The sequence below is a fragment of the Streptomyces sp. NPDC060366 genome (assembly GCF_042725135.1).
GTDB lineage: Bacteria > Actinomycetota > Actinomycetes > Streptomycetales > Streptomycetaceae > Streptomyces.
The window spans coordinates 173,082-261,314 of sequence record NZ_JBHXDC010000011.1; the positions used below are offsets into that span (position 1 = coordinate 173,082).

The 88,233-nt window shown below is 70.4% G+C and carries 79 protein-coding genes and 2 pseudogenes (1 of these 81 cut by a window edge); 50 read left to right on the top strand and 31 right to left on the bottom strand.

Annotation, left to right across the window (positions count from 1 at the left end; translation table 11 throughout):
• From ACFWHU_RS25670 to ACFWHU_RS25740, 15 genes are all read left to right on the top strand, one after another.
• Nucleotides 1-2,300, top strand: partial view of a BTAD domain-containing putative transcriptional regulator gene (locus ACFWHU_RS25670; protein WP_387227476.1) — the 3' portion only. The gene continues 748 nt to the left of window position 1, outside the view; only the last 2,300 of its 3,048 coding nucleotides appear in the window; its start codon lies off the left edge, out of view; the stop codon is at nucleotides 2,298-2,300.
• A 186-nt stretch (nucleotides 2,301-2,486) separates the two neighbouring features.
• The gene (locus ACFWHU_RS25675) at nucleotides 2,487-2,810 is read left to right on the top strand and encodes a MiAMP1 family antimicrobial peptide (protein ID WP_385802788.1); all 324 of its coding nucleotides are present in this window, start codon (nucleotides 2,487-2,489) and stop codon (nucleotides 2,808-2,810) included.
• Nucleotides 2,811-3,046: 236 nt separating this feature from the next.
• On the top strand, nucleotides 3,047-6,013 hold the full coding sequence (locus tag ACFWHU_RS25680; protein ID WP_387227480.1) for an aminotransferase: 2,967 nt from the start codon (nucleotides 3,047-3,049) through the stop codon (nucleotides 6,011-6,013).
• Nucleotides 6,014-6,018: 5 nt separating this feature from the next.
• Nucleotides 6,019-7,098 carry a LacI family DNA-binding transcriptional regulator gene (locus ACFWHU_RS25685; RefSeq protein ID WP_387227482.1) on the top strand — a complete coding sequence of 360 codons (1,080 nt, stop codon included), beginning with the start codon at nucleotides 6,019-6,021 and terminating at the stop codon, nucleotides 7,096-7,098.
• A gap of 212 nt (nucleotides 7,099-7,310) precedes the next feature.
• Nucleotides 7,311-8,930 (top strand): ABC transporter substrate-binding protein, encoded by a 1,620-nt coding sequence (locus tag ACFWHU_RS25690; protein WP_387227484.1) that lies wholly within the window; start codon nucleotides 7,311-7,313, stop codon nucleotides 8,928-8,930.
• Nucleotides 8,931-8,935: 5 nt separating this feature from the next.
• Complete coding sequence (locus ACFWHU_RS25695; RefSeq protein WP_387227487.1) at nucleotides 8,936-9,901, top strand: ABC transporter permease; 966 nt, start codon at nucleotides 8,936-8,938, stop codon at nucleotides 9,899-9,901.
• Nucleotides 9,898-10,812 (top strand): ABC transporter permease, encoded by a 915-nt coding sequence (locus ACFWHU_RS25700; RefSeq protein WP_387227489.1) that lies wholly within the window; start codon nucleotides 9,898-9,900, stop codon nucleotides 10,810-10,812. The genes ACFWHU_RS25695 and ACFWHU_RS25700 overlap by 4 nt, the downstream gene beginning before the upstream one ends.
• Nucleotides 10,809-11,807, top strand: coding sequence for an ABC transporter ATP-binding protein (locus ACFWHU_RS25705; RefSeq protein WP_387227491.1), 999 nt, complete (start codon nucleotides 10,809-10,811; stop codon nucleotides 11,805-11,807). Before ACFWHU_RS25700 ends, ACFWHU_RS25705 begins: the two co-directional genes overlap by 4 nt.
• A gap of 122 nt (nucleotides 11,808-11,929) precedes the next feature.
• Entirely contained in the window at nucleotides 11,930-12,940 is a 1,011-nt protein-coding gene (locus ACFWHU_RS25710) for an ABC transporter ATP-binding protein (protein WP_387227493.1), read from the top strand.
• Nucleotides 12,937-13,974 carry a P1 family peptidase gene (locus tag ACFWHU_RS25715; RefSeq protein ID WP_387227495.1) on the top strand — a complete coding sequence of 346 codons (1,038 nt, stop codon included), beginning with the start codon at nucleotides 12,937-12,939 and terminating at the stop codon, nucleotides 13,972-13,974. Before ACFWHU_RS25710 ends, ACFWHU_RS25715 begins: the two co-directional genes overlap by 4 nt.
• 35 nt (nucleotides 13,975-14,009) lie before the next feature.
• Nucleotides 14,010-14,138, top strand: coding sequence for a hypothetical protein (locus tag ACFWHU_RS25720; RefSeq protein WP_387227497.1), 129 nt, complete (start codon nucleotides 14,010-14,012; stop codon nucleotides 14,136-14,138).
• On the top strand, nucleotides 14,135-15,208 hold the full coding sequence (locus tag ACFWHU_RS25725; protein WP_385800752.1) for a C45 family autoproteolytic acyltransferase/hydolase: 1,074 nt from the start codon (nucleotides 14,135-14,137) through the stop codon (nucleotides 15,206-15,208). The genes ACFWHU_RS25720 and ACFWHU_RS25725 overlap by 4 nt, the downstream gene beginning before the upstream one ends.
• A complete protein-coding gene (locus ACFWHU_RS25730; protein WP_387227500.1) occupies nucleotides 15,205-17,019 on the top strand; it encodes an MOSC domain-containing protein in 1,815 nt (604 codons plus the stop codon). Before ACFWHU_RS25725 ends, ACFWHU_RS25730 begins: the two co-directional genes overlap by 4 nt.
• A 527-nt stretch (nucleotides 17,020-17,546) precedes the next feature.
• Nucleotides 17,547-19,415, top strand: coding sequence for an ABC transporter ATP-binding protein (locus tag ACFWHU_RS25735; RefSeq protein WP_387227627.1), 1,869 nt, complete (start codon nucleotides 17,547-17,549; stop codon nucleotides 19,413-19,415).
• The gene (locus ACFWHU_RS25740) at nucleotides 19,412-19,975 is read left to right on the top strand and encodes an NUDIX domain-containing protein (RefSeq protein WP_387227502.1); all 564 of its coding nucleotides are present in this window, start codon (nucleotides 19,412-19,414) and stop codon (nucleotides 19,973-19,975) included. The genes ACFWHU_RS25735 and ACFWHU_RS25740 overlap by 4 nt, the downstream gene beginning before the upstream one ends.
• Before the next feature lie 42 nt (nucleotides 19,976-20,017).
• Here the strand turns inward: ACFWHU_RS25740 and ACFWHU_RS25745 are convergent, their stop codons facing one another.
• The 9 genes from ACFWHU_RS25745 to ACFWHU_RS25785 form a co-directional block, all read right to left on the bottom strand.
• Nucleotides 20,018-20,698 carry an SDR family NAD(P)-dependent oxidoreductase gene (locus ACFWHU_RS25745; protein WP_387227505.1) on the bottom strand — a complete coding sequence of 227 codons (681 nt, stop codon included), beginning with the start codon at nucleotides 20,696-20,698 and terminating at the stop codon, nucleotides 20,018-20,020.
• Nucleotides 20,691-21,929 (bottom strand): exo-alpha-sialidase, encoded by a 1,239-nt coding sequence (locus ACFWHU_RS25750; RefSeq protein ID WP_387227507.1) that lies wholly within the window; start codon nucleotides 21,927-21,929, stop codon nucleotides 20,691-20,693. The genes ACFWHU_RS25745 and ACFWHU_RS25750 overlap by 8 nt, the downstream gene beginning before the upstream one ends.
• Nucleotides 21,930-22,028: 99 nt before the next feature.
• Nucleotides 22,029-22,805, bottom strand: a complete 777-nt coding sequence (locus ACFWHU_RS25755) for an HpcH/HpaI aldolase/citrate lyase family protein (RefSeq protein WP_387227509.1) — start codon at nucleotides 22,803-22,805, stop codon at nucleotides 22,029-22,031.
• Nucleotides 22,806-22,828: 23 nt separating this feature from the next.
• Nucleotides 22,829-23,884: an aldo/keto reductase gene (locus tag ACFWHU_RS25760; RefSeq protein WP_387227511.1), complete on the bottom strand. Its 1,056-nt coding sequence runs from the start codon at nucleotides 23,882-23,884 to the stop codon at nucleotides 22,829-22,831.
• A 5-nt stretch (nucleotides 23,885-23,889) separates the two neighbouring features.
• The gene (locus ACFWHU_RS25765) at nucleotides 23,890-24,927 is read right to left on the bottom strand and encodes an ATP-binding cassette domain-containing protein (RefSeq protein WP_387227513.1); all 1,038 of its coding nucleotides are present in this window, start codon (nucleotides 24,925-24,927) and stop codon (nucleotides 23,890-23,892) included.
• Nucleotides 24,924-25,829 carry an ABC transporter ATP-binding protein gene (locus tag ACFWHU_RS25770; RefSeq protein WP_387227515.1) on the bottom strand — a complete coding sequence of 302 codons (906 nt, stop codon included), beginning with the start codon at nucleotides 25,827-25,829 and terminating at the stop codon, nucleotides 24,924-24,926. The genes ACFWHU_RS25765 and ACFWHU_RS25770 overlap by 4 nt, the downstream gene beginning before the upstream one ends.
• On the bottom strand, nucleotides 25,826-26,755 hold the full coding sequence (locus ACFWHU_RS25775; RefSeq protein WP_385800733.1) for an ABC transporter permease: 930 nt from the start codon (nucleotides 26,753-26,755) through the stop codon (nucleotides 25,826-25,828). Before ACFWHU_RS25775 ends, ACFWHU_RS25770 begins: the two co-directional genes overlap by 4 nt.
• Nucleotides 26,756-26,758: 3 nt before the next feature.
• The gene (locus tag ACFWHU_RS25780) at nucleotides 26,759-27,688 is read right to left on the bottom strand and encodes an ABC transporter permease (protein ID WP_385800731.1); all 930 of its coding nucleotides are present in this window, start codon (nucleotides 27,686-27,688) and stop codon (nucleotides 26,759-26,761) included.
• Between the two features lie 3 nt (nucleotides 27,689-27,691).
• Nucleotides 27,692-29,266 (bottom strand): ABC transporter substrate-binding protein, encoded by a 1,575-nt coding sequence (locus ACFWHU_RS25785; protein ID WP_387227517.1) that lies wholly within the window; start codon nucleotides 29,264-29,266, stop codon nucleotides 27,692-27,694.
• A 257-nt stretch (nucleotides 29,267-29,523) separates the two neighbouring features.
• On the opposite strand from ACFWHU_RS25785, the gene pdxA reads away from it, so the two are divergent.
• The 4 genes from pdxA to ACFWHU_RS25805 all read left to right on the top strand — a co-directional run bounded on the left by pdxA (nucleotide 29,524) and on the right by ACFWHU_RS25805 (nucleotide 35,654).
• Nucleotides 29,524-31,923, top strand: a complete 2,400-nt coding sequence (pdxA, locus tag ACFWHU_RS25790) for a 4-hydroxythreonine-4-phosphate dehydrogenase PdxA (RefSeq protein WP_387227519.1) — start codon at nucleotides 29,524-29,526, stop codon at nucleotides 31,921-31,923.
• A gap of 82 nt (nucleotides 31,924-32,005) precedes the next feature.
• Complete coding sequence (locus ACFWHU_RS25795) at nucleotides 32,006-32,797, top strand: DeoR/GlpR family DNA-binding transcription regulator (protein WP_387227521.1); 792 nt, start codon at nucleotides 32,006-32,008, stop codon at nucleotides 32,795-32,797.
• A 102-nt stretch (nucleotides 32,798-32,899) separates the two neighbouring features.
• Complete coding sequence (locus ACFWHU_RS25800) at nucleotides 32,900-33,391, top strand: MarR family winged helix-turn-helix transcriptional regulator (protein ID WP_385800722.1); 492 nt, start codon at nucleotides 32,900-32,902, stop codon at nucleotides 33,389-33,391.
• Between the two features lie 115 nt (nucleotides 33,392-33,506).
• Nucleotides 33,507-35,654, top strand: a complete 2,148-nt coding sequence (locus ACFWHU_RS25805; protein WP_387227524.1) for an MMPL family transporter — start codon at nucleotides 33,507-33,509, stop codon at nucleotides 35,652-35,654.
• A gap of 68 nt (nucleotides 35,655-35,722) precedes the next feature.
• Here the strand turns inward: ACFWHU_RS25805 and ACFWHU_RS25810 are convergent, their stop codons facing one another.
• Nucleotides 35,723-36,616 (bottom strand): S1 family peptidase, encoded by an 894-nt coding sequence (locus tag ACFWHU_RS25810; protein WP_385800718.1) that lies wholly within the window; start codon nucleotides 36,614-36,616, stop codon nucleotides 35,723-35,725.
• 743 nt (nucleotides 36,617-37,359) lie between these two features.
• Nucleotides 37,360-37,764 (bottom strand): nuclear transport factor 2 family protein, encoded by a 405-nt coding sequence (locus ACFWHU_RS25815; RefSeq protein ID WP_387227526.1) that lies wholly within the window; start codon nucleotides 37,762-37,764, stop codon nucleotides 37,360-37,362.
• 140 nt (nucleotides 37,765-37,904) lie between these two features.
• Here ACFWHU_RS25815 and ACFWHU_RS25820 point away from each other — a divergent pair, with 140 nt between their 5' ends.
• Nucleotides 37,905-38,600, top strand: a complete 696-nt coding sequence (locus ACFWHU_RS25820) for a type 1 glutamine amidotransferase domain-containing protein (protein ID WP_385800714.1) — start codon at nucleotides 37,905-37,907, stop codon at nucleotides 38,598-38,600.
• 40 nt (nucleotides 38,601-38,640) lie between these two features.
• Here the strand turns inward: ACFWHU_RS25820 and ACFWHU_RS25825 are convergent, their stop codons facing one another.
• From ACFWHU_RS25825 to ACFWHU_RS25835, 3 genes are all read right to left on the bottom strand, one after another.
• Nucleotides 38,641-39,762 (bottom strand): GntP family permease, encoded by a 1,122-nt coding sequence (locus tag ACFWHU_RS25825; protein ID WP_387227528.1) that lies wholly within the window; start codon nucleotides 39,760-39,762, stop codon nucleotides 38,641-38,643.
• A gap of 169 nt (nucleotides 39,763-39,931) precedes the next feature.
• Nucleotides 39,932-40,594 carry a response regulator gene (locus ACFWHU_RS25830; RefSeq protein WP_385800710.1) on the bottom strand — a complete coding sequence of 221 codons (663 nt, stop codon included), beginning with the start codon at nucleotides 40,592-40,594 and terminating at the stop codon, nucleotides 39,932-39,934.
• Between the two features lie 125 nt (nucleotides 40,595-40,719).
• Nucleotides 40,720-42,411 (bottom strand): sensor histidine kinase, encoded by a 1,692-nt coding sequence (locus tag ACFWHU_RS25835; protein ID WP_387227530.1) that lies wholly within the window; start codon nucleotides 42,409-42,411, stop codon nucleotides 40,720-40,722.
• 355 nt (nucleotides 42,412-42,766) lie between these two features.
• On the opposite strand from ACFWHU_RS25835, the gene ACFWHU_RS25840 reads away from it, so the two are divergent.
• From ACFWHU_RS25840 to ACFWHU_RS25880, 9 genes are all read left to right on the top strand, one after another.
• Nucleotides 42,767-43,366, top strand: coding sequence for a hypothetical protein (locus ACFWHU_RS25840; protein ID WP_385800706.1), 600 nt, complete (start codon nucleotides 42,767-42,769; stop codon nucleotides 43,364-43,366).
• A gap of 53 nt (nucleotides 43,367-43,419) precedes the next feature.
• The gene (locus ACFWHU_RS25845; protein ID WP_387227534.1) at nucleotides 43,420-43,854 is read left to right on the top strand and encodes a VOC family protein; all 435 of its coding nucleotides are present in this window, start codon (nucleotides 43,420-43,422) and stop codon (nucleotides 43,852-43,854) included.
• A 68-nt stretch (nucleotides 43,855-43,922) separates the two neighbouring features.
• Complete coding sequence (locus ACFWHU_RS25850) at nucleotides 43,923-44,159, top strand: hypothetical protein (protein WP_385800702.1); 237 nt, start codon at nucleotides 43,923-43,925, stop codon at nucleotides 44,157-44,159.
• A gap of 365 nt (nucleotides 44,160-44,524) precedes the next feature.
• On the top strand, nucleotides 44,525-46,312 hold the full coding sequence (locus ACFWHU_RS25855) for an AMP-binding protein (RefSeq protein ID WP_387227537.1): 1,788 nt from the start codon (nucleotides 44,525-44,527) through the stop codon (nucleotides 46,310-46,312).
• Nucleotides 46,309-47,442: a beta-ketoacyl synthase N-terminal-like domain-containing protein gene (locus tag ACFWHU_RS25860; protein WP_387227540.1), complete on the top strand. Its 1,134-nt coding sequence runs from the start codon at nucleotides 46,309-46,311 to the stop codon at nucleotides 47,440-47,442. Before ACFWHU_RS25855 ends, ACFWHU_RS25860 begins: the two co-directional genes overlap by 4 nt.
• Before the next feature lie 170 nt (nucleotides 47,443-47,612).
• Nucleotides 47,613-48,491 (top strand): beta-ketoacyl synthase N-terminal-like domain-containing protein, encoded by an 879-nt coding sequence (locus tag ACFWHU_RS25865; protein WP_387227629.1) that lies wholly within the window; start codon nucleotides 47,613-47,615, stop codon nucleotides 48,489-48,491.
• Nucleotides 48,488-48,763, top strand: a complete 276-nt coding sequence (locus ACFWHU_RS25870; RefSeq protein ID WP_387227542.1) for an acyl carrier protein — start codon at nucleotides 48,488-48,490, stop codon at nucleotides 48,761-48,763. Before ACFWHU_RS25865 ends, ACFWHU_RS25870 begins: the two co-directional genes overlap by 4 nt.
• Entirely contained in the window at nucleotides 48,760-49,500 is a 741-nt protein-coding gene (gene fabG / locus ACFWHU_RS25875; protein ID WP_387227544.1) for a 3-oxoacyl-ACP reductase FabG, read from the top strand. The genes ACFWHU_RS25870 and fabG overlap by 4 nt, the downstream gene beginning before the upstream one ends.
• Nucleotides 49,501-49,558: 58 nt before the next feature.
• On the top strand, nucleotides 49,559-50,341 hold the full coding sequence (locus tag ACFWHU_RS25880) for a thioesterase II family protein (RefSeq protein ID WP_387227546.1): 783 nt from the start codon (nucleotides 49,559-49,561) through the stop codon (nucleotides 50,339-50,341).
• 36 nt (nucleotides 50,342-50,377) lie between these two features.
• On the opposite strand, the gene ACFWHU_RS25885 is transcribed toward ACFWHU_RS25880, so the two are convergent.
• Entirely contained in the window at nucleotides 50,378-51,064 is a 687-nt protein-coding gene (locus tag ACFWHU_RS25885; RefSeq protein ID WP_385800776.1) for a DUF2848 domain-containing protein, read from the bottom strand.
• A 143-nt stretch (nucleotides 51,065-51,207) separates the two neighbouring features.
• On the opposite strand from ACFWHU_RS25885, the gene ACFWHU_RS25890 reads away from it, so the two are divergent.
• A complete protein-coding gene (locus tag ACFWHU_RS25890; RefSeq protein WP_387227548.1) occupies nucleotides 51,208-52,572 on the top strand; it encodes an MFS transporter in 1,365 nt (454 codons plus the stop codon).
• Between the two features lie 64 nt (nucleotides 52,573-52,636).
• Nucleotides 52,637-53,458, top strand: coding sequence for a carbon-nitrogen hydrolase family protein (locus ACFWHU_RS25895; protein ID WP_387227550.1), 822 nt, complete (start codon nucleotides 52,637-52,639; stop codon nucleotides 53,456-53,458).
• A 3-nt stretch (nucleotides 53,459-53,461) separates the two neighbouring features.
• Here the strand turns inward: ACFWHU_RS25895 and ACFWHU_RS25900 are convergent, their stop codons facing one another.
• A complete protein-coding gene (locus tag ACFWHU_RS25900) occupies nucleotides 53,462-54,100 on the bottom strand; it encodes a GntR family transcriptional regulator (protein ID WP_385800680.1) in 639 nt (212 codons plus the stop codon).
• 115 nt (nucleotides 54,101-54,215) lie between these two features.
• Between ACFWHU_RS25900 and ACFWHU_RS25905 the strand changes: the two genes are divergently transcribed.
• Together ACFWHU_RS25905 and ACFWHU_RS25910 are read left to right on the top strand one after the other, a co-directional pair.
• Nucleotides 54,216-54,749, top strand: coding sequence for a GNAT family N-acetyltransferase (locus ACFWHU_RS25905; protein ID WP_387227552.1), 534 nt, complete (start codon nucleotides 54,216-54,218; stop codon nucleotides 54,747-54,749).
• A 52-nt stretch (nucleotides 54,750-54,801) separates the two neighbouring features.
• Nucleotides 54,802-55,501, top strand: a pseudogene (locus tag ACFWHU_RS25910) (2-phosphosulfolactate phosphatase).
• Between the two features lie 28 nt (nucleotides 55,502-55,529).
• Here ACFWHU_RS25910 and ACFWHU_RS25915 read toward each other — a convergent pair.
• Nucleotides 55,530-56,408, bottom strand: a complete 879-nt coding sequence (locus tag ACFWHU_RS25915) for a S1 family peptidase (protein WP_387227554.1) — start codon at nucleotides 56,406-56,408, stop codon at nucleotides 55,530-55,532.
• 264 nt (nucleotides 56,409-56,672) lie between these two features.
• Nucleotides 56,673-58,460 carry a flavin-containing monooxygenase gene (locus ACFWHU_RS25920; protein ID WP_387227556.1) on the bottom strand — a complete coding sequence of 596 codons (1,788 nt, stop codon included), beginning with the start codon at nucleotides 58,458-58,460 and terminating at the stop codon, nucleotides 56,673-56,675.
• 167 nt (nucleotides 58,461-58,627) lie between these two features.
• On the opposite strand from ACFWHU_RS25920, the gene ACFWHU_RS25925 reads away from it, so the two are divergent.
• Nucleotides 58,628-59,647, top strand: a complete 1,020-nt coding sequence (locus ACFWHU_RS25925; RefSeq protein ID WP_387227558.1) for an SMP-30/gluconolactonase/LRE family protein — start codon at nucleotides 58,628-58,630, stop codon at nucleotides 59,645-59,647.
• 19 nt (nucleotides 59,648-59,666) lie between these two features.
• Here the strand turns inward: ACFWHU_RS25925 and ACFWHU_RS25930 are convergent, their stop codons facing one another.
• Together ACFWHU_RS25930 and ACFWHU_RS25935 are read right to left on the bottom strand one after the other, a co-directional pair.
• Nucleotides 59,667-60,293, bottom strand: a complete 627-nt coding sequence (locus tag ACFWHU_RS25930; RefSeq protein ID WP_385800667.1) for a TetR/AcrR family transcriptional regulator — start codon at nucleotides 60,291-60,293, stop codon at nucleotides 59,667-59,669.
• Nucleotides 60,294-60,362: 69 nt separating this feature from the next.
• Nucleotides 60,363-61,019, bottom strand: a complete 657-nt coding sequence (locus ACFWHU_RS25935; RefSeq protein WP_387227560.1) for a TetR/AcrR family transcriptional regulator — start codon at nucleotides 61,017-61,019, stop codon at nucleotides 60,363-60,365.
• A 144-nt stretch (nucleotides 61,020-61,163) separates the two neighbouring features.
• On the opposite strand from ACFWHU_RS25935, the gene ACFWHU_RS25940 reads away from it, so the two are divergent.
• Nucleotides 61,164-61,925, top strand: coding sequence for an SDR family NAD(P)-dependent oxidoreductase (locus ACFWHU_RS25940; RefSeq protein WP_387227562.1), 762 nt, complete (start codon nucleotides 61,164-61,166; stop codon nucleotides 61,923-61,925).
• 105 nt (nucleotides 61,926-62,030) lie between these two features.
• Here ACFWHU_RS25940 and ACFWHU_RS25945 read toward each other — a convergent pair whose 3' ends face one another.
• Nucleotides 62,031-62,429, bottom strand: coding sequence for a hypothetical protein (locus ACFWHU_RS25945; protein ID WP_387227565.1), 399 nt, complete (start codon nucleotides 62,427-62,429; stop codon nucleotides 62,031-62,033).
• A 525-nt stretch (nucleotides 62,430-62,954) separates the two neighbouring features.
• Nucleotides 62,955-63,986: a helix-turn-helix domain-containing protein gene (locus ACFWHU_RS25950; protein WP_387227568.1), complete on the bottom strand. Its 1,032-nt coding sequence runs from the start codon at nucleotides 63,984-63,986 to the stop codon at nucleotides 62,955-62,957.
• Nucleotides 63,987-64,162: 176 nt separating this feature from the next.
• On the opposite strand from ACFWHU_RS25950, the gene ACFWHU_RS25955 reads away from it, so the two are divergent.
• On the top strand, nucleotides 64,163-64,798 hold the full coding sequence (locus tag ACFWHU_RS25955; RefSeq protein WP_387227570.1) for a maleylpyruvate isomerase family mycothiol-dependent enzyme: 636 nt from the start codon (nucleotides 64,163-64,165) through the stop codon (nucleotides 64,796-64,798).
• 187 nt (nucleotides 64,799-64,985) lie between these two features.
• On the opposite strand, the gene ACFWHU_RS25960 is transcribed toward ACFWHU_RS25955, so the two are convergent.
• A complete protein-coding gene (locus tag ACFWHU_RS25960; RefSeq protein WP_385800657.1) occupies nucleotides 64,986-65,744 on the bottom strand; it encodes a hypothetical protein in 759 nt (252 codons plus the stop codon).
• Between the two features lie 284 nt (nucleotides 65,745-66,028).
• Between ACFWHU_RS25960 and ACFWHU_RS25965 the strand changes: the two genes are divergently transcribed.
• Nucleotides 66,029-66,484 carry a hypothetical protein gene (locus tag ACFWHU_RS25965; protein ID WP_387227573.1) on the top strand — a complete coding sequence of 152 codons (456 nt, stop codon included), beginning with the start codon at nucleotides 66,029-66,031 and terminating at the stop codon, nucleotides 66,482-66,484.
• Nucleotides 66,485-66,628: 144 nt separating this feature from the next.
• Here ACFWHU_RS25965 and ACFWHU_RS25970 read toward each other — a convergent pair whose 3' ends face one another.
• Nucleotides 66,629-67,285: a response regulator gene (locus tag ACFWHU_RS25970; protein ID WP_387227575.1), complete on the bottom strand. Its 657-nt coding sequence runs from the start codon at nucleotides 67,283-67,285 to the stop codon at nucleotides 66,629-66,631.
• Nucleotides 67,282-69,735: a sensor histidine kinase gene (locus tag ACFWHU_RS25975; protein WP_387227577.1), complete on the bottom strand. Its 2,454-nt coding sequence runs from the start codon at nucleotides 69,733-69,735 to the stop codon at nucleotides 67,282-67,284. Before ACFWHU_RS25975 ends, ACFWHU_RS25970 begins: the two co-directional genes overlap by 4 nt.
• Before the next feature lie 175 nt (nucleotides 69,736-69,910).
• On the opposite strand from ACFWHU_RS25975, the gene ACFWHU_RS25980 reads away from it, so the two are divergent.
• Entirely contained in the window at nucleotides 69,911-70,636 is a 726-nt protein-coding gene (locus tag ACFWHU_RS25980; RefSeq protein WP_387227579.1) for an LmbU family transcriptional regulator, read from the top strand.
• A gap of 21 nt (nucleotides 70,637-70,657) precedes the next feature.
• Here ACFWHU_RS25980 and ACFWHU_RS25985 read toward each other — a convergent pair whose 3' ends face one another.
• The 3 genes from ACFWHU_RS25985 to ACFWHU_RS25995 form a co-directional block, all read right to left on the bottom strand.
• Nucleotides 70,658-71,332, bottom strand: a complete 675-nt coding sequence (locus ACFWHU_RS25985) for a hypothetical protein (RefSeq protein WP_387227581.1) — start codon at nucleotides 71,330-71,332, stop codon at nucleotides 70,658-70,660.
• 175 nt (nucleotides 71,333-71,507) lie between these two features.
• Nucleotides 71,508-72,299, bottom strand: coding sequence for a hypothetical protein (locus ACFWHU_RS25990; RefSeq protein WP_387227583.1), 792 nt, complete (start codon nucleotides 72,297-72,299; stop codon nucleotides 71,508-71,510).
• Between the two features lie 85 nt (nucleotides 72,300-72,384).
• Entirely contained in the window at nucleotides 72,385-72,840 is a 456-nt protein-coding gene (locus tag ACFWHU_RS25995; RefSeq protein ID WP_385800643.1) for a peptidoglycan-binding protein, read from the bottom strand.
• 303 nt (nucleotides 72,841-73,143) lie between these two features.
• Here ACFWHU_RS25995 and ACFWHU_RS26000 point away from each other — a divergent pair, with 303 nt between their 5' ends.
• The gene (locus ACFWHU_RS26000) at nucleotides 73,144-73,962 is read left to right on the top strand and encodes a peptidoglycan-binding protein (RefSeq protein ID WP_387227586.1); all 819 of its coding nucleotides are present in this window, start codon (nucleotides 73,144-73,146) and stop codon (nucleotides 73,960-73,962) included.
• Complete coding sequence (locus ACFWHU_RS26005; protein WP_387227588.1) at nucleotides 73,959-74,786, top strand: DUF2690 domain-containing protein; 828 nt, start codon at nucleotides 73,959-73,961, stop codon at nucleotides 74,784-74,786. The genes ACFWHU_RS26000 and ACFWHU_RS26005 overlap by 4 nt, the downstream gene beginning before the upstream one ends.
• 137 nt (nucleotides 74,787-74,923) lie before the next feature.
• Here the strand turns inward: ACFWHU_RS26005 and ACFWHU_RS26010 are convergent, their stop codons facing one another.
• On the bottom strand, nucleotides 74,924-75,406 hold the full coding sequence (locus ACFWHU_RS26010) for a MarR family winged helix-turn-helix transcriptional regulator (RefSeq protein WP_387227590.1): 483 nt from the start codon (nucleotides 75,404-75,406) through the stop codon (nucleotides 74,924-74,926).
• Nucleotides 75,407-75,549: 143 nt separating this feature from the next.
• On the opposite strand from ACFWHU_RS26010, the gene ACFWHU_RS26015 reads away from it, so the two are divergent.
• Complete coding sequence (locus ACFWHU_RS26015) at nucleotides 75,550-76,632, top strand: epoxide hydrolase family protein (protein WP_387227592.1); 1,083 nt, start codon at nucleotides 75,550-75,552, stop codon at nucleotides 76,630-76,632.
• A 2-nt stretch (nucleotides 76,633-76,634) separates the two neighbouring features.
• Here the strand turns inward: ACFWHU_RS26015 and ACFWHU_RS26020 are convergent, their stop codons facing one another.
• A complete protein-coding gene (locus ACFWHU_RS26020) occupies nucleotides 76,635-76,868 on the bottom strand; it encodes a hypothetical protein (RefSeq protein ID WP_387227594.1) in 234 nt (77 codons plus the stop codon).
• Nucleotides 76,869-76,899: 31 nt separating this feature from the next.
• Here ACFWHU_RS26020 and ACFWHU_RS26025 point away from each other — a divergent pair, with 31 nt between their 5' ends.
• Both ACFWHU_RS26025 and ACFWHU_RS26030 read left to right on the top strand, forming a co-directional pair.
• The gene (locus ACFWHU_RS26025; RefSeq protein ID WP_387227632.1) at nucleotides 76,900-77,565 is read left to right on the top strand and encodes a class I SAM-dependent DNA methyltransferase; all 666 of its coding nucleotides are present in this window, start codon (nucleotides 76,900-76,902) and stop codon (nucleotides 77,563-77,565) included.
• 341 nt (nucleotides 77,566-77,906) lie between these two features.
• Nucleotides 77,907-79,796, top strand: coding sequence for a LamG-like jellyroll fold domain-containing protein (locus tag ACFWHU_RS26030; protein WP_387227596.1), 1,890 nt, complete (start codon nucleotides 77,907-77,909; stop codon nucleotides 79,794-79,796).
• 274 nt (nucleotides 79,797-80,070) lie between these two features.
• On the opposite strand, the gene ACFWHU_RS26035 is transcribed toward ACFWHU_RS26030, so the two are convergent.
• Nucleotides 80,071-80,724, bottom strand: a complete 654-nt coding sequence (locus tag ACFWHU_RS26035) for a hypothetical protein (RefSeq protein WP_387227598.1) — start codon at nucleotides 80,722-80,724, stop codon at nucleotides 80,071-80,073.
• Nucleotides 80,725-81,188: 464 nt separating this feature from the next.
• Between ACFWHU_RS26035 and ACFWHU_RS26040 the strand changes: the two genes are divergently transcribed.
• The 7 genes and pseudogenes from ACFWHU_RS26040 to ACFWHU_RS26070 form a co-directional block, all read left to right on the top strand.
• Nucleotides 81,189-81,641: a DUF6193 family natural product biosynthesis protein gene (locus ACFWHU_RS26040; protein WP_387227600.1), complete on the top strand. Its 453-nt coding sequence runs from the start codon at nucleotides 81,189-81,191 to the stop codon at nucleotides 81,639-81,641.
• Between the two features lie 209 nt (nucleotides 81,642-81,850).
• Nucleotides 81,851-82,051: a DUF1918 domain-containing protein gene (locus ACFWHU_RS26045; protein ID WP_385800621.1), complete on the top strand. Its 201-nt coding sequence runs from the start codon at nucleotides 81,851-81,853 to the stop codon at nucleotides 82,049-82,051.
• Nucleotides 82,052-82,649: 598 nt separating this feature from the next.
• Complete coding sequence (locus ACFWHU_RS26050; RefSeq protein WP_387227603.1) at nucleotides 82,650-83,417, top strand: SDR family NAD(P)-dependent oxidoreductase; 768 nt, start codon at nucleotides 82,650-82,652, stop codon at nucleotides 83,415-83,417.
• Between the two features lie 177 nt (nucleotides 83,418-83,594).
• Nucleotides 83,595-84,521, top strand: coding sequence for an RNA polymerase sigma-70 factor (locus tag ACFWHU_RS26055; protein WP_387227606.1), 927 nt, complete (start codon nucleotides 83,595-83,597; stop codon nucleotides 84,519-84,521).
• 206 nt (nucleotides 84,522-84,727) lie between these two features.
• Nucleotides 84,728-84,976 (top strand): hypothetical protein, encoded by a 249-nt coding sequence (locus tag ACFWHU_RS26060; RefSeq protein WP_387227608.1) that lies wholly within the window; start codon nucleotides 84,728-84,730, stop codon nucleotides 84,974-84,976.
• Between the two features lie 454 nt (nucleotides 84,977-85,430).
• Nucleotides 85,431-87,140, top strand: coding sequence for a glycoside hydrolase family 6 protein (locus ACFWHU_RS26065; RefSeq protein ID WP_387227610.1), 1,710 nt, complete (start codon nucleotides 85,431-85,433; stop codon nucleotides 87,138-87,140).
• 89 nt (nucleotides 87,141-87,229) lie between these two features.
• A pseudogene (locus tag ACFWHU_RS26070) lies at nucleotides 87,230-87,514 on the top strand (LacI family DNA-binding transcriptional regulator); the annotation flags it as partial.
• Nucleotides 87,515-88,233 lie beyond the last annotated feature (719 nt).

The following is an 88,233-nucleotide window of genomic DNA, read 5'->3' on the forward strand; positions in this document are numbered from 1 at the left end:
CCCCTGCCGTGCCCCGTTCGCCAACAGAACCGGTACAACCGGCAGCACCGGCAGCAGCCGGTCCGGGCCGGGGCGGGAACCTGCCCGCCGAGACCACGTCGTTCATCGGGCGTCAGAAGGAACTCGCCGAGGCGGAACGGCTGTTGGGGCTGTCCCGGCTGGTCACGTTCACCGGCGTGGGCGGGGTCGGCAAGACCCGGCTCGCGCTGCGCACCGCGCGACGGGTGGCATCCGCCTTCCCCGACGGAGCGTGGCTCGTCGATCTCGCGGCGGTCACCGATCCGGCGCTGGTGGAACGGGCCGTCGCCGAGTCGCTGGGGCTGCGCGACCAGTCCACCCGGTCCGCGACCGACGCGGTGGCGGACCACCTGCGCGCGCGCCGTCTGCTGCTCGTACTGGACAACTGCGAGCACCTGGTGGACGCCGCGGCCACCCTTGTGCTGCGGCTGCTGCGGGCCGCGCCGGACCTGCGGGTGCTCGCCACCAGCCGCGAGAGGCTGGGCGTACCGGGCGAACACCTCCTGCTGGTGCCCTGTCTGACGCTCCGTGATGAGCGCGGCGGCGGCGCGTGCGAGGCCGTACGTCTGCTGTACGACCGGGCCGCCGCCTGCGCGGTCGCGCGGCGGACGGGCGAGGGGTACGGCGCGTCCGCGGCAGAGTTGTGCCGGCGTCTGGACGGCATCCCCCTGGCCATCGAACTGGCCGCGGTGCGGCTGGGTTCACTGAGCGTGGAGGAGGTCCTGGAACGGCTGGAGGACCGCTTCCGTCTGCTGACCGCCCCACGCCACCTGGCGCACGCCTCGCCCGGTGCGGCCGGGTGGCCCGCGGCGCCCGGCACATCAGGACCGGGACGTGTGCCCGGAAAGGCGGCGGGCCGGGTGCCGGTGCTCGCTCCCGGCCGCTACCTCCAGACCCTGCGCGGCGTCATGGACTGGAGCCACGGTCTGTGCACGCCGGGAGAACGACTGCTCTGGGCCCGCCTGTCGGTCTTCGTCGGCTGCTTCGACCTCCGGGCCGCGGAAGCCGTCTGCGCGGACGAGGCAAGCCCGCCGGAGTCCCGCGAGGCGGGGGAGAGCATCGCACGGGAGGACGTACTGGATCTGATCGACGCCCTCGTCCACAAGTCCGTGGTGACGGTCGAGCCCGCCGGGTCACCCGGCCGGCCCTGCGGCGCCACCCGCTACCGCCTGCTGGAGACCATCCGCCAGTACGGTACGGACCGCCTTCGGACGGCGGGCAGTTCGACCGGACTGCTCGTCCGGCACTGCGAGTACTACCGGGAACTCACCGCCCGCGCCGCCGCCGAATGGTGCGGGCCCGACGAGGCCGGCTGGCTGGAGCGGCTGCGCCGGGAACTGCCCAACATCCGCTCCGCGCTCGACTTCTGCCGGGTGCGTCCCGGCCTCGCGCCGACCGGCGCGGCCATCGTCGTGGACCTGACGCGGACGCGCTGCTGGTTCTTCGGCAGCACACTCGGCGAGGCCCGCCACTGGATCGACAGCCTCTCTCCGCTGGTCGATCCGGGCCTCGGCGAGCTGACGGTGATGGTGCCGGTCATGAAAGCGTTCGTCGCGATCGTCCAGGGGGACCATTCGGCGGCCGAGGCCCACCTCGCCGAGTGCCGGGCGGTCGCGCCCGAGGCCCCGGGACGACCCGCGCCGGTCGTCTACATCGAGGGCGTGTACGCGCTGCTGGTGCCCGGCGATCCGGCCTCCATCGCTCAACTCGCCCATGCCCGAGGTGAGTTCATCGCGGCCGGACAGGCCGGGGACGCGCACATGGCCACCATGTTCTGGGCGATGGCAGCGGTGTTCCTGGGAGACCGCGCCGAAGCCCGCTTCGCCTGCGACACCTATGTCGCCGAGGCGGAGAACGCGGGAGCCGAGTGGGCACGGAGCTGGGCCCAGTGGTGCACCGGACTGACCGAACTGCTGCACGGAGAGCCGCGCCGAGGGCTCGCGCCGCTGTGCGACGCACTCGTACGGCAGCGTGCCCTCGACGACAACTGGGGCCCGGCCTGGAGCCTGGAGACCCTGGCCTGGACGCTCGGCGCCCTCGGACACCACGACCGGGCGGCCGTCGTCCTCGGGGCGGCACACCGCTACCGCCAGGTGACGGGCGCCAGGATCACCGAACTCGGTCCCTTCGGCGCACTCCACGCCCGTACCCGCGCCGTCGTGCGGGAGCACATGGGGGCCGAGGCATACACCGGCGCGTGGCAGCGGGGTGCGACGGCCGAGGACAGCATCGCCCTGGCGCTCGGGATCGCGCACGAGGTTCACGGGCCGACCGACGTGTGAGCCGCGGAGTGACCGAGACGTGACCGGGACGACAGCGCCGGCCGGAATGGTGAATCGCGAGAACGCCGAGGGCGGCGCCGCCCGCGGCCCAACGCGACACCGCGCAACGTGACATCGCGACGCGACATCGCAGAACGCGGCACCGCGCAACATCCGACGACAGACACGAAACCGAACAGGAACCCCATGCGCAAGCGCCACGCACTTCGTACCGCCGTCAGCGCCACGATGCTGGCCGGAGCCCTCGTCCTCGGCTCGGGCACGGCCATCGCGAGCAGCTTCCTCAGCTGGTCGGGACCGCAGAACACCGGGAGCGCCCGAGAGGTCTTCGCCTGCGGCTGCAACGAGATCGACCCCGGCCACAGGGCGGCCTACCGCTTCACGTACACCGGCCAAACCGCCGCGATGTACAACGAGGAAGGCTGCCGGGGGAAGGTGCACACCACCTTCCGCGGCAGCCAGGAGAGCCGGGGCGCCTTCGGCTGGAAGAGCGTCTTCTTCCACTGCTGAGCGGCGTAACGGCCGAACCGGCCGGGCCATGGGCGGGTGGACCCCGGTCCCGGGGTCCACCCGCCCATGGCGGCGCACACCGGAAGTCACCGGGCGTGCGCCTCCGCCGTTGACATGGGCAATTCCCCTGGCTACATTGCGCCGGAACGATCCGGCACGCATTCCGCGAGACCGGTTCCGGCCCTCGGAGGGGGAGCAGAATGGGGTTCTCGGCCGCGGACTGGCGGGTGCCCGCCATGGTTGCCGTCGATGACGCGGCGGTGGCGGCCGCGTTGTGGGAGCGGTTCGGCGTACGGGGGGCGGCCCGCGATCTCGGCAGCCAGCAGGACCGCAACTACCGGGTACGCACGGAGTCGGGCGGTGACCATGTCCTGAAGGTGGCGAACCCCGTGACCGCCCCCGCCACCCTGCGCGCCCAGGTGACGGCGGCCGAGCATCTCGCCACCGCCGATCCCACTCTCCGGCTGCCCCGAGCGCGGGCCGGCGTCGACGGCGACTTCGTGCAGCGGATCACCGTCGACGGCGTGGCGCTGCACTGCCGGCTCTTCGACTACGTACCCGGCGAGCCGATCATGGACAGCCGCTACCTCGCCCCACGCGTCGTCGCCCGGCTGGGTGAACTCGCCGGACGTACGACCGCTTCCCTGGCCGGCCTCGACATGCCGGACACGGACCGCCCCCGGCTGTGGGACCTGCGCAACGCGGCGGACGTCGTGGAGGCACTGGCCCCGTTCATGACCGACACGGCGCGTGCCGAACGCGTGGTGCGCGAGGCCCGCGCGGCTCACGCGCGGCTGCGATCCCTTGAGGCCGGGCTGCCGGTCCAGGTGATCCACGGCGACCTCACCGACAACAACGTCGTGTGCGAGCCGGGGCCGGACGGGCGGCCCATGCCCGTCGGTGTCATCGACTTCGGCGACCTGGGGCACGGCTGGGCCGTGGCCGAACTCGCCGTCGCCTGCGCGTCCGTCCTGCACCACCACGGCTCCACCCCGGCGTCGGTGCTGCCCGCTGTGCGGGCGTTCCACGCGGTCCGCCCGCCGGCCGGGCCGGAGGTGGACGCGCTGTGGCCGCTGGTCGTCCTGCGGACCGCGGTCCTGGTGGTGAGCGGCCAGTACGACGTCCTCCAGGACCCCGGCAACGAGTACGCGGAAACCGCGCTGGACCGCGAGTGGGCGATGTTCGAGGCGGCCGTCTCGGTCCCCGCCGAGGTGATGGCGGCCCAACTGCGTTCCGCCGTCGGCCACTTCGCGCCGCCCGGTCCGCCGGTGGCCGAGCACCCGCTCCTGCCGGACCTGGCGGGCGGCATTGAGACGCTGGACCTCTCGGTCTCCAGCACCGCTCTCCACGAGGGCCGCTGGCTGGACGCCGGTGCCGAAGACGCCCTGGCCGCAGGGGCGTTGGAGCACAACCGTACGGCCGTACGGACCCGGCACGGCGAGTACCGGCTGACCCGGTCGAGGCCGGGCGAACCGGACGCCGCGACCCTGGCGCTCGGGACCGAGTTGCGTGTCGCGGTCCCGACGGCGCTCCGGGCGCCGTGGGCCGGATCGCTGGTGCGGCACTCCCCGGACGGGGTGACGCTGTACACCGAAGACGGATGGTCCCTGGTGCTGGACGGCATCGACGGCCTCGACGCCATCGAGGGCCTCGATGCGGAGGCGGAGGGGGGCAGCGCCGGTACCGCGCACTCCGCGGGCGGTCACACCGTCCCGGCCGGGGCGCCGCTCGGCACCGTCGTCCCGCATTTCGACGGTGCCGCCGCGCACCTCCAGCTCTCCCGGCTGGCGGACCGGCCCGCTCCGCGCACGGTCCCGCCGGACCTGGCCGACGGCTGGCTGACGGTGTGCCCCGATCCCGCCGCGCTCTTCGAGCCGGTCGTCCCCGGCGTCCCCGCCGCCCGCACCGAATCGGGCCCGGCCGCCGCGAGCCTCCTGGAGCGCCGTGACCGCTCCTTCGCCGCCGTACAGGAGCACTACTTCGACGCTCCGCCACGTGTCGAGCGCGGCTGGCGGGAGCACCTCGTCGACACCGAGGGCCGCTGCTATCTGGACATGCTCAACAACGTGACCATTCTCGGGCACGGCCATCCCGGCCTGAGCGAGGCGGTGCACCAGCAGTGGCAGCGCCTCAACACCAATTCGCGTTTCCACTACGAGTCCGTCGTCAGCCTCTCTGAGCGGCTGGCGGGCCTGCTGCCGGACGGCCTGGACACCGTCTTCCTCGTCAACAGCGGCTCGGAGGCGGTGGATCTGGCGCTGCGCCTGGCCTGGGCGGCCGCCGGACGACAGGACGTCGTCGCGGTGGGGGAGGCGTACCACGGCTGGACTTACGCCTCCGACGCCGTATCGACCTCGATCGCCGACAATCCCGGCGCGCTCGCCTCGCGCCCCGACTGGGTGCACGTGCTGCCCGCGCCGAACTCCTACCGGGGCAGCCATCGCGGTCCGGACGCCGAGCGGTACGGCCCGCTCGCGGCCGACTCGATCAGGGAGCTGGCCCGGTCGGGGCGCCCTCCCGCCGCGTTCATCTGCGAGCCGTACTACGGCAACGCCGGAGGCATGGCCCTGCCCGACGGCTATCTCCGGCAGGTGTACGAGGCGACCCGCGCGGCGGGCGGTCTGTGCGTCGCCGACGAGGTACAGGTCGGATACGGGCGGCTCGGCTCGCACTTCTGGGGCTTCGAGCAGCAGGGCGTCGTACCGGACATCGTCACCGTCGCCAAGGCGATGGGCAACGGGCACCCGCTGGGCGCGGTGATCACCAGCAAGGAGATCGCCGACACCTACCGCTCCCAGGGCTATTTCTTCTCCTCGGCCGGCGGCAGCCCGGTCAGCTCGGTCGTCGGGCTCACCGTGCTCGACGCCCTGCGGGACGAAGGGCTCCAGGAGAACGCCCGGATCGTGGGCGGCCATCTGCGCGACCGGCTTCTTGAGCTCGCCGGCCGGCATCCGCTGATCGGCGCGGTGCACGGGACGGGGCTCTATCTCGGGGTGGAATTCGTCAGGGACCGCCAGACGCTGGAGCCTGCCGCCGAGGAGACCGCTGCGATCTGCGAACGGCTGCGCGAACTGGGCGTCGTCGTACAGCCCACCTCGGACCGGCTGTGTGTCCTGAAGATCAAGCCTCCGCTCTGTCTGACCCGCGAGAGCGCGGACCGGTTCGCCGCCGCGCTCGACGACACCCTGACCCACGGATGGTGAACCGGATGCCCCGTACGACACCGAACACGTCCGGCTCCCCGGACGCGGCCGGCTGGCCCACCGGCTCCAAAGGCCCCGCCGGGCTCCGCCCCGACGACACCCCGCCGCCCACCATCGCCGACGTGGCGCGCGAGGCGGCGGTCTCCAAGACCACCGCGTCGGACGCGCTGCGCGGCCACGGCCGGGTCTCCGGCGCGACCCGTGACGCGGTCGAGGCGGCGGCCCTGCGACTCGGCTACTCGCCCAACAGGAACGCGCGTTCGCTGCGTACGTCGGTGACCGAGACCATCGCACTGCACATCCCGGAATTCCTGACGAGCGCCGAGTACTACATGTCGTTCGTGTTCGGGGTGATCGAACAGGCGACACGGGCCAGCCTCAACGTCACGATGATCTCCTCCGGCCATCTGCCGCACCGCGGGGCGCTGCCCCAGGTGGACGGCCTCGTCCTGTGCGACCCGATGGCCGGGGACCCGGTCGTCGAGGCCCTGATGAACTCGGGGCTGCCGGTGGTGACCGCCGAGCGCTACGTCGGCGACAAGGAGTCCACCGGGGTGGTCTGGTCCGACCACGAGACCACCACGGTCGAACTGCTCGACCACCTCCGGGACGCGGGGGCCGCCCGGCCCGCCTTACTCGCCTCCGACAGCACCGCGGAGTGGGCCGCGACGGTGCTCGAGACCTACCGCCGGTGGTGCGTACGCAACGGGCTGCCCGACACGGTTCACAAGGCGCCCTTCGGCTCGTCCCCCGAGGTGCTGCGGGCGGAGGTGGCCCGGATGCTCGCCGGGTCCCCGGAGACCGACGCCATCGTCTGCGCCGCCGACGGCGCCGCCGTGACCGTGCTTCCCGAGATCCGGGCTGCGGGCCGCACGGTCGGCAAGGACCTGCTCCTCGCCTCGTGCGTCGACAGCACCACCATGCGTCTCTCGGACCCCCCGATCACGGCGATCGATCTGCGACCCCGTGACATGGGCGCGGAATGCGCGCGCCTCCTCTGTGAAATCCTGGCCGGCCGCTCGCCGCGCGGCACGGTCAGGTCCCTTCCGATCAGCCTCAACACCCGCGCTTCGACCGGCCTCTGACGCTCCTGCACCACGGGTCTTTCCGGACGACGAAATACCGTCGCCCGGAAAGACCCGTGCCCGTATTCAGGGGCCTCGGAGAAGCCGGACAACGCATCGGAATAATTCACCTCGATCCATTGACAACCGAATTTCGGACGACGTAGCTTCCCATTCACGCCGGAACGATCCGGCACTTGTCTCGTACAAGGCTCGTACAAGGAGGGAACCACGTGCGAAGAAGTGCGATCATCGCGTGTTCTGTCGTTCTGTCAGCCGCCCTGGTTTCCTGCTCGTCCCCCGCCCCCCAGGGCGAGCAGGACCGGGCGGGCGCCCAGGAGAAGCCGGGCTTCCTCACCGTCGCCGACGACAGCCTCACCGGCCGCGGCACGCTCACCGTCCAACTCGACTACGACTCCGTCGAAGCGGACGGACTGAATCCGCAGACGGCCTCCAGCGCCCGTTCCTGGATGCTCGGCTCGCTCGTCTACGAACCGCTGGTCACCATCGGCCCCGGTTTCGAGATCAAGCCGCTGCTGGCCCGTTCGTGGGAGCAGCCCACTCCCACCACGTACGTCTTCACGCTCCGCGAAGGCGCCACCTTCTCCAACGGCCGCGCCGTCACCGGCGAGGACGCGGCGGGCAGCCTGCGCCGGCTGCTGGACTCCAAGGGCCCGTACGTGGGCCAGCTCGGCCCGGTGAAGTCGGTGAAGGCCACCGCGGCCGACGAGGTGACGGTCGAACTCTCCAAGCCCTACACGCCGTTCCTCGCCGCGCTCGCCAACACCCCGGCCGCGGTCCTGCCGATGAAGGAGATCGAGGACGGCTCCCTCGATCTCACGAAGGAGATGCTCGGCTCCGGACCGTTCACCGTGAAGGAGCACCAGCAGGATCGCAGTTGGATCTTCGCGAAGAACACGGAATACCATGACGCGGACCGGGTCGATGTCCAGGAACTCAGGATCGATATCGTGCCGCAGGAGGCCGCGCGTCTCGCCGCGGTACGCAATGGGACTTCCGGATTCTCCTTCTTCAACAATGTCGATTCCATCGACCAGTTGAGCGGAACGCGGAACGCGAAGGTCGTCAATCAGAACAACAGTGACTTCTACTACCTCATCCAGAACTCCCAGAATCCGAAATCCCCGCTGGCGGACCAGAAGATCCGCTTCGCTCTCAACAGCGCCCTGGACCGGCAGCAGATCGCCGACGTCGCCCTCGGCGGCCAGGCGAAGCCGACCGGTGTCACACCGGTGGTGCTGCCCGGCGCCTGCGACCCGGAGGAACTGCCCGCCGCCCGCGCCGCGGCCGACGCGAAAGCCGCGCTCAAGGCCGCCGGAGCCGACGATCTGACGCTCCGTCTCGCCGTCTACACCTCCGAACCGGCCCTCGGACAGATAGCCCAGGTGATCCAGCAGCAGTACGCCGCGGCCGGCGTCACCGTCAAGATCGAGAAGCTGGACGACTCCACCTACGGCGAGCGGATCTTCGCCCCGAAGGCCGACTTCGACCTGGCGATCGGCTGGTTCGCCGGCTACGTGGACGCCTCCATGGTCTCCCGCTGGTGGAACCCCGTCGTGGCGGGCTTCTCCGCCGGCTTCATCGGCGACGACAAACAACTCGACAAGCTGATCGACAGCGCCTCCGCCCAGCCCGCGGGCGACGCGCGCGAGCAGACCCTGCGGGAGGTGTGCGACCGCGTCGACACCAACGCCGAGATGCTGCCGCTGGTCACCCGCCCGGGAGCCATCGGCCTGCGGACCGACAAGGTCAGCCCGACCCTGTACGCCAACGAGGGCTTCGGCAACATCCTGCGCAACATCACCGACTTCACGCTCCCGGCGGCGAAGTAGTCGCCATGGCCTACCTCCGCTGGGTCCTGGGACGTCTCACGGCCGCCGCGCTCACCATGACCGGCGTCTCCGTCCTCATCTTCGCGGCCGTCCGAGCGATGCCGGGCCGCTACTCCGACCTGGTGCTCGGCCCGCTCGCCACCACCGCCGACAAGGCCGAGGCGGCACGGCGGTTCGGGCTCGGCGGGTCGCTGCCCGAGCAGTACGGACACTGGCTGCTCAACGCCGTCCAGGGCGATTTCGGCATCTCGATGGCCAGCCGGACCCCGGTCAGCGCCGAATTCGCCGCCCGGCTGCCCGTCACACTCACCCTGACCGGCCTCGCCCTCGCCCTCACCGTGCTTGTCGGGATCCCACTCGGCGTGTACACCGGCACCCGCGGCAAGGGCGGGGGCCGCACCGGCCGGCTCCTCGGCAGCCTCGGCCTGAGCGTGCCGGAGTTCGTCCTGGGCAGCCTCGTCGTGTTCCTGTTCACCCGCTACAGCCTCGGGCTCACCGTCGGGGAGTACGTCCCCTGGTCGCAGGACCCCGTCCGGTCGGCACTCTCACTGCTCCTGCCGGCCTGTGTGCTCGCCGTGTTCTGCGTCGCCGCCGTCGCCCGCACCACCCGCGACGCCGTGCTCGGGGTCCTGGTGGAGCCGCACATCGCCGCGGCGGTGGCACGCGGCGCGTCCGTCGCCTTCATCGTGCGCCACCACGTCCTGCGCAACGCGTCGATCCCGGTACTGACCCTGACCGCCACCCTCAGCGCGTATCTGCTCGGCGGCGCGGTCATCGTGGAGCGCCTGTTCAACGCGCCCGGCCTCGGCTCGTTCCTGGTGGACGGACTGGACCGGCGCGACTACGCGGTCGTCCAGACGGGCGTGCTGCTCGCGGCGGCCGTCTTCATCACGACCAATCTGCTGATCGACCTCGTCTGCGGGCTCGTCGATCCCCGGATCAGCGCACTCGCCGGAAAGGCCCGGTCATGACAGGCGACACCACGCACCCGCCCGCGCGGGCCGTGCCACCCGCGGGGCCTCCCCGCTCCCGGCCGGGACGGCTGCGCCGCGTCCTCGCCATGGGCACCTTCGACACGCTCTTCCGGATCGCGGCGTGGACCCTGGTGGTCCTCGTCGCGGCCACACTGCTCAGCCATCTCACCGGCCTCGGCGGGGATCCCGACGCGACCGTCGGCCCGCGTCTGACCCCGCCCGGCGGAAACGGACCGCTGGGCACCGACAGCCTCGGCCGTTCGCTCCTGCCGAGACTCCTCCAAGGCATCGGCACCACCCTCCTGCTCTCCTCGGCTGCCGTACTGCTCGCCGCCGTGATCAGCACCGCCCTGGGAATCGTCGCCGGCTACCGGGGCGGCAGAACGGCCGAACTGATCACCCGGCTCGGCGACGTCCTCTACTCATTCCCCACCATCGTGCTCGCGGTCCTGGTCTCCGCCGTGCTCAGCCCCGGTCAGCCCGCCGCCCTCACCAGCATCGTGCTCGTCACCGTGCCCCTGATGACCCGCATGATCGCCACCGCGGCCCGCACCGTCGCCCGGCGGGACTTCGTCACCGCCGCCCGGATCAGCGGCGTACCCGCCACGACGATCATGTGCCGCCACATCCTGCCCAACGTCGCGGGGACCATCGCCGTCCAGGGCACGTACGCCCTGTCCGTCGGCATCCTCGTCGAAGGCGGGCTGGGCTTCCTCGGCTACGGCGTGCAACTCCCCGACGCCTCCCTCGGCCTGCTGATCCAGGAAGGCAGCCTCTACATGGTCAACGCCCCCTGGCTGATCGTGGCGCCCGGTGTGGTGCTCGTCGCGGCCATCGTCTCGATCAACCTCATCGGCGACAGCATGCGCGACCGGTGGGAACCCAGAGAAGCGAGAGCGCTGAGATGACCCCGCTGGTCCTTATCGACGACATCGTGGCCGAGTACCACACCACGCGGCGCACCGTGCGGGCACTGGACGGCGCCAGCCTCTGCGTCGAGCGCGGCGAACACATCGGCATCGTCGGCGAGAGCGGCTCGGGCAAGACCACACTCGGGCTCCTGCTGGGCCGGCTGCTGCCCACCGCGACACGCTACCCACGCGGCCGCGTCCTGGTAGACGGCCAATCCGTACTGGATCTCCCGGCGGACCGTGTCGCCCGGCTGCGCCGTGAACGGCTCGGCTTCATCCCGCAGGATCCGGTCGGCGCCCTCGACCCGACCCTGCGCATCGGACGCCAACTCGCCCTGGCCCTGCGGGGCACCGGCGCCGCCACCGGCAGGGCCGGACTTCTGGACCGGCTCGACCAGGTTCGGATCCACGAACCCGAACGGGTCCTGCGGCTGTATCCGCACGAGATCTCCGGAGGCATGGCCCAGCGAGTCACCATCGCGATGGCGATGGCCCGCACCCCGGACCTGCTCATCGCGGACGAACCCACCGCCGCGCTGGACGCACAGGTGCGCCAGGACATCCTGCGGCTGCTGTTCTCCCTGGCGGCGGCCAACGGCACCACGGTCCTGTGGCTCAGCCACGACCTGGGCGGGGTCGCCCGCTGGTGCGGGCGGATCGCCGTCATGTACGGAGGGCGCGTGGTGGAGGACGGGCCGGCGTCCGACGTGCTTGGCGCGCCCCGCCACCCCTACACCGCCGCCCTGGCAGCCGCCGATCCCGCCCGCGCGGCGCCGGGCGAACGGCTCCGCGCCATCGGGGGCGTCCCGCCCGCGCTGCTGGGCGAAACGCGGGGCTGCGCGTTCGCCCCACGCTGCGGCGCCGCGACGGACCTCTGCCACGACGACCACCCGGCCCCCGCGCGCGAGGCGCGGCGCGTCGTGCTCTGCCACCACCCGGTGCCGCGGCCCGCCGTGCCGCTGCCGCCCCAGCCGATGGAGACACCACGATGAACGAGGAACGGGCGTACGGGGCGGAGCCGGTACCCGCCCAGGGAACCGGCCACGGCACGGAGCCGGGGACGGGGCAGCGTACTGAGCCGGCTTCAAGCCGCGGGGCCGTACCCGACGGACGTGTGGACCGTACCGAACCGGTGCGCGGCCACGGAGCCGCACACGGCGCGGAGCCGGAGGCGGGGGCCGGACAGCGCACCGAGTCGGCGTCCGGCCGCGGGGGCGCACACGGCGGCGGTGACGATCCCGTACACGGTGTCACCCACGAGGCGGCACACGGAGGGGGCCACGATGCCGCACACGGCGCCAACCGCGAGGCCGCACCACGCGTCACCCACGCCACCCCGCGGACCGCCCAACACGCCGACCCGCACCCACCCCCGGACGTCGTGCTGGAACTTGACGCCGTGTCCGTCGTCTTCGCCTCCGGCGCAGGTCGGCGCCGACGCTCCCTCACCGCCGTGAACCGGGTCAGCTTCAGCATCGCGGCCGGGGAGACCCTCGGCCTGGTGGGTGAGTCCGGCTCGGGCAAGTCCACCACCGGCTCCGTCGCGCTCGGTCTGTTGCGCCCCTCCTCGGGGACCGTACGCTTCCTCGGCTCACCTCACGGCGGCCGGCGGGCGCGGGCCGGCCGGATCCAGGCGGTCCTGCAGAATCCGCACTGGTCGCTCAACCCCCGTATGTCCGTGCTCGACTGCGTGGCCGAACCCCTCACCGCGACCGAGGGAGGACGCCTCCGCGCCCACCACGGGCAGGCGGCGCGACTGCTCGACCAGGTGGGCCTGCCCGCGAGTTACGGCGACCGGCTCCCGCACGAACTCTCCGGCGGACAGCGCCAGCGCGTGGCCATCGCCCGCTCCCTGATCACCCGTCCGCGCTTCATCGTCTTCGACGAGGCGGTCAGCGCCCTCGACGTCTCGGTACAGGCGCAGACCCTCAACCTCATCCACGACCTCCAGTCCCAGCACGGCTTCGGCGCCCTGTTCATCTCGCACGACCTCGCCGCGGTCCGCTACCTCGCCCACCGCATCGCGGTGATGCGCGAGGGAACCGTCGTCGAACTCGCCGACACCGCGCGCTTCTACGCCACGCCCGAACACCCTTACTCACGAACGCTCCTGGAGACACTGTGACCAGCCCCGCCCACTCCACGGCCGCCCAGCACGCACTGGTCCCGGTCCCCGACTTCGGCCCCTCCCGAAGCAACGACGACTACGTACTGCGGCCCGTCACCGATCCCGGAGACCGTGTCGTGGAGTTCGACTTCCCCGGCGTCGAGGTCGGCACGGCCGAGTACGCCGAGGGCCCCACCGGCGCCACCGTCGTCCATGTCCCGGCGGGCGCGCGGATGTCGATCGACGCGCGGGGCGGCGCCATCGGCCTCACCTACGGGGGCGACGACTACGCGCACGCCATCTGCCTGGCGGGCGGGTCCCTGTACGGGCTCGGAGCGGCGCCCGGCGTCGCGGCCGAACTGCTGCGGCGCAAGGAGAACAACGCGGGCTGGGAGCACCTCCAGTGCGTGGCCGGCGCGATCATCTACGACTTCGGTGCCCGCGACAACGCGGTGTTCCCGGACGCCGCGCTCGGCCGGGCCGCGCTGCTCGCCGCACGCCCGGGCCGGTTCCCCGTGGGCCGACGCGGCGCCGGAGCCGCCGCGTCGGTGGGGAAGGTCGACTACGAGCGCTGCGAATTCGCCGGCCAGGGCGCCGCCTTCCGCCAGATCGGCGACGTCAAGATCCTCGCCGCCACCGTGGTCAACGCGGTCGGGGTCGTCGTGGACCGGGACGGCACCGTCGTACGTGGCAACTACGACGCGGCCACGGGCACACGGCGGCTTCCGCAACTCGACTACGCGGACGCGTTCGCCTCGGGCGCTCCCACCACGATGCCCGGCAACACCACCATCTCCGTCGTGGTCACCAACGTCCGCCTCGGCGACCGGGAGCTGGCCTACTTCGGCCGTCAGGTGCACGGCTCCATGCACCGTGGCATCCAGCCCTTCCACACCAATCTCGACGGGGACACCCTCTTCACCCTCACCACCGACGAGGTGGACCTGCCCAAGAATCCCGCACGCACCGGGGCGGACTCCCTGACCTCCGTCGCGCTCGGATCCGTCGCCGCCGAGGTCATGTGGGACGCGATCCTCAGCAGTGTCCGTTGACCCCGACCGGAAGCCTTCCCACAGACAGGTCCGCCTTGATCCCGAACCGGCCGCTGCCCGCCCCCGCGCCCGCGCCCGCCCCCACCCCCGCACCCGCTCTCGCAGCCCGTGCCGAGACCCTCGCGCTCGCCCTGGTCCTCTCCCGCGCACGGGGTGAGCGGTGACCATCCCCCGTTCCCACTGCGCCGAGACCGACCCGACGCGGCGCGGTCTCGCCCTCGGCACCGCGCACGCCGCGCGGATCCGGGACAACATCGCCGCCTACCGCCGGCTCTTCGAAGCCGTCCGGGTCGACCCCGAGGACCTGCGCCCGTACGGGGAGCAGGCCCTGGCCGAGATCGAGCGGTGGACCCCCCACCTGCGCACCGAACTGGTGGCCGTCGCCGAGGGCGCGGGGGCACAGGCGTGGGAGATCGCCATGGTCAACGCGCGCACCGAGATCCTGGCGACCGTCGGCGCCACCGCCGAGGGCGAGTGCTCCACCGCCGTGTACGTCGGCGGCCCCGGCGCCCCGCACACCATCCAGACCTGGGACTGGCACGACGAGATGGCCGCCGCCAAGACCCTCACCGCCTACCGGCCCTCGGCGGACCGTACCGTCCGGGCCTTCACTGAGGCGGGCGTCCTGGCCAAGATCGGTGTCAACGACGCGGGCCTGGGCGTGCACTTCAACATCCTCAGCCACCAGGACGACGGCGAGTCCATCGGCGTCCCCGTCCACGCCGTGGCCCGCCGTGTCCTGGACGAGGCCACCACCGTCTCCGAGGCGGCCGACATCGCCCGCTCGGCGAAGGTGTCCGCGTCCACCGTGCTCACCGTCGTCACCTACGACGGACGGCGCGCGGACGGGGCGAGCATCGAGCTCAGTCCACGCGGGACGGCGGTGGTACGGCCCGACACCGACGGCGTACTGATACACACCAACCACTTCCTCGATCCGCGACTCGCCCTCGGTGAGGACGCTGCCGCCGCGGCGAGCACCCACCCCCGCTACAAGCGGCTGAGCGACCGGCGCGACCTGATCATGTCCACCGATCCGGCGAACTGGCTGGCGCTGCTTCGCGTACACGAGGAGGACGGCGCTCCGCTGTGCTGTCACCCCAAGCCCGGTCTGGAGTTCCAGTTGCAGTGGCGGACCCTGCTGACGATCGGCATCGACCTCGACAAACGGCGGCTGCGCTACCACGACGGCGGACCGTGCACCGCCACCGACGACAGCTGGAACCACCTGTGAGAGGCGCCGAGCGCCCCGTCACCGGTCCCGCCCGCATCACGCGCATCGTCCGCTACCCGGTCAAGGGCATGAGTGGCCAGTCACTCGAACGCGTCGCGCTCACCCCCGGAGCCGGACTGCCCCTGGACCGGATCCTGGCGCTGCGCAACGGTTCCGTGGCCGCCGCGACAGATGCCGAATGGGTGCCGAGCGAGGCGTTCCTGCGACTGGTAAAGAACGCCGTGCTCGCGCGCCACCGCCTGACATTGGACGACGCGGCCGGCGAACTGCGCATCGGCTCGCCTGACGGCGAGGAGATCGTCGTACGGCTGGACGCCGGCCGGCCCCGACCGGTGGACGTGGCGCGGGCCAGCCGGACACTGCGCGGCTGGTTCCCGGCCGGCCCGCTCGGTCCCGTGTCGGTCGAGTCCACGGGGGTGCCGCTGTGGGACTGGCCGCAGGCCGCCCTCTCGCTCGTCAATCTCGACACACTCGACGCGATGGCCGAGGCGGGCGACGTGCCGCTCGATCCCCGCCGGTTCCGTGCCAACCTCTACGTCGAAGGGCTCGGCGCCTGGCGGGAGCTGGACCTGGTGGGCCGGCGCGTACGGCTGGGCGGGGCGGAACTGGAGATCGTCCAGGCCACCGAACGGTGCCGGGCGACCACGGTCAATCCGGCCACCGGGGTCCGTGACCTCAACGTGCCGGTGCTGCTCGCCTCCCGCTTCGGCCATCTGTACTGCGGAATCTACGCGCGCGTGGTCGGCGGCGGACCGGTCGCGGTCGGCGACCCGTTCACCGACACCGGCGAGCGAGTCGATCCCGCCCGGCTGCCCGCCGCCGGTCCCGACCGGCCCCGCTACGCCACCGTGGCCGAGCGCCTTCCACGGAGCCCGACGGTCGCCACGCTCAGACTGCGCGATCCGGCGGACGTACCCTGCGCGCCCGGTCAGCATCTGCGGGTGCACACCGCCGACGCTGACGGGCCGCTGTGGCGTTGCTACACGATCACCGACGCCTCCACCGGCGAGCTGTGCATCAGCGTCAAACGCCTCGACAACGGCCGTGTGTCGTCACTGCTGCACGAACTGCGCCCAGGCGAAAGGCTGTTGATTTCCGGTCCGTACGGCGACGCGCCGCTCTCCCCGGACGCGGGACGCCCGCTGCTGCTGGTGGCCGCCGGCATCGGGATCACCCCCGTACTGCCACTGCTGCGGTCGGTGGCGGCGACGGCGCCACAGCGGTCCGTCACCGTGCTGAACGTGGCGCGGACCGAGCGGGAGACGCCGCTCTGGCCGGAGATCACCGCACTGGCGGACCGGCTCCCGAACGCCGAGGCGCGGCTCCATCTCACCGCACCCGAAGGGCCGTTGCCACCCGGCGCCCGTCAAGGGCGCCCCACCGCCGAGGAGTTCGCACAGCTCGCGGCGGACCCACTCACCGAGGCGTATCTCTGCGGCCCGGGCCCCTTCGTGCGGACGGTGCGGGCGGCGGGGCTGTCGGATGAGTCCGTCAAGGACGAGCCGTTCTTCTCACCGGTGGCGGCCGCACTGACAGACCTGCCGCCGCCCTCGCCGGGGCCGTTCACCGTACGGTTCGCCATCAGCGGGATCGAGGCCCGCTGGACCCCGGAGGACGGCACCCTCCTGGACCTCGCCGAGACGGCCGGGCTCCGGCCGCCCGCCGCCTGCCGGGCCGGAGCGTGCGGCACCTGCCGCCAACCGGTGAAGGGCCGGACGGTACACCTCCTCACCCCCGCGGCCCCAGTCGGCACGGGCCACGCACTCCTGTGCTGCGCGGTCCCGACCTCGGACGTCACCCTGGACGCCTGAACCGGCCCCGGACTGCACGATCCTCCGCGCCGCCGTCGCAGCCCGGACCCGACCCCGACGACGGTCCGGGCCGGGCCACAGACACGCATCGGCGTTTCGGCCATCCGTGTCACAGGACGCCCTCCCACCCGGCAAGGGCCCGTGCATCCGGCACGCACCGATTCCCCTGCTGCCACGCGGTTTCCGGAGCGTCCGAAACACACGCGTTCGAAAACGCCACCTGGTCGTTGAGCTTCACGACGCGCCCGATCGACCTTCCAGGAGGCCAAGTTGACCTCGGCAGACGCACACCAACGACACAGAGCGGGGCGGTCCGCGGTCACGCGGAAGAACTGCCGTGTCCGAGCACGGGGGTACGCGAGGTGGACGGCATGAGTGAGTCCAGCGACGCGTCGGCCGAAAGCGTCCCCGGGCCGCGCACCACCCCGCCCCCGCTCGCGAAGCCGCCCGCCGGAGCACAGGACGGACCCGGGTCGCGGACCGCGCCCACGCCGGAGGCCGTTCCCGGTCCTGTCCCCGATCCCGAGATGCGATACGTCGACCTGACCGGCAGCCGTGAAGCCGCAGGGCGCTCGATCCGGATGCGCGACATGGCGCGCCGCCTGCCGCAGTTGGTACGCCGGTCACTGGCTCTCGCCTGGCGCGTCGACCGACGCGCGACCGTCGGGCTCCTGCTGTGCCAGGCCGCCGCGGGCGTGATGCAGGCCCTGGGCCTGGTCGCCATCAGCGGAACCCTGACCGCGCTGCTGACCGGCGGGGACGTCTACGACCGGCTCCTTCAGGCGTGGCCGTCCGTCGCCCTGCTGGCCGGCGCGTCCGGCGCGCGTGCGCTTCTCGGGATCACCGTCAGCTGGCTCTCCTCCCGGCTGGGCCCGCTGATGTCGCGCGAGGCCGAGCTGATGCTGCTCACCGGCTGCGCCGAGGTGGAGCTGCGCGCCTACGACGAACCGGACTTCAACCGCGACCGCGAGGCCGCCGACCGCGGCGCCCAGGTCACCGGGGACCTGATCGACGAGGGGCAGGACCTGATCGCCTCGGCGGCCTCCTTCCTGGCCGGAGCCCTCGTGCTGGCCGGAGTGAGCTGGGTGCTCCTGCCGCTTCTGGTGGCGGCGAGCCTGCCGCAGGCCCTGGCCCAGGTCAGCGCCGCACGGGTGCGCTACCTGGCGAATCTGCGCAGCAACGGCGACCAGCGGATGCTGTCGGTGCTGCGCTGGCACATCTACACCAAGGACGCCGCCGACCAGATCCGCGCCGGCACCATGGCCGGCTTCCTGTCCGGCCGCTACCGGCAGACGGTCTCCCGGATCAACCGCGAGGACCGGGCCGCGGCCGACACCGGCGCCCGAATGTCCCTGGTCGGTGCGCTCTGCGGGGGCCTGGGGTCGGCGGTCGTATGGGCCGCGGTCGTATGGCTGCTGGCCACCGGCCGTATCAGCGTCGGGCACGCCGGGACGGCGGTCTTCGCCCTTCAGACGGCCGGTCAGTCGGTCCGCGGACTGGTCTCCGTCGGGGCGCGGGCGGTGCGCACCGGGCTGTACATGGACGACTGGACCGGATTCCTGGACAAGGCCGGCGGATACCGCATGCGCCGCGGCGAACACCGGCCCGAGGCGCCGAAGACGATCGAGATCAAGTCGGTCTCCCACCGCTACGCCGGGAAGGACCGGGACGCGCTGTCCGACGTCTCCCTCACTCTGCGCCGGGGCGAGGTCACGGCTCTGGTCGGCTTCAACGGCTCGGGCAAGTCCACACTGTCCAAACTGGTCAGCGGCCTGTATCTGCCCACGGGCGGCCAGGTGCTGTGGGACGGCACACCTGTCGGCGACGCGGACCCGCAGGCGCTGTGGCGGCAAGTGGCCCTGGTGCCGCAGGACTACGCGCACTGGCCTTTGACGGTGCGCGAGAACATCACACTCGGACAGCCCTCACCGCGGGGCGACGCGGCGGTCCGCGAGGCATGCGAAGCGTCCGGAGCCGACGAAGTCGTCGACAGACTCGGCGCCGGTCTCGACACCCTTCTCGCCCGTGAATGGCTGAACGGGGAGGAGTTGAGCGGCGGCCAGTGGCAACGTGTCGCTCTCGGACGGGCGTTCTTCCGAAAGGCGGGACTGCTGGTCCTCGACGAGCCGACCGCGAACCTGGACCCCCGGGCCGAGTACCGGATCTTCCAGCGGCTACGGGACCTGGCACGCGACCGGGTGGTGCTGCTGGTGACCCACCGCATCACCAATGTCGCCGTGGCCGACCGGATCGTCGTCCTCGACGAGGGCAGGATCGTCCAGGAGGGCACCTATCAGGAACTGGCCCGACAACCGGGCCTGTTCAAGCAGTTGCTGTCCTACCAGATCGCCTCCGCGGAAACCTCGAACGGTGAACAGCGCGAGGCCCGCACATGAGCGGCCCGTTCGGCGCCGTGACGGCCACGCCGGGTGAGCGGCCGAGCGGCGAGGGGGCGGGGCCCCCGATGTCGCTCGACCGGTACGCCGAGACGGTCCTCAAGGCAACCGCCTGGGCGTGTCTCTATTTCACCGACGAGGACGACCGGCCGCTCCAGCTGCACTCCGTCTACTCTCCCGCCCACCCGTGGCAGCTCGTGGGCGGCACGATGGACCCGGGCGAGCGCCCCTGGCAGACGGCCGTTCGCGAGTGCCGGGAGGAAACCGGCATCACACCGACCGGACCGCCCCGCCTCCTGGCCATGGTGTACGGCCTGCCCGGCGGCGGCTGGCCCTACAGCACGATCGGCTGCGTCTTCGACGGTGGCCGGCTCACCGCGGCGCAGATCCGCGGCATCACCGTCGACCCGGAGGAACACGACGAGGCCCGCGTCCTGCCCCTGACCGAGTGGGAACCACTGATGCCGCCTCACGACTTCGCCCGCCTGAACGCGGTCGAGGAAGCCCGCCGCACCGGCGAGGCCGCGTACGTCGACACGTGGGAGTGGGGGAATGAGTGAACAGCGGGTCCGCGGCCCGAGCCATCACCGACGCCGGGCCCGTCACAGTGAGGCGCCCCCGCACATGATCAGCGTCTGGCCGGTGATCGAGCCGCCTTCCGTGCCCAGCAGGAACGCCGTGAGGCCCGCGACGTCCGAGGGGGCGACCAGGGTGCCGAGGGGAGGCGTCACCGGCGGGGTCGCGGACCGCCCGGGGTCACGGAGCATGGGGGTGTCGGTCGGGCCGGGGGCGACCACGTTGACCGTGATCCGGCGTGGGGCGAGTTCGGCGGCCCATGATCGGGCCAGCGCGGCGAGTGCGGCCTTGGTCGCCGCGTACTGGCTCTTGCCCGCCACGCCGGTCATCGTGCGGCTGCCGATCAGCACCACCCGGCCGCCGTCGGCGATCCGTCCGACCAGGGCGTCCAGCAGGACGGCCGCCGCCTGCACGTGCACGTTCCACATCAGGGCCCCGTCGTCCGCGGACAGTTGGCCCAGCCGTGCGGACCGCTGAAGTCCGGCGGCGTGCACGACCGCGTCGACCGGGCCGACCTCCGCCAGCAGCGCGGGAAGGCCCGCGGTGTCGGAGAGGTCGGCCGGGATCCAGCGCGGCGCGGCGCCCCCCGTCGGCCGGGTGCGGCAGAGCGCGGTGACCTGCCACCCCTCGTCGAGCAGTCGTGCGGTGATCGCTGCGCCGATCCCGGAGCTGGCGCCGGTGACGACGGCGTGGCGCGGCTCAGGCACCGGTGGCCCAGTCCGGCGCGACGCGCACGTACTTGATGGCCTGTCGCCAGTAGGTGTACGCGATGTGCAGCGTCCCGTCCGGGCCCTGGAGGATCGTCGGGTAGGAGAACTCCCGGTTGAGCCGGTCGCGGGAATTGTTGGTGAGGCAGTGTCCGTCACCGGTCTCCAGATCGCGGCGGACCGGCCAGGTCCGGCCCCCGTCGGCGGAGAGCGCGAGGGTGAGGGGCGCGCGGGGCGCTCCCCAGAACGCCGTCCGGACGCCGTCGTCGGCCGCGAACCGGGGTTGCGGCGCGGGGGGTTGGTCCGCCGGTCGGTCGCTCGCCAGCCCCTCGTCGTCGATCTCGTCGTACAGCGAGACGCGCCGCGCGGTGGCGTCGGCGGCGCTGCTGTGGTTGTGGACGAGGGCGAGCCGGCCATCGGCGAGCGGCACGTACTGCACCGAGGAGTTGTTGTTGGGCAGCTCACCGGGCTCCGGTTCGCTCCAGGTCTCGCCGTCGTCCTCGGACCGTGACACGTGGACGGCGTCGGCCCAGCGGCTTCGGTAGAGCGCGAGGAGGGTGCCGTCGGCCAGCGGGTGGATGTTCATGTGGACGCAGCCGGTGCTGCCCGGTACCGCCCGCTCCGTCCAGGTGCCGCCCTCGTCGTCGCTGATCATGACCGCGCTGGTGTCGTGGTCGCCGACCCAGGGGACGCCGGGTGTGGCCACGCAGTGGAAGACCGGCAGCAGCCAGCGCCCGCCCGGCAGTACGGTGACCGGCTGCCGGACGAAGACACCGCCGCGTTCGGTGGCCGGGAACAGGGTGCGTACGGGCCCCCACGTGCGGCCGGAGTCCTCGGAGATCCGCGTCCGGACCTCGGCGGTGTCCTGGTTGCCCGCCAGTTGAGCGGTGTAGAGGAGCCACAGCGCGCCGGAGGGGGTGACGAACAGCAGAGGGTTCTGCTCGGAACGCGTGGCGTCGTCCGAGAGCCGTACCGGCTCGCTCCAAGTGTCGTCGGGGGAGAGGCGGGAGAAGTACGCGGAGATGTCGGGGACGCCCTCCTGGGTGCCGGCGAACCAGACGCACCCCAGGTTACCGTCGGGGAGCAGTGCCAGATTGGCCGCGTGGTTCTGTACGGCGGGTGCGGGAAGGAACGCCTCGTGCCGGGCGGGATCGTCCGGGCGGGGGCGCACCACGCCGTCCGGCCGGGGCGGGGGCGGCGGGGAGACTGCGGGCTGGCGGCGGGTTTCCACGGGAGGTTCCTTGTCCTGAAGTGTGCGGGGCGGAACGGCGGTTCGAGGTCCGGACGCGGGCGCGGGCGTCCGGCGTATCGATGGCGGGGGGCCGAAAGGTCAGGGGGCGTCGGACGGGCGGCGGGCCGCGCCGAGATGGTCGCGGGCCACCTGCTCCAGGTGCGTCAGGTCGCTGGCCACCGAGGCGTACGTGAACCCCTCCGCGAGCCGGCGGGCCGCGGTGGCCCCGTCCGGGGTGTGGATGCCGACCGCGATGCCCGCGTCGTCGGCGGCCTCCCGGACTGCCCTGAGCGCGGCCTCGAACTCCCGGTCCACGGCCGGGTCGGTGGAGGTCGCCCCGCCCAGGGCGATCCGCAGGTCCGACGGGCCGATGTAGACCCCGTCGAGGCCGGGCACCGCACAGATCTCCTTGACGGCGGCCAGCCCCGCGACCGTCTCGATCATGGCCAGGACCACGGTCGCGTCGTGGGCCTCGGCGGGCGCGGGGCCGATGCGCAGCGCCGCCCGCATGGGCCCGTACGAGCGGCGCCCGGCCGGCGCGTACCGGCAGGAGGCGACCGCGGCGGCCGCCTCCTCGGGGGTGTCGACGAACGGGACGATCACCCCGGCGGCCCCCGCGTCCAGCGCCCGCCCGATCGGCACCGGGTCGTTGGCCTCGACCCGTACCAGGCCGACGGATACGCCCCCGGCGTCGATGGCGGTGAGGCCGTGCAGCAGGCCGCTGTAGCCGAGCAGTCCGTGCTGGCCGTCCAGGCACACGTAGTCGTAACCGAGTCGGGCGATCCGTTCGGTGGCCACCGGCGTGTCCAGGACCGACCAGTAGCCGATCAGCCGTTCGCGCGAGCGCAGGGCGGTGGCGAACCGGGCAGCGTTCATCAGGGCTCTCCTTGGTGGGGGGATCAGCGGTTGTAGGCGGGCATCGGGCCGCGCAGTGCGGCGCCGACCTTGCCGCAGGCGGCGCTCACGTCGTCGGGCAGCGGCCCGGCCCCGGCGGCTGCGACATTCGCCCGCAGATGGTCGAGGCGGGAGCCGCCGAGCAGCAGGGCGTGTACGTCGTCGCGGCCCAGCAGCCAGCGCAGCGAGAGATCGGTGAGCGGGATCCCGGCCCCGTCCGCGATCACGGCCAACTGCTCGACGGCGTCGAAGAGACGGGGATCCCAGTAGCGCTGCCGGTACATGGCGGCGAGTGCGGAGTCGCCGAAGCGGCCGTCGGCAGGAGTGTCGCCGAAGCGGTGGCGGCCGGTGAGCAGACCGCCCCCCAGCGGGTTGTAGACCATGGTGAACAGGCCGCTGGTGCGGGCGTATTCGAGGTACTCCTCCTCGACGCGGCGGGCCAGCAGGTTGTAGAGCTGTTGGGCGATCACGGGGCCGGGCGCGCCGATCCGTTCGGCGGTGTGGACGACCTCCGAGATCTGCCAGGCCGCGAAGTTGGAGACGCCGAGGGCGCCGATCTTGCCCTCGGCCTTGAGCTCGGCGACGGTCGCCAGGGTGTCGGCCAAGGGGACCGTGCGGTCCGGCTGGTGCAGATAGAACAGATCGACGTGGTCGGTGCGCAGCCGCCGCAGACTGCCCTCCAGGGCGAGGCGCATGCCGGTGGGGGAGAGGGGTGAGTGGTCCCCGGTGTCCGGGTGCGGCATGCCGGCCTTGGTGGCGAGCACCATCCGGGCCCGGCGGGCGGGGGTGAGGGCGTCGGCGAGGATGGTCTCGGTGACTCCGCCCGCGTACGCGTTGGCGGTGTCGACACCGGTGATTCCGGCGTCGAGTGCCGCGTCGAGCATGGTGAGGGCGTCGGCGGGGCCGACGGTGTCGCCGAAGGTCATGGTGCCGAGTACGAGCCGGGACAGCCGCACGGGGACACCGGGCAGGACGGTGCCTGCCGGGCCGGTGTCCGTCGGGCCGGTGTCCGTGGCCGGGGCGTCCGGCCGGGGAGTGTCCGTCGGTGGGGTGCTGGTCATATCGCTCATTCCACGGTCCGCGGGGTGGCCGCAGCGTCGGCGGAAGCCCGGATCCCGGTGTCGGTGTCGTTGCCTGTACGGGTGCTTGTAGCGGTGCCTGCACGGGTTCCCGTATCGCTGTCGTCGGTGGTGGCTCCGCCCGCGCAGGCGGTGACGACGTACCGCGGCTTACGCCCCCGCATGGCGGCCGGGTCGAGGGCGGCGCGGCGCAGCGCCCGGGTGTAGGGCTCGACGGGCGAGGCCAGGACGGCGCCGGTGGCACCGCGCTCCACGATGTGCCCGGAGCGCATCACGATCAGCTCCTCGCTGATCTCGCGGACCACGCCCAGGTTGTGCGAGATCACGATGAAGGTGAGCCCGGTGGTCGCCTGGAGGTCCCGGAGCAGCGCCAGGACCTGTGCCTGTACGGAGACGTCCAGCGCGGAGGTGGCCTCGTCGCAGACGAGCAGCTCGGGGTCGCTCGCCAGCGCGCGGGCGATGCCGATGCGCTGGCGCTGTCCGCCGGAGAACTCCGCCGGCCTGCGGTGCAGGGCCGAGCTGGGCAACCCCACCCGGTCGATGAGTTCGGCGGCACGCGCGGCGCGGGCGGTACGGGACCGCTCACCGGCCAGCCGCAGCGGCTCGGCGACGATGTCCTCGGCGCTCAGGTGCGGGTCGAGGGATCCGTACGGGTCCTGGAAGATCATCTGCACCCGGCGCCGGTGCGGGCGCAGTCGCCGCTCCGACAGGGCCCCCAGGTCGGTGCCCTCCAGCAGGATGCGGCCGGAGGTGGGGCGGACCAGCCGGACCAGGGCGTGGGCGAGGGTGGACTTGCCGCAGCCGGACTCGCCGACCACGGCCAGGGAGGTGCCGCGTTCGACGGTGAAGGAGATGTCGTCGACGGCCCGGAAGGTGCCGCCCGGGACGGGGTACTCGACGACGAGGTTCTCGACGCTGAGGAAGGGGGCGCTCGCCGCGAGGCCGCCCGCCGCGGGGCCGCCCGTCGCGCGGCTGTGCGCCGATGGCGTGCTCATGGACGGCGTGTTCGCCGATGTCGTGTTCATCGGACGGCCTCCTCGTCAACGGGAACCGCGGGAACAGCGGGAGCGGCCGGAACGGTGCTCGGGGTCTCGTCCCAGGCACCGAGCACGGGAACGGAGGCGAGCAGGTCGCGCGTGTACTGCTCGCGGGGCGCGTCGACCACCTGCTCGACGGTCCCGGATTCGATGAACCGGCCGTCGCGCATCACATGGATCCGGTCCGAGACCAGCCGGGCTACCCCCAGATCGTGGGTGATCATCAGGATGCCGATGCCGGTGCGTTCCTGAAGCTCCATCAGCAGATCCAGGATCCCGGCCTGCACGGTGACGTCGAGGGCGGAGGTCGGCTCGTCGGCGATGAGCAGGACGGGTTCGGCGGCCAGCGCGATGGCGATGAGGACGCGTTGCAGCATGCCGCCGGAGAGCTGGTGGGGATACGCCTTCCAGACGGCCGCCGGGTCGCTGATCCGGACGCGGGCCAGCAGCTCCAGGCCCTTGTCACGGGCCTGACCGCGGCTCAGGGAGGGGTGGCGCAGGGCGATGGCCTCGCCGAGCTGGCGGCCGACGCCGTGCACGGGGCTGAGCGCGGTCATCGGGTCCTGGGGGATCAGCGAGACCCGGCGCCCCCTGACCTTCGCCGCGGCACCGGGGTCGGCGACGACGTCCACCCCCGATATCCGGGCCGAGCCGGAGAGCACGGCGAGCCCTTCGGGCAGCAGCCGCAGGATGCCCATCGCGGTGGTGGACTTCCCGGATCCGGACTCGCCGATGATGGAGACGGTCTCGCCCGCGGCGATCCTGAAGCTGACACCGTCGACCGCGCGCACGACGCCGTACGCGGTGAGCAGCTCGATCTGGAGGTCCTCGACGTCCAGCAGTGGGCGGTCGGCGGCGGTACCGGCCTCGACGGTGACAGGGGTGTTCATGAGGTGACCTCTGCTGTTGGACGACGGGTGCGGATACGGTCGCGAAGGCCGTCGCCGATCAGGTTGACCCCGACGACGAGCAGGACGATGACCAGGCCGGGCAGGGTGACCAGCCACCACGAGGTGGTGATGTAGTCCTGGCCGTCGGAGATGATCCGTCCCCAGGTGGCGAAGGGACGCTGCGGCCCCGCGCCCAGATAGCTCAGCGCGCTCTCCAGGAGCACGGCCTGGGCGAGCAGCAGAAGCACGACCAGGCTCGCCTTCCCGATGATGTTCGGCACGATGTGCCGCAGCAGGATGCCGACCCTGGGCAGACCCAGCACACGCGCCGATGCGACGTACGGTTTCTCGCGTTCCACGAGCACCAGGGACCGGGTCAGCCTGGCCACCTCCGGCCACTGGGCGATCGCGATGACGGAGGTGATCACCGGTATCGAGGGTTCGAAGAGGGCCACCACCAGAAGCAGCATCATCAGCAGCGGCAGGGAGAGCTGGGCCTCCAGCAGCCGGGAGACGACGGAGTCCACCCAGCCGCCGAAGTACCCGGCGGCTGCTCCGGCGGCGAGTCCGATCACTCCGGAGACCAGGACGGCGAGTATCCCGATGGACAGGGAGACCTGTCCGCCGTGCAGCACCCGGGACAGCAGGTCGCGGCCGAGCTGATCGGTGCCGAAGAGGTGGCCGTCGGTCAGCGGGGCCAGCCTGCGCCGGCCCAGGTCCTGGTGGTCGGGGCCGGGGAGGGGAAGGACGGAGGCCAGTGCGATGGGCAGCACCACCAGCAGGGTGCAGACCGAACCGGCCCACAGCTTGAGCCGGGAGCCGCGCCGGCGGCGGGTGGCGGAGGAGCGGGCGAGCGCGGTGGCGGTGACGGCGCTGGGGCGCTCGGTGGCCGCGGCCGGGCCAGGGGGCTTCAGAGCGGTACTCATGGCTCAGGCCGCCTTTCCGAGGCGTACCCGCGGGTCGAGCAGCGGGTAGGCGAGGTCGATGAGGAGTTGTACGAGGACGGCGAGGGCGGCGGTGACCAGGACCGTGGCCTGGATCAGCGGGTAGTCGCGGGTCTCCAGGGCGCGGACCACCAGGGAGCCCACGCCGGGCCAGCCGAAGACGACTTCGACGACCACCACACCGTTGAGCATCCCCGCGAACCGGGTGCCGAGGGCGGTCAGCACCGGGATGGTGGAGTTGCCCATGGCGTACCGCCAGGTCAGGGCGCGTTCCGAGACGCCGCGCGAGCGGGCGACCGTGACGTACGGGGAGCCGAGCGCGGTCATCATCTCCCTGCGGACCAGGCGGGAGATCAGCGCCATCTGGAGAATGGCGACGGTGACGGTGGGCAGGACCAGGCCGCCCCAGGTGGTGAAGCCGGAGGCGGGCAGTACGGGGAAGAGCACCGCGAAGACGGTGAGCAGCATGACGCCGCTCCAGAAGTCCGGCATGGACTGCCCGGCGATGGTGACGACGTTGGCGCCCAGTTCGCGGGCGGTGTCGGCGCGGCGGGCCATCCACACCCCGAGGGGCACGGCGACGGCGGTGGTGAGCAGGATCGCGGAGGCCGCGAGGGTGATGGTGTAGGGGAGCCGGTCCAGGACCACGTCCAGGGCGGGGGACCGGAAGGAGTAGCTGGTGCCGAGGTTGCCGGTGACCAGGTCGCGGAGGAAGACGCCGTACTGGGTGAGCACCGGCTTGTCGAGGCCGAACTGCTCGCGGATGCGGGCGAGGTCCTCGGTGGTGGCGGTGGGGCCGGCGTACGCGGAGGCCGGGTCGCCGGGGGCCAGGCGGACCAGGACGAACACGGTGGTGACGGTCATGAAGACGGTCAGCAGGCTCTGTCCGAGGCGCCGTGCCAGATAGCGGGGCATCGCTCAGCCCTCCAGGCGCACGGTGGCGAGGTCGTAGGAGTTGACGGACTGAAGTCCCAGATCCTGGACGCGGCCGCGCCGGGCGGTGACCACATCGGGCACGAAGGCCCACAGGGCGGGCCACAGTGCCCAGATCTCCCGCTGCACGGTGGCCAGTTGGGCCAGGCGGCGGGCGGTGTCGGTCTGTGCCGAGGCGTTGGTGAGCCCGTCGGCGATCCGGGGGACGACGAAGCCCTGGTAGGTGTCGCGGGTCTTCTCCTTCGCCGCGGTGCCGCCGAACATGCCCTGGAGGGTGGTGATGGCCTGGCCGGTGGGGCCGGGGTAGCCGTTGCCGAGGATGTCCCAGTCGCCGCGGCGCCCCTGGCGCCACTGCAGGATGTCCCCGCCGGGTTCGAACTGCTGGAGGGTGGTGGCGACGCCGACCTCGCGCAGCATCTCCAGGACGGCCTCCATCACCGAGGTGTCGGCGGCGAATTCGCCTGTCTCCCAGATGATCTTCACCTTGAGGCCCCGGACTCCCAGCGACTCCAGCATCTTCCGCGACTTGCCCGGGTCGTAGGTGTACGAGCCGGTGCGTACCGCGCCCTCCAGAGCGAGTGGCACCACACCGCGCGCCCCCTCGGCGGAACCGGTGAGCACATCGCGCACCAGTGCCTGCCCGTCCACGGCCAGGCTCAGCGCCTGCCGGACGCGGGGGTCGGCCAGGGGTTCACCCTTCTTCTTGCGGAAGTTGAAGAAGAGCTGGTTGATCCGGGTGCCGGCGACCCGGTCGATACGCACTCCGGGCAGTCCGTCGAGCTGGTCGGCGGAGTCGGGGGTGAGGGAGTCGACGACGTCCAGTTCCCCGGCGCGTATCGCCATCACCCGGCTGGACTCCTCGGGCACGAACCGCACCCGCACGTTGTCGATGAGCGGACGGGGGCCCCAGTACGCGGTGTTGCGGGCCAGGGTGTACTCGCCGGTGCCGCCGTTGGCGGACGTCACGATGTACGGGCCGGAGCCGATGCCGCCGGACAGTTCCTCGGGGCGGTTGGCCTTGGCCGGGGTGATGAGGATGTTGGCCATGAGGTAGTCGAGTACCGGCAGCGGACGTTCGGTGCGCAGGTGGAAGGTCCTGGAGTCCACCGGCTCGACTGTCGGCAGCTCGGGGAAGAGCCCGGTGATGAAGGAGCCGTTCACCTCGCCGTACATCTTCAGGGCGGTGGACACATCGGCGACCGTGACGGGGCTGCCGTCGGAGTAGCGCACCCCCGAGCGCAACCGGACCGTCCAGCGGGTGGGTGCGGTGAGTTCGAAACGGTCGGCGAGAACCAGCTGGAGCTTCAGTCCCTCGCCGACCCGTGTGAGCGACTGGCGGACGCCGCGCTGCACGGTGAGGGCCGCGTCGAACTGGTTGAGCTTGTTGTCCAGGCTGACCAGGGAGCGGTTGAACCCCAGACTGATCGTGCCCGGTCCGGGAGTCCCGGTCGGCCCGGCGCACGCCGATCCAAGACCGAGCGTGAGGCCGGCACCGGCCCCGGCGCCGATACGCAGCAGGGTGCGTCGGCTCAGGGGAGCACCGGTATCGAAACGGGTCATCGTTGACCTCTTGACATTTACGGGGGTTGCGTCTATCTGACCCCGGTTGGTAATCCACCGGCGGCGGGTGCCAGGTGTTTCGTGTCGGTCACCGTGGCATGGCGTGCGCGATATGCGCAAGGTCTCTCGCGCAAATCGCGCAACGTGTGTCAGTATCGAGAGCACCCCGCCCGGCGGGATGCGGGGCCGTCCAACTCGGTCACCGCCTGTGTCACTTCCGTCTCCACCAGCAGTTGCTTCCTATGCGAGGAGGGCTCGTGCCGCTCGGACCCGGTCAGCGCGTACTCGCCGTCGCCGACGATCTGTCGGGCGCCGCAGAGACCGCCGCCGCACTGCTTTCGCGCACAACACGCACCCGAGTGCTGCTCGATCCGCGCACAGCCACGCCCGCGCCCGCCGGGACCACCACCGTCTTCGACCTGGACTCGCGACAGCTCTCCGCCACCGGCGCCGCCGCCCGGATCACCGCCGTCATGACCGGGCTCGCCCCCGGCACCCTCGTCCTGAAGAAGGTCGACTCCCTGCTGCGCGGGAACCTCGCCGCCGAGATCGCCGCCCTCGCGGCCACCGGCCGGGGCGTCCTCCTCGCCCCCGCACTGCCCACCGCCCACCGCACCGTCCGCGACGGCGTCCTGCACACCGACGGCGTCCCCCTGCACACCGGGAACGCCTGGCGCGCCGAGACCGCCCCGCCGCCACGCTCGATCGCCGAGGCACTTCGCGTCCCCGTCGCGCTGCTGGGCCTCACCGCCGTACGGGGCCCCGCCCACCTCCTGCGCACCGCCCTGCGCGAAGCGCTCGCCACCGGACTGCCCGTCGTCGCCGACGCGGAGACGGACGCAGACCTCGACACGCTGCTCGCCGCCGCCCTGGACGTCGACCCCCGCGTCGCGCTGGCCGGCTCCGGCGGGCTCGCCCTCGCCCTCGGCCGGTCCCTCGGCGGCGGGCCGCCCGCGCCACTGCCCCCGCCCGGTCCCGCCGCCCGCCCGCTGCTCGTCGTCGTCGGCACCGCCGAACCCCTCGCCGCCGAACAGGTACGGCGTCTGGTCACCGACGGAGCGGCGCTGTACTCCCTTGACCCGGGCGCGACGTACCCCGGCGACCCCTTGCCCCCACTCAGCCCCGGCACCACCGTCCTCACCCTGCGCCGGAACGGCCCGCCCGACCCTGCGGCCGCCCGCGCGATCTCCCGGAACCTCGCCCGTACCGCGGCCACCCTGCTCGACTCCGCCCCCGGCCCGGCCGACCTGGTGCTCACCGGCGGCGAGACCGCCCGCCGGGTGCTCGATGCCCTCGCCGTCCGCGAACTGCGGCCATGGGGACAGGTCCACCACGGGGCGGTACTCGCCACCACCCCCGACGGCCGGACCGTCGTCACCCGGCCGGGCAGCTTCGGCGACGCCGACTCGCTACGCCTCATCGCCCGCGCCCTGCGCGCTCCAACTGGCGGCTCGCCGACCGCCCCCACTCCGGCCGTCCGCACGCCGACCGCCCGAACTCCCGCCGCCCGCAAGGCGGTCCACCCACCTCCCGCCCCCGGCCATCCGGCCCCGAAACCCCCACGCACCTCTCACGACCACGCGAAAGGCCCGTTCATGAACGCCACCCCCGCCGCTCCCGCCGGCACCGCACCGACCGCCGCCGAGAAGATCGACGCGCTGCCGGTCATCGCCGTCACCATGGGCGACGGCGCCGGGATCGGCCCGGAAGTGATCGTCCCCGCGCTGTTGGACCCCGGCACCCTCAGCCGTATCCGGCCCGTCGTCGTCGGCGACGCCGAGCGGCTGCGCCGGGCCGCCGAACTGGTGGGACTCGCGGGCCGGGTGGAGATCGTCACCGTCGAAGGGCCCGGGGACGCCGAGTTCACCCCCGGCCGGATCAACGTCATCGACCTCGGGCTGCTCCCCGCCGACCTGCCCTGGGGCACGCTCTCCGCGATCGCGGGGGACGCCGCCTACCAGTACGTACGGGTCGCCGCCGAACTCGCCCTCTCCGGGGCCGTCCAGGGCATCTGCACCGCCCCCCTCAACAAGGAGGCCCTGCATGCCGGCGGCCACCTCTACCCCGGCCACACCGAACTCCTCGCACACCTCACCGGTGTCGAAGAGGTCTCCATGATGCTCTCCACCGACACCGTCAAGGTCATCCACGTCACCACGCACATCGGCCTGATCGACGCGGTCAAGCGCATCGAACCCGGCCTGGTGGAGCGCACCGTCCGGCGCGGCCACGACGCGCTGGTGCGGGCCGGGGTCGAGCACCCGGTGATCGGGGTCTGCGGAATCAATCCGCACGCCGGGGAGAACGGGCTGTTCGGCTACGGCGAGGAGGAGGAGAAGATCGTCCCCGCACTGGAGATCCTGCGCGCGGACGGAATCGACGCCCGGGGGCCGCTGCCCGCCGACACCGCGTTCTTCCTCGCCGGACGCGGCGACTACGACCTGATCGTCGCCATGTACCACGACCAGGGCCACGGCCCGGTGAAGATCCTCGGGCTGGAGGCGGGCGTCAACCTCACCGTCGGCCTGCCGGTGATCCGCACCTCCGTGGACCACGGCACCGCCTTCGACATCGCGGGGACCGGCACAGCCGATCCCGGTAGCATGATCGAGGCACTTCGGCAGGCTGCCGCGCTGGCCCCCAGCCCCACCGGCTGACGCCTCCGGCCCACCGCCACCGCCACCGACGCGGGCGTCACGCTGCCGACTCGGACAACCACAGGACGGGAGCACAACCACCGTGAGTGTCACGGGTTCACGCCGCCGCGATCAGATCGTCCACCTCGCCACCACGACCGGACTGGCCAGCGTCGAGGAACTCTCGCGCACCTTCGAGGTGACCGCGTCCACCATCCGCCGTGACCTGGCCCGGCTGCACATGGAGGGCCGGCTGGCGCGCACCTACGGCGGAGCGATGGCCCTGACCGCACACCCCGAGGCGAGCCTGCGCCAGCGCACGGGCGAGGCGTTCGACGCCAAACGGGCCATCGCACGCTGGGCCGCGGCCCGGATCGTCCCCGGCGAGAGCGTCTTCCTGGACGCCGGCACCACCGTGGGCGCCCTCGCCCACGAACTGCGCGGCCACAAACCGCTCACGGTCACCACCAGCGGCCTGACCGCACTTCAGGAACTCGGCGACGTCGACACCCTCGAAGTCCAGTGCCTCGGCGGTACCCTGCGTCCGCTCAGCCAGAGCTTCATCGGTCCGCTCGCCGAGGCCGCCCTGGAGCAGATGACGTTCGACCGGGCGTTCCTCGGGACGGACGGGGTGACCGCCGAACACGGCCTCTGCGAGGCCGACCACCGCCAGACACGGCTCAAGCAGCTCGTCGCCCGCCGCTCCCAGCGGGTGTACGTCCTCGCCCACGCCGCGAAACTCGACCGCCGCCCCTTCCACGCCTGGACCCGGCTCGCCCCGCCGTGGACCCTGGTCACGGACACCGACGCGGACCCGGAGACCGTCAAGGCCCTGCGTGGCCAGGGCATCACGGTCACCCTGGTCGGGCTCGGCCAGGGCGACGGGCCCGGATAGCCGGCGACCCCAACCCCGTTGCTTCTGTCAGGGACAGCAGCGTGGCGGCATGTGACGTCCGCCCGTCCTCGAAGGGGCCCACCGCCCACATAGGGTGAAGGCGTGGCGAGTACCAGGAAGACTCAGGCGGCGGACACCGGCGTCGAGCCCCGCAGACAGGAACTGCAAGCGCTGGCGGTCCGGCTGCGGAGAATGAACGGTGAGATCAACCGCATCGCACACGCTTTCACCGCGGATCAGGGGCTCCACGCCACCGACGTCCAGGCGCTGGCCGCGATCCTGGATTCCGAGACGCCGCTCACGCCGGGCCGCCTGCGCGTGCACCTCGGCCTGACGTCCGGAGCGGTCACCGCGTGCCTCGACCGGCTGGAGAAGGCCGGTCATATCCGCAGGGCCCGCGAGAGTACCGACCGGCGTGTGGTGCACCTGCACTACCTTCCGGAAGCCCGGTCGGTCGCCCGTACCCACTTCATGCCGCTCGCCGAGGCGGCCGCCCACGCCCAGGAGCAGTTCAGCAGCGACGAACTCGCGACAGTTCTGCGCTTCTTGGACGTACTGAACGACGAACTGGGTCAGCTTCGCCAAGAGCCCTGAACGCCGCCGCCCTCGCACCGCGGGCCGGCCTCGACGACCCGCACGCGAAAAGTATCTTGATGATTGAGATAGTCTGCGATCAAGGTACTGCTCGATCCTCGCATCCGGGAGCACAATGTCCAGGTCCACACGGCTCGCGCGATGGCTCGTGCCCGTAGTACTGCTCGTCGCCTGGCTCGGAATCGGCGGGACCCTCGGTCCCTACGCCGGCAAGCTCGGCGAGGTCGCGACCAACGACCAGGCCGCTTTCCTGCCACAGAACGCCGAGTCCACGAAGGTCATCGACGCGCAGCGGGCCTTTCGCCAGGACGAGACCCTCCCGGCCATCGTCGTCTGGACAACCGCGGACGGCGGCGAAGTGACCGCCCGGCAGCGCGAATCCGCGACCCGCGCCCTGGCCTCGCTCGAAGACCTGAGCGGAACGGTGGGCCCCGCGTCCGCGGCCGTCCCGTCGAAGGACGGACAGGCTCTCCAGGGAGTCGCCCAACTGCGCCCCGACCTCGACGACCAACTTCCCACCGTGCTGCGGAAGATCGGCGAGGCGGCAGAACAAGTGCCCGGCACGACCGTACGGATCGCCGGTCCGGCGGCCAACCAGGCGGACCTGTCGGACGCGTTCGCGGGAATCGACGGCCTGCTTCTCGGCGTCGCCCTCGCGACGGTGCTGATCATCCTGCTCCTGGTCTACCGAAGCGTCATCCTGCCGCTCGTCATCATCATCGGTGCCGTCCTCGCGCTCGGCCTCGCGTGCGGCGTGGTGTACGCCCTGGCGGAGCGGGACATCGCGCGGGTCGACGGGCAGGTACAGGGGATCCTGTCGATCCTGGTGATCGGTGCCGCGACGGACTACGCGCTTCTGCTCACAGCCCGCTTCCGGGAAGAACTGGAGCGTCGGCAGGACCGCGTGACCGCCATGCGGGCGGCGCTGCGGGAGTCGGCGGGGACGATCGTGGCAAGCGCCGCCACCGTCGCCCTGGGCCTGATCGCACTGCTGCTCAGCGACCTCACCAACAACCGCGCACTGGGGCCGGTCGGCGCCATCGGCATCGTGTGCGCCGTCCTCAGTTCGCTCACGTTTCTCCCCGCGGTGCTCGTACTGCTCGGCCGTGGCGCCTACTGGCCCGCTCGCCCGAAGCCGGCCGGTGACGTTGAGAAGAACAGCGGCGGTCGCGGCGTGTGGCCCCGGGTCGCGGCACTGGTGGATCGCGCCCCCCGCAAGGTCTGGGCCATCACACTCACCGGGCTGATCGCGTGTGCGGCCTTCGCGCCCACCCTCGACTCGAAGGGCGTCCCGCTCGACGAACTCTTCGTCAACGACGCACCGTCCGTCGCCGCGCAAGCGGCGTTGAGCGAGCACTTCCCCGGCGGTTCGGGCAACCCGGCCGTCGTCATCGCCGACGCCGACAAGGTCGACCAGGTCACTTCGGCGGCCGGCGGGACCGACGGCGTGGTGACCGCCCTGCCCGTGACCGAATCCGGGCAACCGGGCGTCGGAGCACCGCGGACAGCCGACGGCAAGGTCCGGATCAACGCGACACTCGAAGCCCCGGCGGACAGCGACGCCGCCAAGGAGACCGTCGCCCGGCTCCGCGAGGCCGTACACGCGGTCCCCGGTGCCGATGCCCTGGTCGGGGGCTACACCGCCCAGCAGTACGACACCCAGCGAACGTCCGAGAGCGACCGCATGCTGATCGTGCCCGTAGTGCTGGCCATCATCCTGGTCATTCTCATGGGGCTGCTCCGCTCTCTGCTGATGCCGGTGCTCCTGGTGGCGACCGTGGCACTGAACTTCCTGGCGACGCTCGGCATCTCCGCGCTCGTCTTCCAGGGCGTCCTCGGCTTCTCCGGCACCGACGCCTCGGTGCCGCTCTACGGATTCGTCTTCCTCGTGGCGCTCGGCGTGGACTACAACATCTTCCTGATGTCGCGCGTCCGGGAGGAGTCGCTGAAGCACGGCACCCGCGAAGGGGTCCTGCGCGGCCTCACGGCGACCGGCGGCGTCATCACCTCCGCCGGCGTCGTCCTCGCCGCAACCTTCGCCGCCCTCGGCGTCATCCCGCTGGCCTTCCTGGTCCAGATCGCCTTCATCGTCGCCGTCGGCGTACTCCTGGACACCCTCGTCGTCAGATCCCTGCTGGTGCCCGCGCTCGTCCTGGACATCGGCCCGACGGCCTGGTGGCCCGGAGCCCTGAGCCGAAAGGTTGGGTACGACGGGCCGGGTACGAGGACGGCGGACCGCGCAGGGAGCGCGGTCCGCCGGTGATGCGTCACTCCACGGTGCTCCGGGGGCTCAGCCGGCCGTCACCCCCGAAGCGCCGGTCGTGAGAGGTGCTAGATGATCGTGGCGCCGTAGACGCTCAGGGCCTCCGTGACGGGCTGGTAGAACGTGGTGCCACCCACACTGCAGTTGCCGCTGCCGCCGGACGTGAGGCCCAGCGCGGTGCTGCCGGAGAAGAGCGCGCCGCCGCTGTCGCCGGGCTCGGCGCAGACGTTGGTCTGGATCATGCCGTACACGATGCCGCTGGAACCGTAGTTGACCGTGGCGTTGAGGCCGGTGACCGAACCGCCGCGCAGCCCGGTGGTGCTGCCGCTGCGCTGCACGGACTGGCCCACGGACGCGTTGCCCGCCGACGTGATGTCCCGGTACGTTCCGTTGTACAGGTAGACGCGACCGTCGGCCGCCGCCGCGTTGGAGTGGCGGATGATGCCGTAGTCGTTGGTCGGGAAGCTGGTGCCGGTGCGCGTGCCGATGGACCAGCTGCTGCTGATGTTGGTGCAGTGACCGGCCGTCAGCGCGTGCGCCACACCGCCGACTCTCACGTTGAAGCCGAGCGAACAGCGGCTGCCGCCGGTGGTGATGGCCTCACCGCCGGCGATCAGCGGGGTGAACTTGCCGTTGGTGCGCTTGACCGTCAGGTCGGCCTTGGAGTCCGCCAGCGCACCCTTGACCTCGGCCAGTTCGGCCTTCGACACGGTGCTGTCGATGGTCACGACGATCTTGCCGGTCTTCGCGTCGGTGTACCAGGCGGTGCCGGCCACGTCCGCTTCGAGAACGGCGGAGCTGGCCGCGGCGAGCTGCGAGGTGGTCGCCTTGGCCTCGGGGGCCGGGGCGGCGACGGCCGAGGGGGCCGCGAGCGCGACGGCGGTCACCAGACCGGACGTCACGGCGAGGAGTCGCGCCCGTCGGGACGTGCCTGCGAGGGGGGAGAAGCGCTTGAAGATCACGAGATCCTCCGTAGGTATGGGGGATGGACAGCCCATCGGGTGGGGTTGGGCAGTCGGTGCGTGCAGGTCCCTGACCAGTGGTCACTGAGCGTGGACCTGTCAAGTTGCGCGGTTGGAATCGTTGACGGCAACGGCTCCGGATGCAAGGACGACTTCCGGACCGCAGGCGGAGAATCGCTCTGAGCGTGGATGGCCGCTTCCGGCCCCGAACCGGAGCGCGCGCCCGCGTTTCGTGGGGCGTCGCGGGAGTGTGCTGCAAAGCGTGTGCGGGCTGCCGGACTTGTGCGTTCCGCTCCGGGAAGCCCCCTTGGTGGCGGCAGGTTTGAGCCTGTTTGCAGTATCTTTACAGAAGGGTTGCGACCGGTCACATTGCGAACACACGTGGTTCGCCGGTCGGTAGGTCACCTGGTACGGCTGGGGCGCGTTGCGCCTGGTGGGGTCTCTGTGTCGAGCGATACGGCATCCGCGGCTGAGCCGTATGTATGGCCTTCGAGTGAATTGCCTGCGTATTCAAGATGGCCGAATCTTTGCCTCCGCCCCCGGGCCGCCATCACTCCAAGCCTCGGATACGTCCGGCGGAGCGCTCTTGCGAAGGGCTCTGGGGGTGTGCTGCGGACACTCGGGAGCGGGCCAACGCCCGCCGCGGCCAAGGGGCGAACGCAGTCGTGAGCCACGATCCGCCGGGCAGACCGGAAAAGCCCCCTCGCGGCCCGTGCGGCGCTTTCTGCTCAAATAGCCCTGGATCAAGCCCTGGTGATATTCCTGCCCGGCATCGGCTCCGCGAGTGCTGTCCTCCACTCGGGCGCGCCGAAGGTGTCCGCGAAGTACTGCGTCTCGTGCACCACATGGCCGTCGGCGAATTCCATGATGCTCACCGAGTGGGTGGGCACGTCGTCGTACGTGATGACGCACTCGCTCACCCACAGATCCCCGCCGCCGACGATCCGGTGGACGGCGAAGTGTCGATTGGCGGGGTGCCCGCCACGTTGCGCCGAGATTGTCGCGCGGCCCCGGAACCGTTCGGCCGACTGGGGATAGTCGAGGATCGCGTCCGCCGCGTAGATGGCGTGCTCGGCTTCGGCGTCCCCGCGTTCCGACGCGCGCCAGTGCTCCTCGATCGCGGCCCTGGTCCGGATGTCGGGATCCATCGTGCATGACCCTTCTGTAGGTGTCCGCGGTGATTCGCGGCAGGGATAGTAGCCGAGCGGCCGTCCGTATGCGTCCGGCCGTACGCGTGTTTACGCTGGAATGAGTCGTTTGCCTCAGACCTCTCGCGAGGAGGCGTGTGATGGCGAAGGTGCTTTTCATAGTGAGCGGAGCGACGTACTGGGTGCTCAAGGACGGCACCAGGTACGCGACGGGATACTGGGCCGAGGAGTTCGCGAACCCGTACAAGGCGATCACGGACGCCGGCCACGAGGTCGTGGTCGCGACACCGGGCGGCGTGACCCCGAATGTCGACATGATGAGTCTGCGACCGGCGATGGCGGGTGGCGAACAGGGAGCCCTCGAACTGGAGGGCATCATCCGCGACGCCGAGGTGATGCGGCGGCCACTCAAGCTGTCGGACGTCCGTCTAGAAGACTACGACGCGGTCTATCTGCCGGGCGGCCACGGCCCGATGGCGGACCTGGCGTTCGACGCCGACGCCGGCCGGTTGCTGACGGCGCAACTCGCCTCGGGCAGGCCCCTGGCGATCGTGTGTCACGCCCCCGCCGCGATGCTGGCCACCAGAATTCACGGAGAGTCGCCCTTCAAGGGCTGCAAGGTCACGGGCTTCACCAATGAGGAGGAGGAAGGTGTGGGCCTCGCCCCCAGGGCGACATGGCTGCTGGAGGACGATCTGAAGGACAAGGTCGGCGTCGAGTACAGCCGCGGTGAGACCTGGAAGCCCTACATGGTCGAGGACCGCAATCTCATAACCGGGCAGAACCCCGCGTCCGCCGCGGTTCTGGCGGAGCGGCTGCTGCAGATCCTCGGGTAACCCGCCCGCGCGGAAGCCCCCGTGGGGTCCGGCCGCGGCCTCAGAAGAAGAGAAGGCTGATGGGCTGAAGCAGGATGATGGCCACGACGGATGCCAGTGACACGCCCACGGTGCAGGTCTTCAGTGTGCCGCGCGTGGTCTGCCCCAGGAGGGACTGGAGCAGCCAGAACGTGTTGCTGGTGACGTGCACCGCGAACAGTGAGCCCGTGCCCGCGGCGAGGGCGAGCAGAACCGGGTCGATGCCGAGGCTCGGGGCCACGGGCGCGAGGATCCCGGCGGCCGTGATGGCCGAGATGGTCACCGAGCCGATCGCGATGTGGAGCACTGCCGCGATGAGCCAGACCAGCAGCAGCGGCGCGAACGAGTCGGCGTTGAAGTAGTCGCGCAGGATGTCGCCCAGGCCACCGGCCGTCACGACCGCCGCGAGGGACCCGCCCACCGCGGTGAGGATGAGTATCTGCCCGCTCTCCTTGAAGCCGCGGGCGATCGCTGTCTCGACGCGTGCCTGACCGATGCGGAACCGGCCCACGACGCAGGTTCCGATGAGTCCGACGAGCAGGGCGACCACGGGGTCCGAGACGAAGCCCAGGACGGAGTTGTTCCACTTCCCGGCATCCGCGATGGCTCCGGTGGCGATCATGGCAAGGGCCAGGATGAGGGGGGCGAAGCTCAGCAGGAGGCGGGGCCGGTCCGCCATCTTGTCCTGCTCGGGGCCGGGATCTTCGACGGCGGGCGACGCTTCGGCGGCAGGATCTTCGGCGGGGGTCTCGTCGACGGCGCTGTTCCAGAAGCCCTTGTGGAACAGGAAGGTCATGATCGACACGGAGATGAGAATCGTCGGGACGATCAGAATCAGGCCCCAGAGCAGCATGGTGCCGAGCGGCACGTCCAGGAGCGCGGCGAGAGCCAGCGTGCCGACGCCGGGCACCATGAGGACGATGCCGCACTCGAGCCCGATGGCCAGGGCGGCGGCCATCCGGGGCGTCCCCATCGGGCCGATCCGGCGCGAGGCGGAGCGGGCCAGTGGAGCGGAGATCACCAGCAGTGCGTCCAGGTAGATGGACTGCAACAGGGTGCCGATCGTCAGGGCCATCGAGTAGGGCAGACGCTTGGGGCCGAACAGCCGCTGGTCATCGCGGCGGGAGAGGAAGCCTCCCGGCACCTCGGCTACCGCCCCGGAAGCCGCATGGCCCCCGCCCGCGGGGACCACTGATCACCGAGCCGACGTCTCCACCGCGCTCATGCCTGGCGGGAAGCCCCCGTGCGCGGGTCCCGGTGGTGTACTGCCGGACGGGGCCGCCCAGTTCAGCACACCTTGGACCACAACCGGGTCACACCGTGTCCCGCTGCAATCCGGCGTCGTGGGCGATGAGCGCGGCCTGCACCCGGTTGTCGCACCCGAGTTTGGTCAGGATCCTGCTGACATAGGTCTTCACGGTGGCTTCGCTCATGTGCAGCCGCCTCCCCGCGTCGGCGTTGGACAGGCCCTCACCGAGGAGGGCGAGTACGTCGAGCTCCCGCGCGGTCAGCGCGCCGAGGCGCTGTCTGGCCTCCTCCGCGCGGGCGGTGGCCCCCGGGGAGGAGAGGGAGTCCACGACGTGCCGCGTCGCCGTCGGTGACAGGTACGCGTTCCCGGCCGCCGCCGCCCGCACCGCGTGGATCAGCTCGTCGGGCGCGGTGTCCTTGAGGAGGAAGCCCGCACCGCCGTGGCCGAGCGCACGCAGTACGTTCTCGCGCTCGCCGAACGTGGTCAGGATCAGCACCCGTACGTGCGGCACGGCCCGGCGCAGCTCGGCCAGGGCCGTCAGCCCGTCCATCACCGGCATCTGGATGTCCAGCAGGGCCACGTCAACGGCGGTGCCACGGGCGGTTTCCACCGCCTCACGGCCGTTGCCCGCTTCCGCGACCACCTCGATGTCGTCGGCCGAGGTGAGGATCATCCTGATGCCGGCCCGGATGAGCGGCTCGTCATCGGCGACGAGGACCCGGATCACGCGGCCTCCTGCGCGGTGTCGGTGAAGCGGATGGCATGGCCTCGCCATCATGCCCTAGTCCGGTGGAGTGCGTCGCACAGACGTCGCGTGCGGGCCGGGGCCGGGTCACTTCCCGGACTCGTGGGTCAGATCTCGTCCTTGAAGGTCTGCTTCGCGACCAGCTTTCCGTCGCCGAAGCAGAACCGGAAGACGGTCGAGGTGTCGTCGGGGTCGTCGGACGCGAAGTGGCGGCAGGTGGTGCCCTCGGGGCGCTGCGGGCCCTTGTCCTTCAGATCCGAGGTCAGGAACGAGTCCTCCTTGGGCAGCTTGTCCTGCACGTCGGCCTCGGGATCGCCGACCTCCGCCGACTCGTACACGCTCGGCGCGATCGTGGCCTTGTTCATCTCGTCCATCAGCGCGCTCACCCCCCAGACCCCCAGGGCGACGGTCCCCAGGACGAGGACGACGGCGGTGACGGCGCAGCCGATGGCCAGGTTCTTCTTGCTGCTCATGATGGCGGCGAACTCCCCTTGCGTATTACTCAGGTTGATGTCCGCTCCACTGTTGCCCGCCGCTTCCGTCCCTGGCTGTCCCACAAAGTCGTCGGCCGGGCCGACGGAGGTCGCGTCGTCCGGGCGGGTCGGCCCGCCGTCGCCGGCGCCGTAGGGCAGCATGCCCGCGACGCGGAAGCCGCCGTCCTGGGTGCGCCCGGTGTGCACCATGCCGCCGACGAGCCGCGCCCGCTCCTTCAGGCCGGTCAGTCCCTGGCCGCCGCTGATCGCGGTCGGAACGTCCGGCGCCCCGGCCGGCGCCGGTCCGTTGGCGACCTCCACGACCAGGCTGTCCGACTCGTAGCGCAGGGCGAGGGTGATCGGGGCGCCCGGGGCGTGCTTGTGGGCGTTGGTCAGACCCTCCTGCGCTATGCGGAATGCCGCGTGGTCGGCGGCGGGCGCCAGCGGCCGGACAGTGCCGGAGCGCCGCACTTCGACGGTCGTGCCCGCGGCCCTGGACGACGCGACCAGGCCGTCAATGGAGGCCACCGCCCGGAAGATCGGACGCCCACCGCCCGCGTCGCCGGCCGGGGCCGACGAGTGCCCCGCCCCCTGCACGGCATGATCGGTACGTTCGTCGGGCCGCTTCCGGTCGTCCCGGTCCTCATGGAGGATGCCAACGGCCTCGCGCAGCTCCCTCATCGCGGCCACCGAGGCGTCCCGCAGGACCTGGACCCCTTCCCGCTGGCGATCGGTCAGGTCCGGATCGACCTGTAGGGCGCCCGCGTGCACGGAGATCAGGACGAGCTGGTGGCCGAGGCTGTCGTGCATGTCCTGGGCGATGCGGCCTCGCTCCAGCAGGCGCGCCTGCTGTGCCACCATCGCCTGCTCGCGCATGAGCTGGACGTTGTTGCGCCGCTGCGCCTCCAGCAGCGACCGGCGCTGCGACCGGTAACGGGACACCAACCCGGGCACGATCGCCAGCACGAAGAACACCGCCGTGCTCAGCACACCCGTGACAGGCAGCGACAGGCCGGAGCCCGCGCTGATCTCGTCGTAGGTGGACAGCGCGGTATGCAGCACGAGCGCGGCGGCGTAGGCGGCAACCATCCGTACGGGCTTGATGATGCGGCTTCCCGCGGACCAGCTCGCGTAGATCAGCAGCGGCACCGCGGAAGGCAGCACCGCTGCCGCGCAGGCCGAGAGGACCAGCACCGTCGCCGGCAGCGCACGTCTGCTCAGCGACAGCACGGCGACGCCCGCGACGACAGCCAGGGTGCGCACACCGAACCCGGCCAACGGGGCGTCGAACAGCCCCGCGAGCCCGGCGAGAACAACGGTGAGCACGCTCTCTCCGGCGATCCGGCCACGGCTCCAGGGGGATGCGGCGGCGAGCCGGACTCGGAGCGGCCGTGCGATGCGGGGGGTATGTGCTTCGTCCAGTTCCACGGGCCGACGATAGACAGTGCCCGGGAGCGCCGCATCATCCGTGTGTCGTGCCGGCGAACGACGAAAGTGGACAACCTCGGGTGCGGTGGGCGCTGTTGGGCGCACTTACGGCGTCGCCGTTGGTCACCGCGAGCCGCGACTTCCGGGGACTGTTTCGGGCCGGCGTCGCGATGACGATGGTCCAGCAGACAGCAAGAGGCGGCGGGCAGTTCACAACTGGGCCGCGCGAGAGACGAAAAGCGGGAGACGTCACGTGGACAACGAGCACCTGCAGGCGCACGAGAAGTTCAACGTCCGCCAGAAGACGACCGTCATGGCCAACCAGTACGTGGTGACCGTGGCCCGTTCCGACGGCTCGAAGGACGAGATCGTCGCCTTCGCCCAGCAGGAACCGATGGCGCTCAAGGAACACGTGACCATCTACACCGACGAGTCCAAGGACGACGTCCTGTGCACCTTCGAGGCCGACCAGATGCTCGACGTGGGCGCCGTCTACGCCGTGCGGGACGGGGCGGGGGACCCCATCGGCTCATTTCGTGAGAAGCCTGTCGCCTCCATGCTCCGCTCGACGTGGATCCTGGAGCAGCCGGGCGCGACGGAGCTCACCGGGCGCGAGCGCAACGCGGTGGTGGCCGTGCTGCGCCGGGTCTGGGACTTTCTGCCGTTCACCGATTTCGTGCCGTTCCTGTGGCCGTACCACTTCGATTTCACCGAGGGCGACAAGCGGTTGATGGCGGTCGACAAGAGGTTCGGGCTGCGCGACCGGTACGTGCTCGACATCGCGGCCCCCGACGTCGACCGCCGCCTCGCCATCGCGCAGGCCGTGGCGCTGGACGCACTTCAGTCACGCTGACGCGACCCCGCCTCGCGGTCACGCTGACGCGACCCCGCCTCTACGATGGGCGGATGGCATCGATCAGGCAGATCCAAGTCACCTTCGACTGCGCCGAACCTGAGCGCGTCGCCCGTTTCTGGTGCGAGGTGTTGGGGTATGTCGTACCGCCGCCGCCTGAGGGGTTCGCCACTTGGAGCGATTTCGATCGCACACTGCCGCCCGAGCGCCAGGGTGCCGCGTTCGCGTGCGCTGATCCCTCGGGTGTGGGCCCGCGACTGTTCTTCCAGCGCGTTCCCGAAGGGAAGGTCGTCAAGAATCGGCTGCATCTCGACGTGCGGGTCGGCACCGGGCTCGTGGGTGAGGAACGCCTGGCCGCGCTTGAGGGCGAATGCGCACGACTGGTCGCGCTCGGCGCGGTTCGGGGGCGACTGCTGACTGCCGACGACTACAACGAGTCGTGCCTCGGGATGCAGGACGTCGAGGGCAACGAGTTCTGTATCGACTGAGTGGCCGGTTGAGCGCCGGCCCCGGTTGAGGTGGCCCGGACAGGCGGGCTTGCTCCAGACTGTCGGGTATGGACTTGCGTGGTGTGCGGGGTCGGACGCTGGTGGTGGACGGGGAGAGGTTCGAAGTCACCGAACGCCCCGAGGAGCTGGGCACGTACGACTTCACCTGGCTCTCGGGCCCCAACCCGGGGTACGGCTTCACCTCCGCGGTCTGGCCGCCCATGGCCCTGAGCGTTCCGGAACTGGAGGAAGCGGCCCGGGACTTCCTGAAGCAGGTCGATCCCACCACCGGGCACATCGAATAGCCCCCGTCCCCGCGACCGTCGGTCCTTCAGGGCGGCGGTGCCGTCGCACGCACGCGTGCGGCTCCGCATTTTGCGCCACCCTCCGGCCCGTATTCGTACGCGCCGGTATTTCCGTTTTTTGTGTGGAAAAGACGCGGGCGTTTAATCGTGTCGACTCGCGAAGATGACCGTGAACTGTCGATGGGGCGATCCGGTCAAGTGGCCGGTTTTCGACGTTTGAGAAATCTGGATCCAGGGGTATCGATCGACCTTGTTCGATAATCTCTATTTGGAGCGTCTTTGTGCGGAGTGGCGTTCTTAAATCCGCGCTTCGGTGAATATTCATTCATTCTCGGAAATTGACGTATAAGAAGGAGTGTCGCCTGGTGTCTGGCATAGCGGGTATCGGCACGCCGCTGCAGAGGCTGCGGTCGATCGTGGCCGATGTTCTGGAAACGGCCGAAGAGGGCATTGAGGACGACGCACTCTTCTTCGAAGACCTCGGCATCGATTCGCTGGAGAAGACCGAGGTCGTCGTCCGCGTCGAGCGGGAATTCGATGTGAAGCTCAGTGCTGTCGACGCGGCGGCCATGCGCTGTGTCGAAGACTCCGTGGCCGTGTTGCTGGGCAAGTTGAGCGATCCGCCGGAAGAGGCTGCGGAGCTTGTCGATCTCGTCGAGCGGTTGGTCGGGCGCCACCTCGCCCGGGGTCGTGGGGAGCGGATCGCGTACACCGACCCCGACTCCGGCGACGTCTCCTACCGCGACCTGTACGACGCCGCCCTCCGGTACGCGGCAGCGCTGGCCGCGAACGGAACTCCCGTCGGCACGCGTGGACTTGTCGTCGCCGACGACTCCGTCACCACGGTCGCGGCCGTCCTCGGACTGTGGTGGCACGGATGCGTACCCGCGGTCGTGAGTCCTCTCCTCACCGACGACGAGCTGGTCTACATCGCCGACGACTGCCGGGCGAACGTGATCCACCTGGATGCCCCGCCCAAGCGGCAGCGAGCTCTGGAGGCTCTCTTCTCGGACCGTCGCCGGATCACCGGCCACGAGATACGTCAAGGCGGCGCCGAAGCCCTTACCCAGGACGGCGCGGTCCCGTGGCCCTCGGACCGTGAGGCGCTGATCCAGTACACGTCGGGAAGTACGGGTCTGCCCAAGGGAGTCAGGCACAGCGCGGGTGCCATCGTGGCGGCCCTGGCCGGGTTCGGCTCGTCGCTGGCGTTGAGCGAGGACGACATCGTGCTGTCCACGGCACGTATGTCCTTCGGGTACGGATTCGGCGGGACGGTGCTCTTCCCGCTCGCGGCCGGCGCCCGTGCGGTCCTCGTACGCGGCAGCATCGACCTCCACACGGTGACGGCCGCCCTGGACCAGTACCGGCCGACGGTTCTCTGGTCGGTGCCACGTCTCTACGCGGCGATGGTCGACGCCGCGCGCACGACCGACGGGGACCTGCGAACCCAATCCGTGCGGCTGTGCGTCGCAGCCGGCGAGAACCTCCCGGCCCGCCTGAGCGAGAGCATCCAGGACACCTTCTCCGCCGGCCTGATCAACGGACTCGGTGCGACCGAGGTGCTGCACATCGTCGTGGCCACCCCCGCCGGCCGGCCGATGCCCGGGACCATCGGCTTACCCGTGCCGGGCGTGCGGGCCACCATCCGTGACACGGACGGCCTCCCGGTGGCCGACGGAGTCGAGGGGCGGCTCCACATCAGCGGCCCCACGGTCGCGCTCGGCTACATAGGCCGACCCGAAGCCGCGGCCGGAACGTTCGCCGACGGCGGCGTGTACACCGGCGACATCGCGATCCGCAACGCCGACGGCACCGTCTCACACCTGTGCCGCGCCGACGACCTGCTGAACCTGGGCGGCTACAAGGTCCCGCCCGGCGAGATCGAGGCGGTGGCGCGGGCCGTCGAAGGCGTCCGCGAGTGCGTAGTGGTGGGCCAGGCCGACGCACACGGGCTGGAACAGGCGGTTCTGTACGCCGTCGCCGAGAGCGGAGCCGACACCGGCGAGATCCGCCGCTCCATCACCGCCGCCATCCGCACCCGGCTGGCCCCCTACAAACGCCCGGCACGAGTGGAGTTCCTCGACAAACTGCCGGTCACGTCCACCGGGAAACTCGCGTCCTTCCAGCTCCGGAACCGGGTGACCCAGCCTTGACCTGGGACATCACCGGAAGCGGGGCTGTCGCCAACATCGGCCGCACACCCGGGCAGATATTCGACGCGCTCTGCGCCGGGCAGGAGACACGCAGGCCGCTGAAAGTCTTCGACAGCACCAAGTACCGGACCCGCCACGCCTACGAGATCGACGACCGCCCCACCGGCCGGGACGAGCCCCTGCGGGCGACCAAGTGGCTGATCCTCGCCGTCCGGCAGGCTCTCGCCGACGCCGGCCTGTCGGACGACCTCACCCGGACGCCGGTGCTCGTCGGGACAACGCTGCGCGAGCAGCGCAGTACGGAACTGTGGTGGACCGAGGGCGCCTCCGTCCGCCCGGCCGACCTCCACTTCGGCGGTGCCCTGCGCGAAGCGTTCGGGGCCGTCTCCACATACACCTTCGCCAACGCCTGCTCCGCCTCGCTGTACGCACTGGGCCTGGCCACCGACATGATCGAGTCCGGCGCCACGGACACGGTCGTCGTCGCGGGCACGGACGCCCTCACCGAGAGCGCCTTCGGAATGCTGGACCGCGTGCAGAACGAGTCGCCGCAGATGCTCCGGCCGTTCGACGTCTCCCACAAGGGGATGCTGATGGGGGAGGGAGCGGTCGCGGTCGTCCTCCAGCGCGCGGGGACCCACGACCGGCGCCCCCTCGCCCGGCTCAGGGCCGTCAGCATGAACTGCGACGCCCACCACGCCACCGCGCCCGACGCCGACGGCATACGGGAAGCCGTTCTCGACGCTCACCGGCGTGCCGGTGTCGGCGCCGAGGACATCGACCTGGTGATGCTGCACGGCAGCGGTACGCCCCGTAACGACGAGACCGAAGCCGCCGTCCTCTCCGAGGTGTTCGCGGGCACGAGCCGCGGCCCGCTGATGACGGCCATCAAATCCATGACGGGCCATACGCTCGGAGGATCCGGGCTGCTCAGCGTGGTCATCGCCGTCCTGGCCATGGCGCGGAACACCGTGCCGCCGGTGCTCGGTCTCGCCGAGCCCATCGAGCAGGCAACCGGACTCGGGCTGGTCCGTGGCACGGCCACCGCCGCCGACATCACCACGGCGCAGATCAACGCCTTCGGCCTGGGCGGAATCAACGCGGTCGCGCTGGTCGGGGCGGCCTCATGACCGGCGCTGAAGTGACCGACGGGGGAGACACGTCCCCAGCAGACTCCGCGTCTTCCGCGTCTTCCGCATCCCGCGCAGACTCCGCCGCGCCCGTACGCACCACGGGACCGAACGGAACCGTTGTCACCGGCGTCGGGCTGGCCGTCCCCGGCCTCCGTTCCGTACGCGACCTGCTCACCGCCCGGCCCCCCGCGGACGGCTTCGATCCGGCAACGGCCCTGAAGGGCCGGGAGATGCGCAACAAGGACCGCGCCTCGCGCCTCGCCCTGTACGCCGCCGAGCAGGCGCTCGGCGATGCCGGACTGCTCGACGAGAAAGGACACTTCCGAGGAACCACGGCCAATGCCACCGCCGTGGTGGCCAGTTCCAACCTGGGCTCGCTGCAAACGGTCTGCGACTTCACCGACACCATCGCCCGCGACTCGGTCACCGGACTGAGCCCGCTCGGCCTGCCGCAGACGTCGAGCAATGTCGTCGCCGGCTGGGTCGCCATCCGATACGGACTGCGCGGCCCCAACCTCACCGTCTGCAACGGCGCCACCAGCGGCCTGGACGCCCTGCACTGGGCCCGGAACCTCATCGAGGCGGGGCGCTGCCGGAGAGCGGTGGTGCTCGGTGTCGAACCGGCCGGCGAGCACGCCGACAAGCTGCTCGGCCGTACGGCCCCCGACGTCGCGTGCGCCGTGGTGCTCGAATCGGCGGCCGAAGCCTCCGCGCGTCAGGCAGACGTCCACGCACACCTGTCGGCCTACACACGCGGTGCCGAACTCGCGCCCACCGTCGCGCTCACCGAATCCCTGGCCCCCGACCCGGTCGGGCTCCACCTCACCGGCGGGCTCGCCCAACTGCCGGTCGCCCCGGCCGGGCAGAGCCTGGATCTCACCGCGCGACTCGGAGAGTGTTCGGGCGCCCTGGGAGTACTCCAGTGTGCCGTTGGCGCCATTCATATACGGACGTACGGAACGAAAGCAGTGCTCGCGTTCACGGGAGGTGCGGATTCCGATGACGCGGCAGCCGCCCTCCTGCTGACCGGTGGAGACAACGAATGATTGGAGAATCCTTCATGGAATTGGCCGTGGACGCGGAGGAACTGCGCACGATCGTCGCCCACTCTCTTGAGCTGGAACCCGAAGAGGTGGGTGACGGCGACCATTTCGCCGAGGACCTCGGAATGGACTCGCTGATGGTGCTGGAAATATCCTCCCGGCTGGAGCAGCGCTACAGCATATCGGTACAGGACGCGTCCATCGGCGCGGTGGAGAATCTCACCGAGCTGCGCGGTCTGGTGGAATCCTTGCTGACCGAGGGGTCGGCAGCGTGACCGAAAGGCGAATCGCGCTGGTGAGCGGCGGGTCCCGGGGAATCGGGCGGGCCGTCGTCGCCAGACTGGCCCGGGACGGATTCGACGTCGCGTTCTGCTATCTCTCCCGCGCCGATGCCGCCAAGGAGACCGAAAGAGAAGCGGCCGAGTTCGGATCCCGTGTATTCGCCCGGCAGGTCGATGTCGCCGACGCCGACGAGAGCCGGGCCTTCCTCGCCGCCACGGAGGACGAACTCGGCCCGGTCGACGCCGTGGTGACCGCCGCGGGCATCACCCGCGACAGGCCCCTGGCGATGATGGAGGACGCCCAGTGGCACGACGTGCTGACGACGAACCTGGACGGCACCTACCACGTCTGCCGTCCCGCCATCGAACGAATGGCCAGGCGACGGTCGGGTTCCCTGGTGACGCTGTCCTCGATCGCCGGCGTCCGCGGAAGTGTCGGGCAGACCAACTACTCCGCGGCCAAGGCCGGGATCATCGGATTCACCCGGGCCATGGCGAAGGAGTACGGCAAATTCGGAGTGCGGGCCAACACCGTGGCGCCGGGATTCATCGAAACGGAGATGACGGCCGACATCTCCGACAGGGCCAGGAAGAAATATCTCGGCCAGATCCCGCTGTCGAGGTTCGGCACATCGGAAGAGGTGGCCGATCTGGTCTCGTTCCTCCTGTCCCCGCGAGCCTCCTACATCACCGGCCAAGTTCTTGGCATCGACGGCGGGTTGGTGATGTGAGAAACATGGCCGCCCTCGTCACACAGGGCTCGAATCTCCTGCGAAGAGAAGGACGCGTATGAGGTCCACCGCCCCGCTCGGCCCGGTCACCCGGCGCCGGCCGGTCGACGATCCCACGGTGCGCCTGTTCTTCTTCCACCACGCGGGTGGCTCCCATTTGCTCTACCGCGGCTGGACGCGCCTTTTCCCGGACGACTGGGACATCTGTCTGCTGGACGCACCCGGCCGCGGGAACGCGCAGGCGATACCTCTCATCGGCGACTGCGCCGGCCTCGTGGCGTTCTTCGACGAGGCCCTCGCCCCGCTGCTCGACCGGCCGTTCGCGTTCTTCGGCCACAGCGTGGGCGCCCGCGTCGCCTACGCGCTCACGCGCCGCCTCGAGGAGACGGCACGCGAACTGCCCCTCTGGCTCGGGGTGTCGTCCTTCCGCGCACCGCAGCCGGACTCGGTGGGGCCACCACTGAGCCGGAGTCTGCGGTCCGACACCGCCCTGCGCGACTGGCTCAGGACCACGGGCGGTGCCCCGGACCGGCTGCTGAGCGACGACAGCCTGTGGAACGCCTTCGCGCCCGTACTGCGCAGCGATCTGGGACTCGCGGACACCTGGGACCGCGAGACGCCCGGAACGCCTCTGCCGGTGCCGCTGACCGTGTTCGGCGGCTCGGACGACACCGTCGTGACCCTGAACCAGTTGGAGAACTGGCCACGCCTGACGGACAACTTCCTGGGGCTGCACACCTATTCGGGAGGGCATTTCTATCTGAACGACCACCGGGAGCAGCTGGCCGGTCGCATCACCCGATCCGTGCTCACCCAGCTCAGCCCGCCGCCCCGCGCATAGCGGCGGCCGGCGCGGCCCGCTCGGCCGGTCCGTGGTTCAGCCGATGGGCGCGGGCATCCGCACCACGTCGTAGGCGAGGTCGATCACGTCTCCGGTGGCCGGGTCGCTCAGCTCGACACGCCAGCGGTCGGCGAACTGGTCGACGCCCTCGGCCATCGGAATGGTGCCGGAGATCAGCACCGTACCGGGCACCAGATCGCCGCGCTCACGCAGTACGTCGGCCCAGTAACCGGGGGTGAGCAGCTCGGCCAGGGTGCCGTCCTGGATCAGCGTCTCCCGCCCGTCGTGGGTCACCCACGCCCGCAGCGCCAGATCGTCCAGCCGCTCCTGTACGTCGGCGAGCCGCCAGGCGCGCCGGGCGAGCACATCGGGGCTCGCGTTCTTGCTCCACGCGACACCGTGCACCTCGAGCTCGCGGTCGGTGTGGTCGCAGGCGGCCGTCAGCAGCAGTTCACCCTCGCTGTCCACGACCAGTGCCCATTCGGCCTCTCCCGAAGTGCGGCCGTGCTGGACGCTGACGTGTTCGGTGTGCTGGGCGAGATAGGGGGAAACCGGGTAGAGGGCGGGGGTCACCGACGGCGCGGGCACGCCCAGCTCGGCGAGCTCGGCCACATGCGCGGCCACGTCGGCCTGGCTGCGTCCGGCGTAGCCGGCGTTCAGCACCTGGACGACATCGATGCTCCGGTTGGTGCCGTCGGGCAGTTCGAAGGTGAGCAGCGCCATGGGTTGTCTCTCCACATCGATCGCGGTATCAGCGAGGTTAACTTTGCGCGGAAGGCTTGCGCATACGACCTGTATACAAGAAGTATGCCGGTAGGTCGATAGCAGTCCTGCCCCCCGGCGCCCCTCATAAAGGAACAAGCACCGTGAACAACAGCACCAGCAGTGACGGCGGGTCCGCCGTACGCCGCGCCTTCTTCGCCAGCCTCACCGGCACCGCCCTGGAGTGGTACGACTTCGCCATCTACTCCGTGGCCGCGGCGCTGGTCTTCGGCGATGTCTTCTTCCCCTCGGAGGATCCCGCCACCGGCACCCTGCTGGCCTTCTCCACATACGCCGTCGGTTACGTGTCCCGCCCGCTGGGCGGTTTCGTCTTCGGCCGCCTCGGGGACAAGATCGGCCGCAAGAAGGTCCTCATCGCGACCCTCGTACTGATCGGGGTCGCGACCCTCCTGATCGGTCTGCTGCCCTCCTACGCCACGATCGGCGTGGCCGCGCCCATCGCGCTGGTCATCCTCCGCTTCGCCCAGGGCGTCGGTGTCGGCGGCGAGTGGGGCGGAGCCGTACTTCTCTCCAGCGAGTTCGGCGATCCGCGCCGGCGCGGCTTCTACGCCTCGGCCGCGCAGATAGGCCCGCCGGCCGGCAACCTCATGGCCAACGGCGTACTCGCGGCCCTCGGCGCGCTGCTGTCCGAGGACCAGTTCGTGTCCTGGGGCTGGCGTGTGGCGTTCCTGCTCTCCGGCGTTCTCGTCGTCTTCGGGCTGTGGATCCGCACCAAGCTCGAGGAGACCCCGGTCTTCAAGGCGATGGAGGCCGAACAGACGCGTCCCACGGCCCCGATTCGCGAGGTGTTCACCACGCACCCCCGTGCGCTGGTGGCCGCGATCCTGAGCCGCGTCGCCCCGGACGTGCTGTACGCGCTGTTCACCGTCTTCGTGCTGACCTACGCGACGGGTGAACTCGGCATGTCCCGTGGCTCGGCGCTCGCCGCCGTACTCATCGGATCCTCCTTCCAGGTCTTTCTCATCCCGCTGGCGGGGGCCCTGTCCGACCGCGTCAACCGGCGGCTGCTGTACGGGCTTTCGGCGCTGGCCGCCGGGGTGTGGCCGTTCGCGTTCTTTCCCATGACCGACGGCGGGAGCTGGCCGCTGCTCACCCTCGGCGTGGTGGTGGCGCTGGGTATCCACTCGTTCATGTACGGGCCGCAGGCGGCGTTCATCGCCGAGCAGTTCTCCCCGCGCCTGCGCTACACCGGCTCCTCGCTCGCCTACACCCTCGCCGGAGTCATCGGCGGGGCCGTCGCGCCCCTGGTGTTCACGGCGTTGCTCGACGCGTACAACACCTGGGTGCCGCTGGCTCTCTACGTCGCGGGCACGGCGGTGGTCACGATCACCGGACTGTCTCTGGGCCGCGACGGGGACGAGTCCGGCGACGCCGTCGAGGACGCTTTCACGAAGTCGCCCGTCGGCACGCTCGGCGAGCGCAACTCGCCCTCCACGACCACCAACTGACACCCGTCCAACATGCCGACGGCAACCCGTCCGACACCCGCACGCGAGATCAGGAGCCGCACCCGTGCGCATCGCGCTGAGCCAGATCACCACCGGCCCCCACCCCGAGCAGAACCTCGGACTCCTCCGTGAACAGGCCCGTCGAGCGGCCGACGCGGACGCCCGCGTCGTCGTCTTCCCCGAAGCCGCGATGGCCTGCTTCGGGACTCCGCTCGCGCCGCTGGCCGAACCTCTCGACGGCCCGTGGGCCACAGCCGTCCGCCAGATCGCCAAGGAGACCGGACTCGTCCTGGTGGCGGGCATGTTCACTCCGGCCCCGGACGGGAAAGTGGCCAACACTCTGCTCGCCACCGGCCCCGGTGTCGAAGCCGCCTACGACAAGATCCACCTCTACGACGCCTTCGGCTACGCCGAGTCCGACTCCGTGGCGCCCGGCTCCGAGATTGTCACCATCGAGGTCGACGGCGCCCGTATCGGCCTTGCCACCTGTTACGACGTCCGCTTCCCCGAGCTGTTCAGGGCGCACGCCGACGCGGGGGCGGTCCTCTCGCTGCTTCTCGCCTCGTGGGGTGCCGGTCCCGGCAAGCGTGAGCAGTGGGAGCTGCTCACCCGCGCCCGCGCCCTCGACTCCACCCTCTGGCTCGCGGCCGTGGGCCAGGCGGATCCGGCGGCGTCCGGCGTCCCCGCGACCTCGAACGCCCCCACCGGTATCGGCCACAGCGCGGTCATCGGTCCCGACGGAACCGTACGGCAGCGCCTCGAAGAAGGGCCGGGGATGCTGCTGGCGGACCTGGACCTCGACGAGGTCTCCACGGTCCGGCGGGCCGTACCGGTACTGGCCAATCGCCGTCTTCCCCTGGGAGGGGGCCCGACTTCCCCACGCTGAGGGTCAGCCCGCCAGCAGGACCTTGAGAGTCGACTCCAGGTGACTGTCGATCGCGATACGCGCGGCACCCCGGTCACCGGAGGCGATCGCCGCCAGGATCGCCCGATGCTCGGTCAGCACGGACTCCTGGCGGCCCTGCTGGTTGTACAGAGCCACCACCCCGGCCCGGATCTGCCGGCTGCGGAGCCCGTCGTAGTGCCGGTTGAGCAGGGAATTGCCCGCCGCGGCGACGATCGTCGCGTGGAAGAGGTGATCCACCGCGATGAACTCCTTCGCGTGCTCGGGCCCGCTCAACGCGCGCTGACGCTCGAGGAGTTCGGTCAGCTCCGACATGAGGTCCCGGTCCCCGGGGACGACCTGCTCCGCCGCGTACCGCTCGACAATGCCGCGCAGCTCCATCACTTCGGAGATCTCCCGCCCCGACAGCGGCACGATCTGCGCTCCGCGCTTGGGTACCAGCCGTACGAGATCCTCGGCCGCGAGGAGCAGCAGTGCCTCGCGGATGGGGGTGCGGGAGACGCCGATACGGTCGGCGAGCTCCTGCTCGGAGAGGAACTCGCCCTGCCGGTCCGGGTCGGTCAGGACGTTCTCTTTGAGGAACGCGTACGCCTTCTCCCGGCCCGACGTCCGCTCCGACGTCATGACTTCCCCCATGACCCATATGACTGCATACAGTAAGTATACAGCTTTGGTACGAGGACCCGGACTCGATAGGCTCCGGGGACGTGTTCGGGCCGGTGGTCCTGGAGGTGCCCTCATGGCCGTCAAGTGGGTTCGACTCGAGCTCGACCTCGACGCGTTCGACGATGCCCGATTCGAGCCCTACCTCCAAAGGTGCCGGCAGGCGGGCATCGAGTTCACGACCATGGCGGCTGTCGGTGACACGGCTGAACATCGGCGTGCGCTCTACGACCTGAACAAGACGTGCTCCGCCGACATCCCGGAGCGGGGGAAGTTCTACACGTTCGACGAGTATGTCGCCCAGCGCATCGAGACTCCGACCTACGATCCCGAAGGCGTCGTTCTCGCCCTGGACGGCGGATCATGGGTCGGCATGGCAACCACGTCGATCCACCCCGAAGGGCACGCCTTCAGCGAGATGACCGGGCTGATGGCCGGTCACCGGGGGAGGGGAATCTCGCTGGCGATGAAGGTCCTGGCCATCGGCTTCGCGCGTTCGCACGGCGTGCACCTGCTGCGGACCTTCCACCACCCCGACAACGCGGCGGCCATCGGCATGAACCGAAGGCTCGGCTTCGTCAACGACGAGCCGCGGGTCGCGGCCACGTGACGGTCTCACCCTGTCTGTGTGCTTCGGGCCGGGCATACGCGATCATGACCGGATGAAGGCTCGTTTCCTTGGCATCGCCGAGTTGGCCGAAGCCCCGTCCGTGGCGGTCGTGGTCGATGTCATGCGTGCTTTCACGGTGGCGGCCTGGGCATTCGCCCAGGGTGCGGAAAAGATCGTTCTCGCGGAGTCCCTGGACGAAGCCCTGTCGCTCAAGGCTCGCCACCCGGACTGGGTGACACTCAAGGACGGCCCGCCCGCGCCCGGATTCGACACCGTCAACTCGCCGGCCCTGCTGCGGTCTGTCGACCTCGGCGGACGGACCGTTGTGCAGAAAACCACCGCGGGGACGGTCGGCGCCCTCGCGGTCAAGGAGGCTTCGCTGGTGCTGTGCGCCGGCTTCGTGGTGGCGGAGGCAACGGCTCGGCTCTTGCGGACAAGCGAGTGTGACAGCGTCACGTTCGTGATCACCGGTGACGATGGGCGCGCCGAGGAAGATCTGGCGTGCGCCCAATACATCGCTCGGAGGTCCACCGAGACCGGGACGGACGCAACTGACTTCCTCCGCCGCGCTGCCGAATCCCGCGCCGCCGCCGAACTGGCAAAGGGCGTACGCCAAGGACCACCCCGACGACGTCGCACTCTGCCTCGAGCTCGACCGGTTCCCCTTCGCCATGGTGGCGACCGTGGAAGACTCACTCATGGTCCTCCGTCCGCACACCGTGCCTCCGCCGACCGACGAGGCTTCGCCCTGATCGCTCCTCGGGACGGGGGCGGGGGCGATCAGTAGACCGAAACGCCGTGGACGGAGAGGGGCTGGACCACCGGCTGGGCGAAGGACGTGCCGCCCGAGGTGCAGTTGCCGCTGCCGCCGGAGATCAGGCCGATGGCCCGGGTGGCCGAGAAGACCGGGCCGCCGCTGGAGCCGGGCTGGGAGCAGAGGGTGGTCTGGATCAGGCCGTAGACGATGTCGCCACCACCGTAGTTGACCGTGGCGTTCAGGGCGGTGACGCTGCCGCTGTGCACGCCCGTCGTGGGGGCGCTGGTGCTGACCTGCTGTCCGACGGTGGGGTTTCCGGCGCTGGTGATGTCCTGGTGGGTGCCGTTCTGGAGGGAGACGGAGCCCTCGGCGATGCTCTGGTTCGTGTAGCGGATGAGGGCGTAGTCGTTGCCCGGGAAACTGGAGTGGACGGTCGTGCCGATGCTGGAGACGTCGCCCGTGTTCGTGCAGTGGCCAGCGGTCAGGGCGTATTTGATGCCCGCGCTGTCCTGCACGTTGAAGCCGACCAGACACCGGACACCGCCGGGCAGTTGGATGTACTCGCCTCCGGCGATGTACTTGGTGAACTTTCCGGTGGTGCGGTTGATCTCGGGCGTCCCGGCCGGAGTTGTCGCTGCCTTGGTGAGTGCGGTGAGTTCGCGGGCGTCGACAGTGCTGTCCGCGGTGACCACGACGGTGCCTCTCGCCGCGTCGGTGTACCACGCGCTGCCCGCGACGTCCGCACGCGCCAGGGCGGTGTGCGCAGCGGTGAGCTGCGCTGCGGTGGCACTGCCCGTGCCCGAGTCGTCGGCGGTGGCGCTCGGCGCGGTCAGCACGGTGGCGGCCAGCAGCCCGGAAGCCACGGCGATCAGTCGTGCGCGGGGAGCGGGAGTACGGTGCATGGAGTCCTCCGTCATGTCATGCTTGCGTCAATTCGGTCCGTTCATGTTTCACCGCCGCATGTCCGCCGACAAGGTGGGGATTGAGCCGCCGACCGGCGCTCAGATGCCAGGACCTCTTCGGCCGTGGCGCGGCCGGGGCCCAATCCGCGTCATCCCGTGCACAAGGGCCTCGACGCGGAAGGCCGGGTCCTGGAGCGGCGGCCGTACCTGAACGGCACCCCACCGCGGCCAGAACCCGGGTCTGATCACGACCGAGGACGGCCCCTACGCGAGCACCTCGTCCATGGACTCATCCCTCCAGCGGCGCAGGAGTTCATGGAAGGCGCTGGCGCCGTGTGGGTAGGCGCTCGGGCCGTTGGGGCGGCCGTGCCCTTCTCGGTTGTAGTAGCCGGGAGTGCAGTCGGCGTGGAACCACTCGTGGTCCGGCGCGTCCTGCGCCATGGTGGCGATCCAGGCGTCCTCCGCCTCGCGGGACGGTTCGATGAGCGCGCCCTTGGCCTCGGCTGCCGCGACGAGGGCGGCGGCGTGTACGGCCTGCTCGTCCAGGACGTGGGTGAAGTTGACGCTGCTGGCGTTCTGGAGTGACCCCATCTGGATCAGGTTCGGGAAGCCGTTGCTGGTGATGCCGTGAAGGGTGCGGATGCCGTGCCGTGCCCACGCGTCGAGCAGCCGCGTTCCTCCCCGGCCGTGGACGGGGAGCTTCCCGGAGTGGATGCCGGAGATGCCGACGGAGAATCCGGTGGCGAAGATCAGGCAGTCGAGTTCGTGGACGGTGCCGCCGACCACGACGCCGTTCTCGGTGACGCGTTCGATGCCATGGGTGTCCGCGGTGTCGACCAGGGTGACGTTGCTCCGGTTGAACGCCGGGTAGTACAGGTCGGAGAAGGCGGGGCGCTTGCAGGCGTACCGGTACCAGGGTTTGAGGGTCTCGGCCGTCGCCGGGTCCGTGACCGTCCGCTCGACGCGGGCACGGACCTCGTTCATCTTGGTGGCGTCAGCGGCTTCGTAGGCGGCTTCGAAGACGTCCCGGTCGCCGGAACGGCGGAAACTCGGCAGCAGTTTCTCCAGGAGGCCCGCCGACGACGTCCATCCGTCCGCCACGAGATCCACGCCGGACTCCTCGCCCGAGACGATGCGCAGGAAGTTGTTACGGCGCTCGCGGGCCCAGCCGTCGCGCTCCGCGCCGACGTCCCCCGCCGTGGTGCGGCGGTTGGCGCGCACGTCCACCGTGGAGGGGGTGCGCTGGAAGACGTAGACATGTCCGGCGTCCGCGGCCAGCATCGGAATGACCTGGACACCGGTGGCGCCGGTGCCGACGACGCCCACGCGTCTGTCCGCGAGTCCGGTCAGGCCGCCCTCCGGGGTGCCGCCGGTGTAGGCGTAGTCCCACCGGGACGTGTGGAAGGTGTGCCCCTTGAAGTCTTCGATGCCGGGTATCCCGGGCAATTTCGGCTCGGTCAGGGGGCCGGTGGCGGTGACGACGTACCGCGCCCGGAACGCGTCGCCGCGGTCGGTCTCCACGATCCATGTGCGGGAGTCCTCCTCCCAGGTCAGCGCGGTGACGGAGGTGGAGAACAGGGAGTCCGCGTAGAGGTCGAACTTCCGCGCGATCCGCACCGCGTGGATCCGGATCTCCTCGCCCGGGGAGTACTTCCACTCCGGTACGTATCCGGTCTCGTCGAGCATCGGCAGGTACACGTGGGACTCGATGTCGCAGTGGACGCCCGGGTACCGGTTCCAGTACCAAGTGCCGCCGAAGTCACCGCCCTTGTCGATCACGCGGACACGCTCCACGCCCTGCTGCCGCAACCGCGCCCCGGCGAGGATGCCGCCGAATCCGCCGCCGATGACGGCGACGTCGACCGTGTCGCGCAGCGGCTCGCGCGCGGCCGCCTCGCCGACGTACGGGTCGGCGGCGTAGAAGCCGAACTCGGCGTCGGCACCGCGGTATTGGCCGGCGCCGTCGGGCCGCACGCGCCGCTCACGCTCGTGGCGGTAGCGCTGCCGCAGCGCGGCGAGTTCGTCGGGGGTCGGCGTCTGGGGGGACGTCATGTGGGGGGCCTCTCTTCTCTCCATCTGGTCGGTAAGGGCCGGCCGTCCTGAGCTGCTGAACTGCCTTGCCGATGAACGGCCTTGAGGAACCGTAGCAACAACCGGACAGTGATGTCCGGTTAGAGTGCGGGGGTACGACGACCTTCGGACAGAGAGAGTGACCCCCCATGCGACGACTCCGGAACCGATCCCTTGCCGTGTTCGCCACACTCGGCGTGCTGGTCCTGGCCGGATGCGGCACCGACAGGCACACTCCCGCCGACGGGACGACGTCCACGGGTCCGGGCAGGACTGTCACGGCCGACAAGCTCATGCGACTGACCACGGTTCATGAGGAGACCGGAATGACCTTGCTGGAGGGCCCGGTCTTCGACGAGGACGGCAGGCTGATCGTCGTCGACGTCACCGCGCCCGCCGGAGAGTCCAAGGTCATGAGCGTGGATGTCTGGAAAAAGACGGTGCGGAAGTTCTTCACCGACAGCCGAGGCGCCTACACCTCGGCCCAGTTCAGCCCGTACGACGGCCGGCTCCACCTGACCGACTTCGCCCACGGCGAGATCGTCTCCCTGGCCCCCGACGGCAGCGACCGGCGCACCTTCTTCACCGGCGAGGTCGACGGCGCCCGGATGCAGCCCGACGACATCGCCTTCGATCAGGAAGGCAACCTGTACGTCAGCGACTCCCTCGGCATGTCGGAGGGCGAGGCGCGCGGGCGTGTGGTGCGCATCGACCGCGACGGCGAGAACGCCACCGTCCTGGCCGACGGCCTCGCCGCGGTCAACGGCATCTCGTTCGACATCGGCTACCGCGGTCTGTGGATCAGCGAGCTGACGGAGAACCGGATCTCCTACCTCCCCGTCGTCCAACGTCCCGGGATGGCCGGCCGGCACACGGCCGTTCGCGTCGACGGCGGCATCGCCCAGACCGACTCGATCGCCGTGGACGCGGACGGCAACCTGTACCAGGCCCTGCACGGCCGGCCCGCGATGGCCGTGTACGACAAGTACGGCGAACGCCTCGCGACAGTGGAGGTGCCGGCCCGCCCCAAGGGCCTGGAGTCGGCGACCAACGTGGCGATCACACCCGGCGGGACCAGGGCGTACATGACCGTCAGCGGACCCGCCGGCGGCTACCTGTACACCTTCGACGCGCTGGCCGAGGGCGTACGGCAGTCCAACGGCGGCTGACGCCACCCGCCCTCATCCCTCATCCTTCGAAGGCCGCCACCGGTCCCACCGTGATGCCGAGCAGCCGCCAGGCCGCAAGCGCCCGGCGTTCACGTTCCTCGGGGGTGGGACCGATGACGGCTCCGGAGACCATGGCGACGGCCAGCATGAGGTCGTCCGACGCGTCCGGAACACCCGGACGGTGGCCGTCCGGCAGACACCCCCGCAGGGCGCGCTCGAACCGCTCGGACAGGTCCCGGGCCAACGCGTGGGTGTGGAAGCGACCGTCCTCCCCGTCGGCGTGGAAGCGACCGCTCGCCCCGTCGGCGTGCAGGAGGCCGATGAAGGCCGCCGACCGCACCAGATGCCAGGTCACCACTCCCAGAACTCCGGCCAGGGTCGCGTCCTCGTCGGCGGCCGCCTGCTCGACCTGGCGCACGTTCTCCTCCAGGACCGCGGACGCGATGGCGTCCCGGTCGGGGAAATGCCGGTACAGCACGCCCTGTCCGACCCCGGCCCTGCGCGCGATCCTGGACAGTGGAACGTCCAGACCGTGCACCGCGTAGATCTCCCGGGCGGCGGCGACCAGAGCGGCCCGGTTGCCGGCGGCGGCCTTCGGCCCTCGGTTCGCGGGCCTCCGCTCGTCCGACGTGGGGTGCTTGGTCATCCGGACAGCGTAACGGGCAGACGCCAGGGATCCAGTACTCGGTACGAGCCGCTGCCCCCCGCCACAGGGCTACTTGACCCCCTCCGACGCGACGGCGAGAGCTTGGCGCAGGGTCGCCTCCAACTCGGTTTCCGCTGCCGTACGTTCGCCCTGCGCGTGATCGCCGCTCAAGGCGTATTGCTCGCGCCAGGCGTAGTGCTCGACCGCCGCGCGCAGGGCCGCGTTGAACATCGCCGCACGGATCGTCACACGCAGGTCGTCGGCCGGCAGTCCGGCCCGCTCGGCGAGGGCGCGGGCGAACGCCGGCTCGGCCTCGTCGTAGGTCTGGAGCCAGACGGCGCGCAGTCCGGGTTCGGTCCGGGTGAGCCGGACCAGGGCGCCGACGGTGGACCGGTCGGGCCCGCCGGCGATACCGGTCCCCGCCACGAGCCATCGGTCCACGGCCTCTTGCAGAGACTGTCCGGACGGCCACTCGCGCAGGAAGGCGGCGATGGCGTGGATGCCTTCCGAGAACAGCGGTGTCACGCAGCTCTCCTTGCTCGGGAAGTAGCGCCACACGGTGCGCGCCGACAGCCCGACGGCCCGGCCGATCTGCTCTCCGGTCGTGGACGTGACGCCCTGGGACACGAACAGGTCCACCGCGGCCCGCGCGATCTCCCGCCGGATCTCGGTCTTGCGCGCCTCGGTGAGGGGCGGTCGTCCCGTACGGCCACGGGGTGCGGTCATCGGTTCCTCCTGCTCCGTCGATCGGGTGATCGAGCTCTCGGACGATCTTCCACCACATCTTTATGTCACTCAGAGACAATAAGTTGTGCCGTGGTGACGCCAGGGCCGATCGGAGCCCCACGCGACGATGAACAGGAGAGCCACATGGCCGGCGAATTCGACGGACGCGGCGTCATTGTCACCGGGGCCGGATCGGGGATAGGCCGCTCCACCGCCCTGGCCTTCGCCGCCGAGGGTGCCCGCGTCCTGATCGCGGACCTCAACGCCGAGAGCGCCCAGTCGACGGTCGAGGCGATCGAGAAGTCCGGCGGTACCGCGATCGCCGTCACCGGCGACCTCGGCGACCAGGCCGTCGTGGACCGGGTGACGTGGACCGCCGTCGAGCGCTTCGGCAGCGTGGACGTCCTGGTGAACAACGCCGGGATCATGGACGGGATGACAGCGCTGGCGGACGTGACCGACGCGGAGTGGGAGCGTGTCCTGCACGTCAACTTGACCGCACCCTTCCTCCTCACCCGCGCCGTGCTGCCGTACATGCTGGCGGCCGGCAAGGGTGCCATCGTCAACACCGCCTCCGAAGCCGGCCTGCGGGGCAGCGCCGCGGGCGCCGCCTACACGGCCTCGAAGCACGGCGTGGTGGGACTGACCAAGAACCTCGCGGTGATGTACCGCAAGCAGGGCATTCGCACGAACGCCATCGCCCCGGGCGGAACGGCCACCGGCATCGCCGTCAACACCGACCCATCCGCACACGGCCCCGCGGCACTCGGCCCCCACTTCGTCAACCTCGGCCGCCTGGCCCAGCCCGAGGAACAGGCCGCGGCCATCCTGTTCCTCGCCTCGGACGCGGCGAGCAACATCAACGGAGTGATCCTGCCGGTGGACGACGGCTGGGCTGCGGTGTGATGTTCAGCCTGATCAGGCTTGTTGCCGTGAGTTGACCCGTGCCACCCCTTGCCACCCCGTGACGCACGGTCCAAAGGTGCCTGCGGTCCCGGCAGGGACGGAGTCTCACTGGCGCCGCTCGCTGAACCAGAACCGGCTCTCCGGCTGCTTCGGGCGGACGATGGCCAAGATCGCGGGCACGAGCCAGATCAGCCCGAGGATGGGCATCACCTGGAAGAACGCCAAGGTGAAGGGCAGGGCTGTCCAGCCGTAGGCGGAGGCCGAGACACGCAGATTGGCCTGGCGTGTGGGGAACTTCAGGGCTGTGATGATCCCCCACGCGGCCACCGCCAGCACAAGCACGCCGACGAAGACCACGATCCCTGAGTTGGCCTCACCCGGCGTGGTGCAGCACGGCGTCGAGGCGTCCGCATCGCCCCAGATGGCCGAGGCGATGGCAACGCTGTTGGTCAGACAGGCGAGTCCCAGGAGGGCTTGCATGCCACCGATGACCATCATCAGCACGCGGAGGTTCCTCACCGGCTGGGGCATCTCTCCTCCGGGTCGTATCGGCCCGTGTCCCCATCTCCCGGGCCCACCCGGGTTGCCCGGCTCACCGGGCCTCGTACCGCCGGCCCGCGAGCGCTCCGCCGGATCCCGGCCGTGTCGGTCTTCTGCGTCACTCATGCTCAGTCGATCTCCCAACAGCCCAACTCTGACTGCGTGCACACGTCGGTGATACGCCGAAGCCGACCCCTCGACCCCTGTCGTATGTGTCCCCCGTCAACTTCATACGGCAGGAGCCGAGGGTGTTCGGAGGAACCCTCCCCGGCGGAACTCCCAGGTGATGCTTGCCGCGCAGGTCCCGCTCCTCTGATCAGGCTCCGGGCTGGGACGCGAGCAGCCGAACCAGCGCGACAAGCCCGCCCGCCAGGACTCAGGGCCGGGCCAGGACACCGATTCCCCTCGGCATTAAGGCGCTGAGCAACCGACACCGAAGCCGCCGGGATGGTGCGGTCCCACCATCACCTGCGCCCGGCCGCCCGGTCTTTAGCGGGGCGCGCAAGCATCCTTCGCATCCAGCGCACGCGCGCGGACCTCGCTCGGGCTGGCTCCGTAGGCGCTGCGGAACGCCCGGCTGAAGTCCGCGGCGTGGCGGAATCCCCAACGGGCGGCGGTCTCGCCGATCGTGCGGTGACGCAGTGCCGGGTCCGCCAGGTCGGCGTGGCAGTGCTCCAGCCGGCGGCGACGGATCGAGGCGGCCACAGGCTCCGGTTCACTGCGGAACAGCAGATGGAGCGTGCGTACGGAGATGTGGTGATGGGCGGCGATGGCCGCGGGGCGCAGCTCCGGGTCGGCCAGCCGGTGGTCGATGAAGGCGTTGATCCGGGCCAGCAGGACCGTCTTACGCGTTTCGACAGGCAGTGTGTCCCGGGCGCCGAGCCGCGTCGCCAGAAAGGAGGTTGCCAGGTCCACTCCGATGGCGCCGAGCCGGGCCAGCTCTGGCGGCTCGCAGGCGCGAGCCGCCTCCGGTAACCCCGCCAGGTACGGGCCGAGCAGAGCCGCGGAGCCTGTACGGGCAGGCAGAGACTCGGCCAACAGCCGGTCCGCCCCGCCACCTGTCTGCGGCAGGACGGCACGCGGCAGCCGTAACAGCGTCACTCTGACGGGCTGGTCGCGGTCGTGGAACTCACAGACCAGCGGATGCGAGGTGGAGAACAGGGCCATGTCGCCGACGTCGAGGCACACGACGCCGCGTCCCTGCTCCAACCGGATCGAACTGCCCCGGACCAGGATCAGGAAGTACTCCTCGGGATCCTGGCGACGGATCTGGACAGGGGAACGGTGAGCAGTCATAGGGGAGTTGCTGAAGGTCGACACCTGGCCGTGCGGCAGGTCCACGGCTTCCACCCGCCCCTGGAAGCGGGCCGAGTGCGGGCTGCGAATCGATACGGCCATTACCTCGTGGCCGACCATGTCGGACCACCAGCCGAACCGGTCCGGCGCCGGGATGGAGCCGGCGTCCACCGTCACCACGGGTCCAGCCGCCGTGGCACCCTGTCCCGACGCGTCCTTCAGCATGGACATACACGATAGCCGCGCCGGGGCGACTCGGATTGATCCCTTCGGCGTCATGTGCTCGAACGGCAACTCCCTATTCCGTCGGCCGCAGGGGCGAGTTCGGAGACCGATGCGAACGGGGCCGATGAGTTCCCGGCACGCGACGAGTCTGTCCCGGCAGATGCTTTGGCCGACCGATGGAGGAAGCTGTGGGAGATGTCTGGCCGATGGTCCACGCGGAGCGTGCGGCGCTTATCGATGACCTTGAACACCTCGACGACGAGCGGTGGGAGGAGTCGTCGCTCTGTGCCGGATGGACCGTGCACGACGTGGCCGCCCACCTCGTTGACACGGCTCGGACGACGCGCCTGGGTTTCCTGTTCGGCCTCGCCCGGGCGCGGTTCGACTTCGACCTCCAGAACGCCCGCGGAGTCGAGCGCGAACGCGGCGCCTCACCGCAGGAGACGCTGGAGCGGCTTCGTCAGGTGGCGTCGCGCAGGTCGACCCCACCGGCGCCCCTCGACAGCCGACTCGTCGAGGAGATCGTGCACGGCGAGGACATTCGCCGGCCGTTGGGGCTCTCCCACTCCTACCCGGCGGAGGCGGTCGTCAGATCGCTTCATCTGCAGGCTCGAACCCCGGCTTCCTTCGGCGGGGCCAAGGAACTCGTGGCCCACACCCGGCTGAGGGCCACGGACACCGGCGTATCGATCGGCGAAGGGCCGGAAGTGAGCGGGCCCGCGCTCTCACTGCTCCTTGCCGTCTCTCGTCGGCCGGTGGCGCTGGACGACCTCGAAGGACCGGGACTCACCGCGCTGGCTGCGGCGATCTGACGATCTGTCTTCGAGCCGGGCTGGATGCCACCGAAGGCCAACCGGCACAACAGCAACTTCCGAGACTCGGCGCGGACGGCCACAGGCGCCCCGAGCGCCCGGCCGGCCAACCGCGAACGCGCGGTGGTCAACTCGGGCGCTCGGTCACGACCCCGTCCTGAGCGAGTCACGCATCAGTAAGTAGCCGTCAGGGGTACGCGACCCGCATGCTTTTGACCTCTCCTGAGGGGAGGGCCCAGCCGGCGGAGGCGAATCCCTCGTCGAAGCCGCTGAGGGTGCGCATCGTGGTGCCCGACCAGTTCGCGGTGCGCCGCGTGCAGGACGGGTCGCAGAGGTCGGCCGTCTGGGAGTTGCTCGCGCCGTTCACGACGTGACCGACCCGTACCCACCGCGGCTCGATCCACTGGCCGGACCTGGGCTTGACCTGGATCTGTCCGCGCTCGTGCCCGATCGTGCGGTAGCTGCGCTCGTGCCGGTTCACGCAGACCTCGCCGGCGCTGTACGTCACGCATCGGCCGGCGACCTTGTTCCACGCGCTCCACGAAGCGCCGATCATCAGGTAGTCGCCGGTCATCGTGCCTCGTGCGACGTATGCGCCCGCGGTCGTCTGTACCGGGGACCAGGAGGACGCCCAGGCCGTGGTCTTCGGTGTGCACCCGCCGGTGCAGAGGTCCTTGAGGACCCCGCCGCTGCTCCACGAGTAGGTGGTCGGCGTGATCGAACCACCGGAGACGGGGGCGAGGGTCAGCCGCCCCCGGTAGCCGGTGACGGACCCGGAGTCGGTGACCCGCTTCTGCACCTCGGCGCAGGCCGAGCCCATCGCCGTGGTCTTGCAGTTCTTGTCATGCGCCTGCCATGAGGTGGCGGCTTCGGCACCACTGGGGGTGGCGACGATCGTGGCGCCCGCGGCGGCCAGGGTGGCCAGTGCGGCGATGATTCTGCGCATAGTCCGTCCAGAGTGTGAAAACCACGCGGCGCGTGGTCATGGTCGAGGCCGGTCGGTGACCGGCAGCGCGTATGACAGCCCGCCGAGTGATCCGGGTTGCGCCGACATGCGAAAAGCGCTGTCGTCGCTCCAATCGCTCAACTCCCTTGCCGGCGCATCGCAGAGCGCCACGGCCGCCCCGAGAGGACACACCGTCAGTGCATGACGACAACGACCCCGCCTGGAGTCCGCTCCCTGTCCGCCCGGCACCGCTTCGCTGGCTACTGCTTCTTCCTCTGACCTTGGTGTTCCTGCCGCTGTGGTGGGCCGTGTGGGCCCTGCTCGCGTTCTGTTTCTGCGGCGTGGCGGCCGTGGCGCAACTGATCGTCTACGTGGTGCCGCGCGCCGAGCACGGCGCGATACGGGTGCTGGACGCCACTCTGGGCAGTGTGCCCTTCCTTCCGCTCTGGTGCGTCACCCCGGTGGCGCTGACGCGGGAGGGCGACACCGCGTACTACCGGGCGCGGGTGGACCGCCGCGTCGAGAAGCAGACCCGGCGGGTGGAGACCGCGCAGCACAATCGCGAATACCACCGCGACCTGGAACTCGGAGCGCACTACTTCCGGGGCGCGGGCCCCGGTTACGTCCTGCGCGTCGCCACGGAGCAGGGCTGGAACCTCCACCCGGTACTGCGCTCGCACCCCCGGCGCCGGCTCCGGCTGCGCCACGACGGGCGGCCCCGGCCGGACTTCCGGAGCTGAGGGCCCGGCCACCGCGTCCTGTCGACGGGACAACGGGACAGGAGCATGGGGGGCCGGACGGCGATGTCGTGACGGCGGCGGTGCGCTCTCCGTGCTGCCGCCCGGTCGCCCCGTATCTCGCCGCCCGCGCTCAGAGATCGTCGCTCAGAGATCGTCCACGTCGACCAGCCCGTCCTGTACGGCGCGAGCGACCAGGCTTGCCTTGGTGCGCGCGGGGCGGCCGACGTTCGCGTACTTGATCCGTACCCGGTCCAGATACGAGTTGACCGTCCGTACCGAGATGCCGAGACGTTGCGCGACCAGCTCCTTCGACTCCGACTGGAACCACTCGATGAGCACGTTCTCCTCGCGTACGGAGAGCGGGGGGCGGTCGGCGCGGGCGTTCGTTCCCAGCGCGCCGGCCAGCGCGGGCGGCATGTAGGGCCGCTCGTCGGCTGCCGCCAGCGTCGCCTCGACGAGGTGCTGTCGGCCCTCGCTCTTGGTCAGAAAGGTCGCGGCCCCCAGATCCAGGCAGTTGAGCGCCGTCTTCTCGTCGTCCCGCATCGAGTAGACGACCACGCGCCGTCCGGCGTCGACGAGCCTTCGAAGGCTGCCGAAGGCGGGGCCGCCCCCGCCCAGTTGCAGATCCAGGACGACGACATCGGCCGCGCTGCCGGGTGCGGTCCACGCTTCCCGCACCGAGGCGCCGGCCGCGACCACGGTGATGGGGCGCCGCGACGCGGCGTACCACGCCTCGATGCCGGAGAGGATGGCGGGATGGTCGTCGACGACGACCACGCCGACCGGTGCGCTGTCACTCATGTCGCATCAACTCCCGAGGTCACCGGCCGTCTCCAACTGGCGTCCACCCACAGACTTCCTGCCCGCGTCGTTCTGACCACCGTCACCCTCGCGTCCATCTCACGGCCATGGGATTGAGTGGCCTCTCCCGAGAGGCGACCGTTGACATGGCCGTCACTGATCACGCTCACGCGTACCGAGCGGGGAGTCCACACGACTGTCACCCGTGCGACCGCGCGGGTACGGCTCACGACCACCGCCACCGGATCGATCAACTCCCTGCGTATCTCCACCGGCACCTCACCCCGCCGGCCCCGTACGGCCAGACTTATCGTCGCCCCTTGGTGCTCGGCCACCTCGACGCACGCCCGCAACTCGTTCAGCAGCGGGTCGGAGACCGCGTCGCTCTCCGCGAACAGGCGGCGCATACGGGCGGCTTCCACGCCGCAGCGCAGTCTGACGTCGTCGTCGTGCGGGCTCAGCACGCCGTGGCCGAGGCCCACGAGCAGGGGAACCGTCGTCGCCGTCAGGGCGCGGTAGCGCTCCTTGTGGTCACGCTGCATGTCCGCATGGATGCGTTCGCGGGTACGCAGCTCCTCCTCACGTGCCGCCTCGGTCCCCGCCGTCAGCGCCGCACCGTGCAGCAGGCGCGTCAGTACACCGACGGAGAGCTGGAAGCCGCAGTTGGAGACCGCGGCGATCCCCATGACGGCCGACTCCGCGGCGTCCGGCGCCCCCGACAGCAGCACAGCGGTCGCGTTGAGCCCCATGTGCAGCCCGAGGAACGTCGCGAACACCCTGACTCGCACGTCGACCAGCAGAAACAGCGCATGCCAGCCGACCAGTCCGAACGCCCAGTCCTCCGCACCTGTCAACCGCTCCGGAGGAAGGGTGAACGCGCATGTCGCCGAAGCGCTCAGCACCGCCGCGAGCCCCCACCGGCGCACCCTCGGCGGGATCCGCCTGCCGCGCAGCAGATAGGTGGCCCCGGTAGCCGCGACGACGGTGAGGCAGACGAAGGCCGCCGTCTGCGCCCACGCGGGGCGGTACGCGCTCTGATGGGCCGTCAATTGGTCCAGCGAGAGGGTGAACTGCGACAACAGGGCGATCAACAGCGCGGCCAGCTGGGCTCCGTGGAGCAGCTGCCCGCGGATGAGGCGGACGACGGCCGTGTGCTGAGCCGGGGTGCGGGGCGTGCGCGGCACGCGCCCCACCCGCGCCACGTCCCCCGCCTGTGACGTCCGGGGCCGGGCGTGCCAGTGCCACCGCACGCGGGTCCCGGTGCCCGGTTGTGAGGTGACCGTGGCCGAACCGCCGACCGCGTCCATCCTGCCGACGATGGAACCGGAGATGCCCCGGCGCCGCGCGGGAACGGCCTTCGGGTCGAAACCCCGTCCCGCGTCGGACAGTTCGACGACGACGCCGCCGTCGTCCAGCGTCCATGCCCTGAGCCCCGCTTCCCGGACTCCGGCATGGCGTGCCACGTTGGTGACGGCCTCCCGGACCCCGTTGAATATCGCGAGCCCCGGGCCGGACGGAACCGTGAGCGGGCCGTCGACGCGCGTCCTCAGCCGCACCAGGGCCTGACCCTCACCCCCGGAGGCCCCGACCCCGGGCACACAGCCGAGAAGCTCGGCGAGGTCGACGTGCCCCGTCTCGAATCCGGGCATGGCGGACAGTGCCTCCAGATCCTGTCTGGCACGTGGAGCAAGCCACGACCAGTCCCGGCCGACGCCCTGGGAGACCATCAGGAGTGTCGCGCTCGCCGTATCGTGCAAGGTCGCCAGGTACTCGCGCTCGGTCGCCCTTCGCGCGGCGGCGACGTCGGCCTCCCGGCGCGACGCGGCCCTGAGCGCGGCCGACCGGTCGGCCGCCCTGGCCCGTGTGCGGACGACGAGGTAGGCGGCCCTGGACAGGCCCGCCAAGAAGAGCAGACGCACCAACGGGGCCGACTCCGGGAGGTTCCCGGGGGAGGAGAGGACGTCGCCCAGGGCGCAGACCGCGGCCCCGAGCGCGGCGAGGGTGGCGCCGGCCATCGGGCGCAGCGCCCACTCCTGCTGGAAGGTGATGGCGCAGATGCCGATGACCGCCTCCACCATCACATCCGCGCCGGCGCCGCCGAGGACCGGCTGGGACAGCCCCGTCAGCACCACCACGGCCGCGTCCGACACCCACAGCAAGGAGAACGGGAGCGGGTGGCGCAGCCCGTACAGCCGCACTCCGCAGGCGAGCAGGGCGGGCACCAGCAGGGAGAGCGCCGGGGGAATCTCCGTCGCGTCCGCCGCGACAACGCCCAGCGCACCGCACAGGCAGACCACGGCGGACCGCAGCCACACCCCGTACCGCTCGACGGTCACGTTCAACAGGCGCTCGCCGGACCTGCGGCCCTCAGGCGTCTCAGCGGCCCCGTCGGCGTTTCCCGTCACCGCGGTCACCGCGGTCACCGCGGTCACCGCGGTCACCGCGGTCACCGCGGTCTCCGCGGTCTCCGAGGTGAGCGACCGCCGTCCCTTGTGGGTCGAACGACCGGCACACTCCGTGACCGGGCCGGGCTACTGTGCCCGTCGTACGGGTTGAGACCGGCCGTGGCGGGCGCGCATGACGGGGCGAGCAGTTGATGAGCGAATTCGCGTGGTGACGAATCGGATGGCCAATTCCGGAAACGCGAAGGCGGCGGCGCTTCGCACGGACCCCCAGCCGGCGCCACGACAGCGCAGGGCGACGGGTGGTGGGACCGATCGAGGCCAGTTGCTGACCACGAAGACCGGTCTGCGCATACCGACCGGAATGACCTTCGAGGACTGGGAGCAGGCCGGGCGCCAGTTGTCCGGAATCCTGGATTCTTCATCATGGTGGCTCGGCGACTGGCTCGTGTACGGGAAAGACCACTACACGGACAGGTACCAACGGGGAATTCGTGCTGTGGGCCTGCGATATCAGACTCTCCGGAACTATGCCTGGGTCTCACGGCGATTCGAGTTCAATCGGCGACGAGCCGCACTGAGTTTCCAGCACCATGCCGAACTGACCTCACTCCCGGTCGACGAGCAGGAAGCGTGGCTCGATCGGGCTGAGCAGATGAAGTGGTCCACCAAGCAGCTCCGTACCGGCCTGCGTGCCTCGCGCGAAGCCGAAGCCGAGGCTGGAGCGGGACTCGGGAAGCGGACCGGCGCCATGCGACGGCTCGCCCTCCCTCAAAGCCGTATCCCGTGGTGGCACGAGGCCGCGGAGCGGTCGGGCATCGATCTGGAGCAGTGGGTGCTGACCACGCTCGACAGGGCGGCCGAGCGGGTCCTCGGTGAACGCGGTCACCCGGAGATCGAAGCGGCAGCGACAGCGCCGCCCCCGCGAGAACTGTCCGCCGGCGCGTAACGCCCGCCGCATCTCCCTACGTCAGTCCTTCCGGCCGTCCCACGGATCCCCGATCCAACCGTCGAACGAGGGGATCAGGGCCGCGAGGGCCGCTCCGAGCCGCCAGTCCAGGTCGGGTGCGTTCATACGCACCGTGTCGCCGGACGACTTGAACTCCAGCGGTATCCGTCCGCCGGCGCGCCACTTGATACGGCGGGGGCCGCGCGGGAAGTCACCGCCGATGCCACCGCTGAACAGAGGGGTGATGAAGACGAACGGCAGCATCGGCGTGCAGAGCCACCACACGCACCACCAGAAGAGCCGGCCTTTGTATCCCACGGCGTCGAGGGCGCCGGGGCGGCTCACCGTCCAGCGTGTGCGTATGCCCCGGCTGAACGCCTTGTCGCGCGTGATCCTGCCGATTGATTCGCCCTGCGGGCCGAGTACCTCGAACTGTGCCCGCCGGCCCTCAGCGAGGGTGACGAGGCGGGCGACGGGCGCCTGTCGCGACTCGTCCGCCCACAGGACGAACGAGCGTGCGCCGTTCTTGCGGGCCGCGAGGTAGTCGGATATGCCGCCCGGCGGCAATTGGCGTTCCATGTAGGCGACGGTGCGCGAGGTTCCCGCTCCGTCGGAGAAGTCGATCTGGCAGTCGAACTGCCCGCCGGGAGTCGTCCGCAACCGCCGCAGCGCTCGCAGTTTCAGAGTACTGGTCACCCGATGGGCTCCTTCTTGCGTTTCTGTGTCCGACGGCTGGTACGAGGGGGCGTGCGGGCGGCCCCGTCATCGACCGACTGACCGACTGAGACCAACCGACTTGGACCGACCGGCCCGGCCGGAGCGCGGAGCGGGACCGCCGGAAGACGAAGCGCCAGGTTCGTCCGGCCGGCGATCAGCCACGGATGTCGCTCTTGACCTCAACCGCGTCACCGAGACTCGGTGCCGCGCTCCTGGCGAGTTCCCCCGCACCGACCTGGTCCGCCCCCTTGGCCACGACGATGGTCAGACGATCAGGCTGAAGGCCCGCGGAGACGACCGGGTGCTCGGCGACCACCGCCTCGTACGCGGCGATCGCCTCGGTCGGGAGGGTGCCGTCGAAGCCGGTCCGAACGGAAAGCCCCGGCCGTACCCCTCGCTCCGAGCTGACCGTCAGGGACGTCACGTCCGAGAGGGGCCGGTGCCGGCCGCCGTCGGAGACCATGTCCTTGAACACCGCCATCGCGCCGGTGGCGTCGACCGCGGTGATCTCGGAGCGCCAGCCGGGGGAGTTCTTCCGCGACGAGTTGTTGATGTCCCCGTCCACCACGTGGTCGTCGGCCGTCAACGAACGCCAGAGGGCCAGCACTTCACTGGTGCGTCGCTGCTCCGCGACGACGGTGAACGTGACTCCGTCCGCCGTGATCCGGCCGGTGATGTTGCTGTGGCGGGCGACGTAGTCCCTCAACTCGTCGACCCGTTCGGCCACGAGGTCGGCCGACGTGCCCTGCGCCAGGACCAGTTCACCGGTTGCCCTCCCGCTGAAGGGCAGCGTGTTGTTCTTGATGGTGTGGATTCGCGCGACGTCCGCCGTGCCGGCCCAGTCCTTCTCGAAATCCGCGGCGAGCGCCGTGCCCTTGTCGATGGCGCAGCCGCCCGACAAGGGCACGGCCAGCACGGAAGCGATGGCCGGTATCAACCGTCGCAAGGTGTTCTTCCTCAGAGCCGTCTCCTTGAGAGCGGGCGCCGGCGGGGCGGACGGCCCCGCCGGGTGAATGGTTCTCGGGCCGGGCTCAGCAGACGCTGGAGAGCAGATTGGCGTACTCCGCGAACGCGGCCTTGGTGCGTGCACCCGGGACGCCGTCGACGGCCAGGTTCTCCTTGAGGTTCATGTTCAGGAAGCGTTGCAGCGCCATGACGGTGTTCGCTCCGACCACCCCGTTGGGGGTGCCGGCCTCAAGGCCCAGGTTGTTGAAGTACCTCTGCGCCGCCTTCCAACTGTTGGTGCCCAGATACCCGTCGGGCGTTCCGGTGTTGTAGCCCAACACGCGCAGCTGGCACTGCCAGTCCTTCGCCTGGGCGTTGCTCAGCCCCAGGTTGACCACCGCGAGCGGTGCGACCTCGGTGCTCGCCGTCCGCTGCTGGGCCGGAGCGGGAGCCGCCACGGCCGCCCCCGCGTGGGCCAGCCCACCGGCGGCAACCCCCACGGCGGTGGTGACACCGACGAGTGCCTTCGTGAGAGCTCGCATGCTGTTTTCTCCTTCATGGATGTGCGCTGAGCGGAGCCGTCCGCGCCGGGCCGGTTCCGCCACGAGACTGCTGGTCCGGCGCGATGTCCCGCCACAGGCGACGGGGAAGTGACGTCATCCTGGGACGTCCCACTCGCTGACCTGCCGGAACGTCGCCTGCCGAGTCCGTACCGCGGGACGGCCGCGAGCGGGGACGGTGATGCGCACCGGGGCGGGGTCCTCCTTCGGCAGGCGCCGTGATGATGCAGAATGAGCCCGGAAGACGGGGCCGGATCAGCGGCCCCGAACGCGAATGGGGGAAACATGTCGCGTTGGAAGCCGCTGCCCGCCGAACTGCATCCGCACGTCTACCAGTTGATCGTGCGCATGCGCAGACTGAAGGACCGCGGGGAGCTGAGCACGCGCCAACTGGGCGTGAAAACCGGGTACAGCGCGAGATCGTGGCAGCGGTATCTGAACGGTCGGTCACTGCCGCCCCGGGAGGCCGTCGAGGCGATGGCCCGCATCGGAGGTGACGATCCGGCCCGGCTGCTGGCGCTGCACGAGACAGCGGCCGAACACTGGGCACGGGGACGCCCGGCCCCCTCCGATGCCCCGAAGAGTGCCGCGGAGAGCGCCCCGGAGGGCACTTCGGTGACGCCGCTCCACGCTTCCACGGAGCAGCAGCCGTACGGACGTTATCTGCGCGCCGCGGTCATGGCCGGAGCAGTGGCACTGGTGCTGTCCGTCTCAGCGGTGCTCCTGCTGGCCGTACGTCTCGCCGACGCCCGCGCCGAGCTCGCGGACCGTGCCGGTACGGCGCCGGCGACCCCGGCCACCGTGTCGGAGACCTTGATACCGGTCTCCTACACCTGTCAGTTGGAGCGGCACGACGGCCGCTGGTACGCGGGCCACAGCCACACCACGGACACCATCCTGGCGTACACACACGTGGGGCGGGAGGTGGCCGAGGCGCAGTGCCTGCTGCGCCGGGCCGGCATCTCGCCAGGTGACATCGACGGCATCTTCGGCCCGCAGACGCAGCGCGCCGTCGAGCGCATACAGAAACGGGACGGACTGGTCGTGGACGGTGTCATCGGCCCGCACACCTGGAAGTCCCTGCGGGCGGCGGCGCCCAAGTGACCGCGGAGAACGCCCGGTTGGCCGCGGAGCTGCGGGAGTTGCGGGCCCGTACCGGACTGAGCCTGGCGGCGCTGTCGGAACGAACCCCGTACAGCAAGTCCTCGTGGGAGCGCTACCTCAACGGCAAGAGCCTGCCCCCTCGTCAGGCCGTACAGGAGCTGTGCGGACTCGCGAACGAGCCGCACGGGCGGCTGTTGGCCCTGTGGGAGATCGCCGAGTCCGGCTGGAGCGGACGCGCGGCGCTCCCGGCCCTCGACCCCGCCGCCGAGGACCCGCCGCCACAGCCGCGAAACCCGTCCCGCCCCGCTGCGACCGGGCGGACGCGTGGCCGCAGGGGCCGGTTCATGGTGGCGCTGGTGTCGGTGTACGCCGTGATCGTCGGCGGTGTGGCACTGGTGTTCTTCCTGCTGTCGGACCGGGAGACCCCGGCGGACGAACCGCTGACGGACTCCGCCCCCTACTCCCTCGGCCCCCAATGCCACGGAGCCACCTGTGAGGGCCGGGACCCGATGCGCCTGATCTGCGGCATCGGCCCCGACACCCTCACCACGTACCGCACCGCCACCGGCGCCCACGTGGAACTGCGCTACAGCGAGAAGTGCGGCGCGACCTGGGCGCGCGTGTGGGGGGCCCGGATCGGCGACCTGGTGGAGGTCACGGCGGCCGGCCCGACCCGTGACGTACGCATCAAGGACACCGCCGACGCGGAAACCTACGTCTACACCCAGATGACCGCGGCCCACCCCGGCGGCACGGTCCGGGCCTGCTTCCGCCCCACGTCGGCGGACGGCGAACGGGAGTGCGTCGAGGCCCGCGTGGGCTGAGTCTGTTGATCACGAGCGTTGTCGACCCTCATCGGTCACCGCGCGGTGAACCCGGCTGCGCGCCCAACGCGGGGGGAAGTCCGTACCGTACGTCCTTCCCCTTTGCGACGGGGTCCCGTCGTTCTGGAGCCCTTCGTTCACATGTTCTGGCCGTGGTGATCCACCAAGGCGGCGAGGAGTCGGGCCAACTGCTCGCGTTCCGACGGGTTCAGCGGCGCAAGCACCTCGTTCTCCACCTCGGCAAGCAGTTTGTCCAGCTTGAGTATCAGCCGGTGGCCCTGCTCGGTGACCGCGATGATGTTCTGCCGGCGATCGGCAGGGTTGGGTGAGCGTTCCACTCGTCCGTGCTCGGCCAGTTCGTTGATCACCGCGACCATGTCGCTGCGGTGGATCCCCGTGCGGCGGCTCAGCTCCGACTGGCTGGCGGGTCCGAACTCGTCCAGTGTGGCGAGCACCGCGTAGTGCCACTTGCGGGCGCCCACGCGCGCCAACTCCTCGTTCACCAGGCGATCCGACTGCATCGCGGCCAGTGACAGAAGCCGGGTCCCCAGATTCCGCAGCCGCGCGGCAGTGGCCAACCGGTCGGTCGATCTCCCCATGTCGGGCGTGCTGTCGCTCATGCCGAGATCGTACGTTGCGTTAGTCCCACTAACAAACTATCGTCGCCGACAAGAAAAACGTTAGTGCGACCAACGATTTCGTGCGCCAAACGACGGCCGTCCGAACGCTCAGACGCCGAACGACGCCCCTGGAGTCAAAGACCATGATCAAGCCGTTCCGTATCGACATCCCCCAGGCCGACCTCGACGACCTCACCGACCGGCTCTCCCGCACCCGTTGGCCCAACGAGGTCGCCGACGCCGGTTGGGACTACGGCTTCCCGCTCGCGCGGCTCAAGGAACTGGCCGAATACTGGCGCACCGGCTACGACTGGCGCGAGCAAGAGGCCGAGCTCAACGAGCTTCCGCACTTCACCACCGAGATCGACGGCCAGAACATCCACTTCGTCCACGTCCGGTCCTCGAAACCGGACGCACTCGCGCTCGTCCTCACCCACGGCTGGCCCGGTTCGTTCCTGGAGTTCCTCGACGTGATCGAGCCGCTGTCGCGCGACTTCCACCTGGTGATTCCATCCATCCCGGGCTACGGCTTCTCCGGGCCGACCCACGAGCGCGGTTGGGACATCGTCCGGGTGGCACGGGCCTGGGCCGAGCTGATGCGCCGTCTCGGGTACGAGCGCTACGGCGCGCAGGGTGGCGACTTCGGCTCGGGCATCTCAACCGCGCTCGGTGCGGTGGCATCCGAGCAGGTAGTCGGAGTGCACGTCAACTACCTGCCGACCCGGCCGGTCCCGGACGCCGGTATCGAACTGTCCGAAACGGACGAAGCCCGGCTGGACAAGGTCAGACAGCTGATGGCGAATCGTCCGCCGTACCAGGCTCTGCAGGCCGCCACCCCGCAGACCATCGGCTACGCGCTGACCGACTCGCCGGTCGGTCAACTGGCCTGGATCGCCGAGCGCTTCGCCCAGTGGACCGACCCTCGCTCGCCGATCAGTGACGAGCGGATGCTCACCAACATCTCGCTGTACTGGCTGACCGCCACCGCGGCTTCCTCCGCGCGGCTGCACCACGATGCTCCGCGGGGAATCGAACCGTGCCCGGTGCCGGTTGGCGTGGTGGTCTTCGCGCACGACATCACGCAGTCGGTGCGACCGCTGGCCGAGCGGCTGTACGACATCAGGCACTGGTCGGAGTTCGACCGCGGCGGCCACTTCGCCGCGATGGAGGTGCCGGAGCTGCTCGCCGAGGACGTACGGGACTTCTTCCTCACCCACACCAAGTAGGACTACCCGGTCGTCACCCGCCAGGAGACACCGCCGGCCACGAACTCGCGGGCGCCACGGAGCTCTGCGACCGACGGGCCGTTCGCTTCGTCACGCAGCGCTTCGAGGTCGACACCGCCGGCCGGATCGGCTCCGTCGCACAGCGCGCGCAGGGTCTCCAGGCGCGTACGGAACGGCCACTCACCACGAGTTGTCGAGGTGGAAGGCAGACTCCTTCGAACTACGGGAGCGGCCATCGGAGCTGTTGGGTAGCCTGCGGCCGTGGAAATGAAACCGAACACCGACGACTGGTTGGAAGACACGCGGACGTCCTACGACACCGTGGCTGCCAGTTACGCGGACCTGACGCGCCACATCCTCGATGAATCGCCCGAGGAACGTGCAGCCCTGGCGTTGTTCGCGGACCTCGTGCGAGCCCAGGGCGGGGGACAGGTTGCTGACGTGGGATGCGGCACCGGAAGGGTCACGGCTCACCTGCGTCGGTTGGGCGTGGATGCCTTCGGGATCGACCTGTCGCCCGGAATGATCGAGGTGGCCAGGCGTGACAACCCTGATCTCCGGTTCGTCCTCGGCTCCATGACGGACCTTGCCCTTGCCGACGCCTCGATAACTGGCCTGGTCGCCTGGTATTCGCTGATCCATGTTCCCGACGACGAGATCGAGTCGGTGTTCGCGCACTTCAAGCGCGTGCTTCGGGCCGATGGGCCGCTGCTGCTCAGCTTCCACGTCGGTGACGAGGCGCACTTGAAGACCGAGGGCTATGGCGGGCACCCGATGAAGGTCCATGTCCACCGGCGGCAGAACGCTCAACTGATCACGTGGCTCAACGATGCCGGCTTCACCGTCGAATCACACAGAACTCTCACCTCGGCCGAGAGCAAGCTCGGAGGGATGATCCTCGCGCGCCGCCGGGCTACCGACGTACAAGGGTGAGCCTCTCGCCAAGAGAACTCGCCGGGGACTGGTCTACGGCTCGATCGGGGCGAAGATCGCGTTGATGGTCCGGTTGGCGTTCATGGTGAGCTGGCAGCTCGGATTGGCGCGAACCGCCGCCACCACCGCCACCGTCGCCCGGCGGGCCAGGGACCCCCTCGGCCCGGCCGCAGTTGCTCGCCCTGAGACGCCACCACGACCAAGGTCCGCGGCCGACGTACCGTCACCGAGGCACCGGACCTGTCCGCGACGGCCGCTGTTCAGGGTGGCTTTGTCGAGCGGACGCCGGAGAGGCACACGATCCCCACAGACACGCAAGGTGTCGAGAGCTGGGAGATCGTATGAGCAAGTCCATCACTTCCGGTCCGGACCGCCGGTCGCTGCTGCAAGCGGCGATCGCCGTCCCCGCGGTCGGGGCCGCCGCCTCGGTCCTGGGCACGCAGCCGGCCCAGGCCGCACCCCACGCGCCCGGCGCCGCCTCCTCCGGACGAGGCCGCTACGACGAGGAGAGCCCGCGCTTCGCGCTCGCGGTGCTGCCGGACACGCAGTACCTCTTCGACGCCGACAGCTCCGACCCGGAGCCACTGCGGGAGACCTTCGACTACCTCGTGTCGGAGCGCGAGGAGGCGAACATCGCCTTCATGACCCACCTCGGTGACGTGACCGAGCACGGTACGGAGCAGGAGATAGCCCTCGCGGCCAACACCTTCCGGACCATCCACGGCAAGGTGCCGTACAGCGTCCTGGCGGGCAACCACGACATCGACGGGAGCACCGACGACCAGCGCGGGGACTCCGCCTACCTGAAGGCCTTCGGGCCCGCCCGGTTCACCGCCATGCCGACCTTCGGCGGCGCCTCGCCCGGCGGCTACAACAGCTACCACGTGATCAAGGCGGCCGGCCGGAGCTGGCTGATCTTCGCCCTCGACTGGCGCGCCTCGGACAAGGCGCTGGCCTGGGCCCAGGGCGTCCTCGACGACCACCCCACCATGCCCGCCGTGGTGACCACCCATGACATCGCCTGGGCCGAGGACAACGGCCAGGCACACCTGTCGGACAACGGCCGGCGACTCTGGGACCGTCTCATCCGGGGCAACGACCAGATCTTCCTCGCGCTGGGCGGGCACTACTGGCCCTCGGGCCGTACGCTCCTCAAGAACGACGCCGGCCATGACGTGCACGTACACATCACGAACTACCAGGACCGCTACTACGGCGGCGCGGGGATGATCCGGCTCTACGCCTTCGACACCGCGCGCGACGTCGTCGACATCGAGACCTTCTCTCCGTGGTTCCTGCGCCGCGATCCCGAGAAGCGCACGCCGCTGGAGGCCGAGACCGTCGAACTGACCGGCCCGGTGGACCGGTTCAGCCTGGACATCGACTTCGCCGAGCGGTTCAAGGGCTTCGACGGACTCGTCCCGCCGAAACCGCGCCCGGCCGGCCGCGTGATGCCGCGGGGCACCGTGGCGTACTGGCGGTTCGACTCCGACGGCCTCGCCGGGGCCGGTAAGCCGGGATCCGCGGTGGGCAAGGGCGTGGTGGCCCACGACCTCTCGGGCCACGGCAACGACCTGCGCGTACAACTCCTGCACGACAGCGCGCCGGAGGTGCTCACCCGGTCCGCCGACCACCACACCCACCAGCCGGCCCACGCGAGTCTGCGCTTCGACGGAGGCAAGGGACCCGACCGGGGCGCGGTGCTCACCACGAGCGCCACGGCGCCGCTCAACAGCGCCCGGTTCACGTCCGGTTTCACCATCGAGACGTTCATCAAGCTGCCGGACCCCTACGAAGGCGACCACGCCTGGATGGGCATCCTCAGCTGGGAGGGCCGCAACGGCGACGCCGGCAAGACGACGGGCTGGTCGACGGACGAGCCCACGTGCAGCCTCAACGTCACGCCTGAGCGGTTCCTGCAGTTCGTTCTCTACCCGCACGTCCAGGACGCCGACCCCACGTCGTGGAGCCACGCCCTGCCCGTGGGCCGCTGGACGCATATCGCGGTCGTCAACGACGGTCGCCGCACGGTGATGTACGTGGACGGGTCGAAGATCGCCCGCAACCCGTCCCAGCGCGCCACCGGCATCGCCACGCTGGGCAAGCCGTTCGCCATCGGCGGCACCCAGTTCGACGAGAAGTTCGGCCAGGGCTTCTACGGGTGGATCGGCGACACCCGTATCGTCGACCGCGCTCTGAGACCGGGCGACTTCCTGCTGCCCGTCGAGTAGCGGGGGGAGCGGCGCCGCGCTCCCGCCGAACGGGTGCGCGGCGCCACCTCCGCCACTGGCGCGGGACCTCTCGCGCCTGGTGTCGTAGGGCGCGCGAGATGTCTTCGAGTTGGGGGCCGGGTTGTTGGGCAACGAATGTGTCTTCTGTGCCATCGCCAACTGGCAGGTGCGTGAGCGTCACCAGCTCGATGAAACGGCGCTGCAAGTCCGCAGGGGAATCGCCGCCCTCGATGACTTTCCGCGCTTGAGTGGCTGAGGGCTGTTGACCGCTCGCTCAGACTTCGTCGTGGTCCGCTGCGGCGGCCCAGCGGCGGATGTGCTTGTCGGGGTGGGTCTGGGCGGACGCGAGTGTGCTCTCAAGTAGTTCGTGCAGGCGTGGTGGGTATGCCTCGTGGGAGGTGGGCAGGCCCAGCAGGACACGGTGGCGCATCCGCAGATCGGTGGTCTCGGCGAACACCCGCATTGAGGCCTCCAACCAGGTGTCCTTGATGTCTTGGGACTCGTCCAGGGCGGGATCACGTACCCCACCAGGTCCATATGCGGGGGACCGGTCCGCGCGCAGCGGCAAGTGGGCGCAGTACCAGGCCCGCACGGCACCCGCTCGCTCGGCATCCGTGCCGGTCCGTAGACAGTCGACCAATGCCGACAGGACGCGGCGGCGTCCGAATGCGTAGAGCGCCGGTTCGACGAACCAACGGCAGAAGCTGGGATCCGGGTCGTACACGGCTGCCGCCATCAACGGGGCGAACAACTCCTCGGGCAGACCCGCACGTTCCAGCAGCGGCTTACGCATCGCATGGGCGAGGTGGCGTGCTCGCCGTTCCTCCGGCTTCGTTTCCACGTCCTCGACACCCAGCAGCCGAGCCACCTCCGTCACGCACATGAGGAATGAACACGCTTCCATGTCGTTCTGTTCGTCTTCGGCCACGGCAGCATTCTGGACCGGCCACGTCGGCAGGCACAGCACCGTTGGTCGTCGGCCCTCACCCGGAAGGGCTCTCGCTCGCCCTCGTCCCTGAAATGGAACGATCATGGTGTGGCTGCCCTGCTGGGCGGTCCACTCCCGCTGTGCCTGATCGCCGTTCTCTCGTTGGGGTCGCAGGGGCAGACTGTGCGGGTGGACTCTGACCTTTACCCTGACCTGGCTGCTGCGGGCAGCCTGACCGCGGCGCTGGAGCAACTGGCGGCCGAACTCGGCATCGACCTCATGTTGGTTCCCGGGGAAGGAGGTTCCCCCGTTACGGCGGGCATCGCCTCATCGGTTCCGGGGCGCGAGCCGCTGGCCATCTACATCGGGGCGACCAGCCGCTGGTTCAGCGTCTCGGGTTGGGGCGAGGGGGTCGAGCTGGTTACCGGAGCCACGTCGGACCTCGCGGATGTCTCAGGGCTGGTGTGGCGTGGGGACAGGACCGCGGACTGCGGGAACTGCGGGCCGCAGCGCCGTTTCTGGAGTCCAGTGACCGCGCCGAGGCGCACGAACGCGGGCCGGCGGCAGTGGTGGAGCTGCAGTGGCGGAAGATGCGGGAGCAGGCGGCCGAGGCCCCGGATTTCCCTCAGTTCGGCGCACTCGTGGAAGCGGCTCACGCCGATCCGAGGCTGCGACAGCTCTACGTGTTTTCCAGCCACTGGACGCTCGGCTTCAGCTCCTGCACCGGATTCCCCTTCCGGAATGAGGTGGCCATCGCCCCGGCACACAACGGCCACCCCTATCGCGTGATGAAGCACCCGCACACCGACACCATCGGCGAGGCCGCCACGGTCGAGGAAGCTGTCGTACTGGCCGGGTCCCACCTCTCCGCCGACTCCGGCTCGGCCGTCGCGGGAACCGCCGAACAAGATGAGTGACGCAGCGGCCCGGGACCACCCCGTCGGGAAGCCCGGGAAAGGAGGCTATGGCGCGCGCTGTCGACTCGGTTCATCGACCCCGTGGTGCGTGAATGGGTGACTGCGTTTCAGCTGATCGTGTCTGCAGGCGTCATTTCCCCGCTATGGGCGTGACGCCCTGGTTAGGTCGGTGAAGTCAGTCCTGATCCCCAACGAAAGGAATCGGTGAGATGCAGGCCAGTAAGGGAGACCGCCTTGTGGTCCACGGCCGGGTCGTGGGCATGAACGATCAGGTGGTGGAGATCATTGAGGTTCTTGGCAGCGATGGCACACCCCCGTACCGAGTGCGGGCCGAGAACGGACACGAGACGATCATGTCTCCCGGTCCGGACTCCGTCGTGGAGCACCGACGAGCCACTGAAGAGGGCTGAGCACAGGGCAGGCGAGATGGCGGCGAGGTCCCGCGAGCCGGGTCACCGAAGTCACCGCGGTGACCTTCGTACGGTCCTCGCTGCCGGGCCGCGCCGAGCCGCTGAGCCCCGCCCTCCGACGTGCTCACCCCCTGGAGGGGGCTCAGTCACAAGCAGTGTCACCGATCGGCTGAATTGGCCCCTTGGGTAATTGAGCTGGCTGGGCGGCGCGGTCGATTCCGGCCAGCGACCGATGCCGCACTCGGCGCTCACCAAGGGTGTCCAACGCGAAGCGCACGACCTGACGCCGATGTCCTCAACCCGCAAGTTCAGACCTGTGGCGACAGGCTTCCCCATGCCCATTCGTGAGCCCCAGGGCGGCGCAGCCGGTGCGACCGATGCGCTGCTGCGACTCTTCGAGCCAGGTGGGCCCGCGATGACAGGCCGACCTGGGCAGCAGACCAGCAGACCAGCAGGCCGTACCGCCGGACTCCGGCCACACCTCCTCGACCGAGATCGGTGATCGCCGCCCGCATGTCAGAGATGGCCGGGCTGTCTCGTCTCAGGTTGCGAAGACGGGTTCTGAGGAGAACCCACCTCGACAACAAGGAGCCGGCAAATGAGCGAGGAGATCACACATCAGAAGGTCGCGCTGGTCACCGGGGCGAACAAGGGGATAGGGCGTGGGGTTGCCGAGCAACTCGCCGCCCTGGGCATGACGGTCCTGATCGGCGCCAGAGACACGCGGAGCGGTGAGGAGGCGGCTGCGGCGGTGCGCGCGGCCGGCGGAGACGCGCACGCGGTCACCTTGGACGTCACCGATCGGGCCACCGTCCAGGACGCCGCGAAGCAGGTTGAGGAGCGCTTCGGTCACCTCGACGTACTGGTCAACAACGCCGGCATCACCGGCTCCGGGCAGGTCTCGCCCGAAGACGCCCACGATCAAGTCCCCAGCTCCGTCGACCTGGACATGGTCCGGGCGGTGTTCGAGACCAACGTCTTCGGGGTGATCGCGGTGACCAACGCCATGCTGCCGTTGCTGCGGCGGTCTCCGGCGCCACGCGTCGTCAATGTCAGCAGTCACGCGGCATCGCTGGCTCTCACCAGCGATCCGGACGGCCCCTTCGCGGCACTGCTGCCGTCGGCCGCGTATACGCCGTCCAAGAACGCGCTGACCGCGCTGACCGTGCAGTACGCCAACGAGCTGCGGAAGGACGGTGTCCTCGTCAACGCGGTCGCCCCCGGCTTTGTCGACACGGACAGCAACAACCACACCGGGTTCCTCACGGTCGCGCAGGGCGCCGCAGTCGTGGTGCGCCTGGCCGTCGTTGGCGCGGACGGACCGACCGCCGGGTTCTTCAGCGAGGAGGGCTCCGTGCCCTGGTGATGGTGGCCCTGGACAGTGGTGTGTTCCATGGGGACCGGGCGCCATGGTGGATCCGCCGGTGTACGGCGCTGCTGTCGGCCGGACAACAGGCAGTCGTGGTTGATGACCGAGGGGCGCGGCCTTCCCAACCGTAGGCCGCGCCCTTCTGCGGTGGTAGAGATCGAAAGAGGAACCGGCGTGACGAAGACCGAAGAATTCCAGGAGCTGCGGCCGCTGCTGTTCTCGATCGCCTACCGGATCCTGGGCAGTGTGAGCGAGGCGGAGGACGCGGTCCAGGAGACCTGGCTGCGCTATCAGACCACCTCAGCTCAGCCCGAGTCGGCCAAGGCGTTCCTGTCGACCGTGGTCACCCGGATCTCGATCGACGTGCTGCGCTCGGCCCGCGTCCGGCGGGAGGAGTACGTCGGGCCGTGGCTCCCCGAACCGCTGCTGACCGACCCGTACGAGGATCCGGCGCGGTCGGCGGAGCTGGCGGACTCGCTGTCGACGGCGGCCCTGCTCCTGCTGGAGCGGCTCACCCCGCTGGAGCGCGCGGTCTTCGTGCTGAGGGAGGTGTTCGCCTTCGGCTTCCCGGAGATCGCGCCGGCGGTGGGACGATCGGAGGCGGCGTGCCACCAGCTCGCGGTGCGGGCACGCCGTCACATGGAGGCGGGCCGGGTCCGGTTCGAGGCCGACCGGAAGGAACGCGAGAGACTCGCCGACCGGTTCTTCGGTGCCTTCCGGGAAGGTGACGTCGACGGGCTGGCCGAGCTGCTGGCCGCCGACGTCCAGATGATCGGCGACAGTGGTGGCAAGGCCCCGCAATTCAAGCCCATCGTCCTTGGCGCCGAGAACGTGCGCAGGGTGCTCGCGGCGTTCGCGCCGCTGGTCAGCAAGGGCGGCGGCATCGTAGAGCCGCAGGAGGTGAACGGTCAGCCGGGCGCGATCTTCCGCGACCGGGACGGCCGGGTTCTCAGCACTTGGGCGCTCGACGTACTCGACGGGCAGATCCAGATGATCCACACGGTGAACAACCCCGACAAGCTCGGGCACGTCGGTTCCGTAGCGGACGCCTGGGCGGCCCTTCGCGAGGCGAACCAGGCACAACCAACCACACCGGCCTAGAGATTGAGCGATGAGCAGACCGCGCTCGGGGCTGGGGTGGCGGGCCCTGGGCCCGCACCGCTGGTGTCACCTGTCTCGAAATAGTCGTAAGCGCGGGCCGACTACGACGCTCGACGAAGCCGACTCACCTGCCCCGTCACAGTCGGCGGGGTGCGTCGGAGCGGCGCGATGTGACATGTGAATCGAATATGCGTTCTAATATGGTGATGGACGCTTCCGCTTTCCCTGAGGACCTGGTGAGGGCCCGTCGTGCTTTCACCGCTACGTACGAGGCGCTCGCCGAGCCCTGTCCGGGGCAGGACCGGGCCGCTCTGCGCCGCCGGTTGTTGAGGCTGTCGGTACGGATCTGGTGGCACCCGCACTGGACCGCCGGCCGCTCGGGGCCGGAGGACCGGGCCCGGCTGCGGCGGCTTGCCCGCGCCGCCACTGCTCCGGAAATACCGGGGGAGAAGTAAGAAGTCCGCCGACGGGGCGCCAGATGCAGATCCCGCGTGCACTGCGCGGGTTGATCGCCGACACCGGGCAGGCCCTGTTGGCCCGTGAGTTCGGTGCACGGGTCGGCCCGTCGGGCACCATCTCCGCCGTCTATCGGCCGCGCCGGCGCAGGACGGTCCATCGCGGCGCCCACGCACACAAGTGCGCATCAGTGGTCGATCTCTGAAGCCCGCGGCCCTCTGTCCTGTCGAATGAGTTCGACTCTTCAAGAACCTTGACCGGGACATGACCCGCGCGCACTATGGGAGCGCTCCCACAGATTCAAGGCTTGACGCGCCACGGGCGATCCTCCGCCGCGCGGCGCTCCGCACCAGATGTCCCGGACTGATCAGCTCCTTCGACGGCACCCCACCCGCATTCGGCATCGGGCCGCCGCGACCATCGGCGCGCCCCGGACGGAGAGTGACTTCAGCCATGAGATCTCGTACGGCCTTACTGGCCGCCGCCGCACTGACGGCAGCCGCCACTGGAACAGCCACCGCCACGAGCGCGGCTCCGAACGGCGCCGCCGCTGCCGGCTGCACCGTCGCCTACACGGTGCAGAGCCAGTGGGACGCCGGATTCACCTCCGGCGTCACGGTCACCAACACCGGTGACCCGGTGAGCGGCTGGAACCTCACCTGGTCCTTCGCCGGCAACCAGCGCGTCACCCAGGGCTGGAACGCCGACATCGCCCAGAGCGGCGCCGGCGTCACCGCCAGGAACGTCGCCCACAACGGCACACTCACCACCGGCGCCTCAGCCTCTATCGGGTTCAACGCCTCGTACAGCGGCGGCAACGCGATACCGGCCACGTTCAAGTTGAACGGCGTCACCTGCAACGCCGGCCCCGTCGACCCGACCGATCCGCCCACCGATCCCCCCGGCCCCGGCGACCGCGTCAACAACCCCTACGCCGGTGCCAAGGTCTACGTGAACCCCGAGTGGTCCGCCAAGGCCGCCGCCGAACCCGGCGGCAACCGCATCTCCGGCCAGCCGACCGGAGTCTGGCTCGACCGCACCGCCGCGATCGAGGGCGTCGGGGGCGCCATGGGCCTGCGCGACCACCTCGACGAGGCACTGACGCAGAAGGGCTCCGGCGAACTCGTCGTCCAGCTCGTCGTCTACAACCTGCCGGGCCGCGACTGCGCCGCCCTCGCCTCCAACGGGGAACTCGGTCCGACCGAGATCGGCCGCTACAAGACCCAGTACATCGACCCGATCGCCGCGATCCTCGCCGACCAGAAGTACGCCGGTCTGCGCATCGTGACGACCGTCGAGATCGACTCCCTGCCCAACCTCGTCACCAACACCACCCCGCGCCCGACCGCCACCCCCAACTGCGACACGATGAAGGCGAACGGCAACTACCAGAAGGGCGTCGGCTACGCCCTGAACAAGCTGGGCGACGCGCCCAACGTCTACAACTACGTGGACGCCGGCCACCACGGCTGGCTCGGCTGGGACGACAACTTCGGCCCGTCCGCGGAACTCTTCAAGACCGCCGCCACCACCGAGGGCGCGACTCTCGGCGACGTCCACGGCTTCATCGTCAACACCGCCAACTACAGCGCCCTGAAGGAAAACCACTTCACGATCGACGACGCCGTCAACGGCCTCTCGGTCCGCCAGTCCAAGTGGGTCGACTGGAACCGCTACGTCGACGAGCTCTCCTACGCCCAGGCCATGCGCGCCAAGCTCGTCTCGCTCGGCTTCGACACCAACCTCGGCATGCTGATCGACACCTCCCGCAACGGCTGGGGCGGCACCGCCCGGCCCGCCGCTCCCGGGCCGAGGACATCCGCGGACGCCTATGTCGACGGCGGTCGCTACGACCGGCGCATCCACCTCGGCAACTGGTGCAACCAGTCCGGGGCCGGCCTCGGCGAACGTCCCCAGGCCGCGCCCGCGGCGGGCATCGACGCGTACGTGTGGACGAAGCCGCCGGGGGAGTCCGACGGATCCAGCACGGCGATCCCGAACGACGAGGGCAAGGGCTTCGACCGCATGTGCGACCCGACGTACGAGGGCAACCCCCGGAACAACAACAACAAGTCGGGGGCGCTGCCCGGAGCACCAGTGTCCGGACACTGGTTCTCCGCCCAGTTCCAGGAACTCATGAAGAACGCGCACCCGGCGCTGTAGTACCTCTCTCGGGTGCGGCGAGTCGAAGCGCTTCGACTCGCCGCGCCCGAGAGCTGCGCCGTCGCGCCACAGCACAGACCGTCGAAGCGGTGAGCACCCTTGCCGCGGTCGCGAGCCATGCCGGAGTCTCGGCCAGCAGGGTGAGTTACGTGATCAGCGGCAAACGGTCGATCTCGCCCGGCACTTGCGAGGGCGCGGAGCGCAGCATCCATGAACTGGGCTTCAACGCGGGGGCAGGTCCCGCATCATCGCGCTGATGATGCCACTGTGCGCCGACACGTACATCCCGTTGGTCATGGAGATCGCGATCGCCATCACCACAGCGCGAGGAGGGCCCGGCCGCCATGCGCCGGGTCCCCGGCGACGGGAGCGCTGTGCGCCGAGCATCTGGCCGCACTCGGCCAGCGCGACATCGCGAAGCTGGCCGGCGAGGGCGCGGACGATGTCGGCCTGATCGCCCCGGAACTGATGGTGCACGCCAGCTCGGGGCCCCAGGGCCCGTGACCGAACCTCCTCGATGGACCCGAGCCGGTGTATGGCCACCGAATCTTCCCGGCCCTGCATAGGGTTTCGGTCATGACCAGGGCAAAAGGGCGGTGGCCCGAGCTGGACTCGGACCAGGGCATCGAGGACGCGACGCTGCTCATTCTGGAATGGCTCGGTGAGCAGGGCGTGGGGGCGATGATCCGGGTCGATGCGGAGCGAATGCGAGAGGGCCGACCGGCGTGGACGTTCGCCGCCAGTGGGGGACCACTGCCTGAAGCGGTGCGAGCTGACGGCGCTTCAGTCGCGGAATGCATGGGCAGGGCGCTACTCACACTGCGAGAGGTTGGGCTGCCCGTCCCCTTCTGAGTTCCGGTCGCAACCTGCGAACCCCCACTGGTCGAAGGCGCGTTGGTCCGACTCGAAACTGAGCACTTGCCCGGATGCCGACCGGGCCCGGCCGGCGTTCCGATGGTCCAGGTTCAGCGGCAGCCGCTCGTGAGGGTCGTTCGCTCCTAGGGGGTGTCTTTTCGATCATCGGATCGTTGGTCCGGTCATGAGGGATGGGGAGATTTGTGATGCCGCCTGGGCGGTGATCGAGCCGTTGCTG

Coding starts and splice junctions, on each gene's coding strand:
- ACFWHU_RS25675 (WP_385802788.1), top strand. CDS start 2,487: ATGCGCAAGCGCCACGCACTTCGTACCGCCGTCAGCGCCACGATGCTG.
- ACFWHU_RS25680 (WP_387227480.1), top strand. CDS start 3,047: ATGGTTGCCGTCGATGACGCGGCGGTGGCGGCCGCGTTGTGGGAGCGG.
- ACFWHU_RS25685 (WP_387227482.1), top strand. CDS start 6,019: ATGCCCCGTACGACACCGAACACGTCCGGCTCCCCGGACGCGGCCGGC.
- ACFWHU_RS25695 (WP_387227487.1), top strand. CDS start 8,936: ATGGCCTACCTCCGCTGGGTCCTGGGACGTCTCACGGCCGCCGCGCTC.
- ACFWHU_RS25700 (WP_387227489.1), top strand. CDS start 9,898: ATGACAGGCGACACCACGCACCCGCCCGCGCGGGCCGTGCCACCCGCG.
- ACFWHU_RS25705 (WP_387227491.1), top strand. CDS start 10,809: ATGACCCCGCTGGTCCTTATCGACGACATCGTGGCCGAGTACCACACC.
- ACFWHU_RS25735 (WP_387227627.1), top strand. CDS start 17,547: ATGCGATACGTCGACCTGACCGGCAGCCGTGAAGCCGCAGGGCGCTCG.
- ACFWHU_RS25740 (WP_387227502.1), top strand. CDS start 19,412: ATGAGCGGCCCGTTCGGCGCCGTGACGGCCACGCCGGGTGAGCGGCCG.
- ACFWHU_RS25755 (WP_387227509.1), bottom strand. CDS start 22,805: ATGAACGCTGCCCGGTTCGCCACCGCCCTGCGCTCGCGCGAACGGCTG.
- ACFWHU_RS25760 (WP_387227511.1), bottom strand. CDS start 23,884: ATGACCAGCACCCCACCGACGGACACTCCCCGGCCGGACGCCCCGGCC.
- ACFWHU_RS25765 (WP_387227513.1), bottom strand. CDS start 24,927: ATGAACACGACATCGGCGAACACGCCGTCCATGAGCACGCCATCGGCG.
- ACFWHU_RS25770 (WP_387227515.1), bottom strand. CDS start 25,829: ATGAACACCCCTGTCACCGTCGAGGCCGGTACCGCCGCCGACCGCCCA.
- ACFWHU_RS25775 (WP_385800733.1), bottom strand. CDS start 26,755: ATGAGTACCGCTCTGAAGCCCCCTGGCCCGGCCGCGGCCACCGAGCGC.
- ACFWHU_RS25780 (WP_385800731.1), bottom strand. CDS start 27,688: ATGCCCCGCTATCTGGCACGGCGCCTCGGACAGAGCCTGCTGACCGTC.
- ACFWHU_RS25785 (WP_387227517.1), bottom strand. CDS start 29,266: ATGACCCGTTTCGATACCGGTGCTCCCCTGAGCCGACGCACCCTGCTG.
- ACFWHU_RS25805 (WP_387227524.1), top strand. CDS start 33,507: ATGTCCAGGTCCACACGGCTCGCGCGATGGCTCGTGCCCGTAGTACTG.
- ACFWHU_RS25815 (WP_387227526.1), bottom strand. CDS start 37,764: ATGGATCCCGACATCCGGACCAGGGCCGCGATCGAGGAGCACTGGCGC.
- ACFWHU_RS25820 (WP_385800714.1), top strand. CDS start 37,905: ATGGCGAAGGTGCTTTTCATAGTGAGCGGAGCGACGTACTGGGTGCTC.
- ACFWHU_RS25845 (WP_387227534.1), top strand. CDS start 43,420: ATGGCATCGATCAGGCAGATCCAAGTCACCTTCGACTGCGCCGAACCT.
- ACFWHU_RS25850 (WP_385800702.1), top strand. CDS start 43,923: ATGGACTTGCGTGGTGTGCGGGGTCGGACGCTGGTGGTGGACGGGGAG.
- ACFWHU_RS25870 (WP_387227542.1), top strand. CDS start 48,488: ATGATTGGAGAATCCTTCATGGAATTGGCCGTGGACGCGGAGGAACTG.
- ACFWHU_RS25880 (WP_387227546.1), top strand. CDS start 49,559: ATGAGGTCCACCGCCCCGCTCGGCCCGGTCACCCGGCGCCGGCCGGTC.
- ACFWHU_RS25885 (WP_385800776.1), bottom strand. CDS start 51,064: ATGGCGCTGCTCACCTTCGAACTGCCCGACGGCACCAACCGGAGCATC.
- ACFWHU_RS25900 (WP_385800680.1), bottom strand. CDS start 54,100: ATGACGTCGGAGCGGACGTCGGGCCGGGAGAAGGCGTACGCGTTCCTC.
- ACFWHU_RS25905 (WP_387227552.1), top strand. CDS start 54,216: ATGGCCGTCAAGTGGGTTCGACTCGAGCTCGACCTCGACGCGTTCGAC.
- ACFWHU_RS25915 (WP_387227554.1), bottom strand. CDS start 56,408: ATGCACCGTACTCCCGCTCCCCGCGCACGACTGATCGCCGTGGCTTCC.
- ACFWHU_RS25920 (WP_387227556.1), bottom strand. CDS start 58,460: ATGACGTCCCCCCAGACGCCGACCCCCGACGAACTCGCCGCGCTGCGG.
- ACFWHU_RS25925 (WP_387227558.1), top strand. CDS start 58,628: ATGCGACGACTCCGGAACCGATCCCTTGCCGTGTTCGCCACACTCGGC.
- ACFWHU_RS25930 (WP_385800667.1), bottom strand. CDS start 60,293: ATGACCAAGCACCCCACGTCGGACGAGCGGAGGCCCGCGAACCGAGGG.
- ACFWHU_RS25935 (WP_387227560.1), bottom strand. CDS start 61,019: ATGACCGCACCCCGTGGCCGTACGGGACGACCGCCCCTCACCGAGGCG.
- ACFWHU_RS25940 (WP_387227562.1), top strand. CDS start 61,164: ATGGCCGGCGAATTCGACGGACGCGGCGTCATTGTCACCGGGGCCGGA.
- ACFWHU_RS25950 (WP_387227568.1), bottom strand. CDS start 63,986: ATGCTGAAGGACGCGTCGGGACAGGGTGCCACGGCGGCTGGACCCGTG.
- ACFWHU_RS25955 (WP_387227570.1), top strand. CDS start 64,163: ATGGAGGAAGCTGTGGGAGATGTCTGGCCGATGGTCCACGCGGAGCGT.
- ACFWHU_RS25960 (WP_385800657.1), bottom strand. CDS start 65,744: ATGCGCAGAATCATCGCCGCACTGGCCACCCTGGCCGCCGCGGGCGCC.
- ACFWHU_RS25970 (WP_387227575.1), bottom strand. CDS start 67,285: ATGAGTGACAGCGCACCGGTCGGCGTGGTCGTCGTCGACGACCATCCC.
- ACFWHU_RS25980 (WP_387227579.1), top strand. CDS start 69,911: ATGGCCAATTCCGGAAACGCGAAGGCGGCGGCGCTTCGCACGGACCCC.
- ACFWHU_RS25995 (WP_385800643.1), bottom strand. CDS start 72,840: ATGCGAGCTCTCACGAAGGCACTCGTCGGTGTCACCACCGCCGTGGGG.
- ACFWHU_RS26000 (WP_387227586.1), top strand. CDS start 73,144: ATGTCGCGTTGGAAGCCGCTGCCCGCCGAACTGCATCCGCACGTCTAC.
- ACFWHU_RS26010 (WP_387227590.1), bottom strand. CDS start 75,406: ATGAGCGACAGCACGCCCGACATGGGGAGATCGACCGACCGGTTGGCC.
- ACFWHU_RS26015 (WP_387227592.1), top strand. CDS start 75,550: ATGATCAAGCCGTTCCGTATCGACATCCCCCAGGCCGACCTCGACGAC.
- ACFWHU_RS26020 (WP_387227594.1), bottom strand. CDS start 76,868: ATGGCCGCTCCCGTAGTTCGAAGGAGTCTGCCTTCCACCTCGACAACT.
- ACFWHU_RS26025 (WP_387227632.1), top strand. CDS start 76,900: ATGAAACCGAACACCGACGACTGGTTGGAAGACACGCGGACGTCCTAC.
- ACFWHU_RS26030 (WP_387227596.1), top strand. CDS start 77,907: ATGAGCAAGTCCATCACTTCCGGTCCGGACCGCCGGTCGCTGCTGCAA.
- ACFWHU_RS26045 (WP_385800621.1), top strand. CDS start 81,851: ATGCAGGCCAGTAAGGGAGACCGCCTTGTGGTCCACGGCCGGGTCGTG.
- ACFWHU_RS26050 (WP_387227603.1), top strand. CDS start 82,650: ATGAGCGAGGAGATCACACATCAGAAGGTCGCGCTGGTCACCGGGGCG.
- ACFWHU_RS26060 (WP_387227608.1), top strand. CDS start 84,728: ATGGACGCTTCCGCTTTCCCTGAGGACCTGGTGAGGGCCCGTCGTGCT.
- ACFWHU_RS26065 (WP_387227610.1), top strand. CDS start 85,431: ATGAGATCTCGTACGGCCTTACTGGCCGCCGCCGCACTGACGGCAGCC.